109 protein-coding genes and 6 tRNA genes (2 of these 115 only partly in view) are annotated in these 110,813 nt (G+C 67.3%); 61 read left to right on the top strand and 54 right to left on the bottom strand.

The genetic code is table 11. The features are described 5' to 3' along the window. Positions 1–662, top strand: partial view of an SMC-Scp complex subunit ScpB gene (scpB, locus tag AC5P5X_RS03300; RefSeq protein ID WP_005410331.1) — the 3' portion only. 214 nt of this gene lie to the left of the window's left edge; 662 of the gene's 876 nt are visible here — the last part of the coding sequence; its start codon lies beyond the left edge, outside the window; the stop codon is at positions 660–662. Beyond that, on the top strand, positions 655–2,283 hold the full coding sequence (locus AC5P5X_RS03295) for a pseudouridine synthase (RefSeq protein ID WP_005413982.1): 1,629 nt from the start codon (positions 655–657) through the stop codon (positions 2,281–2,283). Before scpB ends, AC5P5X_RS03295 begins: the two co-directional genes overlap by 8 nt. A 116-nt stretch (positions 2,284–2,399) precedes the next feature. Here AC5P5X_RS03295 and AC5P5X_RS03290 read toward each other — a convergent pair whose 3' ends face one another. Then, positions 2,400–3,188 carry an AraC family transcriptional regulator gene (locus AC5P5X_RS03290; RefSeq protein WP_012480810.1) on the bottom strand — a complete coding sequence of 263 codons (789 nt, stop codon included), beginning with the start codon at positions 3,186–3,188 and terminating at the stop codon, positions 2,400–2,402. A 90-nt stretch (positions 3,189–3,278) separates the two neighbouring features. Between AC5P5X_RS03290 and AC5P5X_RS03285 the strand changes: the two genes are divergently transcribed. Beyond that, a complete protein-coding gene (locus tag AC5P5X_RS03285) occupies positions 3,279–4,406 on the top strand; it encodes an MFS transporter (protein ID WP_495215895.1) in 1,128 nt (375 codons plus the stop codon). A 95-nt stretch (positions 4,407–4,501) separates the two neighbouring features. After that, positions 4,502–4,795 carry a hypothetical protein gene (locus AC5P5X_RS03280; protein WP_005413984.1) on the top strand — a complete coding sequence of 98 codons (294 nt, stop codon included), beginning with the start codon at positions 4,502–4,504 and terminating at the stop codon, positions 4,793–4,795. Here AC5P5X_RS03280 and AC5P5X_RS03275 read toward each other — a convergent pair. From AC5P5X_RS03275 to AC5P5X_RS03265, 3 genes are all read right to left on the bottom strand, one after another. Continuing rightward, a complete protein-coding gene (locus AC5P5X_RS03275) occupies positions 4,782–5,216 on the bottom strand; it encodes a hypothetical protein (RefSeq protein ID WP_005410336.1) in 435 nt (144 codons plus the stop codon). The two genes, AC5P5X_RS03280 and AC5P5X_RS03275, sit on opposite strands and share 14 nt — an antisense overlap. Positions 5,217–5,319: 103 nt before the next feature. Continuing rightward, a complete protein-coding gene (locus AC5P5X_RS03270; protein WP_111188830.1) occupies positions 5,320–6,126 on the bottom strand; it encodes an amidohydrolase in 807 nt (268 codons plus the stop codon). 13 nt (positions 6,127–6,139) lie between these two features. Beyond that, positions 6,140–7,288, bottom strand: a complete 1,149-nt coding sequence (locus AC5P5X_RS03265) for a pyridoxal phosphate-dependent aminotransferase (RefSeq protein WP_005410338.1) — start codon at positions 7,286–7,288, stop codon at positions 6,140–6,142. Between AC5P5X_RS03265 and ccmA the strand changes: the two genes are divergently transcribed. The 11 genes from ccmA (at position 7,242) to AC5P5X_RS03210 (ending at position 15,843) form a co-directional block, all read left to right on the top strand. Next, positions 7,242–8,105 (top strand): heme ABC exporter ATP-binding protein CcmA, encoded by an 864-nt coding sequence (gene ccmA, locus AC5P5X_RS03260; protein WP_414486392.1) that lies wholly within the window; start codon positions 7,242–7,244, stop codon positions 8,103–8,105. The genes AC5P5X_RS03265 and ccmA overlap by 47 nt on opposite strands. Beyond that, complete coding sequence (ccmB, locus tag AC5P5X_RS03255) at positions 8,102–8,797, top strand: heme exporter protein CcmB (RefSeq protein WP_111188831.1); 696 nt, start codon at positions 8,102–8,104, stop codon at positions 8,795–8,797. Before ccmA ends, ccmB begins: the two co-directional genes overlap by 4 nt. A 43-nt stretch (positions 8,798–8,840) precedes the next feature. Next, positions 8,841–9,611: a heme ABC transporter permease CcmC gene (gene ccmC, locus AC5P5X_RS03250; RefSeq protein ID WP_005410341.1), complete on the top strand. Its 771-nt coding sequence runs from the start codon at positions 8,841–8,843 to the stop codon at positions 9,609–9,611. Beyond that, positions 9,608–9,796 carry a heme exporter protein CcmD gene (ccmD, locus tag AC5P5X_RS03245; RefSeq protein WP_005413988.1) on the top strand — a complete coding sequence of 63 codons (189 nt, stop codon included), beginning with the start codon at positions 9,608–9,610 and terminating at the stop codon, positions 9,794–9,796. The genes ccmC and ccmD overlap by 4 nt, the downstream gene beginning before the upstream one ends. Beyond that, positions 9,793–10,254: a cytochrome c maturation protein CcmE gene (gene ccmE, locus AC5P5X_RS03240; protein ID WP_005413989.1), complete on the top strand. Its 462-nt coding sequence runs from the start codon at positions 9,793–9,795 to the stop codon at positions 10,252–10,254. Before ccmD ends, ccmE begins: the two co-directional genes overlap by 4 nt. After that, positions 10,255–12,174, top strand: a complete 1,920-nt coding sequence (locus AC5P5X_RS03235) for a heme lyase CcmF/NrfE family subunit (protein WP_038645444.1) — start codon at positions 10,255–10,257, stop codon at positions 12,172–12,174. A gap of 8 nt (positions 12,175–12,182) precedes the next feature. Further along, the gene (locus AC5P5X_RS03230) at positions 12,183–12,800 is read left to right on the top strand and encodes a DsbE family thiol:disulfide interchange protein (protein WP_005410345.1); all 618 of its coding nucleotides are present in this window, start codon (positions 12,183–12,185) and stop codon (positions 12,798–12,800) included. Positions 12,801–12,804: 4 nt separating this feature from the next. Continuing rightward, positions 12,805–13,254 (top strand): cytochrome c-type biogenesis protein, encoded by a 450-nt coding sequence (locus tag AC5P5X_RS03225; RefSeq protein WP_005413991.1) that lies wholly within the window; start codon positions 12,805–12,807, stop codon positions 13,252–13,254. Next, the gene (locus tag AC5P5X_RS03220; RefSeq protein WP_049459788.1) at positions 13,248–14,237 is read left to right on the top strand and encodes a tetratricopeptide repeat protein; all 990 of its coding nucleotides are present in this window, start codon (positions 13,248–13,250) and stop codon (positions 14,235–14,237) included. The genes AC5P5X_RS03225 and AC5P5X_RS03220 overlap by 7 nt, the downstream gene beginning before the upstream one ends. Positions 14,238–14,385: 148 nt before the next feature. Then, a complete protein-coding gene (metX, locus tag AC5P5X_RS03215; RefSeq protein WP_043035339.1) occupies positions 14,386–15,498 on the top strand; it encodes a homoserine O-acetyltransferase MetX in 1,113 nt (370 codons plus the stop codon). Further along, on the top strand, positions 15,499–15,843 hold the full coding sequence (locus tag AC5P5X_RS03210; protein ID WP_043035340.1) for a DUF1294 domain-containing protein: 345 nt from the start codon (positions 15,499–15,501) through the stop codon (positions 15,841–15,843). Between the two features lie 92 nt (positions 15,844–15,935). Here the strand turns inward: AC5P5X_RS03210 and cydC are convergent, their stop codons facing one another. Together cydC and cydD are read right to left on the bottom strand one after the other, a co-directional pair. Next, positions 15,936–17,609, bottom strand: coding sequence for a thiol reductant ABC exporter subunit CydC (gene cydC / locus AC5P5X_RS03205; protein ID WP_005413995.1), 1,674 nt, complete (start codon positions 17,607–17,609; stop codon positions 15,936–15,938). After that, a complete protein-coding gene (gene cydD / locus AC5P5X_RS03200; protein ID WP_043035342.1) occupies positions 17,606–19,351 on the bottom strand; it encodes a thiol reductant ABC exporter subunit CydD in 1,746 nt (581 codons plus the stop codon). The genes cydC and cydD overlap by 4 nt, the downstream gene beginning before the upstream one ends. A gap of 228 nt (positions 19,352–19,579) precedes the next feature. Here cydD and AC5P5X_RS03195 point away from each other — a divergent pair, with 228 nt between their 5' ends. The 10 genes from AC5P5X_RS03195 to pgaD all read left to right on the top strand — a co-directional run bounded on the left by AC5P5X_RS03195 (position 19,580) and on the right by pgaD (position 30,272). After that, the gene (locus AC5P5X_RS03195; RefSeq protein ID WP_065183463.1) at positions 19,580–21,169 is read left to right on the top strand and encodes a cytochrome ubiquinol oxidase subunit I; all 1,590 of its coding nucleotides are present in this window, start codon (positions 19,580–19,582) and stop codon (positions 21,167–21,169) included. Between the two features lie 15 nt (positions 21,170–21,184). Then, positions 21,185–22,336, top strand: coding sequence for a cytochrome d ubiquinol oxidase subunit II (cydB, locus tag AC5P5X_RS03190; RefSeq protein ID WP_005410353.1), 1,152 nt, complete (start codon positions 21,185–21,187; stop codon positions 22,334–22,336). 58 nt (positions 22,337–22,394) lie between these two features. Further along, on the top strand, positions 22,395–22,511 hold the full coding sequence (gene cydX / locus AC5P5X_RS03185) for a cytochrome bd-I oxidase subunit CydX (protein WP_005410354.1): 117 nt from the start codon (positions 22,395–22,397) through the stop codon (positions 22,509–22,511). 55 nt (positions 22,512–22,566) lie between these two features. Further along, a tRNA-Pro gene (locus tag AC5P5X_RS03180) sits at positions 22,567–22,643 on the top strand. Positions 22,644–22,783: 140 nt separating this feature from the next. After that, positions 22,784–22,860, top strand: a tRNA-Pro gene (locus AC5P5X_RS03175). Positions 22,861–23,081: 221 nt separating this feature from the next. Further along, on the top strand, positions 23,082–24,287 hold the full coding sequence (locus AC5P5X_RS03170; protein ID WP_033832954.1) for a CynX/NimT family MFS transporter: 1,206 nt from the start codon (positions 23,082–23,084) through the stop codon (positions 24,285–24,287). Between the two features lie 344 nt (positions 24,288–24,631). After that, on the top strand, positions 24,632–26,659 hold the full coding sequence (gene pgaA / locus AC5P5X_RS03165) for a poly-beta-1,6 N-acetyl-D-glucosamine export porin PgaA (RefSeq protein ID WP_049460533.1): 2,028 nt from the start codon (positions 24,632–24,634) through the stop codon (positions 26,657–26,659). 1 nt (position 26,660) lies between these two features. Beyond that, positions 26,661–28,547 (top strand): poly-beta-1,6-N-acetyl-D-glucosamine N-deacetylase PgaB, encoded by a 1,887-nt coding sequence (pgaB, locus tag AC5P5X_RS03160; protein ID WP_005413999.1) that lies wholly within the window; start codon positions 26,661–26,663, stop codon positions 28,545–28,547. Between the two features lies 1 nt (position 28,548). After that, positions 28,549–29,805 (top strand): poly-beta-1,6-N-acetyl-D-glucosamine synthase, encoded by a 1,257-nt coding sequence (gene pgaC / locus AC5P5X_RS03155; protein WP_111188832.1) that lies wholly within the window; start codon positions 28,549–28,551, stop codon positions 29,803–29,805. After that, a complete protein-coding gene (pgaD, locus tag AC5P5X_RS03150; RefSeq protein WP_005410359.1) occupies positions 29,802–30,272 on the top strand; it encodes a poly-beta-1,6-N-acetyl-D-glucosamine biosynthesis protein PgaD in 471 nt (156 codons plus the stop codon). The genes pgaC and pgaD overlap by 4 nt, the downstream gene beginning before the upstream one ends. A 135-nt stretch (positions 30,273–30,407) precedes the next feature. Here pgaD and AC5P5X_RS03145 read toward each other — a convergent pair whose 3' ends face one another. From AC5P5X_RS03145 to AC5P5X_RS03095, 11 genes are all read right to left on the bottom strand, one after another. After that, complete coding sequence (locus AC5P5X_RS03145; protein WP_111188833.1) at positions 30,408–31,679, bottom strand: glutamate-5-semialdehyde dehydrogenase; 1,272 nt, start codon at positions 31,677–31,679, stop codon at positions 30,408–30,410. Beyond that, complete coding sequence (proB, locus tag AC5P5X_RS03140) at positions 31,676–32,833, bottom strand: glutamate 5-kinase (RefSeq protein WP_099480726.1); 1,158 nt, start codon at positions 32,831–32,833, stop codon at positions 31,676–31,678. Before proB ends, AC5P5X_RS03145 begins: the two co-directional genes overlap by 4 nt. A gap of 11 nt (positions 32,834–32,844) precedes the next feature. Then, a complete protein-coding gene (locus AC5P5X_RS03135) occupies positions 32,845–33,108 on the bottom strand; it encodes a YciI family protein (protein WP_005414003.1) in 264 nt (87 codons plus the stop codon). Next, positions 33,108–34,403 carry an argininosuccinate lyase gene (argH, locus tag AC5P5X_RS03130; RefSeq protein ID WP_088430019.1) on the bottom strand — a complete coding sequence of 432 codons (1,296 nt, stop codon included), beginning with the start codon at positions 34,401–34,403 and terminating at the stop codon, positions 33,108–33,110. Before argH ends, AC5P5X_RS03135 begins: the two co-directional genes overlap by 1 nt. 20 nt (positions 34,404–34,423) lie before the next feature. After that, the gene (gene argC / locus AC5P5X_RS03125) at positions 34,424–35,377 is read right to left on the bottom strand and encodes an N-acetyl-gamma-glutamyl-phosphate reductase (RefSeq protein ID WP_111188834.1); all 954 of its coding nucleotides are present in this window, start codon (positions 35,375–35,377) and stop codon (positions 34,424–34,426) included. Then, entirely contained in the window at positions 35,374–35,976 is a 603-nt protein-coding gene (locus tag AC5P5X_RS03120; RefSeq protein ID WP_111188835.1) for a GNAT family N-acetyltransferase, read from the bottom strand. Before AC5P5X_RS03120 ends, argC begins: the two co-directional genes overlap by 4 nt. A gap of 3 nt (positions 35,977–35,979) precedes the next feature. Next, the gene (locus tag AC5P5X_RS03115) at positions 35,980–37,308 is read right to left on the bottom strand and encodes an acetylglutamate kinase (protein ID WP_111188836.1); all 1,329 of its coding nucleotides are present in this window, start codon (positions 37,306–37,308) and stop codon (positions 35,980–35,982) included. A 25-nt stretch (positions 37,309–37,333) separates the two neighbouring features. Then, positions 37,334–38,422 carry an acetylornithine deacetylase gene (locus AC5P5X_RS03110; protein WP_005410367.1) on the bottom strand — a complete coding sequence of 363 codons (1,089 nt, stop codon included), beginning with the start codon at positions 38,420–38,422 and terminating at the stop codon, positions 37,334–37,336. A gap of 151 nt (positions 38,423–38,573) precedes the next feature. Next, positions 38,574–39,770: an argininosuccinate synthase gene (locus AC5P5X_RS03105; RefSeq protein WP_111188837.1), complete on the bottom strand. Its 1,197-nt coding sequence runs from the start codon at positions 39,768–39,770 to the stop codon at positions 38,574–38,576. A gap of 119 nt (positions 39,771–39,889) precedes the next feature. Further along, the gene (locus tag AC5P5X_RS03100; RefSeq protein WP_111188838.1) at positions 39,890–40,900 is read right to left on the bottom strand and encodes an N-acetylornithine carbamoyltransferase; all 1,011 of its coding nucleotides are present in this window, start codon (positions 40,898–40,900) and stop codon (positions 39,890–39,892) included. Positions 40,901–41,234: 334 nt separating this feature from the next. Continuing rightward, positions 41,235–41,798, bottom strand: a complete 564-nt coding sequence (locus AC5P5X_RS03095; RefSeq protein ID WP_024958440.1) for a glycine zipper 2TM domain-containing protein — start codon at positions 41,796–41,798, stop codon at positions 41,235–41,237. Positions 41,799–41,985: 187 nt separating this feature from the next. Here AC5P5X_RS03095 and cysS point away from each other — a divergent pair, with 187 nt between their 5' ends. Genes cysS through AC5P5X_RS03080 form a run of 3 tightly spaced genes read left to right on the top strand, consistent with a single transcriptional unit; the run spans position 41,986 to position 45,113 of the window. Next, positions 41,986–43,362 carry a cysteine--tRNA ligase gene (gene cysS / locus AC5P5X_RS03090; protein WP_005410371.1) on the top strand — a complete coding sequence of 459 codons (1,377 nt, stop codon included), beginning with the start codon at positions 41,986–41,988 and terminating at the stop codon, positions 43,360–43,362. A 54-nt stretch (positions 43,363–43,416) separates the two neighbouring features. Further along, entirely contained in the window at positions 43,417–43,869 is a 453-nt protein-coding gene (locus AC5P5X_RS03085; RefSeq protein ID WP_005410372.1) for a SufE family protein, read from the top strand. Further along, the gene (locus tag AC5P5X_RS03080; RefSeq protein ID WP_005414014.1) at positions 43,866–45,113 is read left to right on the top strand and encodes an MFS transporter; all 1,248 of its coding nucleotides are present in this window, start codon (positions 43,866–43,868) and stop codon (positions 45,111–45,113) included. Before AC5P5X_RS03085 ends, AC5P5X_RS03080 begins: the two co-directional genes overlap by 4 nt. Before the next feature lie 371 nt (positions 45,114–45,484). Here the strand turns inward: AC5P5X_RS03080 and dksA are convergent, their stop codons facing one another. Continuing rightward, positions 45,485–46,714 (bottom strand): RNA polymerase-binding protein DksA, encoded by a 1,230-nt coding sequence (gene dksA / locus AC5P5X_RS03075; RefSeq protein ID WP_111188839.1) that lies wholly within the window; start codon positions 46,712–46,714, stop codon positions 45,485–45,487. A 272-nt stretch (positions 46,715–46,986) separates the two neighbouring features. Between dksA and yidD the strand changes: the two genes are divergently transcribed. Genes yidD through AC5P5X_RS03060 form a run of 3 tightly spaced genes read left to right on the top strand, consistent with a single transcriptional unit; the run spans position 46,987 to position 49,437 of the window. Next, positions 46,987–47,241, top strand: a complete 255-nt coding sequence (yidD, locus tag AC5P5X_RS03070; protein WP_005414016.1) for a membrane protein insertion efficiency factor YidD — start codon at positions 46,987–46,989, stop codon at positions 47,239–47,241. Position 47,242: 1 nt separating this feature from the next. Continuing rightward, positions 47,243–48,589, top strand: coding sequence for a dihydroorotase (locus AC5P5X_RS03065; protein ID WP_012480835.1), 1,347 nt, complete (start codon positions 47,243–47,245; stop codon positions 48,587–48,589). Next, positions 48,589–49,437, top strand: coding sequence for a M23 family metallopeptidase (locus tag AC5P5X_RS03060; RefSeq protein WP_181453835.1), 849 nt, complete (start codon positions 48,589–48,591; stop codon positions 49,435–49,437). The genes AC5P5X_RS03065 and AC5P5X_RS03060 overlap by 1 nt, the downstream gene beginning before the upstream one ends. Before the next feature lie 105 nt (positions 49,438–49,542). Here AC5P5X_RS03060 and AC5P5X_RS03055 read toward each other — a convergent pair whose 3' ends face one another. From AC5P5X_RS03055 to efp, 5 genes are all read right to left on the bottom strand, one after another. Further along, a complete protein-coding gene (locus AC5P5X_RS03055) occupies positions 49,543–50,247 on the bottom strand; it encodes a squalene/phytoene synthase family protein (protein ID WP_111188841.1) in 705 nt (234 codons plus the stop codon). Positions 50,248–50,258: 11 nt separating this feature from the next. Then, positions 50,259–50,954, bottom strand: coding sequence for a phosphoglycolate phosphatase (locus tag AC5P5X_RS03050; protein ID WP_005410378.1), 696 nt, complete (start codon positions 50,952–50,954; stop codon positions 50,259–50,261). Continuing rightward, the gene (gene ubiG / locus AC5P5X_RS03045) at positions 50,951–51,667 is read right to left on the bottom strand and encodes a bifunctional 2-polyprenyl-6-hydroxyphenol methylase/3-demethylubiquinol 3-O-methyltransferase UbiG (RefSeq protein ID WP_005410379.1); all 717 of its coding nucleotides are present in this window, start codon (positions 51,665–51,667) and stop codon (positions 50,951–50,953) included. Before ubiG ends, AC5P5X_RS03050 begins: the two co-directional genes overlap by 4 nt. 25 nt (positions 51,668–51,692) lie before the next feature. After that, positions 51,693–53,036, bottom strand: coding sequence for a TRZ/ATZ family hydrolase (locus tag AC5P5X_RS03040; RefSeq protein ID WP_005410380.1), 1,344 nt, complete (start codon positions 53,034–53,036; stop codon positions 51,693–51,695). Positions 53,037–53,236: 200 nt separating this feature from the next. Further along, positions 53,237–53,803: an elongation factor P gene (efp, locus tag AC5P5X_RS03035; protein ID WP_005410381.1), complete on the bottom strand. Its 567-nt coding sequence runs from the start codon at positions 53,801–53,803 to the stop codon at positions 53,237–53,239. A gap of 96 nt (positions 53,804–53,899) precedes the next feature. Between efp and epmB the strand changes: the two genes are divergently transcribed. Further along, the gene (gene epmB / locus AC5P5X_RS03030; RefSeq protein ID WP_099470238.1) at positions 53,900–54,940 is read left to right on the top strand and encodes an EF-P beta-lysylation protein EpmB; all 1,041 of its coding nucleotides are present in this window, start codon (positions 53,900–53,902) and stop codon (positions 54,938–54,940) included. A gap of 66 nt (positions 54,941–55,006) precedes the next feature. Here the strand turns inward: epmB and AC5P5X_RS03025 are convergent, their stop codons facing one another. Genes AC5P5X_RS03025 through AC5P5X_RS03015 form a run of 3 tightly spaced genes read right to left on the bottom strand, consistent with a single transcriptional unit; the run spans position 55,007 to position 58,879 of the window. Further along, positions 55,007–57,133: a putative bifunctional diguanylate cyclase/phosphodiesterase gene (locus AC5P5X_RS03025; protein WP_111188842.1), complete on the bottom strand. Its 2,127-nt coding sequence runs from the start codon at positions 57,131–57,133 to the stop codon at positions 55,007–55,009. Then, positions 57,130–58,062, bottom strand: a complete 933-nt coding sequence (locus AC5P5X_RS03020; protein WP_043035356.1) for a phosphate/phosphite/phosphonate ABC transporter substrate-binding protein — start codon at positions 58,060–58,062, stop codon at positions 57,130–57,132. The genes AC5P5X_RS03025 and AC5P5X_RS03020 overlap by 4 nt, the downstream gene beginning before the upstream one ends. A 46-nt stretch (positions 58,063–58,108) precedes the next feature. After that, positions 58,109–58,879, bottom strand: coding sequence for an RNA methyltransferase (locus AC5P5X_RS03015; RefSeq protein WP_005414025.1), 771 nt, complete (start codon positions 58,877–58,879; stop codon positions 58,109–58,111). Between the two features lie 120 nt (positions 58,880–58,999). Here AC5P5X_RS03015 and AC5P5X_RS03010 point away from each other — a divergent pair, with 120 nt between their 5' ends. Continuing rightward, a complete protein-coding gene (locus AC5P5X_RS03010; protein ID WP_005410386.1) occupies positions 59,000–59,827 on the top strand; it encodes an inositol monophosphatase family protein in 828 nt (275 codons plus the stop codon). A 644-nt stretch (positions 59,828–60,471) separates the two neighbouring features. Here the strand turns inward: AC5P5X_RS03010 and htpX are convergent. Further along, entirely contained in the window at positions 60,472–61,338 is an 867-nt protein-coding gene (gene htpX / locus AC5P5X_RS03005; RefSeq protein ID WP_005410387.1) for a protease HtpX, read from the bottom strand. A gap of 93 nt (positions 61,339–61,431) precedes the next feature. Between htpX and gluQRS the strand changes: the two genes are divergently transcribed. From gluQRS to phaR, 3 genes are all read left to right on the top strand, one after another. Beyond that, the gene (gene gluQRS, locus AC5P5X_RS03000; protein WP_062606515.1) at positions 61,432–62,373 is read left to right on the top strand and encodes a tRNA glutamyl-Q(34) synthetase GluQRS; all 942 of its coding nucleotides are present in this window, start codon (positions 61,432–61,434) and stop codon (positions 62,371–62,373) included. After that, positions 62,370–63,110, top strand: a complete 741-nt coding sequence (gene phbB, locus AC5P5X_RS02995; protein ID WP_005410389.1) for an acetoacetyl-CoA reductase — start codon at positions 62,370–62,372, stop codon at positions 63,108–63,110. The genes gluQRS and phbB overlap by 4 nt, the downstream gene beginning before the upstream one ends. 182 nt (positions 63,111–63,292) lie before the next feature. Beyond that, positions 63,293–63,826, top strand: coding sequence for a polyhydroxyalkanoate synthesis repressor PhaR (phaR, locus tag AC5P5X_RS02990; protein ID WP_049451648.1), 534 nt, complete (start codon positions 63,293–63,295; stop codon positions 63,824–63,826). 72 nt (positions 63,827–63,898) lie between these two features. On the opposite strand, the gene AC5P5X_RS02985 is transcribed toward phaR, so the two are convergent. The 6 genes from AC5P5X_RS02985 to AC5P5X_RS02960 all read right to left on the bottom strand — a co-directional run bounded on the left by AC5P5X_RS02985 (position 63,899) and on the right by AC5P5X_RS02960 (position 71,476). Beyond that, positions 63,899–64,855 carry a TraB/GumN family protein gene (locus tag AC5P5X_RS02985; RefSeq protein ID WP_062606513.1) on the bottom strand — a complete coding sequence of 319 codons (957 nt, stop codon included), beginning with the start codon at positions 64,853–64,855 and terminating at the stop codon, positions 63,899–63,901. A gap of 1 nt (position 64,856) precedes the next feature. Further along, positions 64,857–65,786 carry a DUF1684 domain-containing protein gene (locus AC5P5X_RS02980; RefSeq protein ID WP_005410393.1) on the bottom strand — a complete coding sequence of 310 codons (930 nt, stop codon included), beginning with the start codon at positions 65,784–65,786 and terminating at the stop codon, positions 64,857–64,859. Between the two features lie 11 nt (positions 65,787–65,797). Next, positions 65,798–67,702 carry a DNA mismatch repair endonuclease MutL gene (gene mutL / locus AC5P5X_RS02975; protein WP_005410394.1) on the bottom strand — a complete coding sequence of 635 codons (1,905 nt, stop codon included), beginning with the start codon at positions 67,700–67,702 and terminating at the stop codon, positions 65,798–65,800. Positions 67,703–67,867: 165 nt separating this feature from the next. Then, positions 67,868–69,430, bottom strand: a complete 1,563-nt coding sequence (locus AC5P5X_RS02970) for an N-acetylmuramoyl-L-alanine amidase (protein ID WP_088430984.1) — start codon at positions 69,428–69,430, stop codon at positions 67,868–67,870. Positions 69,431–69,512: 82 nt separating this feature from the next. After that, the gene (tsaE, locus tag AC5P5X_RS02965) at positions 69,513–69,995 is read right to left on the bottom strand and encodes a tRNA (adenosine(37)-N6)-threonylcarbamoyltransferase complex ATPase subunit type 1 TsaE (RefSeq protein ID WP_033834691.1); all 483 of its coding nucleotides are present in this window, start codon (positions 69,993–69,995) and stop codon (positions 69,513–69,515) included. Beyond that, positions 69,992–71,476: an NAD(P)H-hydrate dehydratase gene (locus tag AC5P5X_RS02960; protein ID WP_111189839.1), complete on the bottom strand. Its 1,485-nt coding sequence runs from the start codon at positions 71,474–71,476 to the stop codon at positions 69,992–69,994. Before AC5P5X_RS02960 ends, tsaE begins: the two co-directional genes overlap by 4 nt. Positions 71,477–71,499: 23 nt before the next feature. Here AC5P5X_RS02960 and queG point away from each other — a divergent pair, with 23 nt between their 5' ends. Both queG and xseA read left to right on the top strand, forming a co-directional pair. Then, complete coding sequence (queG, locus tag AC5P5X_RS02955) at positions 71,500–72,570, top strand: tRNA epoxyqueuosine(34) reductase QueG (RefSeq protein WP_111189837.1); 1,071 nt, start codon at positions 71,500–71,502, stop codon at positions 72,568–72,570. Between the two features lie 44 nt (positions 72,571–72,614). Then, the gene (gene xseA / locus AC5P5X_RS02950; protein WP_099490309.1) at positions 72,615–73,946 is read left to right on the top strand and encodes an exodeoxyribonuclease VII large subunit; all 1,332 of its coding nucleotides are present in this window, start codon (positions 72,615–72,617) and stop codon (positions 73,944–73,946) included. A gap of 612 nt (positions 73,947–74,558) precedes the next feature. On the opposite strand, the gene AC5P5X_RS02945 is transcribed toward xseA, so the two are convergent. Continuing rightward, positions 74,559–75,455 carry a M48 family metallopeptidase gene (locus tag AC5P5X_RS02945; protein ID WP_049448381.1) on the bottom strand — a complete coding sequence of 299 codons (897 nt, stop codon included), beginning with the start codon at positions 75,453–75,455 and terminating at the stop codon, positions 74,559–74,561. 88 nt (positions 75,456–75,543) lie between these two features. Beyond that, positions 75,544–77,436: a formylglycine-generating enzyme family protein gene (locus AC5P5X_RS02940; RefSeq protein WP_495215891.1), complete on the bottom strand. Its 1,893-nt coding sequence runs from the start codon at positions 77,434–77,436 to the stop codon at positions 75,544–75,546. An 84-nt stretch (positions 77,437–77,520) separates the two neighbouring features. Between AC5P5X_RS02940 and rnd the strand changes: the two genes are divergently transcribed. Both rnd and AC5P5X_RS02930 read left to right on the top strand, forming a co-directional pair. Continuing rightward, complete coding sequence (gene rnd, locus AC5P5X_RS02935) at positions 77,521–78,600, top strand: ribonuclease D (protein WP_024958088.1); 1,080 nt, start codon at positions 77,521–77,523, stop codon at positions 78,598–78,600. A gap of 539 nt (positions 78,601–79,139) precedes the next feature. Continuing rightward, a complete protein-coding gene (locus AC5P5X_RS02930) occupies positions 79,140–81,212 on the top strand; it encodes a DUF4034 domain-containing protein (protein WP_111189835.1) in 2,073 nt (690 codons plus the stop codon). A gap of 88 nt (positions 81,213–81,300) precedes the next feature. On the opposite strand, the gene AC5P5X_RS02925 is transcribed toward AC5P5X_RS02930, so the two are convergent. Further along, positions 81,301–83,631, bottom strand: a complete 2,331-nt coding sequence (locus AC5P5X_RS02925) for a TonB-dependent receptor (protein ID WP_329762587.1) — start codon at positions 83,629–83,631, stop codon at positions 81,301–81,303. Between the two features lie 237 nt (positions 83,632–83,868). Between AC5P5X_RS02925 and AC5P5X_RS02920 the strand changes: the two genes are divergently transcribed. Next, positions 83,869–83,944: transfer RNA gene (locus AC5P5X_RS02920), tRNA-Ala, on the top strand. A gap of 61 nt (positions 83,945–84,005) precedes the next feature. Here AC5P5X_RS02920 and AC5P5X_RS02915 read toward each other — a convergent pair. Continuing rightward, a complete protein-coding gene (locus AC5P5X_RS02915; RefSeq protein WP_005410406.1) occupies positions 84,006–84,176 on the bottom strand; it encodes a hypothetical protein in 171 nt (56 codons plus the stop codon). A 161-nt stretch (positions 84,177–84,337) separates the two neighbouring features. Here AC5P5X_RS02915 and AC5P5X_RS02910 point away from each other — a divergent pair, with 161 nt between their 5' ends. After that, complete coding sequence (locus AC5P5X_RS02910; RefSeq protein WP_024958085.1) at positions 84,338–84,823, top strand: hypothetical protein; 486 nt, start codon at positions 84,338–84,340, stop codon at positions 84,821–84,823. 6 nt (positions 84,824–84,829) lie between these two features. Here AC5P5X_RS02910 and AC5P5X_RS02905 read toward each other — a convergent pair whose 3' ends face one another. Beyond that, positions 84,830–85,591 carry an SDR family oxidoreductase gene (locus tag AC5P5X_RS02905; protein WP_005410408.1) on the bottom strand — a complete coding sequence of 254 codons (762 nt, stop codon included), beginning with the start codon at positions 85,589–85,591 and terminating at the stop codon, positions 84,830–84,832. A gap of 132 nt (positions 85,592–85,723) precedes the next feature. Here AC5P5X_RS02905 and AC5P5X_RS02900 point away from each other — a divergent pair, with 132 nt between their 5' ends. Next, positions 85,724–86,566 (top strand): bifunctional transcriptional activator/DNA repair enzyme AdaA, encoded by an 843-nt coding sequence (locus AC5P5X_RS02900; RefSeq protein WP_005410409.1) that lies wholly within the window; start codon positions 85,724–85,726, stop codon positions 86,564–86,566. Positions 86,567–86,639: 73 nt separating this feature from the next. On the opposite strand, the gene curA is transcribed toward AC5P5X_RS02900, so the two are convergent. Then, entirely contained in the window at positions 86,640–87,665 is a 1,026-nt protein-coding gene (curA, locus tag AC5P5X_RS02895; protein WP_012480862.1) for an NADPH-dependent curcumin/dihydrocurcumin reductase, read from the bottom strand. A 337-nt stretch (positions 87,666–88,002) separates the two neighbouring features. Here curA and AC5P5X_RS02890 point away from each other — a divergent pair. The 7 genes from AC5P5X_RS02890 (at position 88,003) to dxs (ending at position 94,787) form a co-directional block, all read left to right on the top strand. Continuing rightward, a tRNA-Phe gene (locus AC5P5X_RS02890) sits at positions 88,003–88,078 on the top strand. Positions 88,079–88,151: 73 nt separating this feature from the next. After that, positions 88,152–88,227, top strand: a tRNA-Phe gene (locus tag AC5P5X_RS02885). A 193-nt stretch (positions 88,228–88,420) separates the two neighbouring features. After that, positions 88,421–88,972: a lipocalin family protein gene (locus tag AC5P5X_RS02880; protein WP_033833224.1), complete on the top strand. Its 552-nt coding sequence runs from the start codon at positions 88,421–88,423 to the stop codon at positions 88,970–88,972. Between the two features lie 169 nt (positions 88,973–89,141). Beyond that, entirely contained in the window at positions 89,142–89,618 is a 477-nt protein-coding gene (locus AC5P5X_RS02875) for an LEA/WHy family protein (RefSeq protein WP_049395301.1), read from the top strand. Between the two features lie 65 nt (positions 89,619–89,683). Then, a complete protein-coding gene (locus tag AC5P5X_RS02870) occupies positions 89,684–91,474 on the top strand; it encodes an acyl-CoA dehydrogenase C-terminal domain-containing protein (protein ID WP_065183448.1) in 1,791 nt (596 codons plus the stop codon). 634 nt (positions 91,475–92,108) lie between these two features. Further along, positions 92,109–92,774 (top strand): HNH endonuclease, encoded by a 666-nt coding sequence (locus tag AC5P5X_RS02865; RefSeq protein ID WP_005410414.1) that lies wholly within the window; start codon positions 92,109–92,111, stop codon positions 92,772–92,774. A 105-nt stretch (positions 92,775–92,879) separates the two neighbouring features. Further along, positions 92,880–94,787, top strand: coding sequence for a 1-deoxy-D-xylulose-5-phosphate synthase (gene dxs, locus AC5P5X_RS02860; RefSeq protein ID WP_032964317.1), 1,908 nt, complete (start codon positions 92,880–92,882; stop codon positions 94,785–94,787). 68 nt (positions 94,788–94,855) lie between these two features. Here dxs and AC5P5X_RS02855 read toward each other — a convergent pair whose 3' ends face one another. The 3 genes from AC5P5X_RS02855 to AC5P5X_RS02845 all read right to left on the bottom strand — a co-directional run bounded on the left by AC5P5X_RS02855 (position 94,856) and on the right by AC5P5X_RS02845 (position 96,127). Then, complete coding sequence (locus tag AC5P5X_RS02855; RefSeq protein WP_005410416.1) at positions 94,856–95,059, bottom strand: hypothetical protein; 204 nt, start codon at positions 95,057–95,059, stop codon at positions 94,856–94,858. Positions 95,060–95,227: 168 nt separating this feature from the next. Beyond that, positions 95,228–95,788 carry a DUF3011 domain-containing protein gene (locus tag AC5P5X_RS02850; protein ID WP_005410417.1) on the bottom strand — a complete coding sequence of 187 codons (561 nt, stop codon included), beginning with the start codon at positions 95,786–95,788 and terminating at the stop codon, positions 95,228–95,230. A gap of 132 nt (positions 95,789–95,920) precedes the next feature. Beyond that, a complete protein-coding gene (locus AC5P5X_RS02845) occupies positions 95,921–96,127 on the bottom strand; it encodes a hypothetical protein (protein WP_005410418.1) in 207 nt (68 codons plus the stop codon). A 404-nt stretch (positions 96,128–96,531) separates the two neighbouring features. Between AC5P5X_RS02845 and AC5P5X_RS02840 the strand changes: the two genes are divergently transcribed. From AC5P5X_RS02840 to AC5P5X_RS02825, 4 genes are all read left to right on the top strand, one after another. Beyond that, positions 96,532–96,816 carry a hypothetical protein gene (locus tag AC5P5X_RS02840; RefSeq protein ID WP_005410420.1) on the top strand — a complete coding sequence of 95 codons (285 nt, stop codon included), beginning with the start codon at positions 96,532–96,534 and terminating at the stop codon, positions 96,814–96,816. Positions 96,817–96,828: 12 nt separating this feature from the next. Beyond that, positions 96,829–97,062: a DUF1653 domain-containing protein gene (locus AC5P5X_RS02835; protein ID WP_005410421.1), complete on the top strand. Its 234-nt coding sequence runs from the start codon at positions 96,829–96,831 to the stop codon at positions 97,060–97,062. Between the two features lie 88 nt (positions 97,063–97,150). After that, positions 97,151–97,723, top strand: a complete 573-nt coding sequence (locus AC5P5X_RS02830; protein ID WP_012480869.1) for a TetR/AcrR family transcriptional regulator — start codon at positions 97,151–97,153, stop codon at positions 97,721–97,723. Positions 97,724–97,736: 13 nt separating this feature from the next. Next, on the top strand, positions 97,737–98,069 hold the full coding sequence (locus AC5P5X_RS02825; RefSeq protein ID WP_495215890.1) for an SMR family transporter: 333 nt from the start codon (positions 97,737–97,739) through the stop codon (positions 98,067–98,069). 22 nt (positions 98,070–98,091) lie between these two features. Here AC5P5X_RS02825 and AC5P5X_RS02820 read toward each other — a convergent pair whose 3' ends face one another. Beyond that, entirely contained in the window at positions 98,092–98,265 is a 174-nt protein-coding gene (locus AC5P5X_RS02820; RefSeq protein WP_005410424.1) for a DUF1328 domain-containing protein, read from the bottom strand. A gap of 94 nt (positions 98,266–98,359) precedes the next feature. Beyond that, a complete protein-coding gene (locus tag AC5P5X_RS02815; protein ID WP_111189294.1) occupies positions 98,360–99,001 on the bottom strand; it encodes a LysE family translocator in 642 nt (213 codons plus the stop codon). Positions 99,002–99,157: 156 nt separating this feature from the next. Here AC5P5X_RS02815 and AC5P5X_RS02810 point away from each other — a divergent pair, with 156 nt between their 5' ends. Further along, positions 99,158–99,850, top strand: coding sequence for an aspartate/glutamate racemase family protein (locus AC5P5X_RS02810; RefSeq protein ID WP_111189295.1), 693 nt, complete (start codon positions 99,158–99,160; stop codon positions 99,848–99,850). A gap of 24 nt (positions 99,851–99,874) precedes the next feature. Here AC5P5X_RS02810 and AC5P5X_RS02805 read toward each other — a convergent pair whose 3' ends face one another. Continuing rightward, on the bottom strand, positions 99,875–100,270 hold the full coding sequence (locus AC5P5X_RS02805) for a hypothetical protein (protein ID WP_044570630.1): 396 nt from the start codon (positions 100,268–100,270) through the stop codon (positions 99,875–99,877). A gap of 242 nt (positions 100,271–100,512) precedes the next feature. Here AC5P5X_RS02805 and AC5P5X_RS02800 point away from each other — a divergent pair, with 242 nt between their 5' ends. The 3 genes from AC5P5X_RS02800 to AC5P5X_RS02790 all read left to right on the top strand — a co-directional run bounded on the left by AC5P5X_RS02800 (position 100,513) and on the right by AC5P5X_RS02790 (position 101,899). After that, a complete protein-coding gene (locus AC5P5X_RS02800) occupies positions 100,513–101,022 on the top strand; it encodes a DUF3011 domain-containing protein (protein ID WP_111189296.1) in 510 nt (169 codons plus the stop codon). A gap of 86 nt (positions 101,023–101,108) precedes the next feature. Then, positions 101,109–101,462 (top strand): DUF6713 family protein, encoded by a 354-nt coding sequence (locus tag AC5P5X_RS02795; RefSeq protein ID WP_043035591.1) that lies wholly within the window; start codon positions 101,109–101,111, stop codon positions 101,460–101,462. Then, the gene (locus AC5P5X_RS02790; protein WP_005414059.1) at positions 101,459–101,899 is read left to right on the top strand and encodes a GNAT family N-acetyltransferase; all 441 of its coding nucleotides are present in this window, start codon (positions 101,459–101,461) and stop codon (positions 101,897–101,899) included. The genes AC5P5X_RS02795 and AC5P5X_RS02790 overlap by 4 nt, the downstream gene beginning before the upstream one ends. 66 nt (positions 101,900–101,965) lie before the next feature. On the opposite strand, the gene AC5P5X_RS02785 is transcribed toward AC5P5X_RS02790, so the two are convergent. The 9 genes from AC5P5X_RS02785 to thrS form a co-directional block, all read right to left on the bottom strand. Then, positions 101,966–102,042: transfer RNA gene (locus AC5P5X_RS02785), tRNA-Pro, on the bottom strand. A gap of 68 nt (positions 102,043–102,110) precedes the next feature. After that, entirely contained in the window at positions 102,111–102,467 is a 357-nt protein-coding gene (locus tag AC5P5X_RS02780) for a MerR family transcriptional regulator (protein ID WP_005410431.1), read from the bottom strand. After that, positions 102,448–102,747: an integration host factor subunit alpha gene (locus AC5P5X_RS02775; protein ID WP_005410432.1), complete on the bottom strand. Its 300-nt coding sequence runs from the start codon at positions 102,745–102,747 to the stop codon at positions 102,448–102,450. The genes AC5P5X_RS02780 and AC5P5X_RS02775 overlap by 20 nt, the downstream gene beginning before the upstream one ends. A gap of 27 nt (positions 102,748–102,774) precedes the next feature. Further along, positions 102,775–105,156, bottom strand: a complete 2,382-nt coding sequence (pheT, locus tag AC5P5X_RS02770) for a phenylalanine--tRNA ligase subunit beta (protein ID WP_049460493.1) — start codon at positions 105,154–105,156, stop codon at positions 102,775–102,777. A 120-nt stretch (positions 105,157–105,276) separates the two neighbouring features. Next, positions 105,277–106,272, bottom strand: coding sequence for a phenylalanine--tRNA ligase subunit alpha (locus AC5P5X_RS02765; RefSeq protein ID WP_005410434.1), 996 nt, complete (start codon positions 106,270–106,272; stop codon positions 105,277–105,279). A 192-nt stretch (positions 106,273–106,464) separates the two neighbouring features. Further along, a complete protein-coding gene (rplT, locus tag AC5P5X_RS02760) occupies positions 106,465–106,824 on the bottom strand; it encodes a 50S ribosomal protein L20 (protein ID WP_005410435.1) in 360 nt (119 codons plus the stop codon). 11 nt (positions 106,825–106,835) lie between these two features. Then, positions 106,836–107,033: a 50S ribosomal protein L35 gene (gene rpmI / locus AC5P5X_RS02755; protein ID WP_005410436.1), complete on the bottom strand. Its 198-nt coding sequence runs from the start codon at positions 107,031–107,033 to the stop codon at positions 106,836–106,838. A gap of 265 nt (positions 107,034–107,298) precedes the next feature. Beyond that, positions 107,299–107,841, bottom strand: a complete 543-nt coding sequence (infC, locus tag AC5P5X_RS02750) for a translation initiation factor IF-3 (protein WP_005410437.1) — start codon at positions 107,839–107,841, stop codon at positions 107,299–107,301. Between the two features lie 48 nt (positions 107,842–107,889). Continuing rightward, positions 107,890–109,791, bottom strand: a complete 1,902-nt coding sequence (gene thrS / locus AC5P5X_RS02745; RefSeq protein ID WP_005410438.1) for a threonine--tRNA ligase — start codon at positions 109,789–109,791, stop codon at positions 107,890–107,892. A 429-nt stretch (positions 109,792–110,220) separates the two neighbouring features. On the opposite strand from thrS, the gene AC5P5X_RS02740 reads away from it, so the two are divergent. The 3 genes in view from AC5P5X_RS02740 to AC5P5X_RS02730 are tightly spaced (at most 10 nt apart) and all read left to right on the top strand, a layout consistent with a single transcriptional unit that may run on beyond the window. After that, positions 110,221–110,517 carry a hypothetical protein gene (locus AC5P5X_RS02740; RefSeq protein ID WP_005410439.1) on the top strand — a complete coding sequence of 99 codons (297 nt, stop codon included), beginning with the start codon at positions 110,221–110,223 and terminating at the stop codon, positions 110,515–110,517. After that, positions 110,517–110,780, top strand: coding sequence for a hypothetical protein (locus tag AC5P5X_RS02735; protein WP_005410440.1), 264 nt, complete (start codon positions 110,517–110,519; stop codon positions 110,778–110,780). Before AC5P5X_RS02740 ends, AC5P5X_RS02735 begins: the two co-directional genes overlap by 1 nt. A 10-nt stretch (positions 110,781–110,790) precedes the next feature. Next, on the top strand, positions 110,791–110,813 hold the 5' end (the start) of the coding sequence (locus AC5P5X_RS02730) for a PepSY-associated TM helix domain-containing protein (protein WP_005414066.1). It continues 1,537 nt past the right edge of the window; 23 of the gene's 1,560 nt are visible here — the first part of the coding sequence; it begins with the start codon at positions 110,791–110,793; the stop codon falls past the right edge of the window.

Raw genomic sequence — 110,813 nt, 5'->3', positions numbered from 1 at the left:
GCGAAGTGCATGGCTGGATCAGCCGGCTGTGGACCGAACGCAAGACCCGCTATACCCGTGCCACCCTGGAAACCCTGGCGCTGATCGCCTACCGGCAGCCGATCACCCGTGGCGAGATCGAGCAGGTGCGCGGCGTGGCGGTCAGCAGCAACATCATCCAGGCGCTGGAGGAACGCGAGTGGATCCGCGTGGTCGGCCACCGCGACGTGCCCGGCAAGCCTGCCCTGTTCGGCACCACCAAGGGCTTCCTGGACTACTTCGGCCTGAAGCGCCTGGACGAGTTGCCGCCGCTGTCGGAACTGAAGGACCTGGGCGAGCTGGAACCCCAGCTGGCCCTGGACCGCGACGCACCGGCCGCCGCCAGTGCCGAGGGTCCGGACATTTCGGCTGGCGCCGATGGCGCTGCTGCCAACGATGACGCCGGCCTGGCCGGCAGCGACACCCCCGATTCCGCCGACGCAGCGTCTGCGTCGGCTTCCGATGAGCAAGCACCTTCGCCCCTTGATGATGGGCACCCCGATTCCGCGCCGGGCGAGCGCGCGGTGCCCCTGAACGAACGCGAAGACAACGCCGTCGCGATGACGACCGTGGCTGTTGACCAAGCCGATTCCGAACCAGAGGCCGACCCCGAAACCGTCGGCCGGAGCAAAACTGATGAGTGACACCCCCCGTAACAAGCTCTCGCTCAAGCGCGAAGCCACCTCCGAACAGTTCAAGCTGGAAGAGCGCCTGCACAAGGTGCTGGCCCAGGCCGGCCTGGGTTCGCGCCGCGCGCTGGAACAGCGCATCGCCGAAGGCCTGGTCAAGGTCAACGGTGAAGTCGCGCAGACCGGCATGTCGGTCAAGAGCGGCGACAAGATCGAGCTGGATGGCCGCGGCTTCGTCGCCACCGCCCTGGCCGAACCGTCGCGCGTGCTGGTCTACAACAAGCCGGAAGGCGAAGTGACCACCCGCGAAGACCCCGAAGGCCGCCCGACCGTGTTCGAATCGCTGCCGCCGCTGAAGGGCGCGCGCTGGATCGCCATCGGCCGCCTGGACATCAACACCACCGGCCTGCTGCTGGCCACCACCGACGGTGAACTGGCCAACGCCATGATGCACCCGTCGTTCGAGGTCGAGCGCGAGTACGTGGTGCGCGTGCGCGCCCCGGAAGGCGAGGAGAAGGTCTCCGACGCCATCGTCGACCGCCTCGCACGCGGCGTGGCACTGGAAGACGGCCCGGCCAAGTTCGACGAGATCGAACGCATCGGCGGCACCGACTCGCACGACTGGTTCCGCGTCGTGGTGAAGGAAGGCCGCAACCGCGAAGTGCGCCGCCTGTGGGAGTCGCAGGGCTGCCAGGTCAGCCGCCTGAAGCGCACCCGCTACGGCAAGGTGAGCCTGCCGCGCGAACTGGCCCGTGGCCATTCGGTGGAACTGGGCACCGCCCAGGTTGAAGCCCTGCGTGCGCAGCTGAAGCTGGAAGAAGGCGCGCCGTCGGCTCTGACCCTGCAGCCGGTGATCGGCCAGCGCCGCGCCGCCAAGACCACCGTGCGCGTGCGCGAAGGTGGCCGTGGCAATGCCTACGTCAACGGCCATAACACCGCAGACGAAGGCCGCGAGCTGCGTCGCTTCGACAACGTCCGCGAAGACCGCGGCCGTGGCCGCGGCGGCAAGGGCGGCGGTTTCAAGGGTGGCCTGACGGTCAGCGGTGAAGCAGCAGCCAAGCAGTCGCAGAAGCCGTTCAAGCAGCGCACCCAGAAGAATGACCGTTCGCTGCCGGAAGGCAACCCGGCCGCGTTCCGCACCTGGTACGTGCCGGATGGCGTGAGCACGGGCCCGAGCGGCCATCGCAATGCCGGTCCGGGCGCGCGCGGCCCGGGTGCCCGTGGTCCGGGCGCAGGCGGCCAGGGCCGTCCGTACGGCAAGCCGAAGGGTCCGGGCGCCGGTGGCGGACAGGGCCGTGGCGGTTTCGGCGGTGAAGGCCGTGGCGGCGCAGGCGGCCAGGGTCGTCCGGCCGGTGCCGGCAACCGCTCGCAGGGCCAGGGCAACAAGCACCCGTATGGTCATCCGGGCAATGCCCCGAGCTTCCCGTCCGACCACGCCACGCCGGGCTTCAACCCGTATGGCAGCCCGAAGCCGGCGCAGGGCGCCCGTCCGGGCGGTCGCGGGCCGGGTGGTGGCAACCGTGGTCCGGGCGGCAATCGCGGCCCCGGCGGTCCGGGTGGCAACCGTGGCCCGGGTGGCCCCGGCGGCAACCGCGGTCCGGGCGGCCCGCGCCGCAGCGGCCCGCGCGGCGGCTGATCACCGGCACGCCTGAAATGAAAAACCCCGGCGCAGGCCGGGGTTTTTCGTTGAAAAGGGGACGGAGGGGATTAAGTCGTTTTTGCCACGGCCTGTATCAAAGGGGCGAAAGCGACTTAATCCCCTCCGTCCCCTTTTGCGTGGCGCTGGAACGCGGCGGGTGTGGTGCCGGTCATGCCGCGGAAGAAGGCGATGAACGGGCTCTCGGCGGAGAAGCCGGTGTCCTGCGCCACGTGCGCCACGCGTTGGCCCAGCAGCAGCAACTCCATGGCCCGCATCAGTCGCCATTGCTGGCGCCAGGCCTGGTAGCTCATGCCGGTATCACGCTGCATCAACCGGCCGACGGTACGCGCGCTCAGGCCCGTGCGCGCGGCCAGCTCCCCCAGTTCGGGCGGCAGCTGCTCGGCCACCGGGAGGCACCGTGCGATCCGCGGATCACGAGGCAGAGGCAGGTCCATCGGTGCCACCGGTGCAGCAGCGATCTCCAGCACGCACAACGCCAGTTGATGGCGTGCGCGCGGCGACTGCCAGTCATGGTCGAACGGCGCCTGCGCGATCGGCTCCAGCAAGGCCTGCAGCAGCGGCCCCACGCCGATGATCGCCGGCTGCCGGGGCAGTTGGGCCGACAGCGTGGCGTCGAAGTACAACGAACGGTAGTCGACCGCCTGGCGCATCTGCGCGCGATGGCGCAGCCCACCCGGAATCCACGCGGCGCGCGCGGGCGGCAGCAGGCTGATGCGATCACCGTAGGTCAGGCGCGTGCAGCCCTGCCGGGTGTACAGCAGCTGCGCGCGTGCATGCTGGTGCCAACCCGAGTCGTGATCCGCCAGTGAGGCTGCAATCCCCAGCACCGGAGCGCTCCAGGCATCGGCGTCGAAGTGCGCGTGCGGCTGCAACCAGGCCATGTCTGATTTCATACATTCGATGACAAGATAGACAGAGTGCGCCATTGCGGACGCGACCACAATGCGGGGCCCTGTTCCTGGAGCGCCCGCATGTCGCGCCGCCTGTTGTTGCTCACCATGGCACTGCTGATGTTCCCGCAGTTGGCACAGACCCTGTACAGCCCGGCCCTGGCCGATCTGGCCGAACGCTTCGCCCTGCCGCCGAGTGCCGCCAGCCAGGCCATGAGCCTGTACCTGTTCGGCTTCGCTGCAGGCGTGCTGCTGTGGGGGCGCCTGGCCGATCGTATCGGTCGTCGCCCTGCCCTGCTATGCGGCCTGGCCGTGTTCGCACTGGCCGCCTGCGGCTGCCTGCTGGCCAGCACCTTCGGCCAGGTCCTGCTGGCACAGGCACTGGCCGCGCTGGGTGCGGCGGCGGCCTCGGTGGTAACCCAGACCGTACTACGCGACCACCTGCAGGGACCCGCGTTGGCGCAGGCATTCTCCTGGATCGGCATGGCCCTGGCCCTGAGCCCGGCCATCGGCCTTGCACTGGGCACGCTGCTGGTCGCCGCCCATGGCTATGTCGGCGTACAGTCCGGCCTGCTGCTGATCGCTGCCCTGCTGGCAGTCGCATGCCTGGCGGGCCTGCGCGAAAGCCGCCCTGCACAGATCCCGCACGCGCCCATGCTGCCGCTGCTGCGGGAACTGCTGCGCGATCGCTGGATCTGGTCACACGCGTTGCTGGTGATGGCCTTCAACGTGGCGATGTACAGCTGGTATGTGCTCGGCCCCTTCGTGTTTGCGCGCCTGCACTGGCCAGCCACCTGGTTCGGCGCCAGCGGCGCGGTGCTGGCACTGGGCTCGGCACTGGGCGCGTGGGGCAATGGCCGCCTGCTGCGTGCAGGCGTTGCCGCAACCACGCGCATCCGCATCGCCGCAGGACTGGTCCTGACGGGAGGCCTGCTGGCCGCGCTGCTGCATGATCACCCTGCCCTGATCGCGGCGATGGTGCCGGTGGTGACGGGCTTCGGCCTTGCCATTCCCAATGTGCTCGGCCAGGCCCTGCGCGGCTATCCACACTGTCTCGGCAGCGCAGGCGCGCTGTTCGGCCTGCTCTACTACCTGTTGATCGGTGCGGCAATGGCGCTGGTCGGTGCAGTGCAGATGCTGGCACCGACCGTTATCGCGTGTGGCCTGCTGGCCTTGTGGCTGCAACGGCGGCGTCCCGCTGCAGCCTAGGAATTGCTGCAAAAGCAGCGCACTGTGCTGGCCTTCCGGGAACGGCTTTGATTCCCCGGCTATCGTGCGCGCGCTCCCACACAAGGCAGATGCCCATGATCACCATCACCGCCGAACAGGCCCGCGCCAACGTCGATGCCGCCAAGCGCCCGATCGAACTGTTCTACCGCGATCTCGACAACGCCATCCAGATCGGCTCGGAAAATGGCCGCCGCTACATCGTGTTCGGCTTCAGCCAGGTGATGGCCAGCGAGCAGCTCGTCGAAGACGTGGTCGCACAGCTGCTGAAGAATGGTTTCGGTGTCGAACGGTTGTTGAGCGATTCCGAACAGCACTACATCCGCATCAGCTGGGGAACTGCCGCGCCGTCGCGCCTCAGCGCCGGCTGAGGGTGAACGCGGTGCCGTCCACGCCCAGATCCCAGCCCTTGCCGGTACCGGACAGGGCCAGCGAGATGTCGCCCTTGGTCATCACCTGCGCGTTGCTGGACTTCACCGCACCGGCATGCGCGCCCACCGAGGCGTAAGTACCCAGCAGCTCGTTGACGCTGACTGCGCCGGTGAAGCTGCCACGTCCGTTGGTGATCTTCGACTTGCCGACGGTCAGGCCGCCGCCCTTCATCTGGATGCGCACCGGCATGCTGGCACCATTGCTGCAGGTGACCGTGCCATTGCCGGATGCAGTCTTGTAGATCAGCGACCAGCCAGAGAGGTTGTAGCGCAGCTCGCAGTCGAGGTTGCCAGCGGCGTGCGCGGCCGGGGCCAGCGATGCGGCAGACAGGGCAAGCAGCAGGGCGAAGGGCTTGTTCATGGCAGGACTTCCAGTTCGGTCGGACTGCCGGCGAATCTAGCAGCGCGCGCGTGCACGTTGGATGCAGGCGCACGCGCTGGTGCAGCAGTGTTCAGGCCGGTGCTCAGCCCTGTTCGTCCAGGTGGAAGGCATCGGCATCGAGCATCGCCGGGAAACGCGCGCGGTGTGCGGCCAGCGCCTCGGCCGAGATGGTGGTGGTGACCACCTGTTCGCGTTCGCGGATCTCCACCTGCGGCTGGCCGAGGAAATCCAGCACCGCGCTGTCGCCTGCGTAGTGCAGCTGGTTGCCATCGACACCGACGCGGTTCACCGCTGCCACGAAGCACAGGTTTTCAATCGCACGTGCACGCAGCAGCGTCTTCCACGCATAGGCGCGTGCCGACGGCCAGTTGGCGACGAAGATCTGCAGGTCGAAATCCAGCTGCTGCGGACGCTCCACGTTGTAGCGGTTGCGGCAGAACACCGGGAAACGCAGGTCGTAGCAGACCTGCGGATTGATCCGCCAGCCCTTCCATTCCACGCTCAGGCGCTCACGGCCGGCGGCATAGCGCTCGTGCTCGCCGCCGTAACGGAACAGGTGGCGCTTGTCGTAGTACTGCAGGTCGCCATCGGGCGTGGCGAACAGCAGGCGGTTGTAGACGCCCTCGCCGTCGCGCAGCTGCACGCTGCCGATCACCGCCGCGTTCAAGGTCCTGGCTTGTTCGCGCACCCAGGCCACGGTCGGGCCGTCCATGCCTTCGGCCTGGGCAATGGCGTCGTTGGAGAAACCACTGGTGAAGGTCTCCGGCAGGATCACCAGGTCGGTGGTGCCGGCCAGCGGTGCGAGCAGCGCACCGTAGTAGGCGCGGTTGCCGGCCGGATCGTGCCAGCGGGTGTCGCCCTGGACGAGGGAAATGCGCAGGTCCTGCATGTTCAAGCCTCGCTCAGAGCAGGCGCAGGCGTTCGATCGCCGCGTCCATCGTTGCTTCATTCTTGGCAAAGCACAGGCGCACCAGGCGCTGGCCGGCCGGCGGGTTTTCGTAGAACGGCGACAGCGGGATCGCGGTCACGCCCTTCTCGATGGTCAGCCACTTCACGAACTCATGGTCCGGCAGGTCGCTGATGGCCGAGTAGTCGACCAGCTGGAAGTAGCCGCCGGGGACCGGCAGCGCCTTCAGGCGGGTGCCGGCCAGCTGCTCGCGGAAACGGTCGCGCTTGGCCTGGTAGAACGCGCCCAGCTCCAGGTGGTGTTCGGGTTCGTCGCGGATCATCGCGGCGAAGCCGTACTGCGCCGGGCCGAAGCTGGTGAAGGTGTTGTACTGGTGCACCTTGCGGAACTCGGCGGTCAGTGCCGGCGGTGCGATCGCATAGCCGATCTTCCAGCCGGTGCAGTGATAGGTCTTGCCGAAGCTGGAGATGACGAACGCGCGCTCGCGCAGTTCCGGGTAGCGCAGCGCCGATTCATGGCGGCGGCCGTCGTAGATGATGTGTTCGTACACCTCATCGGAGATCAGGTAGATCTGCGTGCCACGCAGCAGCTCGGCCAGTGCCTGCATGTCCTGCGCCGACAGCATCGCGCCGGACGGGTTGTGCGGGGTGTTGACGATCAGCATGCGGGTGCGCGGGGTGATCGCCGCACGCACGCGGTCCCAGTCGACCGCGAAGGTCTGCGGATCCAGCGACACATGCACGGCCTTGGCACCGGCCAGGTCGATCGCCGGTTCATAGCAGTCATACGCCGGGTCGAGCACGATCACTTCCTCGCCGGCACGCACCACGGCGTGGATGGCGTTGAAGATGGCCTCGGTACCGCCACTGGTGACGGTGATCTCGCTGTCCGCATCGACCTGCGCGCCGTAGCAGTCCAGTGCCTTCTGCGCGATGGCCTGGCGCAGCGGCGCCACGCCGGTCATCGGCGGGTACTGGTTCAGCCCGGCGGCCATCGCCCTGGCGGTCTCGTCGATCAGGCGCTGCGGCGCCGAAAAGTCCGGGAAACCCTGGCCCAGGTTGACTGCGCCGTGTTCGGCGGCGAGCTGGGACATCACGGTGAAGATCGTGGTACCGACCTTGGGCAGCTTGGTGTTCGGTTGCATCGGCCTGGGCTGTGGGGGAACAGGCCTGCGAGTTTACGCAATCCGCGCGTCGGTAGTGCCGGCCGCTGGCCGGCACTCCTGGGACGATCTGCGGCGCCGGGTCGCATCTGCCGGCCAGCGGCCGGCACTACCATCGGCATTCACCGCTACAATTGCCATCGCACTCCGGCATGAAGACCCCTGCCCCTTGAACACCCCTGCATTGCTGGCCGCCAGCGGCCTGAGCTTCTCCCGCAATGACGAGCCGGTGTTCGGCCCGCTGGACTTCCATGTGGACGCCGGCGAAGCCCTGCTGGTGCAGGGCGGCAATGGCGCCGGCAAGACCACCCTGCTGCGCGTGCTGGCCGGCCTGGCCCGGCCCGGCGCCGGCCAGGTGCGGATCGACGGCAAGCCGGCGAGCAATGCCGAACGTGCACGCTACGTGGCCTACCTCAGCCATCTGCCGGCCCTGAAGCCAGACCTGGACACGCTGGAGAACCTGCACTTCCTGTGCGGCCTGCATGGACGGCGTGCGCGGCAGATGCCCGGCAACGCGCTGGCCATCGTGGGCCTGGCCGGTTATGAGGACACCCTCGTTCGGCATCTGTCCGCCGGGCAGAAGCGGCGGCTGGCACTGGCACGCATCTGGCTGTCGCCGGCGCCGCTGTGGCTGCTGGACGAGCCCTATGCCAACCTCGACCTGGAGGGCATCACCCTGGTCAACCGGATGATCTCGGCGCACCTGCGTGCCGGCGGCGCTGCGCTGGTCACCACCCATGGCGCCTATGCCGCACCGCCGGTGCGTACCCGCCAGCTCGACCTCGGCGGTGCCGCATGATCGCGCCGGGTACCGAGCCAGGCCTGTGGAAGACCGCAGGCGCCCTGCTCAAGCGCGACCTGCGCCTGCTCTGGCGCCGCCGCGGCGATGCGCTGCAACCCCTGCTGTTCGCGGTGCTGGTAGTGGTGCTGTTCGCGCTGGCCCAAGGCCGCGAACCACAGCTGCTGGCCGCCACCGCGGGCGCGGTGCTGTGGCTGGCCGTGCTGCTGGCGGGACAGCTGTCGCTGGATTCACTGTTCCGTTCCGACGCCGAAGATGGCTCGCTGGAACAGTGGCTGCTGGCGCCGGTGCCGCTGGTCTGGCTGGTGCTGGTGCGCGTGCTGCTGCACTGGGCGACCACTGCGCTGCCGCTGATCGTGGTCAGCCCGCTGTTGGCCGAAATGCTGCATCTGCCGCATGACCAGCTGCCGATGTTGCTGGCATCGTTGCTGCTGGGAACGCCGTTGCTGAGCCTGATCGGTGGCGTGGTCGCCGCACTGACCGTTGGCATCCGACGCTCTGGTATTCTCGTGGCGCTGCTGTCGCTGCCGCTGTACGTGCCGGTGCTTGTGTTCGGCGCCGGCAGCCTGGCGGCAGCCGGACGCGGGCAGGATCCGGTCGGTGCGCTGCTGATGCTGGGCGCTGGCCTGCTGCTCGCGCTGGTGCTGGCTCCGCTGGCCACTGCCGCTGCAATACGTATTTCTCTGAGTTGACCGAGCTGAGAGCCAATCCACCCCTGCTGGATAGCCGCCACGCATGAATCCGATTGTCCGCTGGTTCCACCAACTCGGTTCGCCTCCCACGTTCGACCGTTTCGCTGCCCGCTGGTCGCGGGTGTTCTACCTCGCGGCGGTGCCGGTGCTGCTGGTCGGCATGTGGCAGGCGCTGCTGGTGGTGCCGCCGGAAGCCAAGCAGCTGGACAGCTTCCGCATCCTTTACATCCACGTGCCCAGTGCCTGGATGAGCCTGTTCGTGTTCGCGCTGATGGCGCTGTATGCCGCCATCGCGCTGATCTGGCGGATCAAGGTCTGCGAGATCCTGGCCATGGCCTGTGCACCGATGGGCGCCGGTTTCACCCTGATCACCCTGCTGACCGGCAGCATCTGGGGCAAGGGCACCTGGGGCACCTGGTGGGACTGGGACCCGCGCATGACCAGCGAGCTGGTGCTGCTGTTCCTGTACCTGGGCGTGATCGGCCTCTACCACGCCATCGAGGACCGCCGCAGCGCCGCACGTGCGGCGGGACTGCTGGCCATCGTCGGCGTCAGCCTGCTGCCGGTGATCCGCTATTCGGTGGACTGGTGGGGCGGCCTGCATCAGCGCCAGTCGATCAACGTGTTCGGTGAATCAGCGATCAGCAGCGCGATGATCGCGCCGCTGTGGTGGATGGTGATCGGCACCAAGTTCTGGTTCGCCGGTTCGGTGCTGGCCAAGGCGCGCGCCGACAATCTCGACCGCGAGGCCGGCAAGGCCTGGGTCGGTGGACGCGTCGGTGCCGAACGCCCGGTCCGGGAGGCCCAGCCATGACCCACCTTCCCTATGTGATCGGCGCCTACGCCGTGTTCGTGCTGGTGCTCGGCGCCGACGCCATCGGTTCGTGGCTGCGCCTGCGCGTGGCACGCCGGCTGGCACTGGCCCGCCAGCAGCGGCAGCAGACCCGCGCCGGCAGGCAGGACGCAGCTGTGCCGCTGTCGACGGAGCTGGAACGATGACCCCGGTACAGCGTCGCCGCTTGGCATGGGTGCTGCTGGCCCTGCTCGCCTCCGGGCTGGCCACTGCGCTGGTGGCGATGGCACTGGAGCGCAACATCGCCTACCTGTACACGCCTTCGGAAGTGCTGCGCGGTGATGTCGATGCGCAGTCGCGCTTCCGCTTGGGCGGCATGGTGGTGAAAGGCTCCTTCAATCGGCCGGTCGGCTCGCTGGAAGCACGTTTCGAAGTGACCGACGGCGACGCGCAGCTGGCAGTGACCACCTCGCGGATCCTGCCGGACATGTTCGCCGAAGGCACGGCGGTGGTCGCCAGCGGCCGCCTGCAGGGCGGCACCTTCGTCGCCGACGAAGTGCTGGCCAAGCACGATGAGAAGTACGTGCCGAAGGAAGTGGCCGACAAGATGGGCGATGCCCACCGCAAGCACGATGTGCCGGTGACAGCCCCCGAGGTGCGCTGAGTGCTGCCCGAACTGGGTCAGATCCTGCTGATGTGCGCATTGCTGGCCTCGCTGCTGCAGGCCGGCCTGCCGCTGGTCGGCGCACATCGCAACAACACGGCATGGATGGCGGTCGCACGGCCAGCCGCGTTCGCGCAGCTGCTGCTGCTCGCCGGCGCGTTCGCGGTGCTGACCGCCGCATTCGTGCAGCAGGATTTCTCAGTGCGCTACGTGGCCGAGAACTCCAATTCGCTGCTGCCGATGATCTACCGCTATTCGGCGGTCTGGGGCGCGCATGAAGGCTCACTGCTGATGTGGGCGCTGGTGCTGGCATTGTGGACCGGCGCGGTGGCGCTGTTCTCCCGGCACCTGCCGGCACCGGTGCAGGCGCGCGTACTGGCGGTGATGGGCATCGTCAGCGTCGGCTTCCTCGCCTTCCTGATCTTCACTTCCAACCCGTTCCTGCGCCTGAACCCGGCGCCGCTGGAAGGGCGCGATCTCAACCCACTGCTGCAGGACCCGGGGCTGATCATCCATCCACCGATGCTGTACATCGGTTACGTGGGTTTCGCCGTTCCGTTCGCATTCGCGGTGGCGGCGCTGCTGGAAGGTCGCGTGGATGCGCGCTGGCTGCGCTGGACGCGGCCGTGGACGAACGTCGCGTGGGGCTTCCTGACCCTGGGCATCGCGCTGGGCAGCTGGTGGGCCTACTACGAGCTGGGCTGGGGTGGCTGGTGGTTCTGGGACCCGGTGGAGAACGCCAGCTTCATGCCATGGCTGGTCGGTGCGGCACTGATCCATTCGCAGGCCGTCACTGAGAAGCGCGGCACGTTCGGCAGTTGGACCCTGCTGCTGGCGATCGCGGCCTTCGCGCTGTCGCTGCTGGGCACCTTCCTGGTGCGCTCCGGTGTGCTGACCAGCGTGCATTCGTTCGCCGCCGATCCCTCGCGTGGCCTGTTCATCCTGGTGTTCCTGTCGGTGCTGGTTGGTGGCAGCCTGCTGCTGTACGCGCTGCGCGCCAGCCAGCTGAGCGTGGACGCCGACGACCCGCGCCGTGGCTTCACTGCCACCTCGCGCGAGACCCTGCTGCTGGCCAACAACCTGCTGCTGGCCACGGCCTGCGCGATGGTGCTGCTCGGCACGCTGTATCCGTTGCTGGCCGATGCGCTGTCGCTGGGCAAGATCTCGGTCGGCCCGCCCTACTTCGGCAGCCTGTTCCTGCTGCTGATGGCGCCAATGATCCTGCTGCTGCCGTTCGGCCCACTGGTGAAATGGCAGCGTGACCAGCCCTCGCGCGCCTTCGCGCTGCTGGCACCGTGGCTGGGCCTGGCGCTGCTGCTGGGCGCGCTGGCCTGGTGGCAGGCGCCGCAGAACGGCTGGAAGGCCGGCATCGGCGTGGCCGCTGCGGCCTGGGTCGCACTCGGTACCGCACGCTTCGTCTGGCAGCGACTGCGCGGCAACGGCCGCTTCACCGCCGAAATGCTCGGCATGATCGTTGCCCACGCCGGCATCGCCGTGTTCCTGGCCGGCGCGCTGCTGGTGGAAGCCTTGAACGTGCAGCGCGAAGTGGCGCTGGCCCCGGGTCAGCAGCTGGTGGTCGGTCGCTACGAAGTGCGCTTCGAGGGCGTGGACCATCGCGAGGGCCCCAATTTCATCGCCGACCGCGGTCACCTGCGGGTGTTCCGCGACGGCCGCGAACTGGCCCTGCTGCACCCGGAGAAGCGCCAGTACGCCAGCGGCGGCCAGGTGATGACCGAGGCCGGCATCGATGCACGCTTCGACGGCGATGTCTACGTGGCATTGGGCGAGCCGCTGGGCAACAATGCATGGGCGGTACGGGTGCACATCAAGCCGTTCGTGCGCTGGATCTGGCTGGGCGCGCTGTTGATGGCCCTGGGCGGATTCATCGCCGCCGCCGACCGCCGTTTCCGTCGTCCGTAGGAGTTTCCATGTCCGAGTCCCCCGCCCCGCGCCCCTCCCGCCCGCTGCCGCCGGTAGCCATCGTGATCGGCGTGCTGTTCTTCTTCGGCCTGCTCGGGCTGATGATCTACGGGGTTATGAAATCGGGTGATCCGCAGCGCGACGTGCTGCCATCGGCGCTGATCGACAAGCCGGCGCCAGCGTTCGCGCTGCCGGTGCTGCACGACCCGGAAATGATCGTGCACAGCGACGAACTGCGTGGCGCGCCGTACCTGTTGAACGTGTGGGGCAGCTGGTGCGCGGCCTGCCGCGAGGAACACCCGGTGCTGACCCGTTTCGCCGAGAGCAAGCGCGTGCGCGTGATCGGCTACAACTGGAAGGATGAACCGACCGATGCCCTGCATTGGCTGGAACAGCTGGGCAACCCGTTCATGGTCGTGCTCAGCGACGTGGAAGGCCGCACCGCGATCGACTGGGGCGTGACCGCCGCACCGGAAACCTTCCTTGTCGACGGCAGCGGCATCGTGCGCTGGAAGTACAGCGGTGCGATGACCCAGCGCGTGGTCGACGAGAAGCTGATCCCGGCGCTGGAGAAGATCGAGAAGGCCCAGGGCAATGCCGGCAGCACGTTGCACACGGCGCCCTGAGCCCATGCGCTGGCTGCTGGCGCTGCTGCTCCTGATGCTGCCGCTGGCCGCGCTGGCACAGCAGCCGCTGCATGATCCGCAGCCGCTGCAGTTCCGCGATGGCGCCGAAGAACGCCGCTTCCACGACCTGGCCGCGCAGCTGCGCTGCGTGCAGTGCCAGAACCAGTCGCTGGCCGATTCCAACGCGCAGATCGCGCAGGACCTGCGCCGCGAGGTGCTGCAGCTGATGCAGCAGGGCCACGACGACGCGCAGATCAAGCAGTTCCTGGTCGCGCGCTACGGTGAGTTCGTGCTCTATCAGCCACCGTTGCAGCCGGGCACCTGGCTGCTGTGGGGCGGTCCCCTGCTGATGCTCGGTGCGGGTGCTCTGGTGGTGCTGGGCATCGTCCGCCGCCGTGGCCGTACGGTTGGCGCCGCAGCGGCCGGCAAGGCCGATGAAGGAGACGGATGGTGAGCCATTGGCTGCCGATGCTGGCCGGTCTGGTTGCTGCGTTGATGGCAGCGCTGGTGCTGTGGCCGCTGCGCCACTCTGGCCGCCGCGGTTTCGTGGTCGGCGTGTTCGCACTGGGCGTGGCCGGTGCCTGCCTGTATCTGCTGGTCGGTGATCCGCGTGCAGCACAGGTGCAACCGACGCCTTCGGTAGCCACCCTGCGCGATGGCGTGCAGGCCCTGCAGGATGCACTGAAGCGTGACCCACAGCGGGCCGATGGCTGGGCGCTGCTGGGCCGGTCGCAAGCCGAACTGGGCAATGCCGCAGCCGCGGCGGACGCGTTCGCGCGGGCCGCCACTCTCGCCCCGGAAGACCCCGGCGTGCTGGTGGAGGCGGCGCAGGCACGTGCGCAGGCCGATGCCGGCAAGCAGTTCGATGACACGGCGATGGCCTGGCTGCAGCAGGCGCGTGCGCTGGCGCCCGATGCCGAGCGTGCCAGCTGGCTGCTGGGTATCGCCCTGCGTCAGCGCGGAAAGAATGCCGAGGCCGCAGATGTGTGGAGCGGCCTGCTGCCACGGCTTGAGCCCGGCGCCGCGCAGGCGCTGCAGGCGCAGATCGCCATCGCCCGTGAAGCCGCCGGTCAGCCGTCCGATGCAGCCGTTGCGGCGCCACCGGCGCTGTTGCAGGTGCGCGTGCAGTTGCCTGCGTTGAAGGGCACCGAGTGGCCGGCCAGCACCCAGGTATTCGTGCTGGCCCGCGCCGTGGGTGGACCGCCGATGCCGGTGGCCGCACGCAAGCTGCCCTTGGCCGGATTCCCGGCCACGGTCGGGCTGGGTGACGCTGACAGCCCGATGCCAACCGCACCGCTGTCGGCCCATCGCGAAGTGGAAGTGCTGGCACGCATCTCGCGCACCGGCAGCGCCAACCGCAGCGAAGATGACCTGCAGAGCGTGCCGGTGAAGGTGAGCCTGCCCCACGACGGTGTTGTGGAGCTGCGCTTCCCGTAACGCGCCGCGGTAGTGCCGGCCGCTGGCCGGCAACCTCATGAATCGTGATGCGCCTGCCAGGGTGCCGGGCAGCGGGCGGCACTACCTGCCTCGCCGATGGAAACCAGCGTGTCGCCAGCTCCACATGCGGCCCCGCTAGAATGCCTGCATGACCGAATTCATCCCGCCCGGCACCCGCTTCCACGCCCTGCCCTCGCCCTTCCCGTTCAAGCGCGGCGGCGCCCTGCACGGCGCGCGCGTCGCCTATGAGACCTGGGGAACACTGGCGGCCGACGCCAGCAACGCGATCCTGATCGTGACCGGCCTCTCGCCGGATGCACATGCGGCAGCCAACGACGCCAACCCGGCAGCGGGCTGGTGGGAAGGCATGGTCGGACCCGGCAAGGCGATCGATACCGACCGCTGGTTCGTGGTCTGCGTGAACTCGCTGGGCAGCTGCAAGGGCTCGACCGGTCCGGCCTCGCTCAACCCGGCCACCGGCCAACCGTATCGTCTCGACTTCCCCGAGCTGTCGATCGAAGACGGCGCGCGCGCCGCGATCGAAGTCGTGCGCGCCCTGGGCATCGAACAGCTGGCCTGCGTGGTCGGCAATTCGATGGGCGGCATGACCGCGCTGGCCGTGCTGATGCTTCACCCGGGCATCGCGCGCAGCCACGTCAACATTTCCGGCAGTGCGCAGGCGCTGCCGTTCTCCATCGCGATCCGCTCGCTGCAGCGCGAAGCGATCCGCCTTGATCCACGCTGGAATGGTGGCCACTACGACGACGACGCGTATCCCGAGTCCGGCATGCGCATGGCGCGCAAGCTGGGCGTGATCACCTACCGCTCGGCACTGGAATGGGATGGCCGCTTCGGCCGCGTGCGGCTGGATTCGGACCAGACCGACGACGATCCGTTCGGTCTGGAATTCCAGGTGGAAAGCTACCTGGAAGGCCACGCACGGCGCTTCGTGCGTTTCTTCGACCCCAACTGCTATCTGTACCTGAGCCGCTCGATGGACTGGTTCGACCTGGCCGAGTATGCCGATGGCGATGTGCTGGCCGGGCTGGCGAAGATCCGGGTGGAGAAGGCGCTGGCCATCGGCGCCAACACCGACATCCTGTTCCCGGTGCAGCAGCAGCAACAGGTCGCCGATGGCCTGCGTGCCGGAGGCGCTGACGCCCATTTCATCGGATTGGAGTCACCGCAGGGTCACGACGCCTTCCTGGTCGATTTCGAGCGTTTCGGCCCCGCCGTGCGCGGCTTCCTCGACGCGCTGTAAGTGGCGTGGCGGCGTAACCTCGCGTTGGCCGCGTTCGGCGCGTTGATCGCGCTGATGGTCAGCGGTGTGCTGCCGCTGTGGCTGGGCGGCTGGTGCATGCTGACCAGCGCGGTGTCGTTCGCGCTGTACGGCCAGGACAAGCGCGCGGCGCAGCGAAAGCAATGGCGCATTCCCGAACGCACCCTGCAACTGCTGGCCTTTGCCGGTGGCTGGCCGGGCGCGCTGCTGGGCCAGGCGCTGTTCCGACACAAGCACCGCAAGGCCGCATTCCAGTGGGTGTTCTGGTTGTGCGTGCTGGCCAACGTGGCCTCGATCGCGGTGATGCTGCGCGAGTTCTCGCGGTAACCGTTCGAATGGGTAATGCCGGCCGCTGGCCGGCAATTCCGTGTCCGTATCAGGCGCCATGAGGTTGCCGGCCAGCGGCCGGCACTACCGGTTCACGCTTCGCGGACCAGAGCCCCGTCGCGCAACCGGTACTGCGCATCGACCACGCCTTCGGGCAGGTCGTCGTGGGTGATCATCAACAGGCTGCGCCCGTCCAGCAACCCGGAAAGGTCCTGCAACAGCGCGCGTGCGGTATCCACGTCCAGGCCTTCGGTCGGTTCGTCCAGCAGCAGGATCGGCGCATTGCGCAGCAGCGCACGCGCCAGTGCCAACCGCCGCGCCTGCCCGGCCGACATCGTCGCGCCGTTCTCGCCCACCCAGGCCTGCAGGCCGCCGTTGCGCTCGGCCCATTCGCCCAGGCGCACGCGGCGCAGCACCGCCCACAAGGCGGCGTCGCTGGCATCGGGATCACCCAACCGCAGGTTCTCGGCCACGCTGCCGGCAAACACCGGCGCGTTCTGCGGCAGCCACGCCAGTTGCCGGTGCCAGTCGGCCTGGGCGAAATCACGCAGATCGCGGCCACCGTAGGTCAGCCGCCCCTGCTGCGGATCCCACAACCGCAGCAGCAGGCTCGACAGCGTGGTCTTGCCGCTGCCGCTGTCTCCACGGATGGCGATGCGTTCGCCTGGCGCCAGGGTCAGCTGCAGGCCGGACAACACCGGCCGCGCGCCGCCCGGCCACTGGAAATGCACGTCATCCCAATGCACGCGCGCAGCCGGCGGCACCACCTGTGGCGCCTGCGGATCGTCCACTGTCGGCGGTTGCTCGACGATCGCCTGCAGGCGATCGGCGGCAATGCGCCCGGACTGCAGCGACTGCCAGGCCAGGCCCATGCCGGCCCACAGCTCGATCAACGCCACGGTGAGGAACACCAAACCTGCGGCCATTTCCGGTGCGATGCGCTGCTGCTCGGCCGCGTGCAGGGCCAACGCCAGCATCGCCACCAGGCCCAGCCCGGCCACCAGGCCATGCAGGGTCGAGGCCGCGATCAGGCGCCAGCGGCGGCGGCGGTCACGCGAGGCCAGCTGCTTGGCTGCCACGCGCACCTTCAGCTGCCACGCTGCATCGGCATGCAGCGCGGCCAGGTCACCCGCACCTTCCAGCCCTTCGAATGCAGCGGTACGCAATGCGGCACGATGCGCGGCACGGTCGGCCTCTTCGTCGTCATGGCCACGCACGCCCAGCCACGGCACGCCGAAGGCGATCAGCAGCGCCAGCACCGCCAGCAGCACCGCAGCCGACGGCAGGATCAGTGCTGCCGAAACGATCGCGACCAGCGACAATCCGCCCAACGCCAGCAGCGGCCCGATCGCACGCACCAGCAGGCCGTCCACTTCACCGATGTCGCCGAGCAGGCGCGCCAGAAGGTCGCCGGTGCGCGTAGCCCCCAACCGTGCGGGTGCCAGCGGCAACGCGCGGCGGAAGAACCACACGCGCAGGTCGCGGGCGATGCGCAGCGTGGCGTCGTGGCCGACCAGCTTCTCGAAATAGCGCGACACGATGCGCGCCATCGTCAGCCCGCGTATGCCCGCGGACGGTGAGAAGAAGTTGAAGCCTTGGCCGAGGCCGGCCGCACCAGCCAACGCGGCGGCGGTGAGGAAGCCACCGGACAGGCCAAGCAATGCGGTGCCGGCCAGCATGGTGGTCCACAGCAGCAGCACGGTCAGCAGCAGGCGCGGCCGATGGCGCAGGAACACCGCGCGCAGCGAATCAGGCGAACGGCTCATGCGCGCACCGCCTGTGCCGGTTCGACCAGGCGCCCTTCCGGCAGCAGCAGGCAGCGGTCGGCCCAGGCGATCACCGCCGGGCTGTGGGTGGCGACCACCACACTGCGACCCCGCGCATAGGCAGCCAGGCTGCGCAGCAGTGCGGCCTCGGTATCGGCGTCGAGAAACGCGGTGGGTTCGTCCAGCAACAGGACCTGCGGGTCGCGCAGCAACAACCGGGCCAGGCCGATACGACGGGCTTCGCCGCCGGACAGGCCGAAGCCACGTTCGCCGATCACCGTGTCCAGGCCCTGTGGCAGGCGCTGTGCGAATTGCAGCACCTGCGCGGCCTCGGCCACCGCACGAAGACGCGCATCGCTGGCACCCGGATCGGCCAGCCGCAGGTTGTCGGCGATGCTGCCGTGGAACAGGTAGGGGCGCTGGCTGGCATAGGCCACCTGCACACCGGGACGCAGCTGCAGCTTGCCGGCGCGCGGCGGCAGCCAGCCGGCCAGCGCTTCCAGCAGGGTGCTTTTACCAGAACCGCTGGGACCAACCAGGGCCAGGCGCTGGCCCGGCTCCAGCCGCAGGTCCAGATCCCGCAGCACATCCTGCGGCGCGCCCAGCGGGCGCAGCACCAGCCCTTGTGCCTGCAGCGGCGGCAACGCGGCCTCGGCCGGCTCCACCGCCAGCGGTGCAACCTCGTTCTCGACCAGGCCCTGCTCATCGGGCAGCGACTGCAGCAGGCGCTCCACTTCGGCGGCGGCGGCCAGTGCATTGGCGCGATCATGGTAGTGCGCGGCCAGCCGTCGCAGCGGCGCATAGAATTCCGGTGCCAGCAGCAGGCAGAACAGCCCCGCACCCAGCGTCGGCACCGCTGCATGCAGCGACATCATGCCCAGATAGCTCAGGCCCAGGTACAGCGCCACCATCGCCACGCTCACCGAGGCGAAGAATTCCAGCACCGTGGACGACAGGAAGGCAATCCGCAGCACCTTCAGCGTGCGCACGCGCACGCCTTCAGCGGCAGCCTCGATACCCTCCAGCTCGGCGTCACCGCGGCCATACAGGCGTAGCAGGCCCAGGCCCTTGATGCGGTCGGCGAAATGGCCGCTCATGCGTGCCAGCTCACCCAGCTGCGCACGGCCGGCCGCTTCGGCGCCCCAGCCCACCAGCATCATGAAAAATGGCACCAGCGGCGCAGTGAACAGCAGGATCAGCGCCACCACCCAGTCGACCCAGGCGACAGCGGCCAGGATCAGCAGCGGCACCACCACCACTTCAGTGCGCACCGGTAGGAAGCCGCTGTAATAGCTCTCGATCGCATCACCGTGATGCAGCATCAGTTCGCCCAGTTCGCCGGTGCGGCGCTGCCGCAGCCACAGTGGGCCGTGGCCCAGCAGGCGTGCGAACACGCGTTCGCGCAATGCCAGGCGTGCGGCGTCGGCCACGTCACCGGCGGCGGCCTGGGTGGCGCTGCCCAGCAGGGTGCGCAGCACCAGGATCACCGCCAATCCCGCCAGCACCGGCAGGCCAGAGGCCAGCGGCACGCGCTCCACCAGCACCTGCTGTACCAGCCAGGCGATGGCGGCAGCCTGGCCGATCAACAGTGCGCCGGACAGGCTGATGCACAGCGCGGCCAGGCGCTGGCGGCCCCGGGCGGAGCGTGCCAGGTCGGCCAGCCAGGCCGTGCGCACACGCCGCTGGCGGGCGGTTTCAGCTTCCGGGGACAGGCCGTCAGGGGTCGTTTCGGCAGCGCTCAAGAGGTCTTCACGGGCAACGGAGGAGACACGGCATTGTAGGCGCAGGCAATAGCCCGCCCCTGCGGCCGGCGGTCGCAGTCTTCATCAGGTTGGCATACGATCAACCGGGGCACCTGTTCATACATTGATCTGGATCAAGGCTGTTTGAAGTAGTCGGTCACATCATTCACGTCGTAGACCACCCTTCCCGCCACCTGCAACGGCACTATCCAACGAGGTAGCCAGGCCATGATTGATCAGACAGTCGTAGAACTGTCGCGGCTGCAATTCGCGCTGACCGCGATGTACCACTTCCTATTCGTACCGCTCACCCTCGGCCTGTCCTTCATGGTGGCCATCATGGAGAGCGTGTATGTGATGACCGGCAAGGAGATCTGGCGCAGGATGACCCTGTTCTGGGGCGTCCTGTTCGGCATCAACTTCGCCATGGGCGTTGCCACCGGCATCGTCATGGAATTCCAGTTCGGCATGAACTGGTCCTACTACAGCCACTACGTGGGTGACATCTTCGGTGCGCCACTGGCCATCGAAGGCCTGATGGCGTTCTTCCTGGAAGCGACCTTCGTCGGCCTGTTCTTCTTCGGCTGGAACCGCCTGAGCAAGGTCAAGCACCTGATGGTGACCTGGCTGATGGCGCTGGGGACCAACCTGTCGGCGATCTGGATCCTGGTGGCCAATGGCTGGATGCAGAACCCGACCGGTGCGGTGTTCAACCCGGAAACCATGCGCATGGAAGTGGTCGACTTCATGGCGGTGGTGTTCAACCCGGTGGCGCAGGCCAAGTTCGTGCACACCGTCAGCGCCGGCTACGTGACCGGTGCAGTGTTCGTGATGGCGATCAGCGCGCTGTTCCTGCTGCGCAACAAGCACAGGGACCTGGCCCGTCGTTCGTTTGCGGTGGCCGCGGCGTTCGGCCTGCTGTCATCGCTGTCGGTGGTCGTGCTGGGTGACGAGAGCGGTTACGCCGCCAGCGAACACCAGAAGATGAAGCTGGCCGCGATCGAAGCGATGTGGGAGACCGAGCGTGCGCCGGCCGACTTCACCGCCTTCGGCATCCCCAACCAGGCGACCCACCAGAACGACTACGCGGTGAAGATCCCCTACCTGATGGGCCTGATCGCCACCCGCTCGTTGAACCAGCCGATTCCCGGCATCCTGGAACTGGTCGAGCGCGCCGAACACCGCGTGCGTGGCGGCCAGCTGGCCTACGGTGCATTGGAACGCCTGCGCGCCAACAAGAACGACGTTGAAGCGCGCGAGATGTTCGACCGTCACTGGCAGGACCTGGGCCACGGCCTGCTGCTCAAGCGCTATCGTGATGACATCCTCAACGCCACCCCGCAGGAAATCTCGCAGGCGGCGATGGACACGGTGCCGCGCGTGATGCCGTTGTTCTGGACCTTCCGCGTGATGGCCGGCCTCGGCTTCTACCTCATCGCTTTCTTCGCCCTGGCCTTCTACTACTCCTGCCGCAACAATTTCCAGGACAAGCGCTGGTTCCTCAAGCTGGCCCTGTGGACGCTGCCGGCACCGTGGATCGCGATCGAGTGCGGCTGGTTCGTGGCCGAGTATGGTCGCCAGCCGTGGGCGGTCGATGGCGTGCTGCCGACCTTCTATGCAGCATCGGGGCTGGCCCTGCATGAAATCGTGCTGACCCTGGCCGGCTTCACCGCCATCTACACCGCGCTGATCGTGGTCGAGATCAAGCTGATGCTCAAGGCGATCCGCAAGGGTCCGGACGAGGTGCTGCCGTCACTGCAGTCGCCCCAGCCGCATGCTTCCCACAATGCCTCGGCGCCGGCCGCCGGCCAGGCCTGAGGCAGGAGAACCAAGATGGATTTCATTCTTCTGGACTACACCACGCTGCGCGTGATCTGGTGGCTGCTGCTCGGCATCCTGCTGATCGGTTTCGCCGTGATGGATGGTTTCGACCTGGGCGTGGGCACCCTGCTGCCCTTCGTCGCCCGCAACGACGCTGAGCGCCGGCTGGTGATCAATACCATCGGTCCGGTATGGGAAGGCAACCAGGTGTGGCTGATCCTGGGCGGCGGCGCGATCTTCGCCGCATGGCCGCCGCTCTACGCGGTCAGCTTCTCCGGGTTCTACCTGGCGATGTTCGTGATCCTGTTCGCGCTGATCCTGCGACCGGTCGGCTTCAAGTTCCGCAGCAAGATGCCCAGCGAGCGCTGGCGCAACACCTGGGACTGGGCGCTGTTCATCGGTGGCTTCATCCCGGCGCTGATCATGGGCGTGGCGGTGGGCAACGTGGTGCTGGGCGTGCCGTTCCACTTCGATGACAGCATGCGCATCTTCTACACCGGCTCGTTCTTCGGCCTGCTGATGCCCTTCGCGCTGCTGGCCGGCCTGCTCAGCGTGTCGATGCTGGTCGCCCACGGTGCCGCCATGCTGGTGCTGAAGACCGACGGCCCGGTGGCCGAACGTGCGGCCCGTTTCGGCAGCATCGCCGCGATCATCGCCTTCGTGCTGTTCGCGGTGGGCGGTGCCTGGGTGGCCTTCGGCCTGCCGGGTTACCAGATCACCTCGCAGGTGGTCACCGACGGCGCCACCAATCCGCTGCTGAAGACCGCCGAACTCGGCGCCGCCGGTGGCTGGATGCGCAACTACAGCGCCATGCCGGCCACGATCCTGGCGCCGCTGCTGGGCCTGGCCGGCCTGCTGGCCAGTGCGGTACTGCTGCGGGCCCGTCGCGGCGGCCTGGCCTTCATCGCCTCCGGGGCAGCCATCGCCGGCATCATCCTGACCGTCGGCTTTGCGATCTTCCCGTTCCTGCTGCCGTCCTCGAGCCAGCCCACCTCCAGCCTGACCGTGTGGGACGCCTCGTCCAGCCACCTGACCCTGTGGATCATGCTGCTGGCCACGGCGGTATTCCTGCCGATCATCCTCGCCTACACCACCTGGGTGTACCGCGTGCTGAAGGGCAAGACCACCACCGAAGAGATGGGTAACAACCCGAACGCGTATTGATTGCTTGCACGTGTGCCGACCAACGGTCGGCACCTACCCGGAATGAAGGAGACTGATCATGTGGTATTTCGCCTGGATTCTCGGTGCCGGCCTCGCCTCGACGGTGGCCATCCTCAACGGCATGTGGTTCGAAGCCCGCGAGCAGAACCGCATCGAGAAGGAAAATCGTCGCTGAGCTGTAAAAAAGCCTTGCCGCCTTGGCCTTCACACGGTATCTTAGGCGGCTCCTTCGGGGTGTAGCTCAGTCTGGTAGAGCGCTACGTTCGGGACGTAGAGGTCGCAGGTTCGAATCCTGTCTCCCCGACCACTTCGGTGGTCGCATTGAAGCCTGGTGAAGTCGTCCAGGCTTTTTTGTTCCCTGAAGTGGCACTGCTTCGGCAGTGTGAAGAAAACAGCATTCACCCCTTGCCGCCATCGGGGTGAATCGCTAGAATAGGCGGCTCCCTTCGGGGTGTAGCTCAGTCTGGTAGAGCGCTACGTTCGGGACGTAGAGGTCGCAGGTTCGAATCCTGTCTCCCCGACCACTTCGGTGGTCACCAAGAAGCCTGGAAGACATCACTGTCCTCCGGGTTTTTTTGTATCAGGCACCTGGCCGCCCGCATGACGGGACCTTGCCGGAGCCCGCACGTACAATGGCCGCGCTGCCGGCCCGCCAGCAGCCCCTCCCCCACCTGCCGCTTCGGCGTAGACCGATGCCGGCGCTGCATGCCATTGCCCCGGCGTGCGACACCTGCAAGGACCACCGATGAGTTCCTCCACTTCCGATTCGCCGTCGCTGCTGCACGGCCGCGTCCTCGCATTCGCCGCGATCCTGCTGGCAGCGATCAACCTGCGCACCGCGGTCACCTCGATCACCCCGCTGCTGGACGTGCTCGGCCAGCAGTTCGGTTTCGGTACCACCATGACCGGCGTGCTGGGCATGCTGCCGACCGCGTCGTTCGCACTGTTCGGCGTGGCCACGCCGGCGCTGGCGCGGCGCCTGGGCCTGGAGCGCACCACGCTGCTGGCGATGGTGATGGCGATGGCCGGCCTGCTGCTGCGTTCCAGCGCCGGCAACGTCGGCACGCTGCTGTTGGGTTCGGTGGTGGCACTGGCCGGCATGGGCATCGGCAACGTGGTGGTGCCGCCGCTGGTGAAGCGCTATTTCGCCAACAAGGTCGGCACCATGAGCACGCTCTACATCAGCGTGCTGCAGCTGGGCACCATGCTGCCGGCGCTGCTGGCGGTGCCGGTGGCCAACGCCGCAGGCTGGCGCGTGTCGCTGGGCATGTGGGCACTGCTGGCACTGGCCGCAGCATTGCCGTGGCTGGTTCTGGCCAGGCGCGCACCGAAGCCGCAGGCAGATGCCACCGACCCGGCCGCACAGCCGCATGGGAAAGTCTGGCGCACCTCACTGGGCTGGAGCATGACGCTGATGTTCGGCATGACTTCGCTGATGACCTATTCGATGTTCACCTGGCTGCCACGCATCGTGGTCGAGGCCGGCGGCACACCGGCCTTTGGTGGCGTGATGGTGGCGGTGTTCTCGGCGCTCGGGCTGCTGCCGTCGCTGGTCATTCCATCCATGGCAGTTCGCATGCAGAACCCGTTCCCGCTGGTGCTGATCGGCTTCTTCTCGTTCGTGATCGCCTTCACCGGCCTGCTGCTGGCACCGATGAAGGCCCCCCTGCTGTGGGCGTGCCTGCTCGGCGTCGGTCCATCCACCTTCCCGCTGGCGCTGACCCTGATCAACCTGCGCACGCGCACCCCCACCGGCTCGGCGGCACTGTCCGGCTTCATGCAGGGCGTGGGTTACAGCTTCAGCTGCCTGGGGCCGTTCCTGGTCGGCTGGCTGCATACGGTCAGCAACGGCTGGACGCTCCCGTTCAGCTTCCTGTTCGGCTGCGCCACCCTGATGCTGTGCGCCTCCTGGGTGGCCTGCAAGCCGCGCAAGCTGGAAGACCTCTGGTAAGCCGCGCAGGGCCTCGCAACCGGCCCTACCTACCGCTCGTCAGCCCGTCTGCGCATTTTGACACCGGGCTGACAATTCCGGGCGGATAGTGCCCACGAATGCCCATCCTTGCCGCGTGCCGGCATCGGGCATGGGGGCGGCAGCGCCGCCCAGGCCGCCATTCGGTGTGCGGGGGACTCTCGTTTCAGACAAGACATTGCAGGTCGCTGTCCGGGTTTGTATCCGTCCTTGCTGGACGGGAATGCACGAAGGGAGTGACGCGGGCCACGGCCACGCCAAAAGCTGGCATGTGATGTGCGTCACATTTCTCAGGTTGTCTGGTTCGGAAGCCAAGCGGGTCCCCAATGGTTGTCCACCGCCGGCTGGCGCTCTGCGTCGGCCTTGCCTGTACCGCCCTGGCCTGGGCCAGCAGCGCTGCCTCGCCTGACCGCGAGGCGGCCCTGGCCGAGATCGGCCGCTACCGCGACCAGGCCCGCTGGCTGGATGCCCTCGGCGCGATCGAGCGCGCCAGCCAAGAGCAACCCAACGACGACCTGCTGTTCAAGCTGCGCGTACTGACCCTGGGCGACATCGGCAACGCCTGGCGCGCCTGGGAGCTGTACCAGCAGCGCCCGCAGTTGTTCGACGCTGCACAGAAGCAACGCATCGAAGGCGACTACCTGGCCAAGCTGGTGGTCTGGAGCCTGGCCTACAGCAGCAGCGAAGACAGCCGCCTGGAAGAAGCCGAATCGACCCTGGCGCGCATGCAGCGCTACCTGGGCAGCGAAGGCACCCCGCCCGCGCAGGCGCCGCTTCGCGTCCGCATGGACCGGCTGATCCTGCTCAACCGGCTGGGCCGCCATGCGCAGGTGCGCGAGGAAGCCCGCGCACTGCAGGCCGAAGGCCATGCCCTGCCCGACTATGTGCTGCCTGCGGTCGGCGATTCGCTGATGGGCACCCTGCATCCGGAAGAAGCCATACCGGTGCTGCAGGCGGCAGTGGCCGGCGACCCGACACGCGATGCCTCGCATTCGGAACTGGCCTATGCCTACCTGGAGAGCGAGCAGCAGGAAAAGGCGATCGACCTGCTGCAGGCCTGGCGTGACAAGGAGCCGGCGTGGCGCTGGAGCAACGGCAAGTCACCGTACGCGAACTGGTCACGTTACGAGGCCGACCTGAATCTGGCGATGGTACGCGCCTATAGCGGCGACCTGCGCACCGCACAGCACGACCTGGAATCGATGGTCGACATCGCACCGGGCAACGGCGGCCTGCAGAGCGCGCTGGGCAGCGTGTACATGATGCGCGGATGGCCACGCATGGCACTGCAGCGCCAGCAGATGGCACATGCGCTGGACCCTCGCGACATCGAGCCGCGGCTGGGCATGGAGGAGGCCTACGTCGCCCTGCAGCGCGATGACCTGGCAAGGCCACTGCACGACGATCTTGTCGCACGCTACCCGACCCAACCCGCCGTCGAACGCATGGACCAGGCCTGGCGCGCGCATCGCGGTTGGCAGCTGAAGGCATGGACCGACATTGGTCGCAGCTCCGGCGGTGGCGGCACCTCGCCGCTGGGCAACAACGACCGTCACTACGGCATGGAAGTGCAGACACCGGTGCTCGACGACCGCTGGCGGTTGTTCGCCTTCGCCGACAGGCGCTCGGTCGACTTCCAGGACCAGCGCATCGACCCGCTGTGGCTGGGCGCGGGCGTACGCTACCGCTTTGGCCAGCTGGATGCGGAAGCGGCGGTACTGCGCGCCAACGACCACATTGGCGATACCGGCCTGCGCATCGGCGTGGGTTGGCAGTTCAACGATTACTGGCATGCCGGGCTGGTGGCCGCACGCAATGACCCGGAAGCCTCGATGCAGGCGCGCGTGGCGGGCATCAGCGCTGACAGCGTAAGCGCGCAGGTCGACTACCGGCGCAGCGAGCTGACCCACTGGATGTTCGGCGCCAGCCGCTTCCGCTACGACGACGGCAACCACCGCGAGCTGTTCAGCACCAGCATCGAACAGCGCCTGCTGACCCGCCCGCGCTGGTTGATCGACGGCCTGGCCAGTGCCTACACCAGCCGGGGCAGCCGCGACGACGCGCCCTACTTCAACCCGAAGCGCGACCGCATGGTCGAGATCGGGCTGCGCATCGACCAGCAGCTGTGGCGGCACTACGAGCGCCACTTCCGGCACCGCCTGACGGTCTCGCTCGGTGACTACTGGCAGGACGGCTTCGGCAGCGCTCTGGTCCCTTCGGTGTCCTACATGCACGAATGGCAGCTGGGCCAGGGCCGCGTGTTCGAGTACGGCGTGCGCTGGTCGCGGCCGGTCTACGACGGCCACCGCGAGCGTCATATCGGCTTCGAAGCCGCACTGCGCTGGGGAGAGTGACATGGCCCGCATCCTGCGACTGATCGTGCTCCTGCTGCTGGCCGCCACGCCGCCGGCGTTCGCGCAGCAGGCCCTGCATCTCGATGCCACTGACAACGGCCTGCTGATCCTCAGCTACCACGACATCCGCGACCGGGTCGCGGCCAAGGGCGACGCCGATACCTACGCGGTGAGCACGCAGAACTTCGCCGCGCACCTGGATTGGCTGGGGGCACACGGCTACCACCCGGTGTCGCTGTCGCAGGTGATCGACGCCTCCCAGGGACGCGCCACGCTGCCACCGAAACCGGTACTGCTGACCTTCGATGATGGCCTGCGCAGCGTCTACGACAAGGCGTTCCCGCTGCTGCAGGCGTACCGCTACCCGGCGCTGGTGGCAGTGATCACCGATTACGTGGACATGGCGCCCGGGCGCACGATCGACTATGGCTACCGGCCGTTCGGCCACGATGACTTCGTTACCTGGGCGCAGCTGAAGCAGATGCACGACAGCGGCCTGATCGAAGTGGCCAGCCATACAGACGACCTGCACCACGGAGTGCTTGCCAATCCGCAGGGCAATTCGACGCCAGCGGTGGTCACCCGCATCTACCGGCCGGCCACGCGCAGCTACGAGAGCGAGGCGCAGTACGAGCAGCGCCTGCGCGCCGATCTCGGCCGCAGCGTGCAGCGCATCCAGCAGCATCTGGGCGTGCGCCCGCGCGCCATCGTCTGGCCGTACGCGGCCTACAACCAGTTGAGCAACGACATCGCCGAACAGCTGGGCATGCCGGTGTCCTTCGATCTGGAAGGCCGCAGCACACCAGTGGCCAGCGACCTGCATGGGCTGGCGCGCTTCCTGGTCAGCGACAACCCGACCGTGGAGGGCCTGGCCTACGAGCTGCGGCGCGACGTTGCGCTCGACGGCATCCGCGCGTTGCAGGTCGACCTGGATGATGTGTACGACCCGGACCCGGCGCAGCAAGGGCGCAACCTCGATGCGCTGATCGAGCGGGTCAAACGCATCTCGCCCACCCACGTCTACCTGCAGGCGTTCGCCGATCCCGACGGCAACAACACCGCCGATGCACTGTACTTCCCCAACCGGCACATGCCGATGCGCGCGGACCTGTTCAGCCGGGTCGCCTGGCAGCTGAAGTCGCGCGCGGGGGTGAAGGTCTACGCATGGCTGCCGGTGCTCGGCTTCGAGCTGCCCGACCCCGTGCAGCGCAAGGCACTGGCGATCCACAACGGCGATGCCGACGGCATGTACCGGCTGGACTTCACCAATCCGAAGGCACGCCAGATCATGCTCGACATCTACGAGGATCTGGCCGTCAATTCGTATTTCGAAGGCCTGCTCTTCCATGATGATGGCTACCTGCGCGACACAGAACTGCCCACGCTGGCGGCCGGCGACGATGGCAGCGCTCGCACCCGGGCGCTGATCGACTTCACCCTGGCCCTGCGCGACAGTGCGCAGCGTTGGCGGCCGAAGCTGGCCACGGTGCGCAACCTGTACGCGGAGCCGGTGCTGCGTCCGCAGAGCGAAGCCTGGTTCGCGCAGCGCCTGGACCTGTTCAACAAGGCCTACGACCAGACCGCACTGATGGCGATGCCGTGGATGGAAGGCAGCAGGCATCCGGAACGCTGGCTCGACCAGCTGCTGGCCGCGGTGCGTGCGCACGATCCCCAGTTGCAGCACACCCTGTTCGAACTGCAGACCGTCGATTGGCGCAGCGGGCAGCCGATTCCCGCCGAGCGCCTGCGCGCGCAGATCCGCCAGCTGCAGGCGCAGGGCGTGCACCACTTCGCCTGGTACCCGGACGACTTCATCGCCGGCCAGCCTTCCACCCATGATGCCCGCGCGGCGATGTCCGCCGGCAACTTCCCGTACCCGGAGAAGTGACATGGACATGCACCCGCTGCTGCAGGTCCTGTTCCAGTTCGCCTTCTACTACCCGATGGTGATGGCGTTCTTCTGGATGTCGGGCGGCCTGTATTACTACTTCCGGCGCGAACGCCATTCGCGCCCACGCAACGACCCGCCGCTGATGGTCGATCCACCGTTCGCGAGCCTGTTGATTCCCTGCCACAACGAGTCCGCGAACCTCGACGACACACTCAGCGCGGCGCTGGCACAGCGCTATCCGGCCGACTACGAGGTGATCGCCATCGACGATGGCAGCAGTGATGACACCGGCGCCCGGCTCGACGTGCTGGCGGCGAAGCATCCGCGGCTGCGCGTGCTGCACCTGGACCGCAACCTCGGCAAGGCCAACGCGCTGCGCATGGGTGCGCTGGCGGCCCGCTCGGAGTACCTGGTGTGCATCGATGGCGATGCCATGCTGGAGGAACACGCCCTGCACTGGATGGTCTGGCACCTGGTCAGCGGCAACCGCGTCGGTGCGGTCACCGGCAACCCGCGCATCCGCAACCGTTCCACCCTGCTTGGACGCCTGCAGGTGGCCGAATTCTCCTCGATCATCGGCATGATCAAGCGCGCGCAGCGCGTGTACGGGCGCATCTTCACCATCTCCGGAGTGATCGCCGGCTTTCGCCGCACCGCCCTGCACCAGGTCGGCTGGTGGTCGGACGACATGGTGACCGAGGACATCGACATCAGCTGGCGCCTGCAGCGTGCGCATTGGGACATCCGCTACGAACCCAACGCGCTGTGCTTCATCCTGATGCCGGAAACGCTGAAGGGCCTGTGGCGGCAACGGCTGCGCTGGGCGCAGGGTGGCGTGGAGGTGATGCTGCGGCATGCGCGTTCACTGCTGCACTGGAAGGAACGGCGCATGTGGGGCGTACTGCTGGAGTACGTGCTGAGCGTGATCTGGGCCTACACCATGTTGTTCATCGTGGTGCTGTGGGTGCTGGGCAAGCTCATCGACATGCCGCCGCAGCTGTACATCGGCAGCCTGCTGCCGCAATGGCATGGCGTGATCCTGGCCCTGGTCTGCCTGATGCAGTTCGCCAGCAGCCTGATCATCGACCGTCGTTACGAAACACAGATTGGACGCAACTACTTCTGGGTCATCTGGTACCCGATGGCGTACTGGCTGATCAGTCTTTCCACCACCCTGGTGGCGTTGCCGAAGACCCTGCTGCGCCGTCGCAGCAAGCGCGCCACCTGGACCAGTCCCGATCGGGGGATCCGATGAACGCACAACGCCCGTCCAACCGCTTCGACTCGCGGATGATCCGCAAGCCGCATCGCCAACCACGCTTCCAGCGCACCGCCTGGGGCTTCGTCACCCTCGCGTTCTGGGGGTTCTACTTCTACCTGTGGGCACCGTTGGTGACCCTGTTCTCGTGGCTGATCGGCGGCCAGCTGGCCTGGCAGCAGCTGTACGAACGGCAAAGCCAGTTCGACCCCTATGTGCTGGTGGCACTGCCGCTGATGCTGCTGTGTGCCAGCGTGCTGCTGATCGGCTGGGCCGAGTACAACCGCGCGCGCTTCCGTGGCCACGAGCGACGCCTGCCGCGACCGCTGGCCAGCCTCAATGAAGTCGCGGCCGATCTGGGTGCCAGCACCGGCCTTGCCGAGCGCCTGCTGGGCTGCAAGGCCGCCACGCTGCACATGGACGATCACGCGCGGCCGATCGGTATCCGCCGCGAGGTGGTGTGACGCCCCGGTAGTCGCCGACCCGGGTCGGCGCTTGCTTGGGTAGCTGCCGACCCTGGTCGGCGCTTGGGCCTGGTGGGCGCCGACCTTGGTCGGCACCGGGGTCTACCGCGAAGGGCATCCGCGCATCGCGTGGATCTACTTGCGCGTCTGCCCTTCACCGCGCACGACGAATCGTTCGACGGTGAGTGCTTCCAGGCCCATTGGGCCGTACGCATGCAGGCGCGTGGTGGAAATGCCGATCTCGCTGCCCAGGCCCAGCTGTCCACCGTCGGAGAAGCGCGACGAGGCATTGACCATCACCACCGCCGAGCGCAGTGCGTTGACGAAGCGCTCGGCATGGCCGGCGTCTTCGGTGACGATCACTTCGGTATGGTCGGAGGTATAGGCACGGATATGCGCGATGGCCGCATCGAGGTCGTCAACCACCCGCACGGCCAGCACCAGGTCGAGGAACTCGGCAGCGTAGTCGTCTTCGCTGGCGGCGGTGCTGCCCGGCAGCAGCGGCTGCGCGTTCGTGTCGGCGCGCAGCTCCACGCCACGCTCACCGAGCGCCTGCGCCACGCGCGGCAGGAAGGCTTCGGCCACATCACGATGCACCAGCAGGGTTTCCAGCGAGTTGCAGGCCGACGGACGGCTGCACTTGCCGTCCACCAGAAGGTCGATGGCTTTGCCGAGGTCGGCGCTGGCATCCACGAACAGGTGGCAGACACCCTTGTAGTGCTTGATCACCGGCACCCGCGCATGCTCGGCAACGAAGCGGATCAGGCCTTCGCCGCCGCGCGGAATCGCCAGATCGATCAGTTCATGCAGCTGCAGCAGCTCCAGCATTGCTTCGCGGCGCAGGTCGGTCAGCACGGTCACTGCCGCCGCCGGTACGCCATTGGCCTGCAGGGCGCCGGCCAGAGCCTGCGCGATGGCGGTGTTGGAGTGGATCGCTTCGGAACCACCGCGCAGGATCACGCCATTGCCGGCCTTCAGGCACAGCGCAGCCGCTTCGGCGGTCACGTTCGGGCGCGCCTCGTAGATCATCGCGATCACGCCCAGCGGCACGCGCACCTTCTGCACGCGGATGCCGTTTGGACGCACATCGTCGCGGGTGATCTGGCCGACGGGATCGGGCAGCGCGGCGACCTCACGCACGGCTTCGGCCATCGCGAACAGGCGTGCCGGGTCCAGCGCCAGGCGGTCGAGCATGGCACTGCCAATGCCTTTCTCGCGCGCAGCGGCAAGGTCGCGCGCATTACCGGCCAGGATCAGCCCGGCATTCACTTCCAGTGCCTGGGCCATTGCCAGCAGCAGCGTGCGGCGCGCCGCACTGTCGAGGCCGGCAACGATCTGGGCCGCGTCACGGCAGGCACGCGCCTGCGCTTCGATTTCGCTCATCGGGGAGTCCTTCAAACCGGTCATGGCAGCACCAGATCGTCGCGATGGACGACACTGCCACCGTAGTTGTAGCCCAGCACGGCCTCGATGTCGCGCGAATGGCGGCCGGCGATCCGGCGCACATCATCGGCCGCGTACTGGCTGACGCCGCGCGCCACGCAGACGCGGCCCTGTGGCGCGTTCCAGCACACCTGCACCATGTCGCCACGGCGGAACATGCCCTCCGCGCCGGTGATGCCGCCGGGCAGCAGCGAGGCGCCCTTCTCGCGCATCGCCTGCGCCGCGCCGGCATCGATCACGATCGCACCCTCGACCAGCGGCGCGTGCCGCAGCCAGTGCTTGCGGGCCGCCTCACGGCTGCGCGCGGCGTGGATACGGGTACCGAACAGGCGGTCCTGGGCCAGCGCGCGTACCACGTCACCGCTACGGCCATTGAACAGATAGGTTTCGATGCCGAGACGACCCGCCTTCGCTGCCGCTTCCAGCTTGGTCCGCATGCCGCCGGTACCGGCGCGCGAGCCGGCGCCGCCGGCCATCGCCAGCACCTCGTCACTCAGTTCCGGCACGTCGTGCAGCGGCCGCGCGTCGGCCACGGTGCGCGGGTCGGCGCTGTACAGGCCATCGATATCGGTGGCGATGAACAGCGCATCGGCATCGACCAGCGCCGCCACGGTGGCGGCCAGGTTGTCGTTGTCGCCGAGCTTGAGTTCGTCCACCGACACGGTGTCGTTCTCGTTGACCACCGGCAACGCGCCCAGCCGCAGCAGTTCGTTGAGCGTTGCGCGGGCGTTGAGGTAGCGGCGGCGGTTGCGCAGGTCGTCATGGGTCAGCAGCACCTGCGCCACCGGGCGCTCGAAGAAGCGCTGCCAGAGCCCGATCAGCTGGGCCTGGCCGAGCGCAGCCAGCGCCTGCCGCGCCGCCATCGCCGCGCCAGGTTCATCGGCCCGCGGCAGGATCGCGCGCCCGGCAGCGACCGCGCCGGAAGACACGATCACCACCTCGCGCCCGGCCAGGACATTGGCCGAGACGAACTGGGCCAGGCCCAGCGCGTGGCGTGGTGACAGGCCGCCGCCATCGGCTGCCAGCAGGCTGCTGCCGACTTTCAGCACCGCACGCCGCCACGGCGGCAGCGCCTGTTGCGGAAACGGCGAAGCGGCGTTGGCGGCGTGCAGGGTCATCAGTCAGTCTCTCAGCGGGTGTTCCATTCGTGCACGGTCAGCTCGGAGGCCTGCATCGTCACCAGCGGATCGGTGGCGACGATGGCCTGCGCCTGCGCCAGGCTGTCCACGTTGCACAGCACATAGGCGCCACCACTGCCGTCGGCGAAACCACCAGTCAGCTGCAGCTTGCCCTGCGCCTGCAACGCATCGAGGAAATCGCGGTGCGGCTGCACCGCTGCATCGTTGAAGTCCGGCCGGCGCATCGCCATCACCAGGTAGACAGTGCCCGCCATCAGGACAGCGCCTGCCAGCGCGCGCGCAGTTCGTCCAGGCGCAGGTCGGCGGCCGAACCCGGCGACACGCGCGCGGCGAGGCTGCCTTCCGGGGTACGCCCCTGCCCTGCACTGTCGGCACCGGCCGCAGCGGCCTTGTAAGCCTCACGGAACGGCACGCCGGCCACGGCCGCTTCCACCGCCACGTCGGTGGCATACATGCCCGAATCGATGGCCGAACGCAGCTTGTCGTCACGCCATTCCAGGTTGGCCAGCAGCGCCGGCAGCAGCTCCAGCGCGGCCAGGCCACGGCCGAAGCCGTGGAAGATGGCACCCTTGGACGACTGCAGGTCGCGGTGGTAGCCCGACGGCAGCGACAGCAGCTGCTCGATCTCGGTGCGCGCTGCGGCGACGCTGGCGTGGGTCGCACGCATCAGCTCGATCACGTCCGGGTTGCGCTTGTTGGGCATGATCGAACTGCCGGTGGTGTACTGCGCCGGCAGCGCGACGAAGCCGAACTCGGCGCTGGTGAACAGCGACAGGTCCCAGGCGATGCGGCGCAGGTCCAGCGTGGCACCACCGAGCGCTTCCAGCGCGGCCAGCTCGAATTTGCCGCGCGACAGCTGTGCGTAGATCGGCGAGATCTGCATGCGCGCAAAACCGAGCGCAGCCGTGGTGTGCTCGCGGTCCAGCGGCAGGTTCACGCCATAGCCGGCAGCCGTGCCCAGTGGATTGGCATCGACCAGCGCATGGGTGTCACGCGCGCGGATGGCATTGTCGATGAAGGCCTCGGCCCAGCCCGCCCACCACATGCCGGCCGAGGACACTACGGCGCGCTGGATGTGGGTGTAGCCGGGAATCGGCAGGTCCTTCTCGGCCTGTGCGCGGTCCAGCGCGACCTTGGCCACTTCGGCGCTGAGCTGTGCCACGCGCTGCAGCTTCTCCTTCAGCCACAGGCGGGTGGCGACCAGGATCTGGTCGTTGCGGCTGCGGCCGGTGTGGATCTTGCGGCCGGCATCGCCGAGGCGTCCGGTCAGGCGCGCTTCGATCGCCGAGTGGCCATCCTCATACTGGGTATCGAGCACGAAGCGGCCTTCGCGGAAGTCCTGCGCCAGCACCTCCAGTTCGCGCAGCAGGCCGTCCAGCTCGTCGGCACTGAGGATGCCGATGTGCTGCAGGCCTTGTGCATGTGCGGCGCTGGCGGCGATGTCATGCAGGAAGAACTCGCGGTCGAGGATCACGTCGTCGCCGGCGAGGAAGGTCTGGATCTGGGCGTCGACAGCGACGCCGGGCTTCTGCCAAAGAAGGTCTGCCATGGGGGCTCCGGAAGGCGTGTTCAGTGCGGGATGGACATCAGTTCGTCGATGCCCAGCGCGAGGTTGAGGTTCTGCATGGCCTGGGTGGCCGCGCCCTTGAGCAGGTTGTCCAGGGTCGCCACCACGACGACCCGCTTGCCGCCCGGCGCGAGCGTGAAGCCACCGACCTGGGCACCGTGTCGGCCGGCGATGCGACTGACCCACGGCGCTTCATCCACCACGTCGATCAGGGGTTCGCCGGAATAGGCCTGCTGGAAGCGCTCGACGATCTGTTCGCGGGTCTGCACGCGGTTCAGCCACAGGTTGGCGGTAAGCGTGATGCCCCGGAAATGCGGCGCGACATGTGGCATGAATTCAACAGCCACACCCAGCTGCACCGACACCTCGCGCTCGTGCACGTGGTTGGTCAGCGCGTAGGGCATCAGGTTGTCGGCCAACAGTTCGACGTTGTTCTTGTCCGACGGCGTGGTACCGGCGCCGGAGTAGCCGGAGACACCGAAGCACTGCGGCGGACCGGCCAGCAGGTCCAGCAGCGGATGCACCGCCAGCTGCATCGCCGTGGCATAGCAGCCCGGGTTGCTGATGTGCTTCTGGCCGTTGTAGCGGCCGCGGGTCAGTTCCGGCAGGCCGTAGTACCAGCTGTTGTCGAAGCGATAGTCGGCCGAGAGATCGACGATGACGGTGTCCGGCTTCGCCGCTTCCAGCGCAACCACGAACGGTGCGGCCAGGCCATTGGGCAGGGCCAGGATCACCGCGTCCACACCCTTGGCCGCCACCGCGTCGGCGTCCAGGTTCTCGTACTGCAGATCGCCCTGGAATTCCGGGTGATGGTCGGACAGGCGCTGCCCGGCGCGCTCGCGCGAGGAGACGAAAGCCAGTTCCAGCCGCGGATGGGCGGCCACCAGCTTGATCAGCTCGGCGCCGGTATGGCCGCGGGCACCGACGATGCCAAGGGTAAAGGTCGAATCGTTCATGCGTGGCTGTCCAGGCGGTACTGCAGGTGGCGCTTAACGCCCTGCCATTCCGCGTCGATGATGGAGAAGATGACGGTGTCGCGCGGCGTGCCGTCGGCATGCCGCTTGTGATTGCGCAGCACGCCGTCCTGCTTGGCGCCGAGGCGGGCGATGGCAGTGCGCGAGGTGGCGTTGAACCAGCTGGTTTCCAGCACCACGCTGATGCAGCCCAGCGTTTCGAAGGCGTGCTGCAGCAGCAACAGCTTGGCTTCGGTGTTGGCGCCGGTACGCTGCACGCGCGGCGCATACCAGGTGTAGCCGAGGCTGAGTTTCGGCACACCGGCATCCATGTCATAGAAACGGGTACTGCCGACGATTCCGCCAGCCGCATCACGGATCACGAACGGCAGCACCTTGCCTTCGCTCTGCGCCTGCAGCGCGGCCCGTACATAGGTCTCGGCCTGTTCCGGCGACGGCACCTGGGTGTACCAGAGCTGGTCCAGGCCGCTGCCTTCAAGCGCATCGCGCAGGCCGGGCACGTGTTCCATCTGCATCGGCTGCAGGGTTACGTGCTGGCCGCGCAGGGTAGGAACCGTGTTCCAGGCATCGAGGTTGCTCATTGCTCAGCCCTGCAGGCTCGGGGTGCGCTGCGCGCAATGATCGACATAGGTCTTGATCCGGTCGATGCCATCGGCACCGAACCAGAATACCTTCCAGTGGTCCTGCTTGTAGCAGCCGTCGGATTCGGCGTAGTAGAAGTGATTGATCGGGTTGCCATGGCGCGAGCGCCAGAACAGCTGCGGCGTCTCTTCCAGCATCACGTTCCAGACCGCACGGCCCAGGCCCTCGCCCTGCGCGTCGTCGAGCACGGCGAACTTGTCCAGGTACACGCCCTCTGCCTCGTCGGTGAGGATGACCGCGGTGCGGTAGTTCTCGCTGACGTAGGCACGCAACAGCTTGGTCTTCTCGAAATAGTCCGGCACCAGCGCGCGGCCGAAGCTGGATTCGATCAGGCCCTTCAGGCGCGGCAGGTCCAGTTCGTTCCAGGCGGTGGCGCGCAGCACCTTTTCACCCTTGCGCACCAGCGTGCCCGAACCCTTGTGGGTGAACAGTTCCTTGGCCAGGTCGGCCGGGCGCGTGATCGACACCGACGATTCGAGCGGCAGGCGGTCGAGCAGATCCTTGATCTGTTCGATCTTCACCTTCATGCCGCCGTGGATCCACGGCTGCGCGATCAGGTGGTCGTACTCGGTGGACAGGTTTATCGAATCGATCACGTTGCCCGCCTCGTCCAGCAGGCCGCCCGTGCCGGTCAGGAAGATGATCTTGTACGGCTGCAGTTCCTGTACCAGCTCGTTGGCGGCGAAGTCGGCGTTGACGTTGAGGATCTGGCCGCCGGCGGTCTCGCCCAGGCTGGTGATGACCGGGATCGAGCCGGCGCGCAGGCTGGCCTCGATCGGTGCCAGGTTGACCTTCTTCACTTCGCCGACCAGGCCGTAGGTATCCACATCCAGGTACTCGGCTTCGAACACGCCGCCGGTGATCGAGGTGGCGCGCGCGCCGTTCTGCTGCAGCGCCTCGACCAGCCGCAGGTTGGACTGCTGGAACACCCGGCGCACGATCGCCAGCGCTTCCGGCGAGGTCACGCGCAGGCCGTTCACGGTCTGCTTCTCGATGCCGGCGGCCGACAGTTCGGCATCCAGCTGCGGGCCGGCGCCGTGCAGCACGATCGGGGTCAGCCCGACTTCCTGCAGGAACGACAGCGAAGAGGTCAGCGCGTCGAGGTCGTCGCGCAGCACCGCGCCGCCGACCTTGACCACGGCGAAGCGCTTGGCATCCAGCTGCGAGAAGCGCTTGAGGTACTGGCTGATCTCCTTCGCGCTGGCCATGCTGGAAAGCAGGCGCACGATGGTCTGGCGGGTCTGGCGATGGGGCTGGAGGGCAGGAGGCATTTCGGTTTCGTCGGAAAGGGAAGAATCAGGCGCCGGCGGCGATGATGCGGTGCACGGCGTCGGTGTAGCGCTGCAACTGCTCCAGCGTCACGAACTCATCGGCGGTGTGGGCCTGGGCGATGTCACCCGGGCCGAACACCAGCGTGGTGTAACCACCGGCCGAGAACAGCGAGGCTTCGGTCCAGAAGTCCACCGCGTTGCCGATCGGCAGTTCCAGCGCATCGGCCACGTCACGTGCCAGCAGGCGGCGGTTCTCGGCTTCGGCGATGTCGCCGGCCGGCAGGCTGGGGCCACGGAAGGTTTCGGTGAATACCGCCGCTTCCGGCTCGGCGAAACCGGCGAAGGTGGCCAGCAACGCGTCGATGTTCATCGACGGCAGCGGACGGAAGCCGAAGCGCACTTCGGCAGCGGGTGCGATCATGTTGGCCTTGATCCCGCCTTCGACGCGGCCGATGTTGAAGCGCAGGCCCGTCAGCCCACCGAAGCGCGCCGAAGCCAGCGATTCCACATGGTCCAGCGCGCGGTTGCCCCAGCGCATCGCCTGGTGCAGCGCGCTGGCAGCCGCATCCTGCTTGCCCGAGGCGTGCCCTGCACGACCGGCGAACTGCATCAGCACCGAGCTGATGCCGCGATGCGCCAGCACCGCTTCGCTCATGGTCGGCTCGGCCACCAGCACCGCTTCGTACGGAATGCCGCGGGCCAGGAACGCGGCGATGCAGCGCGGATCGTTGGCTTCTTCATCGCTGGAGAACAGGAACGCGGCATCACCATCGCTGGCATTGGCCGCAGCCACCAGTGCAGCGGCCGCGCCCTTGATATCACACACGCCCAGGCCGACCACGCGGTCGTCCAGGCGCCGCATCACATGCGGGTCGGCACTCCAGTGCGGCGAGTCCGGCACCGTATCCAGGTGCACGTTGAACAGGTACTTCGGCGTACCACGCACGGCGTACAGGCTGACCGCGCCCGCGCCATGGTCGATCACCTCGACGTTGAAGCCGGGCAGGTTCGCGCGCAGGTAATCGAAGATGCCACCGGTGGTGATCGCACGCGGCGGGTTGCGGGTGTCGAAAGACACCAGGGCCTGCAGGTGATCGAGCGTCTGTTCAAGCATGTGTCTGAATATCCGTAGGGTTCGAAATCGGTAGTGCCGGCCGCTGGCCGGCTCCGCAATGATCCAGCCGTGCCACGAGCCGGCCAGCGGCCGGCACTACCCTCCATCGATGTTGCGAGGCGCCGGCCAGCGGCCGGCACCCCGTCACAGGTCAACCACGATTGACCTGCGCATAGACAGTGGAGCTCATCCCGAACAGCTTGATGAAGCCTTCGGCCTCCTCCACGCCCCAGTCGGCCGACTGCGCGTAGGTGGCACCCTTGGTGTTGAGCAGGTGCGGCGACTTCACCGCCACTGCATCGACGCGGCCACCGCGGGTTTCCAGCACCACTTCACCGTTCACCTTGGCCTGCGAGGACTTCAGGAAGGCTTCGATGTCGGTCTTCAGCGGGTCGTGGTAGAAGCCTTCGTACACCAGCTCCACCCACTTGCGCGCCACGTCCGGCTTGAAGCGGTTCTGCTGCTTGGTCAGCACCGCATCTTCCAGCGCGCGGTGTGCGGCCAGCAGCGAAACCAGGCCCGGGGCCTCGAACACGATGCGGCCCTTCAGGCCGATCACGGTGTCGCCGGTGTACACGCCGCGACCGACACCATACGGGGCGAACAGCTTGTTGAGCTGGGCCAGGATCTGGTCGCCCGGCAGCGCCTTGCCGTTCAGTTCAACGGCTTCGCCTTCAACGAACTTCAGGGTGACGGTCAGCGCCTGTTCCGGCCACTCGCTGCGCGGTGCGCACCAGCCACGGGCGCCCTCGCCCGGGGCTTCCCAACGGTCGATCTCGCCGCCGGACATGGTCAGGCCCAGCAGGTTCTCGTTGATGGTGTAGGCCTGCTGCTTGGCGCGCACGCCGAAGCCGCGCTCTTCCAGGTACTTCTGCTCGTAGGCGCGGGTCTGGGTGTGTTCCTTCTGGATCTCGCGGATCGGCGCCATGATCTGGTAGTCACCCAGCGCCTTCACGGCCAGGTCGAAGCGGACCTGGTCGTTGCCCATGCCGGTGCAGCCGTGGGCGATGATGTTGGTGCCCAGTTCGGCGGCACGCTTCAGCGCGGCATCGACGATCAGGTAGCGGTCCGAGACCAGCAGCGGGTACTGGCCCTGGTAGCCTTCGCCGGCCCACACGAACGGCTTGACGAAGCCTTCCCAGATCGCCGGGCCACCGTTGACGGTGACGTGGCTGGTCACGCCCAGTTCGGCGGCGCGCTTTTCGATGAAATCGCGCTCTTCATCATCCACGCCGCCGGTGTCGGCGAACACGGTGTGCACGTTGTAGCCGCGCTCCTGCAGGTACGGCACGCAGAAGCTGGTATCCAGGCCGCCGGAGAAGGCGAGAACGACGTCTTTGTTGCTCATGGGAGTCAGGTCCACTTGGGGGATGGGAATTCGGTAGAGCCGACCGTTGGTCGGCTGGAATGATGGATGCGCCGCTGCGAGAGCAGCCGACCAACGGTCGGCTCTACCCCTTGTTCGATCTAGCGCCCGGCAACCGCCGCCATGATCGCCTTCTGCACGTGCAGGCGGTTCTCGGCTTCGTTGATGGCGATGCACTGCGGCGAATCCATCACCGCGTCGGTGGCCTTCACGTTCCGGCGCAGCGGCAGGCAGTGGCTGAACACACCGTTGTTGGTCAGTGCCATCTTCCGCTCGTCCACGATGAAGTGCTTGAACTGGTCGCGGATCGGCTTCTCCGGCTCCCAGTTGCCGAAGAACGGCAGCGCGCCCCAGCTCTTGGCGTAGACCACGTCGGCGCCGGCGTAGGCGCTGTCGATGTCATGGCTGATCTTCAGCGAACCGCCGCTATCGGCCACGTTCTGCTCGGCCCAGCCCATGTAGCGATCGTCGAGGATGTAGTCGGCGGTCGGGCACAGCAGGGTCACGTCCATGCCCATGCGGGTGGCGATGGTCAGTGCCGAGTTGGCCACGGCGGTGTTCAGCGGCTTGGGGTGGTAGGTCCAGGTCAGCACGTACTTCTTGCCACGCAGGTCCTGGGTGCCGAAGTGCTCCTGCAGGGCCATGACGTGGGCCAGTTCCTGGCACGGGTGGGTGATGGTCTCCATGTTGATGACCGGCACCGGCGAATACTTGGCGAAGCTGTTGAGGACGATGTCCTGGCGGTCGTAGGCCCAGTCGATGAACTTGGGGAACGCACGCACGGCGATGATGTCGCAGTAACGGCCCAGCACCTTGGCCACTTCCGCAATGTGTTCTTCGGTATCGCCGTCCATCACCGTGCCGAGGTTGAACTCGATCGGCCACGCATCCTTGCCCGGCTGCAGCACCACCGCGTGGGCGCCGAGCTGGAACGCGCCCAGTTCGAAGCTGGTGCGGGTGCGCATGGAGGGGTTGAAGAACACCAGCGCGATCGACTTGCCCTTGAGCTGGTCGCCGAGCTTGTTGCGCTTGAACAGCGCGGCCTGGGTCAGCAGCGCGTCAAGATCGCTGCGGCTCCAGTCCTGGGTGTTCAGGAAGTGCTTGGGGGACATCATCTTTCCTTGCGTGGCGGCGCCGGGTTCGACGCGGTGGAAGGGAAAAGCAGGAAGCAAAGGTGGATCGAAAAGGTTGCAGTTGCAGCTTTCAGCACATGCATTTTTGAAGCGCGGAAACGAAAAAACCCAGCCGGCGGGCTGGGTTTTTTTCGGACGAACAGCAGAAAGCTCCGGTTACCCAGCGAGGATGTGGGGTTCCGGTCGACGCGCACGCGAGGTCATGCCCGACGCCTGTCGGGCTGCGCTGCTGTCGTGCTGGAAGTCGGTGAGCTTCATGGCCGCCAATCTTTGCATGCGGCCGGGGCCGACGCAAGGGGCCGGGGTCGCAGAATCAGGGATTACCGGCGGCGCCCTGCTCGGGGCCGACCCAGGGGGTGATCGAAACCCGGATCTTCAGCCGGTTGCCGGGGTCTTCCGGCAGGCGCGACCGGTACTTGGTGCCCTTGTAGACGTAATCCACGTCATAGGCGATCGGCCGGCGGAATTCACGCCCGACCGGCACGATGCGGCAGTCGCGGGTCAGCATCGGGCCGTTGTTGGCCGGTGCCGGGGCAGGCGTCTCGGCGGCGGTCTCCTCGGAGACCTCTTCATCGCTGCGCTTGAACATCGAGCGCACCGAGTCCCAGAAGCGGCTGATCCGGCCCTTGTCCTCGACCGGCTCTTCACCGGTGACGTTGACCGGGGCCAAGGTGCGGGTCGAGATCGGCTCGCAATGCTCCTCGGTGCGGGTCGCGCGCAGGGTCTGGAACACCGGCTCGACGTTCAGCACCTGCGCATAGTCGAACTTCACATTCTCGACGATCACCACCCGGTTGCGCGGCTCGGCCTCCTGCGCCTGGGCCACGGCGGCCGTCGCCGACAGGCAGGCCAGGGTCAGCAACGCGGTGGATTTCAGTGGCGACGGGAGCAAGGACACGGCAATAGTGTAGGCAGTGACGAGCGCAAGGGGCTGAACATTACCCGTCCACGCCGCTCCTGCCCACCCCACCTTGGGTGGAGCCGGCGTCCACCGGTGGCAATCGGCGCCCCAAAGCGGGCCGACACGTTCTAAAATCACGGGCTTGTCCCCCAGCCACAGCCCCATGACCCTGCGCCTGCACAACAACCTGACTCGCCAGCTCGAACCGTTCACCCCGCTCGATCCGGCCTGTCCGACCCTGTATGTGTGCGGCCCCACGGTCTACAACTACGTGCACATCGGCAACGCCCGTGGCCCGGTGGTGTTCGGGGTGCTGGCCGATCTGCTGCGGCGGCGTTTCGGTGGCCTGCGCTACGCGCGCAACATCACCGACGTGGACGACAAGATCAACACCGCTGCACGCGAGCAGGGGGTGCCGATCAGCACCATCACCGACAGGTTCGCCGCCGCCTACCGTGAAGACATGGCCGCGCTGGGCGTGGTGCCGCCGGACATCGAGCCGGAAGTGACTGCGCACATGCCGCAGATCATCACCATGATCGAGCAGCTGATCGCCAATGGTCATGCCTATGCCGCCGAAGGCCATGTGCTGTTCGCGGTGGCCAGCTTCGACGGCTACGGCAAGCTCTCGCGACGCGATCCGGAAGAGATGCTGGCCGGCGCCCGCGTCGATGTCGCCCCCTACAAGCGTGATCCGGGCGATTTCGTGCTGTGGAAGCCGTCCAGCGACGACCTGCCCGGCTGGGAATCGCCCTGGGGCCGCGGCCGCCCGGGCTGGCACATCGAATGCTCGGCGATGGCGGCCGCCCATCTGGGCGAGACCATCGACATCCATGCCGGCGGTGTCGACCTGCAGTTCCCGCACCACGAGAACGAGATCGCGCAGAGCGAATGCGCGCATGGCGGCAGGATCTTTGCCCGCTACTGGCTGCACAACGGCATGCTCAACTTCGGCGGCGCCAAGATGAGCAAGTCGCTGGGCAACATCGAGCGCGTACACGACCTGGTGCGCCAGCATCCGCCGGAAGCGCTGCGCCTGGCCCTGCTGTCGGCCCATTACCGGCAGCCGCTGGACTGGTCCGATGGCCTGATCGAGCAGTCGGTGCGCACCCTGGACCGCCTGTACGGCACGCTGCGCGAGCTGGCGTCGATCGAAGCCAGCGCGGTGATCCCGGCCAGCGTCGAGGCGACCCTGGATGACGACCTGAACACCCCGCAGGCACTGGCCGAAGTGGCCCGCATCGCCGCCGATGCACGCCGCGCCACCGACCCGGCCGAACAGGCACGGCTGAAGGGCGAGCTGCTCGGCGCCGGCCTGGCGCTGGGCCTGCTGCAGGCCGATCCGGCGCAGTGGTTCGGTACCGCTGCGGGCGATGACGGCGACGATGCCCGCATCCAGGGCCTGATCGACGAGCGTGCTGCGGCCAAGAAAGCGCGTGATTTCGCCCGTTCCGATGCCATCCGCGACCAGCTGGCCGCCGAAGGCATCGTGCTGGAAGACACCCCGCAGGGCGTGCGCTGGTCGCGCAAGCGCGGCTGACCTGCCCTGCCCCGTGGCCGGCCCGCCGGCCACGCCCCCACTGTAGAGACTGTTGTGACCGACTCCCCGTTCCCGCTTGAACCTACCGCCGCCGAGGCCCAGACCGCCATCGCCGAGGAATTCGGCTTCTTCGGCGACTGGTCCGAGCGCTACCAGTACCTGATCGACCTCGGCCGCAAGCTGCCCGCCTTCCCGGACGAATGGAAGACCGAAGAGCACCGCCTGCTCGGCTGCCAGTCGATGGTCTGGATCGTGCCGGAAGGCAACGCGCAGTCGCTGCGCTTCCATGCCATCAGTGATTCGGCCATCGTTTCCGGCCTGATCTTCCTGGCCCTGCGCGTGTACTCCGGGCGCTCGGCACAGGAAATCCTGGACACCGAGCCCAGCTACATCCAGGACATCGGCCTGGCCCGTCACCTCTCCCCCACCCGCAGCAACGGCGTGGCGGCGATGCTGGCCTTCATCCGCGAGACCGCGCAGGCCCAGCTGCAGCGCGACCCGTCGTGAGCGAGCCTGCCACAGCCGAAGACACCGCGCTGGGCCTGCTGTCCCGGCCCGGTTTCGCCAAGCTGCTGGCCTACCGCATCTTCGCGATGCTGTCCTACCAGGTGGTGGCGGTCACCGTCGGCTGGCACATCTACGAAGTCACCCGCAATCCGTTCTCGCTGGGCCTGGTCGGCCTGGCCGAGGTGCTGCCGTTCTTCTGCGTGGCGCCGTTCGCCGGCTATCTGGTCGACCACCTGCCGCGCCGTCGGCTGGGCATGGTCGCCTGTTCCGGGCTGATCGCCACGGCGCTGGTGCTGACCGGCGTTGCGACGGGTTGGCTGCCGTTCGAGGGCGTGTGGCCCATCTATGCGGCCATCGCCCTGACCGGCATGGTCCGTGCGTTTCTTTCGCCCATCTACAACGCACTGTTCGCCCGCGTGCTGGCCCGCGATCAGTTCGCGCGCGGCGCCGGCCTCGGCGCGGTGGTGTTCCAGGCCGGCATGGTGGCCGGCCCGGCGCTGGGCGGCGTGCTGGTTGGCTTCGGCGGCAAGGGCCTGTCCTACGCGGTGGCTACGGCCTTTGCCCTGGTGGCGATGGCCTGCCTGGCCACGCTGAAAGTGGAGGAGCCGGTGCACACCGGTCCGGCCGCGCCGATCTTCAAGAGCATCGCCGAAGGCGCGCGATTCGTGGTCGGCAACCGGATCATGGTCGGCGCGATGGCGCTGGACATGTTCTCGGTGCTGCTGGGCGGCGTGGTGGCGATGCTGCCGGCCTTCCTGCACGAAATCCTGCACCACGGTCCGGAAGGCCTGGGCATCCTGCGCGCGATGCCGGCGCTCGGTTCGGTGTGCGTGGGCCTGTGGCTGGCCCGCCACCCGCTGCACCGCAATGCCGGCCGCGTGTTGCTGTTCGCGGTGGCGGGGTTCGGCCTGTGCGTGATCGGCTTCGGCCTGTCGCAGCACTTCTGGCTGTCGGCGCTGATCCTGCTGTTCTATGGGGCCTTCGATGGCGTCTCGGTGGTGATCCGCTCGACCATCCTGCAGTTGGCCACGCCGGAAGAAATGCGCGGACGGGTGTCGTCGATCAACGGCATCTTCATCAGTTCGTCCAACGAGCTGGGCGCGTTCTATGCCGGCACGATGGCCCGTCTGCTGGGGCTGGTGCCTGCAGTGGTGCTGGGTGGGTTTGCGGTGCTGAGCGTGGCCGGGATCACCGCGTGGAAGAACCCGACGCTGCGGAAACTGAATTTGCGTGATCTGCAGTGACCCTGCGGAGAGCGCGTTCGGCGGCGCCGGGCGTTTGACTGGCCACGTTACTTTCCCTCGATGAATGGGTTTGTCACTTTCTTTGCGCGCGCAAAGAAAGTAACCAAAGAAACGCGCCGCCATCCGCGAGCCGGTGCTGCGCACCGGTGCCCTGCGCTCCTCGGTGAATCAGGGGACGGCGCCGAACTCGCTGCGCTCAAACAGCGGCGCCTCTTCGCCCCCGATTCCCCTGCGGTGCTCGGCTCGCTACAAGGCGGACCCAAGTCAACGGCCACAACTGCCCGTGCCAGCCACGGTCGCTTACCAACGATCCCCCAACAAAAAACCCAGCCGAAGCCGGGTTTTCTGCATGACCATACAACGAGCGGGAATCAGTCGCCCTGCTGCTTCTGCAGGTGCTCCCAACGCTCCTGGGCGTCGATGGTGCGTTCGGCGGTGAGGCGCGCTTCCAGGCGCTCCAGGCCGATTTCCTCGCCGGTGTCGACGCAGTAACCGTAGTCGCCCGCTTCCAGGCGCTTCAGGGTGCTGTCGATCTTGCCGATCAGCTTGCGATAGCGGTCGCGGGTACGCAGTTCCAGCGAGTTCTCGGTCTCGCGGGTCGCACGCTCGGCTTCGTCGCCGATATCACGCACTTCCTCGCGCAGGTTCTCGATGGTCTGCTTGGACTCTTCCACCAGGTCCGCGCGCCAGTTCTGCAGGCGCTGGCGGAAGTACTCCTGCTGCAGCGGGCTCATGTATTCCTCTTCCGAGGACGGCTTGTAGCCAGCCGGCAGGATCGGGCGGCCGGTGGCCTCGTCGGTCTTGTACTCGACCACCTTGTACTTGCTGCGCGGGGCCGGTGCCGCCGAGCGGGCGGCGACGGCCACGGCAACCTTGCCGACAGGGCGCGACACGGTCTTCGGGGCGGAATCGGATTTCACGGCGGTTTTGGCAGGCGATTTCGAAACGGGCACGGGATTCTTGGATTGCGGGGCCTTCGAGGCGGCAGGAGCGGCGGCCGGGGCCGGCTTGGAGGCCGGTTGGGCTGCTGCCACTTCCACGGTCTTGGCCGGGACAGGCTTGGCCGGAGCCGGCTTGGCAGCAGGCTTCGGTGCGGACTTCACTACTGGGGCCGGGGTCGGCTTTACGGCCGGCGCGGCAACATTCTTGGCAACCTTCTTTACAGCGGCAGGCGTGGCGACCGGCTTGGCCGCAGCGACCTTCTTTGCTGCGGGCTTGGCGACCGGCTTGGCTGCAGCCTTCTTCACCACCGCCTTCGGCGCCGGCTTGGTTGCTGCCTTCTTCGCCACTGGCTTGGCGGCAGCCTTCTTCACCGGCGCGGCCTTGCTGGCGGCCTTCTTCACCACCGGCGCCTTCTTGCTGGCAGCGGCAGGCTTGGCCTTGGCGGGCGCAGCAGCCTTCTTCGCCACCGGCTTGGTTGCCTTGACCGGCGTTTTCTTTGCGGTGGCCTTCCTGGCCGCCGGTTGCGAGGACGCTGCCTTGGTCGCCGGCTTGCTGGCCGGTTTCCTGGCAACGGGCTTTGCCGCCAACTTCTTCACAACAGGCTTGGCGGTTTTCTTGGCGGCCGTTGCGGCCTTCTTTGCAGTTTTTTTAGCAGCCACGAAACGCTCTTCCTTGGATTCCCCGGGGCCCGGGAAAGCGGGCCTTTATAGCCTACCCGACCCGCAGCAGCAACCTCGGCACCCTGCTCCATTCAGTCCTGGAGTCAAGGCGCCCTTGGAGGCAGTCCGACGAACACGGACCGCCTTGCGCGGTACGGAACCTGGCCAGCACCCGCAGGTGCTGGTACCGGTCGCAGGCCATCGGCGACATGCGACCAACGGCCCATCCTGCACAAATGCGGCCTTCATGCCAACTGGCATAAGATGACTGGGTGATCTCGCGCCTGCTCATTGCCCTGCTGCGCTTCTACAAGCGCTTCATCAGCCCCTTGCTGGGGCCACGCTGCCGTTTCGTGCCGAGCTGTTCTGAATACGCGATGGAAGCCATCTCGCGGCACGGCCCGCTGCGCGGCAGCTGGCTGGCTGCACGCCGGCTCGGTCGCTGCCACCCGTTCCATCCCGGCGGCTTCGACCCCGTGCCCGAGTCTCCCAACGCCCCCTCTTGCCGTTGCACAGGAAAACACTGACATGTCCTCCACCCTCATCACCAACGCCCGGATGGTCAACGAAGGCCGCACCTTCGACGGCGACCTGCGCATCGAGAACGGCCGCATCGCGCAGATCGGCAGCGGGCTGGCGCCGCGCGACGGCGAGCAGGTGGTGGATGCGGCCGGACGCTGGCTGCTGCCCGGCATGATCGATGACCAGGTGCACTTCCGCGAACCGGGCCTGACCCACAAGGGCGACATCGCCAGCGAATCGGCCGCGGCCGTGGCCGGTGGCCTGACCAGCTTCATGGACATGCCCAACACCAACCCGCCGACGCTGGATTCGACCATCCTGGAAGCCAAGTACGAGCTCGCGCGCGGCCGCGCCTGGGCCAACTATGGCTTCTACCACGGCGCCAGCAATGACAACCTCGACGCGATCCGTGCCCTGGATCCGAAGAAGGCCCCGGGCGTGAAGGTGTTCATGGGTGCTTCGACCGGCAACATGCTGGTGGACAACCCGGAAACGCTGGATGCGATCTTCCGCGAATGCCCGACCCCGATCATCACGCACTGCGAAGACACGCCGATGATCGATGCCAACCTGAAGGCCTTCCAGGAAAAGTACGGCGATGCGCTGACCCCTGACATGCATCCGGACATCCGTTCGCGCGAGGCCTGCATCAAGTCGACCCGCCTGGCGATGTCGCTGGCGCGCAAGCACGGCACCCGCCTGCATGTGCTGCACATCTCCACCGCCGACGAGCTGGCGCTGTTCGAGAAGGGCCCGCTGATCCGCGCCGACGGCAGCCGCAAGCAGATCACCGCCGAGACCTGCGTGCACTTCCTGCACTTCGCGCGCCCGGACTATGCGACCAAGGGCAACCTGATCAAGTGCAACCCGGCCATCAAGGAAGTGTCCGACCGCGAGGCGATCACCGCTGCGCTGGCCGACGACGTGCTGGACGTGCTGGCCACCGACCACGCGCCGCACACCTGGGAAGAGAAGCAGAAGCCGTACGCGCAGGCACCGTCGGGCCTGCCGCTGGTGCAGTACGCGCTGGTGGCCGCGCTGGAGCGCGTGCACGAAGGCAAGCTGACCCGCGAGCAGGTGGTGCAGAAATTCGCCCACGCGCCGGCACAGTTGTTCGACGTGGAAGAACGCGGCTTCCTGCGCGAAGGCTACTTCGCCGACCTGGTGCTTGTGGAAGACGTGCCGTTCACCGTCAAGCGCGAGGACGTGCTGTCCAAGTGCGGCTGGTCGCCGTTCGAAGGCACGACCTTCCGTTCGCGCGTGGCCTCCACCTGGGTGAACGGCCAGCTGGTGTGGGACGGCAGCAAACTGGTGGGCGAGCCCGCCGGCCAGCGCATGACCTACGACCGCTGATGCGCGCGGCTCTATTTACCGGGGCGCTGCTGCTGGCGGCCCCCCTGCTCAGCGTACCGTCGGCTCACGCGCAGGATGGCATCGGCAACCTGATCGACAGCCGCGTGGTGTTCCCGGCCAGTGCGTCGCAGGGCGCACTGGTGATCGGCAAGGTGCCCGCCGGCAGCCGCGTGCAGTACGCCGGTCGCCAGCTGCGGGTGAGCGGCTACGGCAGCGTGGTGTTCGGCATCGGCCGCGACGAGAAGGGACCATTGCGCGTGCAGGTGCAGCGCCCTGATGGCGGCAGCGAGACCGCGACCATTGCGGTGACGCCGCGCGACTGGCCCACCGAGCGGGTCAACGGCGTGCCGCCGAAGACGGTCAATCCGCCGCCGGCGATTGCCGAGCGGATCAAGCGCGAACAGGCGCAGGTGACCGCCGCGCGTGCCCGCGATGACGACCGCACCGACTTCACCCAGACCTTCATCTGGCCGGTGCAGGGCCGCATCAGCGGTCGCTTCGGCAATGCGCGCGTGTACAACGGGCAGCCCGGTGCCGGTCATTCCGGCATGGACATCGCGGTACCGACCGGCACCCCGGTGAAGGCACCGGCCGCCGGCATCGTCACCTTCGCCGGGCCGGACCTGTACCTGACCGGCGGTACGCTGCTGCTCGACCACGGTTTCGGGGTCAGCTCCAACTTCCTGCACCTGTCGCGCATCGACGTGAAGGTCGGTGACCGCGTCGAGCAGGGCCAGGTGATCGCCGCGGTCGGTGCCACCGGCCGCGCCACCGGCCCGCACCTGCACTGGGGCATGAACTGGTTCGATACCCGTATCGATCCACTACTGGTACTGGAACGCAAGTAACGCGCGCAATGCGCTTTGGTGGGTGCCAACCTTGGTCGGCACAACCTCACAGAGCGTGCGGACCAAGGTCCGCACCCACCAGAAGCAGTCAACAGCGCCGATCGATCAACCGCGCGCAGCCCACCACACGCGCAACAAGGTGCGCACCGGGGTCGCTTCAATCGGCTTGCCTGCGGCCTGCGCGGCAACGCGGGCGCGCGCCAGGCTGGACCACACACGGCGCGGGCGCGGGCCGGGCACGCGCGTGCCCCAGCCCTTCAACAGATGCTGCGCCCAGCGCTGTGCAGCCGTGCTGGCATCACCATCCAGCAGGCTGCGCGGTACACCGGCCACGCCGGCATCCTGCAGGCGCTGGGCCAGGGTCTGCAACTGCACCGCGCGACCGGCACCGGTGCGCGGCTTGTCCGCGAACAAGGCCGCCTCGACCGCAGCCACGGCTTCAGCGTAGTTGGCCAGCGCACGCTCCGCACTGACAGCGTCCAGCGCGACGGTGCGTGCTTCAACCAGATCCGGCAGCGCTTCGGCCAACTGCGCCCACGGCGCACGCACCGGCTCCAGCAGACGGCCCAGTGGATGGCGCGAACGATGCCCGGCCCAGCTGCGCAGTTCCTCGCCCCACCATGCCAGCTTGGCATCGGCCGGCAGCGGATCGCCGCCGGTATTGAGCATGTCGTCGAACTCCTGCAGCAGCGCGAACCACGCCACGGCAAGCTCGCGTTGCGATTCGGCCACGAACGGGGCGGCCACCGACCATTCCGGCCAACGGCTGCGCCACTTGTCGAGGAAACTGTCCAGCGCGGTACTGCTCACTACGTGATTCCTTACGGCTGGGCCGGGGCTGCCGGCCGGGTCGGCCAGAGACTGGCCAGTTGCAGAAGTTCGGCGTTCTCGACCAGCACGTCGGCCTGCCAGGCCAGCGGGTCGTCGCTGTGCAGGCGGTAGCCCCACAGCGCCGCCACCGACGGCATGGCGGCAGCGCGTGCGGCGATGATGTCGCGCTCGTCGTCACCCACGTACACGCAGTCTTCGGCGGCAATGCCAATGGCCTGCGCAGCGTGCAGCAGCGGCAGCGGGTGCGGCTTGCGTTCGGCCAGGCTGTCACCGCCGACCAGCACCGCGCAGCGCTGCTGCCAGCCATGCTGCGGCAGGATCAGGCGCGCCAGGTACTCGGGTTTGTTGGTGACGATGCCCCACACCGTACCGGCCTCATCCAGCGCGGCGAGCATGCCGGCCACGCCGTCGAACAGCACTGCGTGCTGGCCGATCAACGCTTCATAGCGCTGCAGGAATTCCGGGATCAGTGCATCGCGCGCAGCGGCATCCAGGTCCGGGAACGCGGCCGAGACCATTGCCCGCGAGCCCTTCGACACCACCGGGCGCAGTGCGGCCGGATCGATGGGTGCACGACCACGTTCGGCCAGCATCGCGTTGCAGGTGGCGACGAAGTCCGGCGCGCTGTCCAGCAACGTGCCATCCAGGTCGAACAGCACCGCACGCGGGAAGCGGGCGGAGGTCATGCCGGCTTGACCGCGTAGGCCAGGTAGTTGATGTCGGTGCGGCTGCTCAGGCGGGCGTGGTTGCGCCACGGCTCGTAGGCCATGCCGCTGACGTCCACCAGCTGCATGTCGGCCTCGCGCAGCCAGCGCGCCAGCTCGGCCGGCTTGATGAATTCCTGGTAGTGGTGCGTGCCCTTGGGCAGCAGCCGCGCCACGTACTCGGCACCGACAATCGCCACTGCGAAGGCGGCAGCGGTGCGGTTGATGGTCGACAGGAACAGGTGGCCGCCCGGCTTCAGCAGGCGCTTGCAGGCCTCGATGATCGCGCCCGGGTCTGGCACGTGCTCCAGCATTTCCATGCAGGTCACCACATCGAAGCTGCCCGGCTGCTCGGCGGCCAGGTCCTCGGCGGCCTGCACCCGGTAATCGACCTTGGCGCCGCTTTCCAGCGCATGCAGGCGCGCGACCTTGACCAGCTCCGGGGCCAGGTCGATGGCGGTGACGTCGGCGCCGGCCTGGGCCAGCGCTTCGCTCAACAGGCCGCCACCGCAACCGATGTCGAGTACGCGTGCGCCGCGCAGCGGAACGCGGTCGGCCACGTATTTCAGGCGCACCGGGTTCAGCGCATGCAGCGGCTTCTGCGGGCCGTCAGCGTCCCACCAGCGGTTGGCCAGCGCGGCGAACTTGTCCAGCTCGGCCTGATCGAAATTGGAGGAAGCGTGGGGGGCAGTCATGAGGGAGTCCTTGCGGCGCCGGGGTTCAGGCGCGGATATGACGGATGCGCTCGCGCCACTGGCGCGCGTTGGCGATGATGCCCGGCAGGTCCATGCCGACCAGCTCGCGCTGCACCAGCTTCGGCTTGCCGGCGATCCAGACGTCGCTGACCTGCTGGCGGCCGGTGGCGTACACCAGTTGCGACAGCACGTTGTGCAGCGGCTGGGTTTCCAGTGCGGACAGGTCGACGCAGACCAGGTCGGCCTGCTTGCCGACTTCGATCGAACCGATGCGCTCGCCGAAGCCCAGCGCGCGGGCACCGCCCAGGGTGGACGCGCGCAGCGTGGTCGCAGCGTCCAGCGCGGTGGCGTCATCGGCCACGGCCTTGGCCAGGATCGCCGCGGTGCGGTTCTCGCTGAACATGTCCAGGTCGTTGTTGCTGGCGCAGCCGTCGGTGCCGATCGCCAGGTTCACGCCGGCGCGCTGCAGGGCGCAGGCCGGACAGAAACCGGAGGCGAGCTTCAGGTTCGATTCCGGGCAATGCACCACGCTGACGCCACGCTCGGCGCACAGGTGGATTTCCGCATCGGTCAGCTGGGTCATGTGCACCGCGATCAGGCGGTCGTTGACCAGGCCGAGGCGATCCAGCCGCGCCAGCGGGCGCTGGCCGTGCAGCTTGATCGAATCGTTGATCTCCTGCGCGGTCTCGTGGGTGTGCAGGTGCACCTGCATGTCGAGCTGGTCGGACAGCATCCGCACCCGCTCGAAGTTGGCATCGTTGACCGTATACGGCGCATGCGGCGCGAACGCGGTGCCGATCAGCGGATCGGTGCGCCACTGGTCATGCAGTTCACCGGCCTTGGCGAAGTACTCGTCGTCGGTCTTGGCCCAGGCGGTGGGGAAATCGATGATGACCGCGCCGACCAGCGCGCGGAAACCATGCTTCTTGTAGACGGCGGCCTGCACATCGCCGAAGAAGTAGTTCTCGTTGGCGCAGGTGGTGCCGCCGCGCAGCATCTCGGCGATGGCCAGGGTGGTGCCGTCGGCGACGAATTCGGGGCCGATCACCGCCGCTTCCACCGGCCAGATGTGCTGCTGCAGCCAGGTCATCAGCGGCAGGTCGTCGGCGACGCCGCGCAGCAGGGTCATCGGGTTGTGCGTGTGCGCATTGACCAGGCCCGGCATCAGCGCCGCCTCGGGGCGGCTGACCACCTGGGTGGCGCGGAACCGTGCGCGCGCCTCGGCACGCGGCAGGATGGCCACGATCTCGCTGCCACGCACGGCAACGGCATGGTCTTCCAGCACCACCGCATGCGGCTCGATCGGAACGACGTAACCGGCTTCGATGAGCAGGTCGCAGGCTTCGGGGAGGTGCGGGCTATCGCTCATGCGGGCTCACTGGCTGGGGGGCGGCGAGATACTTCTGGGGACACGCCCCTGAGTCAGGGGCTGCCGCGAAGCGGCGGGGTCTGGAGACCCGTGAAGCGGGGGCCCATGATCTGCCGAAGCAGATCATGGGAGCGCCAGCGCGAATGCGATGGCGCGTATCCGGCCAGCGGCCGGCACTACCGTAATCCGGCTGCGCCGGATTACTTGACGCGTGCGGAGTATTCGCCCGAACGGGTGTCGACGCGGATCACTTCGTCCTGGTTCACGAACAGCGGCACGCGGACCACGGCGCCGGTTTCCAGGGTGGCCGGCTTGCCGCCGCCGCCCGAGGTGTCGCCACGGACGCCCGGATCGGTTTCGGTGATCTTCAGCTCGACGAAGTTCGGCGGCTGCACGAAGATCGGCTCACCGTTCCACAGGGTGACCACGCAGGACTCCTCGCCCTTCAGCCACTTCTCGGCGCCGCCCATGCCGGCCTTGGTGGCCTGGACCTGCTCGAAGGATTCCGGGTCCATGAAGTGCCAGTACTCGCCGTCGCTGTACATGAAGTTCATGTCGGTATCGACGACGTCGGCTGCATCCAGCGAGTCGGTCGACTTCATGGTCACTTCCTGGGTACGGCCGTCCTTGATCAGGCGGTACTTCACGCGGGTGAAGGCCTGGCCCTTGCCCGGCTTGACGTATTCGGTGTCGATGATGACGGCCGGTTGGTTGTTGACCAGGATCTTCATCCCGTTCTTGACGTCGTTCATGCCGTAGCTGGCCATGCGTAAACTCCTGAGTGGCAAAAACGCCGCGGGTGCGGCGAGCCGTTAGAATGGAAAGCCCACCGGGTGCCGGTGGGCGACTGTTTTTCTGCCCCCATGATAACCGCAGGCCCCCTCTCCATGCAGCTTTCCGCCTTCCCCCGGCCCCAGTCGCCAGGCGCGCCCGCGCGCTGGCAGCAGCTCTGGCGCCAGGCACTGCGCGACCCGCAGGCGCTGCTGGCCCGGCTGCAGCTGGACCCGGCGGCACTGGGCGTCTCCGAAGCGGCCATGGCCCAGTTCGCGCTGCGCGTGCCGGAGGGGTTCGTGGCCCGCATGCGCAAGGGCGATCCGGCCGATCCGCTGCTGCGGCAGGTGCTGCCGATCGACGAGGAAATGCGCCCGGCGCCCGGGTTCAGCTTCGATGCGGTGGGCGATGGCGCGGCCAAGAAGGCCACCGGCGTCATCCAGAAGTACCGAGGCCGCGCCCTGCTGGTGGCGACGGGCAGCTGTGCGATCAACTGCCGCTACTGCTTCCGCCGCCACTTCGACTATGGCGCGGAAAACGCTGCCAAGGGCGGCTGGCAGGAGGCCGTAGCCGCCATCGCCGCCGACCCGGACATCGACGAGGTGATCCTGTCCGGCGGTGACCCGCTGTCGCTGGCCACGCACAAGCTGGTCGAGCTGACCGACGCCCTGCGCGCGATCCCGCATATCCGCCGCCTGCGCATCCATACCCGGCTGCCGATCGTGCTGCCCGAGCGCGTGGACGAGGAACTGCTGGCCTGGCTGGGTGGCCTGCCGTGGCCGCTGGCCATCGTGGTCCACGCCAACCACGCCAACGAATTCGACGCCAGCGTGGACGCCGCGATGGCGCGCCTGCGCGGCATCGGCGCCCAGCTGCTGAACCAGGCGGTGCTGCTGCGCGGGGTCAACGACAGCGTGCAGGCCCTGCAGGACCTGAGCGAGCGCAGCTTCGCCGCCGGCGTGCTGCCCTACTACCTGCACCAGCTGGACCGGGTCGAGGGCGTGGCCCACTTCGAAGTGGACGACACCCGGGCCAAGGCATTGATTGCCGGGTTGACCGCGCGCCTGTCCGGCTATCTGGTCCCGAAGCTGGTGCGCGAACTGCCCGGCGACCCGAGCAAGCGCCCGGTGTAATTCCGTAGCGGGGTCAGATCCCTTTTCCTGCGGAAAAGGGATGACCCCCGGCACAACGTCAATCGGTCAAACGCCCGATTCGATCATCCGCACCACTTCGGTGGCGGTGACCGGGTGGCTCAGCCAGTAGCCCTGCCCCAGATCGCAGCCGCGCTGCGCCAGCAGTTCGAACTGCGCCTGCTGCTCGATGCCCTCGGCCACCACCGTGATGCCCAGCGCGTGGGCCATGGCGATGATCGCCGTGGTCAATGCGAGGTCGTCGGGATCACGCTGCATGTCGGCCACGAAGCTCTTGTCGATCTTCACGCCGTCCACCGGCACCTGGCGCAGATGGCTCAAGCCGGAGAATCCGGTGCCGAAGTCGTCCAGCCATACCTTCACGCCGGTGCGGTGCAGCTTGTCCAGCAGCTGCGCGGCGACCATCTCGTCACCGATCACCGCGGTCTCGGTCAGCTCCAGATGCAGGCGCGACGCTGGCAGCCCGGACTCATGCAGGCATTGCGCGACCAGCGCCGGCAGTTCGCCGCCGCGTAGCTGCCGCGGTGACACGTTCACCGACACGAACAGGTCGTCGCCGGCCGCCCCGCGCGGCCACTGCGAGGCCTCCATGCAGGCCGCACGCAGTACTTTCGGGCCGATGATCTCGATCAGACCACTCTGCTCGGCCACCTCGATGAACACCGATGGCGGAATCGTGCCCAGGGTCGGATGCTGCCAGCGCAGCAGCACTTCGACGCCGACCATGCGGCGGTCGCGCATGCGGAAGATCGGCTGGTAGGCCAGGCGCAGTTCGCCTCGCTCCCAGGCGCCGCGCAGCTCCTGTTCCATATGCACGCGACGTTCGACCGCGTGGTCCATCGCCCGGCTGTAGTAGCGATAGCAGTTCTTGCCGGCCATCTTCGCCTGGTACATGGCGATGTCGCCGTTTTTCAACAGGGTGGTCGCATCGGCCGCATCATCGGGGAACAGGGTCACGCCGATCGAGGTGCCCAGGAACAGCTCCCTGCCCTGCACCACCAGCGGCCTGCCCAGCTCGCGCACCAGCACTTCGGCCAGCAGCCGCGCGTTGGCGGCCACATCACCGTCGCCCACCAGGATCACGAACTCGTCACCGCCGAAGCGGGCCAGCAGGGCCTCGTCGCCGCCTGCCTCCGCAACGGCGCGGCCGATGCGCTGTGCGAACTGCAGCAACGCCTCGTCACCGGCCTCATGGCCAAGCGTGTCGTTGACCCGCTTGAAATCGTCGATGTCGGCGAACAGCAGGCCCAACCGGTGATTGGCGGCACGCGCGGCCATCAGCCGATGGTCCAGCGCTTCGCGGAATGCCAGCCGGTTGGTCAGCCCGGTCAGCGCGTCGGTATAGGCCGTGCGCCGCACTTCACGGTCATGGCGGGCGATCGCATCGCGCATGCGGGCGAAGCCGCGCACCAGCTCACCCACTTCGTCGTCACGGGTGTTCTCGGCCAGGGGCGTCTGGTAGTCACCGGCCTCGATGCGGCGCGCGGCCGCGGCCAGATCGCGGATCGGCGCGACCAGCGTGCGCTGCACGTACAGGATCACCACCACGCCGATCACCACCAGCAACCCCAGCATCAGCAGCAACCAACCCAGGTGGCGGCTGCCGACCAGTTGCAGGCGCTCGCCAAGGGTGGCGTTGGCCGCCTGTTCGCGTTGCTGCACTTCGTCCAGCGCCATGCCGACGCGGACGCCGCCGATGCGCTGGTTGCCGACCATGATCGGCATCGTGTTGTCCAGCACCTTCGGCGATTCCTGCACCAGCAAGGCCTGCGCCGCCGCGGCCTTGGGCGCCAGGGGATCGGCCATCGGCTGGCCGAATCCCGGGACCTCGACCGAGCCGTCGTGCACCAGCCGGCCGCGCTCGTCGAACACCAGTACATAGCGCACCACCGGCTGTCGCGCCGTGCTGCGCACCAGCACGCCGACCTGGTCCAGGTCGCGGTAATACAGCGGGTTGGCCAGCGCATCGGACAACTCGCGCGCCATCGCCTCGCCGCGGCTGCGCACGCTGCGGTCGAACAATTCATGGATGACGCCACCGCTGAGGGTGCGCACCTCGCTCTGCATCGCCGTCTGGCGCCCCAGCAGCACCGCCAGGATGGCGACCACCACGACCATCGCTCCGCCCATCGCCAGCAGGAACCGGGCCTGCATCCCCGAGCCGAGCCACTTCATTCCACTTCCATCCGCACGCGCGTCAATCCTTGTTTCAATTCATCCAACCGCTGCTGCGCATGCGCATCGACACGGTGGAAACCGGAAGTGCCAAAAAACCGATGCAACGCGCCCTGTGCCTGCGGGTCGCTGGCGGCCTGCAGCAGGACTTCCTGCAGGCGGTCGCGCACCCGGGCATCGAGGTCGGCGCGGACCATCTCCACCGCACGCGGATAGGGTTCGGTACGCAGCAGTTCGCGGAAATCGCGTCGGAATGCAGACGGCACCCGCCGCTCGTCGTTCCAGTCCACGCTGCTCACCGCCCCCACATCCGCCATCCCCTTGTGCACGTATGTCGCGATGTTCAACTCGCTGCGCGCGAACACATACCCCACGCTGTCACGCCCTGGCACGTCCCAGACCCCGGCCAGGATCTGCGGCGACAGGCCATGGTCCAGCAGGGTCATCACCGGTACCAGGTAGGCGCTGGTGGATGCCGTGTTCTGCAGGGCCAGGCGATGGCCGCGCAGATCCTGCACCCGCTGGATGGGACTGTCGCTGCGCACGAAGAACACCGTCTGGTATTCGCGCACCCCGTTGCGCTCGGTCAACAGCAGCGGCCGCGCACCACTGCGCTGGCCCAGTGCCACCGCCGTACCGGAGGTTTCCGTGACCCAGTCGACCCGTCCCCGCCGCAGATAGCTGGCCATCTGCTGCGGGTCGCGGGCCATCAGTACCCGCCCCTCCTGGATGCCGACGTCATGCATGCGCGCCACCACGTAGTCCAGCAGGGGTTGCAGCTGCTCGTAGTGAGCCTGGGGGTCATCGCTGATCCGGCCCAGCACCAGCACCGGATCCGGTGCCGCATGCACGGCTCCGGCCAGCAGGACCATGGCCAGGCTCAGCAGTCCCCCCTGCATTGCCTTTCGCAGACCCGACACAGACGTCATCCCCCCTGGGTATCCAGACAGACTACCCGAAAAAATGAGAACGTCGTCAGCTGTCCTTGCTGCCGGCCTGGGCCAGACGCGCCATGCGCTGGGTATCGGCGAGGATGCCGCGCAACAGGCGCACTTCCTGCTCGCTCGGCTCGCTGCGCAGGAACAGGCGGCGCAGCTTGCGCATCGCCGATTCCGGCGCGCGGCCCTTGTGGAAATCGATCTCGTCCAGGGTGTCGCCGAGCTGGGCGAAGAAGCTCTCCATCTGCTCATGGCTGGCGGCCTGTTCGCGGAAGCCCGGCTCGGCGTCGGCGGCCGGCTGCGCGCCCAGCAGCTGCATGCGCGTTTCGTACGCCAGCACCTGCACGGCGGCGGCCAGGTTGAGCGAGCTGAACTCCGGGTCTGACGGGATGTGCACTGCGGCGTGGCAGAGCTGCAGCTCCTCGTTGGTCAGGCCGGTACGCTCGCGGCCGAATACCAGTGCGACCTCGGCACCTTCGCCCGCCTTGGCCACCGCACGGGCGGCAGCGTCGGCCGGCAGGTATTCCTCCAGCTGGACGCGGCGGGCACGGGCCGTGCAACCCAGTACCAGGCGGCAATCCGCCACGGCCTCGGCCAGGGTGGCCACCACCGGAGCGTCCCCCAGCACGTCTTCGGCACCGGCCGAGCGGCGGAAGGCCTCCTCGTCCAGCGGCTTTTCGGGGGCGACCAGCACCAGGCGGGCCAGGCCCATGGTCTTCAGGGCGCGGGCGGCAGCCCCCATGTTGCCGGGGTGCTGGGTACCGACCAGGACGAATCGGAGGCGGGTGGCGGCGGGAAACTGGGACATGAACAGGGAAAAGGTCGAGCTGGACGATGACCAATGGTAAACTGTGCGGCCGGCCACTGCGCCGGACCCGCTCTTTTCCCCCGCCAGTCCATCTCTTCTGCCTTTCCGGGAGCCCACGCCATGCAGAAACCCGCCGTCACCGTCATGGTCAAGGCCGCCCGCCTCGCCGGCAACGTCCTGTTGCGCAACATCAACAAGCTCGAGGCACTGAACGTGGTGCAGAAGGGCCGGATGGACTACGCCAGCGAAGTGGATGCGGACGCGGAAAAGGTCATCGTCAAGGAACTCAAGCGCGCCTACCCTGATTACGGCATCTTCGGTGAAGAAGGTGGCGTGCAGGGCGAGCGCCGCCAGATGTGGGTCATCGACCCGCTGGATGGCACCAGCAACTACCTGCGCGGCGTGCCGCACTACTGCGTGTCGATCGCCCTGGTCGAGAACGGCGAGCCGACCGATGCCGTCATCTTCGATCCGCTGCGCAATGAACTGTTCACCGCCAGCCGTGGCGCCGGCGCCGTGCTGAACGACCGCCGCATCCGCGTGGCCGACCGCAAGGATCTGGAAGGCACGATGATCCACACCGGCTTCGCCCCGCGCGAACGCAGCCGCGCCAGCGCGCAGCTGAAGTCGGTCGACACCCTGCTGGTCCAGGCTGAGGACATCCGCCGCACCGGTTCGGCCGCGCTGGACCTGGCCTACGTGGCCTGCGGCCGCGCCGACGCCTATTTCGAAGCCGGCGTGAAGGCGTGGGACATCGCTGCCGGCCTGCTGCTGGTCCGCGAGGCGGGTGGCAAGGTCTGCGACTTCAAGGGCGCGACCCTGGGCCGGATGGACAACCGTGGCCCGGAGACCCACCAGATCGTTGCCGGCAACCTGAAGGTGGCCGAGTCGCTGCAGAAGGTGCTGGTGAACACTGGCTACGCGGCGGAATTCGACGCGAAGTTCTGAGGTTTCGCGTAAAGCGGTTCATGGAGACGGCACCTGCGAAGGTGCCGTTTTCGTATCCGCAGTGATCGTGCTTGTCACTTTCTTTGCTCGTGCAAAGAAAGTAACCAAAGAAACACGCCGCCAGGGCGCGAGCCGATGCTGCGCATCGGTACCCTGCGCTCCTCGGCCCGCCGAGGGACGGTGCGGGAACTCGCTGCGCTCAGACACCCGCACCTCTTCGCCCTCGCCGGACCTGCGGTGCTCGGCTCGCTCAAGGCGGGTCCCAAGGTCAAATGCCACAGCTGCACCCAGTAGATCCACGTCACGCGTGGATGCTTTTGCCGTTGAACTTGACTTCCAGTCCGCCTTGAGCGAGCCGAGCATCGCAGGGGAATCAGGGGCGGAGAGGCGCCGGTGTTTGAGCGCAGCGAGTTCGGCGCCGCCCCCTGATTCACCGAGAAGCGCAGGGTACCGGCGCGTAGCGACGGCTCGCGACCGGCGGAGCGTTTCTTTGGTTACTTTCTTTGCGCGCAAAGAAAGTGACACCCCTCCGCGGTCGCGGAAATGATCCTAGGCATCGCCTGGCGCCACCAATGCGTGCGCGCGCAAAACAAAAACGCCCGGCGCGAGGCCAGGCGTTCCTGCACTGCTTTACAAGTGAAAGCTCACGCCACCGTCGACGCCCGCAGCGCGGCGATGCGCTCTTCCAGCGGCGGATGGCTCATGAACAGCTTCTTCGCCGTCGAACCAGCAATACCGAAAGCGGCAATCTGGGTCGGCAGCGTGCTCTGGCCGTGGTTCAGCTGCAGCCGCTCCAACGCGGCGATCATCTTCTGGCGGCCGGCCAGCGAGGCACCGCCGGCGTCGGCGCGGAACTCGCGGTGGCGCGAGAACCACATCGAGATCATGGTGGCGAACAGGCCGAACACCATCTCCAGCACGAACACGATGATGTAATAGGCGAAGCCACGGCCGCCGCCTTCGCGGTTGCCCGACAGCGCGCTGTCGATGATGCCGCCGACCACGCGGGCCAGCACGATCACGAAGGTGTTCAGCACGCCCTGCAGCAGCGCCATGGTGATCATGTCACCGTTGGCGACGTGGGCGATCTCGTGGCCCAGCACCGCTTCGGCCTCGTCTTCGCTCATGTTGTGCAGCAGGCCGGTGGACACCGCCACCAGCGCGTTGTTGCGGTTGGCACCAGTGGCGAAGGCGTTGATCTCCGGGCCTTCGTACACCGCTACTTCGGGCATGCCGATACCGGCCGCCTTGGCCTGGCGCTCGACGGTGGCCAGCAGCCAGCGCTCGGTCTGGTTGCGCGGCTCGGTGATCACCACCGCACCGGTGGAGCGCTTGGCCATCCACTTGGAGAGCAGCAGCGAGATGAAGGAGCCACCGAAGCCGAAGATCGCGGCCATGACCAGCAGGCCGCTCATCTGGCTTGGATTGACCCCGAGCAACGACATCACGATGCTGGCGAGAATCAGGACCGCGAAGTTGGTCGCCAGGAACAGGGCAATGCGGGTAAACATGGGAAAATCCGGCTCGGAAGGGGTCGATACCGGTCAATTTGCGGTGTGGTCAGCTTGAATTCAAGCGCCAACCTGACCGACGATTCAGCCAGCATGACCTCCCCCATTCCCTGCGGTCGTTTCGCGCCCTCGCCGACCGGCCTGCTCCATCCCGGATCCCTGCTCGCCGCCTTCGGCAGCTGGCTGCTCGCGCGACATAACGGCGGCTTGTGGCGGCTGCGCATCGAAGACGTCGATCCACCACGCACCGTGCCCGGCGCCGCCGAGTCACAGCTGCGGGCGCTGGCCGCGTTCGGCCTGGTCCACGATGGCCCGATCCTCTGGCAGAGCACCCGCGGCGAGGCCTACCAGGCCGCGCTGGACGTGCTGCTGGCCAGCGACCAGGCCTTTGTCTGCCACTGCAGCCGCAGCGACCTGGCCGCCAACGGCGGCATCCACCCTCGTTGCGTCGCCCGGCAACCTCGACCGGACCCTGCCGTCCGCTTCCGCGTGCCACCGGGCAGCATCGTGCACTTCGACGATGGCCTGCGCGGCCCGCAGCAGCAGGACGTGCACGCCGAAGTCGGCGACTTCGTGCTGCGCCGCGCCGATGGCTGCTGGGCCTACCAGTTGGCCGTGGTGGTCGATGACGCCGCACAAGGAGTGACCGAAGTGGTGCGCGGCGCCGACCTGCTCGACTCCACCGCGCGGCAGATCCTGCTGCAGCAGGCATTGGGGCTGGCGGTGCCGCGCTACTGGCACCTGCCGCTGCTGCTGGATGCGCCGGGCCACAAACTGTCCAAGTCGCTGGCGGCGCTGCCGGTGGACAGTTCGCACCCGCTGCCCGTGCTGCGCCAGCTCTGGAAGCTGCTCGGCCAGGCACCCGGGGCGCTGGAACCTGCGCACGACCTGGATACGCTGCTGGCCACCGCTCGGCAGGCCTTCGACCCGGCACGACTGCCGCGGACCGACATCCTGTTGCCAGCCGGCGCACTTTCCGCGCCGATGTTGCAGAATCCCCCTTCCCCCACCCGACACCCGGACAACACTCCATGACATCTCGCGTCGCACTGGTCACCGGCGGAACCGGCGGCATCGGCACCGCCATCTGCCAACGCCTGGCCGACCAGGGCCACCGGGTCGCCACCAACTACCGCGACGAGGCCAAGGCCCGCGCCTGGCAGCAGGCAATGACCGAACGCGGCTACAGCGTGTCGATCTTCCCGGGCGATGTCTCCGATCCAGGCAGCGCCGAAGCGCTGGTGCGCGCCGTCGAGGCCGAGCTGGGCCCGGTCGAGATCCTGGTCAACAACGCGGGCATCACCCGCGACACCACGTTCCATCGCATGCGCGCGGACCAGTGGCACGATGTGATCAACACCAACCTCAATTCGGTGTTCAACGTCACCCGCCCGGTCATCGAGGGCATGCGCCGCCGCGGCTGGGGCCGGGTCATCCAGATCAGTTCGATCAACGGCCTGAAGGGCCAGTACGGCCAGGCCAACTACGCGGCGGCCAAGGCCGGCATGCACGGCTTCACCATCTCGCTGGCACGCGAGAACGCCGGCTTCGGCATTACCGTCAACACCATTTCGCCCGGCTACGTCGCGACCGACATGGTGATGGCGGTGCCGGAAGAAGTGCGCGCCAAGATCGTCGCCGACATTCCCACCGGGCGCCTCGGCAAGCCGGAGGAAATCGCTTACGGGGTGTCCTTCCTGGTGGCGGAGGAAGCCTCGTGGATCACCGGAAGCAACCTGGACATCAATGGCGGCCACCATATGGGTTGGTAAGCCGCGCCGGCCTCGGCGGCGCACACCCGCCGCCCCTGCCGATGGTCATGCTGCGCAGCACGCAAACCCTTGTTGCGCAACATGATCCCCTGTGAAAGCCAAGCCTGGCGGGGGCTGAGGCGGTTGCAACGGCTGCTGCACTGCGCCATGCTTCGCATCTACTGTGACGAGTGACCGCTTCAATGGCTGCGACCCGCATCATCAAGAAGTATCCGAACCGCCGTCTCTACGACACCGAGATCTCCAGCTACATCACCATCGAGGACGTGCGCCAGCTGATCCTGGACGGTGAAGACTTCGAAGTCCGTGACGCCAAGAGCGGCGACGACCTCACCCGTTCGGTCCTGCTGCAGATCATCGCCGACCAGGAACAGGACGGCGAACCGATGCTGTCCACCCAGCTGCTGAGCCAGCTGATCCGCTTCTACGGCGATTCCCTGCAGGGCTTCATGGGCAACTACCTGGAGCGCAGCATGCAGGTCTTCCTCGACCAGCAGCAGCAGTTCCGCCAGCAGATGGGCAACCTGCTGGGCCAGACCCCGTGGGCGATGATGAACCAGTTGACCGAGCGCAACCTGGAGCTGTGGCAGGAATTCCAGCGAAGCATGGGCACCGGTTTCGGTGGTCCGCGACCGGGTGGCACGGGTACCGGCACCGGTACCGGCAACAAGCCCAACGAACCCGGTACCGGCACCGGCGGCAAGACCCGCCGCTGAGCCGATGTATCGGCAGATACGAAAACGGCGCGCCCAATGGCGCGCCGCTTTGTTTTGTGCCCCGGGGGAGCATCAACGTTTCGATTTGCACCCCGTGCATACGCGTTCGACCTTGTAGCCCTTCGCCTTCAGCTTCTCGACCACGCCGTCACCGCCCAGAAGGTGCAGCGTACCGACCACCACCAGCGTGCCACCCTGCCCGGCCTGCAGGTACGGCAGCAGCTTCGGTACCCACGCATCGTTGCGCCCGGTGTTGATGCGCTGGTAAAGCTGCGGGTACTGCTGGCGCATTTCCGCGGCCATCTTCGTCCACAACACGCGCTCATCGCCTCGCCGCCAGGCATCATGCAGCTGGCGCGCCTGCTCATCGCCCTTGCCCGCCTGATCCAGCGCCTCGGACAGCATCTGTCGCTGCTCCTGCACGGTCATGCCGTCGAGCATGCCGATCTGGGTATCGATGTCTTCCAACCCAGCGGTCCTGCGGCCGGTCTTCTGCGCGCGCTCCATGAAATGACGGTCCAGGCCCAGCGCCGGGTCCAGGCCCATCTTCTGCATCTGCCCAACCGAAATGCTCAGGCCGACGAACCAGGGCTTCATGCCCTGCATCTGTGCCAACGGAAGCTTGTTCTCGGATGCGAACGCCTGCAGCTTCTGCCAGGTGGCCGCGTCGAGATCGCGCTTGAGCTCGCTGCCATCGGTGCGCACTGCAGCCTGCACCATGCGGCTGGCCAGCTGCGGCGACTGCATGTCCTCCGGCGACAGTTCGAACACGACCCGCTGCGAGGCCTCGAAGGCCTGCTCGACATCGGGCGACAGCGGGTAGTCCTGCGGTTTCAACAGGTGGAATGATCCAAGCAGGTATACGCGTGAATCACCCGGGCCGGTCACCTTCCACAGCAGCGGCACCGGCGGCTTGGCCGCCGCCGTGGCCGCGGCGTCGGTGGCCGGTGCATTGCGCGCCGGTGCCAGCGGTGCGATTGCAAACGCTGCCATCAGCAGCGTTGCACGGAACAGTCCCTTCAACGGCATCTCAGCCCTCTCCTTCAGACAGGTGGTAGGCCTTCTCGCCCGCTTCCATGCGCAGGTCCAGCCGGTTTTCCGGCGGCGCCAGCGGGCACGTGGCATAGGCGGTGAATGCACACGGCGGGTTGTAGGCATGATTGAAATCGATGCGTAGCGTGCCGTCGGCTGCCGGCGCATCGGTATCCAGGTAGCGCCCGGCCGGATAACTGCCGCGGCCACTGGTGCGGTCGGCAAAGATCAGGAACAGCGGCTGCCCGGTGGCTCCGATCGCCTCCAGCCGCCATGTACGGCCGTCGCGTTCGAATTCGACCGCGCCCGCATTGGGCATCTCGGTGGTCAGGCCGGTGATGTCGACAATGGGCAGGGTCTTGCCCGCCGGATGCGGGATGAAACGTGCCTGCACCTGCCAGTCCGGGCCACCCGGCCAGTACTCCAACCCGGCGAAATCACGGCGCGCCGGCGCATCGGCATGCTTGACCCGCAGCGCATCGCGCGGCCCGCGCCGGATGATGCTGAGCTGGCCCTTGCCACCGTCGAAGGCCAACAGGGTTGGCTGCGGATCCTTGTCGGTGTCGATGCGGATACGGCCGCGCACCGGCTGGCCATCATGGCTGACATCCACACCGGCTTCGGGCGTGAACCACCACTGGCTGCCCTCGCGACGCAGCAGGCCCAGCTTGTCCGGGCCAACCGTCAGGCGGATGCCGTTGGTGGCACCACTGCCGACGAAGTGTGATTTGTTCTGCAGCCAGTGCAGGCCGACCAAGGCCGTCCAGCCATCGGGTCGGGTCAGGTCCTGGTAGCGGGCCACCCGCCATTGCTGCTGCGCGGCCGCATAGGCCGGATCTTCGGTAACCTTCGGCGCCGGCGGTGTTGCCGGACTGCACGCGGCCAACAGCAAGGCGGCCAGCAGACCGCCCATTCCCCGATAACGCATCGATGCTCCCCTCAACGTCCGCGCAGGAACCAGCGGTCGATCTCCGCCAGCGAAAAACGGGCCCAGGTCGGCCGGCCGTGGTTGCACTGGCCAGACCGTTCGGTGATTTCCATGTCGCGCAGCAGCGCGTTCATTTCCGGCACGGTCAGGCGCCGGTTGGCACGCACCGCACCGTGACAGGCCATGGTCGACAGCAGTTCGTCACGTGCGCTGGCCACGCGGCGGCTCTGGCCGTGCTCGCGCAGGTCGGTCAGCACATCGCGCAGCAGCCCCTCCGGTTCGGCATGCGCCAACAGCGCTGGAATACTGCGCACGTGCAGCGATCCGGGACCGGCACGGGTCACCTCGAAGCCGAGCGCCGCCAACGTTTCGGCTTCACTTTCGGCGGTGTCGGCTTCGCGCTCGCCCACGGCGAGTGTGATCGGCACCAGCAGCGGCTGCGACTGCAGGCCGATACCGTCGTGCGCGTTCTTCAGGCGCTCGTAGCCGATGCGCTCGTGCGCGGCATGCATGTCGACCACGATCAGGCCTTCTGCGTTCTCGGCCAGGATGTAGATGCCGTGCAGCTGCGCGATCGCGTAGCCCAGCGGCGGTACGCCGGCGTCGGCACTGGTCACCGGCAGTCCGTTCTCGGTCGGCATCGGCGGCAGCGCAGCACCGCGTTCGGCACCGGCCGGCGCGGCATACAGCGCGGCATAGGCCGCCGGTGCATCGGCCACCTGCAGTCCAAGGGGCTGCTGCGGGCGCCAGCCGGAAAAACCACCACCACCGCCACCCGAGCCGGCACCGGGCGCAGGTCCACGCGCCAGCCCGAAACCCGATGCGCCCGCGCTCGACGTCATCGGTGCAGCAGCGGCGTCCACCGGATGCACCGGACCCGCACCGATCTCCTGCGCCGACATGCCGGCGCGGGTATCAGCCAGCGCGTCCTTCAGCGTGCGGTAGACGAAATCGTGCACCAGCCGCGAATCACGGAAGCGAACCTCGTGCTTGGCCGGGTGCACGTTGACGTCAACGCGGGTCGGGTCGAGCTCGAGGAACAGCACATAGGCTGGCTGGCGGCCGTGGTACAGCACATCGCCGTAAGCCATCTTCACCGCATGGGCGACGCTGCGGTCGCGCACCGAACGGCCGTTGACGTACAGGTACTGCTGGTCGGCGCTGGCGCGCGAATAATGCGGCTGCGCGATCCAGCCGTGCAGGCGCAGGCCGGCACCACTGTGGTCGACGCGCACGGCCTGGTTGGCGAAATCCTCGCCCAGCGTTTCGGCCAGGCGCGCATCGGAATACAGATCGCCCGGCTTGTAGCGGCGCGAGGCCTTGCCGTTGTGCGACACGCGCAGCTCGACATCCGGTCGCGCAAGCGCCAGCGAACGCAACCACTCTTCGATATGCCCCAGTTCGGTACGCTCGGCGCGCAGGAACTTGCGCCGCGCCGGTACGTTGTAGAACAGCTCGCGCACTTCCACGGTGGTGCCGGGTGCATGCGCACGGGGCGTCACTTCGCCGATCTTGCCGCCTTCGATCTGCAGTGCCGAACCGTGTTCGTCATGCGCGCGACGCGAGGACAGGGTAAAGCGGCTGACCGAGGCGATCGACGGCAGCGCTTCGCCACGGAACCCGAGCGTGGCCACCGATTCGAGGTCGTCCAGATCGGCGATCTTGCTGGTGGCGTGGCGCGAGACCGCCAGCGGCAGCTGTTCCGGCGCGATGCCACTGCCATTGTCGCGGATGCGGATCAGGCGGACACCACCCTCTTCAAGATCGATATCAACGCGGCTGGCACCGGCATCGATCGCGTTCTCGACCAGCTCCTTGACCACTGACGCAGGACGTTCGACCACTTCGCCGGCGGCGATCTGGTTGATCAGGATTTCCGGCAACGGCCGGATCGGGCGCGGTCCGGGCGCGCTCATGGGAGAGGATGGGCAGCAGACTTCATGGGTTGATGATAGCGGAGCCGCCCCGTGTAGAGTCGACTGTCAGTCGACTGCCCTCCGCCGGGCGGCGAAAACCCCGCGCTGCGCGCGTAGTCGACTGACAGTCGACTCTACAGAAAGCAGTAACCTGCCTTCGGCGGGTTACTTGCTGCCGCCGGCCATGGTCCCGGCAGCGTCGATCTCGGCCTGGGCACGGGCTGCGTACAGCGTGCCCGGCGGTGGCTGGCGGCTGAAGAAGGTGTGCACGCCATCGAGCACGGCGCCGGCGATCTTGCGCTGGTAGGCCGGGTCGATCAGGCGGCGCTCTTCGTCCGGGTTGGAGATGAACGCGGTTTCCACCAGCATCGCCGGCATGTCCGAGGTGCGCAGCACCGCGAAGTTCGCACGTTCGATGTTCGGCTTGTGGTTGTTGCCGATCCGCTTCAGGCCGCCCAGCACGTGGCCGGCGGCATCTTCAGATGCCTTCATGTAACCGCTCTGGGCAAGGTCCAACAGCACGTTGGCAAGCGTGCCTTCGGTCTGCTGCAGGCGCACGCCCCCCACCAGGTCGGCCGCGTTTTCCTTGTCCGCCAGCCAGCGGGCGCGCTGCGAAGAGGCGCCCTTGGTCGACAGCACGTATACCGACGAACCAGTGGCCGAACGGTTTTCGGCCGCGTCGGCATGGATCGAAATGAAGATGTCGGCCTTGTTTGCACGTGCCTTCTGCGCACGCATCGGCAGCGGGATGAACACGTCGCTGTCGCGGGTCAGATAGGCCTTCAGGCCCGGCGTCGCATTGACCTGGCGGGCCAGCTCACGCGCCACCGCCAGGGTGACATCCTTTTCGCGCTTGCCGGTCGGGCCGATCGCGCCGGGATCCTGGCCACCGTGGCCGGGATCGATGGCGACCACCAGATGACGCATGCCGGCCTGCATGCGGATGCGCGAGGCATCGCTGGGCATGGCCGGGCGCGGCGGTTCCACCGGCGTCGGCGCCGGTGCAGGCACGGTAGCCGGCGGCGTGGTCACCACGGCGGCGGTGCGCTGGCCGGCCAGGATCGCGGCCGGCGAGGAAGAAGGTGAGCTGCTGGCCACGGTACCGGCCGCCGCAACCTGGGCCGGCGCGGTGGACGGCGCCGGGGTCGGCGTGGCCGGTGCGGCGGCAGTGGCACTGGCCTGCTGCCGCACCTGCGCGGTCAGCAGTGCGGTCGCACGTGCGGCATCGGAACGCGACTGTGCGCTTTCAGCCGGGGTCGGCCCGGGCGTCGCCACCGGTGCCTGCGGCTGCACCGCCGGTGTCGCTGCCGGACGGCTGGCGGCCATGGCCGGGCCATCGCCCGGCCATTCGATCACCAGCTTGGATTCATTGCCCTCGCGCTGCATCTGCGGGCGGAACGGCGCCACCGATTCAGCGAGGTCGAAAACGACACGGAAGGTGCCCGGCACCGGCTGTCCGGTACGCACCGCCGTGACCACGCCCTGCGCAGCCGGCATCTTCAGGTTGCGTATGGCGCTGGAGTCAGGGAAGTCGACCACCAGACGGTTCGGACCGGCCAGAGAAAGCGTCTTGTAGCCGCCACTGCCGACCAGCGAGATCTCGGCACGGGTGCCGGTGGCGCCGGTATTCAGCAGGACCTGGCGGACTTCACCGGCCCACGCACTGACGCTCGCCAGACCCAGTCCGACGGCGGCACAGATAGCGATGAGACGGTTCCCCGGGCGCATGGCTCAGGATTCAATCACCGCGCTGAACGGAATGCAACACCTTTTTCCTTAATAATCCGTAACCTGCCGGTCTTTGTTCTCGTCAGCCGACAGAAATGGCCTGCAAGTCGCCCCCTTGGGGAAGCCGCTTCAGCCACTCATGTCCGACGTCGCTGGCTCCGGTGAGACGGACGCGGCGCCCCTGCCCCTCGATCTCCAACGCCACCACCAGGTCGGTCGGCGGCAGCGCGCCAGCGCCGCGTTCCGGCCATTCCACCAGCCACAACACCGCGCTGCCCTCGTCCAGGCCCAGGAAATCGAGTTCGCCGGCCTGGCCGATCCGGTACAGGTCCAGGTGCCAGGCCTCGCCACCGCTGGCAAGCGGATAGCGCTCGACCAGGGTGTAGGTCGGGCTGCGGATCGCGCCCTGCACGCCCAGCGCGCGCAGCAGTGCGCGTGCGGTGGTGGATTTGCCGGCGCCCAGGTCGCCGCGCAGTTCGATCAGCGCCTGCGGCGGTCGGGTTGCCGCCAGCCACTGCCCGAGCAGTTCGGTGGCATCGCTGTCGGCAAGGAAGAATTCAGTCATGAAGAGCGTTCCGGGTTGGCCAGTTGCCGCAGCGGCACCAGCAGATCAGTGGGAAGCATGCCGCGCGCGCCGTCGGCGGCCGCAGCGTCGCCGGCGAGCGCGTGCAGCAGTGCGCCAGTGGCGGCAGCGTCGAAGGCGGCCAGGCCCTGCGCGCGCAGGCTGGCAATGATGCCGGTGAGCAGGTCGCCCATGCCCCCCACGGCCATGCCGGGGTTGCCTGCAGCAATCAGCCGTGGCACCTGCCCGGGCGCCGTCACGATGCTGCCCGCGCCCTTCAGCACCACCACGGCGTGGAAGCGCTCGGCCAACGCCTGCGCACAGCGGTAGCGATCGGCCTGGATGTCAGCGGTACTGCAGTCGAGCAGGCGCGCGGCCTCGCCCGGATGTGGCGTAAGGATCGCCTCCGGCAGCGCGCGCGGATCCTGCGCCAGCAGATTCAGCGCATCGGCATCAACCACCAGCGGTTTGTCGCTGTCCAGCACCTGCGCAAACATTGCGCGTGCCCATTCGTCCTGGCCCAGGCCGGGGCCGATCGCCACCACCCTGGCCTTGTCCAGCAGCGCCGGCAGCACATCGCCATCTTCAAGCGCATGGGTCATCGCCTCGGGAAGCCGGGCCAGCAACGGGCCGACGTGATCGCGCCGGGTGGCCAGGCTCAACAGTCCCGCGCCGGCACGCAGTGCCGCTTCGGCCGCCATCGCGATGGCCCCACCGCTGCCATGGTTGCCGCCGACGCATAGCACGTGCCCGGATTCGCCCTTGTGGGTATTGACGCGGCGCGGCGGCAGCAGTGCCGGCAAGCGAGCCTGGGTCCAGTGCTCTGCGGCGGGTGACACGCCCTGCCATGCGGCCGTGGGTAGCTGCAGCGGCGCCAACGCCTTCCGCCCGCAATGATCCAGCGCATCGCCGGTATACAGCCCGCGATGCGGCACGATGAACTGCAGGGTCAAAGCAGCCTTCACCGCCTCGCCCGGTACGGCGCCCCGGTCGGCATCGACGCCACTGGGGACGTCCAGCGCCAGAACCGGTGCCGTCTGCGCGTTGAGGGCGGTGATCAGCGCCTGCGCCACACCTTCCGGCGCACGGTCGAAGCCCAGACCGAACAGGGCATCGACCCAGATATCGACCTCGGGCAGCACGCCGTCGAAATCGGTGATGGTGCCGCCGTCGGACGTGAATTCCGATGCTGCACGCTGTGCCAGCGACGTCGCCGGTGGCTTGCCCGGCAAGGCGATCACCGTCACCGCGCGCCCGGCCTTCCGTGCATGGCGGGCCAGCACCAGGCCGTCGCCACCGTTGTTGCCTGCTCCGACCACCACGCCGATCCGCTGCGCCTGCGGCCAATGCTGCAGCAGGCACTGCCAGGCGGCCTGGCCGGCCTGCGCCATCAGGCCCCAACCACTCTCGGCGGCCAGCGCCGAGGCCTGCGCATCAAGCGCACGCGCGGCAGCGGAATCGAAAAGATCGGCAAGGTTGGCCATGCGGGGATTTTATACTGGTGCACATGTCCCCCGCCCCCATCCCTGTCGATCCGGCCCAGGCCGTGCAGCGCATCCGCGAACTGGCGCGTGCGCATGGCTTCCAGCGCTGCGGTATTGCCGGCATCGAGCTGGGCGAAGATGAGGCGCACCTGGCCGACTGGCTGGGCCAGGGCCTGTACGGCACGATGGACTGGATGGCGCGCCACGGCACCCTGCGTGCGCGCCCGGCCGAACTGCTGCCCGGCACCGTACGGGTGATCTCGGTGGGCATGGACTACAGCCACAAGGACGACACCGAAGCCTGGGCAACCCTGGCCGACCCGGGCCGCGCCTACGTGGCCCGTTACGCATTGGGCCGCGACTACCACAAGCTGATGCGCAACCGCCTGCAGAAGCTGGCCACGCAGATCAACGATGAAGTGGCACCGCTGGGCTACCGCGTGTTCGTCGATTCGGCGCCCGTGCTGGAACGCGCACTGGCGCGCAATGCCGGCCTGGGCTGGATCGGCAAGCACACCTGCCTGATCGACCGCCATGGCGGCTCCTGGTTCTTCATCGGCGAGATCTACATCGATATCCCGCTGCCGATCGATGCACCGGCCACGGCACACTGCGGCACCTGCACGCGCTGCATCGATGTCTGCCCGACCCAGGCCATCACCGGCCCGCAGCGGCTGGACGCGCGGCGCTGTATTTCCTACCTGACCATCGAGCACGACGGTGCCATCCCCGAAGACATGCGGCCGTTGATCGGCAACCGCATCTACGGCTGTGACGACTGCCAGCTGGTCTGCCCCTGGAACAAGTTCGCCAAGCGTACCGACGAAGCCGATTTCCGCGCGCGCAACAACCTCGACACTGCCCGTCTGGACCAGCTGTTTGCCTGGGACGAAGCTGAATTCCTGCGCCGTACCGAAGGCAGCCCGATCCGGCGCAGCGGCCATGAACGCTGGCTGCGCAACATTGCCGTGGCACTGGGCAATGCGCCGCCCTCGGCCGAAGCGCTGGCCGCGTTGCATACCCGCGTCGATGATCCCTCGCCGCTGGTGCGTGAACACGTGCAGTGGGCGCTGGGCCAGCACACGGTACGCTGACGTGCGATCCTGAGCCCCCGTTCCGCCCGCAGCACGCCGTTCCCATGCAGCCACGCAACAACGACATCCTCACCCCCAGCCAGCTCAACACCCTGGCCCGCGACCTGCTGGAAGGCAGCTTCCCGGCGATCTGGGTCGAGGCCGAACTGGGCAGCGTGGCGCGTCCCGCCTCCGGGCATCTGTATTTCACCCTGAAGGATGCGCGTGCGCAGCTGCGCGCGGCAATGTTCCGGATGAAGGCGCAGTACCTGAAGTTCGTGCCGCGCGAAGGCATGCGCGTGCTGGTGCGCGGCAAGGTGACCCTGTACGACGCCCGTGGCGAGTACCAGATGGTGCTGGACCACATGGAGGAAGCCGGCGAAGGCGCGCTGCGCCGCGCGTTCGAAGAGCTGAAGGCACGCCTGGAGGCCGAAGGCCTGTTCGACTCGGCACGCAAACGGCCGCTGCCGGCGCACGTGCAGCGCCTGGCGGTGATCACCTCGCCCACCGGCGCCGCCGTGCGCGACGTGCTGAGCGTGCTCGGCCGCCGCTTCCCGCTGCTGGAGGTCGACCTGCTGCCGACCCTGGTGCAGGGCAGCAGCGCCGCTGCACAGATCACCCGGCTGTTGCAGGCTGCCGACGCCAGTGGCCGCTATGACGTGATCCTGTTGACCCGCGGCGGCGGCTCGCTGGAAGACCTGTGGGCGTTCAACGACGAAGCCCTGGCCCGTGCGATCGCCGCCAGCCGCACGCCGGTGGTATCGGCGGTGGGCCATGAAACCGACTTCAGCCTCAGCGACTTCGCCGCCGACCTGCGCGCACCGACGCCATCGGTGGCGGCCGAACTGCTGGTCCCGGACCAGCGCGAACTGGCGCTGCGCCTGCGCCGTACGGCCGCGCGCATGGTGCAGCTGCAACGGCATGCGATGCAGCAGGCGATGCAGCGTGCCGACCGCGCCCTGCTGCGCCTGAACGCACAGAGCCCGCAGGCGCGGCTGGACCTGTTGCGCCGCCGTCAGCTCGATCTGGGCCGGCGCCTGCATGCGGTCTTCAACCAGCAGCAGGAGCGCCGTGCTGCGCGCCTGCGCCATGCGGCGGCGATCCTGCGCGGGCACCATCCGCAACGCCAGCTCGACACGATGCAGCGCCGTCTGGCCGCCCTGCATGGGCGGCCGCAGGCCGCGATGCAGCGTCTGCTGGAGCGCGACGCACTGCGCCTGCGCGGGCTGGCGCGTTCACTGGAAGCGGTCAGCCCGCTGGCCACCGTAGCCCGCGGCTACAGCATCCTGACCCGCACTGACGATGGCACGCTGGTACGGAAGGTCGACCAGGTGCAGCCCGGTGACGCGCTGCAGGCCCGCGTTGGCGACGGCGTGATCGACGTGCAGGTCAAGTAAAGGGGTGGTCGGCAGGGCTGCGCCCTGCACCTGCAGAGGCTTCAAGCAACGGCCGAAGCAACAGCCAAAGCGGCTCTGGATTGCTGATGGTTTGGCGGGGCGGTGTGGCTGTGCAGGACACGCCGTAAACCCCGCTCCGCGGTCCGGCCCAGCCGCTGGCGGCTGTGCGTTCGGGCGCTTGCGAAGCAGTGCTTCGCAAACGAAGCGCCCTCACCCCTGGGGGCTCGATGGCGCCATCCATGGCGCCAACGGTCCTGCACAGCCACACCGCCCCACCCTCGACAGTTTCCCGATGACGGTCGGTAGATCCACGCCATGCGTGGATGAATCTCTGTCAGATATCGAATCAATTCGGGGTCAGATCCGTTTTCCTACGGAAAACGGATCTGACCCCACGCCATTCCGACAGATCGCGAGAATCTGTCGAAGGCGGGGTGGGTCCGGTTGCGGGGGCGTGAGCCGCATGGATGCGGCGACCGAGCTTACATGGACGTACTTGCAGCGGCCCCCGCAACCGGACCCACCCCGCCATCCCACGGAATGCACGCTGTTGCTGTTGCTGATGCTGTTGCTTCGGCAGGTGCAGGGCTGCAAGCCCTGCCGACCAACCCCCTACTTTGCCTGCTCGCAGAACTTCTGCCGGTACTCGAGCGCCTTCGGCATCAGCGCCTGCAGGTTCTGGATGCGGGTGCCCGGATTGGGATGGGTGGAGGCGAACTCCGGCGGCGACTGGCCGCCACTGGCCTGGCCCATGCGCTGCCACAGCGGCACCGCCTCGCGGGGATCGAAGCACGCCGCTGCGGCCAGCATCAGCCCCACTTCATCCGCCTGTGTCTCGTGGCTGCGCGCATACGGCAGCAGGTAGCCATAGCCCATCGCCGACATCATCATCTGTTGCTGCTGCGCATCCATGCCGCTGGCGGCGCCGGCCACCTGGCCGATCTGGGTCAGCTTCTGCTGGGCCATGCGCTGTGCACCATGGCGCAGCAGCGCATGGGCGATCTCATGCCCCATCACCACCGCCATCGCATCGCGGGTGCGTGCTACCGGCACCAGCCCGGTATAGACCGCCATCTTGCCGCCCGGCAGGCAGAACGCATTGGCCTGGTCGGACGGAATCACATTCACTTCCCACTGGAAATCCCGCGCGAAATGCGCCGGCTGCACGCCGTGCTCCTGGGCCAGCGCGGTCTCCACCACGTCCACCTTGGCAATCAGGCGCTGGGCGATATCGCGCACATCGCGCGCGATCGGTGCATTGGGGTCCATCGGCCGTTCCTGCGACAGGATCTGCTGGTAGGCCTGCAGCCCCAGCGCGGTTTCCTGGCGCGCGTCCAGGCTGCTGTCGATCATCACCTTCTCGCCGGTGTACGGATCGACCGTGCGGTTGGAGAACCAGTAGAACAGCGCATAGCCGGCGGCCAGCAGCAGCACCCACCAGCGGATGTTGCCGAACAGGCCACGCCGCTGTGGGCCTTGCGACGAGCGGGAGAAGGGATCGTTGCGCATCGGGGGACTTCCTGCTGGCCCCGCCGGCTGGCGGGCACGGCGCAATCTTAGTGCGCCGCTGCCCGCAGCGGGTGAAGCCGGGTGCCGCTCAGATGCCGCGCACCAGGCGGAAGCCGATGCGGGCATTGGTGGTATCCGAATCCTGGGACTGCCGCCAGGCCGCGCGGGTCTGCTCGGGGGCATTGGCCCAGTTGCCACCGCGGATCACCCGCGACCGGCAGCCCGGGTTGAACCAGGCGACGCCATCGGACGGTGCGCGGCGGTAGCTGGCATGCCAGCAGTCGGCCACCCATTCGCTGAGGTTGCCGCCCATATCGTGCAGACCAAAGGCATTGGCCTGGAAGCTGGCCACCGGCGCCGGCCCCCACCAGCCATCGCCGTACCCGATAAACGCGTTGTGCCAGTGCCGTCCCGAAGGCGAAACGTCCTTGCTGCCGGTGAAGTTGCCGCTGCCTGGCGGCGGCACGCCGGCATCGCCCCTCGGATAGCGGCCACTGCTGCCAGCGCGCAGCGCGTACTCGAACTCGGCTTCGCTGGGCAGCCGGTAGCTGCGGCCAGTCTGCTCGGACAGCCACGCCGCATAATTCTCGGCATCACGCACACTGACGTGCATCACCGGCGAGTTGCCCAGCGCGCGACCGCCGTCGTAGTCGGAACGCCAGTCCACGCCGCTGCGGCGGATGAAATTGCCGCTGCGTTCGTCGTAGACCACCGAATGGCCACGCCGGGTCGCGCGTGGACGCGCATTGGAGGCCTTCACGTAGCGCTCGAAATCGCTGACGGTGATCTCGGTAATCGCCATGGCAAAGCCGCGATCGAAGCGCACGTAGTGCGACGGACGCTCGGCATCACTCGAGCCCGGCTCGGCATCGCCTGCACCCATCTGGAAGCCACCGTGGGGCACCACCACCATCTGCGGTCCGCGCCCCCCATCGCGCATCGCATCACTGAACACCTGTCCCGGCCGGAAGCTCCCGTAATGGGTGGCCAGGTCGATGCGCTCGCGAAGCTGTCCCACCACTGCATCACCCGGCAGAGCGATGCGAAGCGCCTCGGCCAGCTTCTCGCGCGCCGGCTTCAGGCCTTGTGGCGTGGCAAGGTCACGCAGTCCGTCATCACGCAGCTGCAGCAGCGTGGCGGCGCGGATCTGCTCGATGCGTTCGAAGGCATCGGCGATCGTCGGTGACGAATCGCGCACTTTGCTGGCTTCGGCCAGCCAGGTACCCGCACTGGCAAAATCGCGCGCCCGAGCAGCCTGTTCGGCACGGCGGATCAACCCGCTCTCGGCTGCGGCCAGGCCCTGCCGTGCGCGGCTGTTGTCTTCATCCAGCGCCAGCGCTTCACGGAAGTTGCCGATGGCACCGTCGCCATCCTCACCGATACGGTCCGAGCGCAGGTCCTCCTCGCCAGCACGGTTGTAGGCCACCACCCGTTGCGCCAGCTCCACCCGCGCCTGCAGCGCACGCACCTGCTCGTCCTTCGGCGACAGGGTCAGCAACACCAGTGCCTGGCGGCTGGCCTCGGCCAGCGCCTCGCGCTGCTTCAGCGGCCGCACCAGCAGGGCATCGGCCAGCTGCTGCAGTCGCTGGCGGGCACGCTGCAGGCCCAGCCGGGCCTGGCGGTCATCCGGGTCTTCTTCCTGCACCGCCAGCCACAGCGGAATGGCGGCATCCGCATCTTCATAGAGCCGGCCTTCAGCGAACGCCTGCTCGGCGGCGCGCCGCAACTGGGCCAGGCTGCGGCCCTGGCGGTCCACCCGTGGCGGCGTCCACTGCTGTACGTCCTCGGCGGCATCTTCACCGGCGATGGTCACGCTGCCCTGCCCGGCCTGCGAACTGGCATTGGCGCCGGTGTCGGCGCCCTCGGCCGCGCGCGCCTCTTCGCTGGCGGCCCGTTCCGCCGGCGCGGACGGCGACGGCGTGCAGCCGGCCAGGGCCACGGCCAGGGCGGTGCACAGCACGGGCGACAACGGAAAACGCAAGCAGAGCCTCCTTCGGCACAGACGCGGACCGACGTTAGGCTATTCTCCCCTGCCTGAGCAAACCCGAGTAGTAGGCCCTGACCCGTGGCAACCTGGATCACCACCCCCGCCGAGCTGGAAGCGTACTTCCAGCAGCGCCCGACCCGCATCGGCCTGGACACCGAATTCATCCGTGAACGCACCTACTGGCCGCAGCTGGCCCTGGTGCAGATGGCGGTCGGGCAGGACATCCTGCTCATCGACCCGCTGATTCCCGGCATGACCGAGGCGCTTGCGCATTGGCTGGCCGATGAATCCATCACCAAGGTAATGCACAGCGCCAGCGAAGACCTGGTTGCCTTCAAGTGGGCCTGCGGCGTGCTGCCGCGACCGCTGTTCGACACCCAGATCGGGGCATCGCTGGCCGGCATCGGCGGCGGCATGGGCTACCAGAAGCTGGTGGCGGAGATCACCGGAGTGGCGCTGGCCAAGGGCGAGACCCGCTCGGACTGGATGCGCCGCCCGCTGTCCGAGTCGCAGCTGCAGTACGCCGCCGACGATGTCGAGCACCTGTTCGCGCTGCACGACGCCATTGATGCCAGGCTGCAGGCGCTCGGCCGCCAGCAGTGGTTGCACGACGATGGCGAGCGCCTGCTGGCCAGCGTCGCCAACGATGAAGATCGCTGGCCGCACCTGGCGATGCGCTCGGCACAGTTCCTTGATGACGCCGCGCAGCACCGCCTGTTGCGCCTGCTGCGCTGGCGTGATGTGCAGGCACGCAGCAGCGACCGCCCGCGAAGCTGGATCCTGGACAACGAACTGGCCGCCACTCTGGCGCGCACGCCCCCGGCCGACGAGGCAGCGCTGGGCAAGCTGTTCGAGCAGTTCCCAAAGGCACCGCGCAAACTGGCCGGCGCCGTGTGGCAGGCGCTGTCCACGCCGCTGGCCGACGAAGCCGACGCGCCGCTGGCGCTGCCGGCCAACGACAGCAACAAGCAGGCGCTGAAGAAGCTGCAGGATGCCGTGGCCGAACGCAGCCGCGAGCTGGGACTGCCAGATGGCATCCTTGCCTCGCGCAAGCACCTGGAAAGCTATCTGGAACGTCGCCAATGGCCCGCCGCACTGGCCGGCTGGCGCCAGCAGGAACTGGAGTCGCGCCTGCAGGCGCTGCTGCCGGCGAACTAGCAACCCGCATCGGCCGCCTCACGGGGCGGCCCTGCCAATGCTGGACAAGGACATTGCTGCATGCCTGCATGGCCCTCTTCCGGCATATTGCGATGGACGATCGTCACGCTGCTGGCCGGCGACACTCCTGCATGGATCGCAGCGGCCAGCTCAACGCCTACGCGGCGCTGACGGGCAGGCTGGACCTGGCCCGTTCGGTTCACTACCTCGCGCTTTCGGCACGCCTGATCGAACAGGCCCCCGCTGCCAGCGAGCAGGACAAGCTCGAACCCTGGCTGCATCCGCACGCCCTGGTGCACGGCTATTTCCCGGAATCGAGGCGTAGAGACAGGGCCAGGGCACACTCGCCTACCGGCCCGAGCTGCTGCTTGCCTTTCCGCTGCACAGGGACGATCCCAACGCGAACGCCTGTTCCGGGTGACGGGATTCACCTTCAAGCCTCCTGCTGAATGCCACCGACACGGCAGCCGCATGTCCTGCTTGCCGCCGCTGACGACCGCGCTTCTAATGTCCAGCCTCGTACTCGCTGGATTGCAGCAATGACAAACGGATTTGCAAAAGACGGGCTTTCCCCCGAAGACCTTGCCTGGCGCGTGCAGGCGCGCACTGCGCTGCAGGAACGGCGCTATGCCGAACTCGATGCGTTGCTTGCTCCACATGAGCTGGCCTGGCTGCAGGGAGAGAATGCGCTGCCCGGCATCCGCTGGCGGCTGCGCAACCTGCACGACGCCACGCTGACGCTGGAAGCCCGCCTGCAACAGGCCCAGCAGTGGGCCTCGGCCGCCCCCGGCAGCTACTACGCCTGGCTTTGCCTGGGCGCCTGCTGGCAGGACGCTGCCGGCGAACTGCGCAGCGCCGACGTTGCCGCACTGGTCGAAGACAGCCAGTGGCTGGCGGCACAGCTGGCCCGCGATCATGCCGTGCACGCCTACCTGCAGGCGATACCGCTGTCGCCACGACCTGCGTTGGCGCTGGATGGCATCAAGCGCATCACCAGCTACCTGCGCGAACCGAACTGGCTGCGTGCGCTGCAGGCCGGGCAGCCCGCCGCATCCGATGACGCCGCGCTGGCCGAGCACTACCCTCAAGCCTGGCCAAAGGCATTGCAGCTGCTGTCGCGCTTCGGTACGCCGTTGCAGACGCTGCCGGATACGCTGCCCCCATTGCTGCGCGAGCGCAGCCAGGACGATTTCGACGCACCACTGGCGTACTGGATGCGCCTGGTGCTGGAGCAGCGCCCGGACGATCTGGCCACGCTGGAAGACACCCTGTACTTCCTGTACCCGCGCTGGGGCGGCAGCCATGAGGCGATGGAGAACTTCATCGAGGGTAGCTGGTGCCGTGGCCTGGAACTGGCGCAGAGCAACGCGCTGCGGTGGCACAAGGAGCAGGACTGGATGGGCGATCTGCCCCACCGTGAGGATGCCGAGGCCGTGGCCGCGCACGAGCGCGCCTACACGCAGATCCTCGACTGGCACCTGGACCGCCACCTGCGCGCGCAGGTGCTGGCCCAGCGCGCCGGGCTGGGCTACCGTCTTGGCCGCGTTGAAAACAGCGAAGGCGTCGTGCAGTGGGATCCGGACCACATGCAGGCGGTGCTTGAAGATCTGCAGCAGGCATGGACATTGGACCGCGATGTGGTCCTGCATGAGGGGCTCAGCAACCTGGAGGCCTGCACCTGGTTCGCCCATGTCGACGGTGCCGAAGCACTGTTCGCACAGGTGGTGGACTATGCCGCGCGCGAAGGCGATTCGGCGATCGGCCTGCTCTGGGCCGCCACCGCCATCGAGCATGGCCTGCTCGGCCAGGCCAGCGACCCGACACGCGCCAGTGTCCTGCTGCAGCGCGCGTCGAAGCTTGCGCAGCAGGACGACACCTCGGCGGTGACGTTCGCCGCCAATCTGTTCTGCGATGTCTCACAGGCCGCCGGCCTGTCGCTGCTGCAGCGCATGGCGGACGATGGCGACGCCGGCGCGATGTCGGCGCTGTGCGACCTGTACAAGGGCCGCCTCGGTGGCCGCGACCAACCACAGTTCGCCGATGCGGATAAGGCCGCTTACTGGCAGGAGCGTGCGGTGGAAGGCGGCGACCTGATCGCCACCTACAACCTGGCCGTGCGCCTCGTCGCCGCAGGCGGCGCGGAGAATGAAGCGCGTGCGCGCGAGCTGTACCTGCGTTGCCTGCGCGAGGCCGACGCCGGTGAGCGCGTATGGGGCCCGACCTGCCGCAACCTGGCCTGCCTGGCCTTCGATGGACAGAACGACGCGCACAAGCGCGAGGCGGTCGAACGTGCCTTGATTCCGCTGTGGTGGCGTGGTGACGACGATGACAAGCTGTGGGCCGCCGGCTACCTGGCCGACATCTACCACTTCGGCAATGGCGTGCCGGCCAACGCCTTCCTGGCCCTGGCCTGGCTGCAGCGCGCCATCGAGATCGACCCGGAGTACGTGGACGTGGTGCGCATGGCGCCGCTGATCAATGGCGAAGGCCGCTGGTTCGGAGCCAGCCGTGCGCGCAAGCAGCAGGCGCAGGACCGCCAGCAGGTGGACAGCGCCACCTGGGCCCTGACCTTCGGCCAGCGCAGCCAGGACAGCGACCTTACCGCAGTCTGAAACAACGAAAAGGGCGGCCCGGAACTCCGGGCCGCCCTTTGCATTCCAGCGGTGCGATGACGGGGGAACCCGCCACCGCGCCAGAGCCTTACCAGTTCATGTTCAGCGAGACACCGACGGTACGCGGTTCGTTGTAGACCGCGGCCATGTAGTTCTCGATCACACCCTTGAGGTTCTTCTCGTTGGTGATGTTGCGCGCGAACAGCGCCACTTCGTAGGCACCGTAGTTGCCCGAGTAGCCGATCTTCAGGCCACCCTCGAAGTCGCCCTTGGAGTTGAACTCTTTGCTGTCGTACAGCACGAAGCTGGTGTAACCCTGCTTGTTCCAGTCGGTGGACACGAACATGGTGCCGGCATCGCTGACCGGGAAGTCGTAGCGGGCGGCCAGGTTGACGTTGTACTTCGGCGCGTTCGGCAGCGGGTTGCCGTCGATCTGGGCGAAGGTGTTGGCACCGACCTTGATGGTCGGGTCATTCACCGTGCACACCACCTGGCCGTTGAGGCCGCAGACCTGCGCATACACGCGCTTGTCCTTGATCTCGCTGTGCAGCAGGCTCAGGCCGGCGCTCAGGGTCAGGTTCGGGATCGGGCGCAGCTCCATGTCCGCTTCGAAACCGTAGGCCTTGGCCTTGTCGGCGTTGAACAGCACGCCATTGCCGTCCGAATCGTTGCCGTTGAGCTGGATGTCGTTGACGGTGTAGGTGAACGCGGTGGCGTTCAGGCGCAGGCGGTTGTCCCACAGGCTGCTCTTCACGCCCGCTTCCCAGGACAGGATCGTCTCGGAATCGGCGGTGGTGAAATCGGCATTGAACACCGCCGAACGGCCCTGGATGGTCGGGCCACGGAAGCCACGCGCGACCTTGGCGTAGACGCTCACCTCCGGCGTGATCTGATACATCGCGCTCAGATCCCAGCTCGGGGTGGTGTCGGACATCTTGACGTCGGTGCGGCCCTTGTAGGTCACCACGCCGGCGGCGGTATCGGCGGTCTTCAGCAGGCGGGTGTGCTTCTCGTCCTTGGTCTGGCGCAGGCCGGCGGTGACGGTGAACTTGTCGGTGAAGGCGTAGCTCAGCTGGCCGAAACCGGCCCACGAGGTGTTCTTGTTGCGCAGGCGCACCCAGTTGTTCGGGTTGCGGGCCGCGCCCTGCAGGAACCAGGCGCGCTGGTAGAAGTCGGTGGTGTCGCTGCCGTTGAAGTAGAACGCACCGGCCTGCCACTGCAGGGCGCTGTCATCATGGCTGGCCAGGCGGAATTCCTGGGTCCACTGGTCCAGGTCGCGGATGCGGCCCATCGACTGGCCGTAGCCGTTCGGCACGCCGTTGACCGGGAAGTTCACCGCGGCGCCGCCGTCGGTGTCGCCGCGACTGTAGCCGGAGGTGGTTTCGTAGGCGGTGATCGAGGTGAAGTCGATCGCGCCGAAGTCGTAACGCGCCTTCACCGAACCACCGTAGGTCTTGTAGGCCTGCGGGTTGTTTTCGGCTTCGTCGTAGGCGACCTTGTCGCGCGGCACGTCGGTCTTGTTCGAGCCCTTGGTCAGCGCACCGCGCAGGAACAGGGTCGAGGTGCCCTCGTAATCACGGGCGTGGGCCGAGGCCAGGATCGAGAACTGGTCGCTCGGGGTCAGCAGCAGCTGCGCGCGTACGTTGCGGTCATCGAAGCCGCCCATGGCGTTCTTCTTCGGGCTGACCGTGCCGTCCGCGCTCGGGCCGCGGTAGGTGTTGTCGACGTAGTCGTCGCGGTGCTGGTACAGGGCCGACACGCGGAACGAGGCGATGTCGTTGATCGGGCCGCCGAAGCCGCCGTCGATCGACACGCTGTTATAGGTCGCATAGCTGGCACTGACGCGGCCGGTGTAATCCTGGGTCGGCTTCAGGGTGTCGAACTTGACGATGCCGGCGGTGGTGTTGCGGCCGAACAGCGAACCCTGCGGGCCGCGCAGCACTTCCACCTGGTCCACGTCATAGACCGGGTTGGACTTCAGCACCACGTGCTCCAGCACTACGTCGTCCTGGATGATCGACACCGGCTGCGAGGCACCCAGGTAGAAGTCGATGTTGCCCAGGCCGCGGATGTAGAAGCGCGGGAAGATGCGGCCGGTGGTGGTTTCCGCATACAGGCTCGGCACGCGGCCGGACAGCGCCAGCAGGGTGTCGTCGCCGCCGGCGGTGAAGTCGCGCATGCGCTCGCCCTGCACCACACCGACCGAGACCGGCACTTCCTGCAGGTTCTGCTCGCGGTGTTCGGCGGTCACGGTGATGGTGTCCAGCCCGGTCGGGGTCGGCGCGCTGTCCTGCGCGGCGGCACCGAAGCTGCCGACCAGGGCCAGGCCGGCACAGGCCAGAGCCAGCGGGTGGCGGCGGAAGGAAACAAGGGAAGACGACAGACCCGACAGGCGGAGGGAATCGGAATGGGAGGGCATGCAATGCTCTGAGGAGGCGTCCGTGCGGCCTGCGCGGGCCGGGCGGCAAAAAGGAGGAGAACTGCGCAAGCCGCCATTATCCCCCAAATTGTTACGATTTCGTTGCGCGGCGCCCAAACCCGGCGAAACAAGCGGTTTCGGCACAGTCACCCGCTGATGTGCCTCGCGCCTCGACATGAAATTCCTTTGATCGGCTTGGCAAGCGGCAGGCGCTTGGCTAGACTGAAGCCCTGCCGTGGGGCCATAGCTCAGCTGGGAGAGCGCGTCGTTCGCAATGACGAGGTCAGGAGTTCGATCCTCCTTGGCTCCACCACTATTCAGAAGAACCCGTAGATCTCCGTGATCTGCGGGTTTTTCTTTTCAGCGCCGGCAACTCAGGCCGGCTCCTGGTCGCCGTCCTTGCGCTGCGGGCCGCGTGAGTGCGCATCGCGCACCTGTTGGTCGCGCTGCCCGGGCCGCTGCTTGGCCACATCGTCCTGCTTCCTGTCCTGGCGGCTTTCCTGGACGCCCTGCTTCGGGTCCTGATCCTTGTCTCGCTCGTTCATCGAAAACTCCCTCGTCGGCGGCAGGCCAACGCTGTGCACCACGCTAGAGGCTGGCGGGTAATCCACAGGTCAGTCCTGCGCCAACGTCATGTGCAGGCACTGGCTTGCCGCCACTGCCCCCGCGCAGCCAGAATCCGAGGAACAACGCCCACCGGTACGCCATGCCCTCTTCTGCCCAGCGCGCAGCACACGCCGTGCCGATGATCATTGATGCGACCGACGGCAGCATCCAGCTCGGCAATCTGCCGACTCTGATCGGCCCCACCCTGGCACGGGATGAGGCGCGTGTCGCCTTCGTCACGCTGATGCATGGCGAGCGCGATGTCGGCACCGGCTACGTCTGGCTCAGCCTGCACCGGCTCAGCCTGGGCGGCGCGCCCGCTGGCATCAGCCTGTGCTTCCACGGGCAACAGCTCGACATGGTGACGATGGGCGTCGATCTACCCGGTGCAACGTTGGAAGACGGCTGGCCGACCCAGGCCGCGATCGATGCCGAAGTCACCTTCATGCGCCGCACGCTGGGTGCGGCGCTGGGGCGCAAGCTGGCCGGCGGCCACGCCCGCTTCGACTGGGGCGAGGCATGGGCCCGCTTCGATCCGAAGGGCTTCATGGCCAGCAGCGGTATCCGCTACCGGCCACGTCGGTGACCGTGCTCAGGTGCGGGTGATCGATACCCCGCCCTCCACACGCATCGCGGTTCCGGTAACGAAACTGCTTTCATCGCTGGCCAGGAACAGCGCCGCGTTGGCGATCTCCTCCGGCTCGGCCATGCGCTTCAGTGCGTGCAGCGAGCGCACGAAGTCGCGGGCATCGCCGGTGGGTGCGGCCTGGCGGCCCATCTCGGTATCGGTACCACCGGGCAACAGCACGTTGCTGCGCACGCCGCGCGCACCGTATTCGGCGGCGATCACCTGGCTCAGGCCGATCACCCCGGCCTTGCTCGACGCATAGGCCGCCATGCCGGGGAAGCCCACGGTGTGGCCGACAAAAGTGCCAACGAACACCAGCGAGCCGCCGCCGCGCGCCAACAGTGCCGGCAACTGCGCGCGTGCCGCATGGAAGGCCGCATCCAGATTGGTCGCCATCACCTCGCGCCAGGCGTCCACCGGGAACTCCGCCGCCGGCACGCCCGGCCCGAGCATGCCGGCATTGTTGAGCGCGATGTCCAGGCCACCGAAGGACTGCCGGGCCAGTTCCACCAGCGCCGGGGCCGTGGCCGGATCCGCCACGTCGGCGGCATGCACCACCACCTCGCCGCCGGCGGCACGGATCTGCTCGGCCAGCGCCTGCAGCGGCTCCGGCCGCCGTGCGTTGAGCACCAGCTTCGCCCCTTCGGCGGCGAAGCGCAGCGCGCTGGCGCGGCCGATGCCGGCGCTGGCTCCGGTGATGAGGGCGATCTTGTTGTTCAGGCGCATGGTGGCAGTACCGGTTGTGAAGTGGCCGCCACGATGCCGCGCATCTCCCCTGCCGACACTCCGTTTCCGGGCCTGGCCCGTCGGTGCAGGAAACGGAGTTTCCGCAGCACCGGCACGTGCCAGAATCCGGCCATGGACAGTACCGCCACCACCGCCTTCGATGCCCGCGTCGAACGGGTCTGCCGCCACCTTCAGGCGAGCCTCGACGAGCCTTCGCTGCAGGAGCTGGCCGACATCGCCGGCTGCAGCCCGACGCGCCTGCATCGTCTGTTCAAGCAGGCCACCGGGCTGACCCCCAAGCAGTACGCCGCCGCGCTGCGCGCCGACCGCCTGCGCACCGGACTGGAACAACAGGAGCGCATCACCGATGCCTTCCACGATGCCGGCTTCGGTTCCAGTGGGCGCTTCTACGAGAACGCACCGAAGTTGCTGGGCATGACGCCCAAGCAATGGCGCGCAGGTGGCCGCGGCGAAGTCATCCACTTCGCGCTTGCCGAAAGCTCACTGGGCAGCGTGCTCGTGGCCAGCAGTGCCACCGGCGTGGTTGCGATCCTGCTCGGCGACGATCCGGAGACACTGCTGCAGTCATTGCAGCAACGCTTCCGCCAGGCCGAACTGGTCGGTGCCGACCAGGGCTATGAGCAACTGGTGGCACAGGTGGTAGGCCTGGTCGAGGATCCTTCGCGCGGCGCCACGCTGCCGCTGGATATCCGCGGCACCGCGTTCCAGCAACGGGTGTGGCAGGCACTGCAGCAGATTCCGCGCGGGCAGACCGCCTCATATGCGGATGTCGCCGCGCGCATCGGCGCCCCGCGCTCGAGCCGTGCGGTGGCCCGCGCATGCGCGAGCAACCCGCTGGCGGTGGCGGTGCCCTGCCACCGCGTGGTGCGCCGCGACGGCGACCTGTCCGGCTATGCGTGGGGCGTAGCGCGCAAGCGCGAACTGCTGCGCCGGGAAAAGGCCTCGACTGCCTGAAGCAGGTGCCGACCTTGATCGGCACGCTCAGCTTCCGGTAGGTGCCGACCTTGGTCGGCACGCCGCCAAGCCCTCAATCCAGCTTCACCACCAGCTTGCCGAAGTTGCGCCCCTGCAACAGCCCAAAGAACGCCTCCGGCGCATTCTCCAGCCCTTCCACCACATCCTCGCGGTACTGGATGCGACCTTCGCGCAGCCACTGCCGCATCTCGCGTTCGAAGTCCGGCCACAGGTGGTTGAAGTCGTGCACGATGAAACCACGCACGGTCAGGCGCTGGCGCAGGATCTGGCTGAACAGTGCGGGCAACCGGTCCGGGCCGGGCTGCTCGATGCCCCGCTCGTTGTAGGTGGCGATGGTGCCGCACACTGGAATGCGGGCGAAGTCGTTGAGCAGCGGCAGCACCGCATCCAGCACGTGCCCGCCCACGTTCTCGAAATACACGTCGATGCCCGCGGGCACCGCCGCGCGCAGCTGTTCGGCAAAGTCGGCCGCACGATGATCCAGCGCCACGTCCACGCCCAGCGTCTGCAGGTAGGCACGCTTGGCTTCGCCACCGGCGATGGCGACCACGCGCGCGCCCTGCAGCTTGGCCAGCTGGGCGACGGTCGCGCCCACCGGCCCGGTCGCGGCAGCCACCACCAGCGTCTCACCCGGCTTCAAACGGGCGATTTCGTGCAGGCTGGAATAGGCGGTGAAGCCGGGCATGCCATATACCCCCAGCGCGGTACTCAACGGCAGGCCGGCCGGATCCAGCCGACGCCCCAGCGCCTTGGCCGGCAGCACCGCATGGGTCTGCCAGCCACCCGGCGCCAGCACCAACTCACCTGTGGTTACGCCCTCGGCGTTCGACTGCAGCACCTCGGCCACGGTCTGCCCTTCCATCACCGCGCCCACCGCCACCGGCGCGGCGTACGACGGGCCCTCGTCCATGCGTCCACGCATGTACGGGTCCAGCGACAGGTAGCGGTTGCGCAGCAGCACTTCGCCATCCCCCAATGCCGGCAGCGCAGCCTGTTCCAGGCGGAAGTTGGCCGCGCTTGGTGCGCCCTGCGGACGCGAGGCCAGCACGATACGGGAGGTAGCGAGGGAATCGGACATGGTGACCGGCTCTGCTGTTGCCAGCATCAGGAAAGGAATGCCGACACTACGCCGCAACGATCGCCGGCAACGGCCATGAAAACAGCGTTCCATGGACCGGCGCGGAGCGGGTCCGGGCGCAGTCCTTGGCCTTGCAGCTTTGGCGATCGCGGCGATCTGCTGATTTCCACCGCAGACGATGATCGACTGACCACGCCCCCGTCCCACAACGGAGGATCAAGCACTTGCGAGCCCGCAGACGGCAATGTGAAGAAATCTTGGCAAAACGCTTGCCGAAGGCAGCCGACCTCCGTAATATACGCGTCCTTGGCAGCGACCTCGCTGCAACGAAACATGTGGCCGAGTAGCTCAGTTGGTAGAGCAGGGGATTGAAAATCCCCGTGTCGGCGGTTCGATTCCGTCTTCGGCCACCACTTTCGAAGGCCTGCAGAAATGCGGGTCTTTTTTTTCCGGAAACCGGGTTTGATCACGGTTGCCACACAATTTGGCCGAGTAGCTCAGTTGGTAGAGCAGGGGATTGAAAATCCCCGTGTCGGCGGTTCGATTCCGTCTTCGGCCACCATCTTCAGAGACCTGCAGAAATGCAGGTCTTTTTTTTGCGTGCGGCCTGCCATCCACGCATGGCGTGGGTCTACCTGGCGCTGGCCCCTTCCATGGCCTCGATCCATGCCGGGCCACCGCCGTCTGGTTGACGAAACATTTACACCGGTACCCGCCGCGGCACCTACGCTGCAGATTCCTGCCGGAGCCTGCCGATGCAATTGCGCCCCACCCTGCTCGCCTGCCTGCTGCTGGCCGCCGCCCCGGTGATCGCCGCCGAACCGGTGCGTGCAGTCGACACGCTGGACATCGACCGCTATGCAGGCCAATGGCACGAGATCGCTCACCTGCCGGTGTCATTCCAGAAGCAGTGCGTCGGCGAGATCACCGCCAACTACGGGCTGCGCCGCGATGGCCGCATCAGTGTCACCAATGCCTGCCGCAACGCCGACGGAGAACGCGTAATCGCCGAAGGCGTTGCACGCCCGGTGGCTGGCCATCCCGGCCAACTGCAGGTGCGCTTCGTTCCGGACTGGCTGAGCTGGGTGCCACTGGTCTGGGCCGACTACTGGGTGTTGGCGCTGGACCCGGACTACCAGTGGGCCCTGGTCGGTGAACCGGACCGTAAGTACCTGTGGATCCTCTCGCGCCTGCCGGAAATGGATCGCGCCCGGTTCGAGCAGTTGAAGGAAAAAGCCGAAGCCATGGGCTACGACCTGCGCCCGCTGCGCCTGATGGCCCCGCTTCGCGATACGCCCGCCGATTGAGCCGCAGTTCAATCCGTACGCGCACCGTGCGCCCGAAGATCCAGCGCTGCGCACGCCCCGCCGCCATTTTCACGCGCTACCCTCTGCGACGGCTCGCCACAGGCGATCCAAACGACCATACGCCGTAGTATGCTTATTCCAACGCACCGCCTCCAGAGGACCTGCGCCCATGCTCCACCGTTTCCGTATCGCCTTGATCGTCCTGAGCACCCTCGCCCTTGCCGCCTGTGGCAACGGCATCGTCAAGCGTGTTTCGGAACCGGCGGCCAGCCTGCAGCAGCTGACCGTGCGCGCCGACGGCAACTGGACCGTGGCGCTGCGCCTGCAGAACTACAGCTCCATGCCGATGACCTTCGATGACGTCTCGCTGGCACTGACCGTCGGCGACAGCGACGCCGGCACCCTGCAGGCCAAGCCCGGTATCTCCATCGGCGGCACCTCTGCGGATGTCATCAATGTCGACCTGGTGCCCAGTTCGGCCGCACGCCTGGTGGTGGCCGATGCACTGGCCGGCAACCGCACCCTGGCCTATGGCCTGAAGGGAACGGTCGCGGCCACGCCGCAGGAAAAGAAGCAGCGCAGCTTCGATATCAGCAGCCGCAGCACCCTCAACCAGGCCCCGGGCCTGCCGGGCGTGCTGCGCTGATTTCCACCTTCCGTCGCGGCGCCTGGCGCCGCTCTCCCCTGCCCTGATCAAATCGAGACGTACCGATGAGCAGCTACACCGCCCCGCTTTCCGACCTCCGTTTCGCCCTGCACGACGTGCTCAAGGTCGAACCCCTGTTCGCCCGCCTGGGCTTCACCGACGCCACCGCCGACGTGGTCGATGCCGTGCTGGAAGAAGCTGGCCGCTTCAGCGCCACCGTGCTGGCCCCGCTCAACAGCGTTGGCGATGAGATCGGCTGCGTGCTCGACCAGGCCACCGGTGAAGTGACCACCCCGCCCGGCTTCAAGCAGGCCTACGACCAGTTCGTCGATGGCGGCTGGACCGGCCTGACCGCCTCGCCGGAACTGGGTGGCCAGGGCCTGCCGCACACCCTTGGCGTGCCGCTCAACGAAATGATCAACGCCGCCAACCTGGCGTGGGGCAACTTCCCGCTGCTCTCGCACGGCGCCATCGAAGCGCTGAAGCAGCACGGCGAGGCCTGGCAGCACGAGGCCTTCCTCAAGCCGCTGATCGAGGGCCGCTGGACCGGCACCATGTGCCTGACCGAGCCGCACTGCGGTACCGACCTGGGCCTGCTGAAGACCAAGGCCGAGCCGAACGCCGATGGCAGCTACTCGATCACCGGCACCAAGATCTTCATCACCGCCGGCGAGCACGACCTGACCGAAAACATCGTGCACCTGGTGCTGGCCAAGCTGCCCGACGCCCCTCCGGGCGCCAAGGGCATCTCGCTGTTCGTCACGCCCAAGTTCAAGGTCGACCGCGATGGCAATGTCGGCGAGCGCAACGCACTGCGCTGCGGCTCGATCGAGCACAAGATGGGTATCAAGGGTTCGGTCACCTGCGTGATGAACTTCGACGGTGCGCAGGGTTACCTGGTCGGCCAGCCGCACAAGGGCCTGCAGGCCATGTTCACCATGATGAACACCGCGCGCCTGGGCGTCGGCCTTCAGGGCATCGGCCTGTCCGAGCGCGCTTACCAGAACGCACTGAAGTACAGCCGTGAACGCCTGCAGTCGCGCGCCCTGAGCGGTGCGAAATTCCCGGACAAGCCGGCCGACCCGATCCTGGTGCACCCGGATGTGCGCCGCATGCTGCTGACGGTGAAGTCGCTGGTCGAAGGCAGCCGCCTGCTGGCCCTGCACGCCGCCACCCTGATCGACGTCGCCCACCATGCCGAGGATGCCGCCGAGCGCGAGCGCGCCGACACCCTGGTGAGCTTCCTGACCCCGATCTCCAAGGCCTGCCAGACCGAATGGGGCATCGAGAACACCTACAACGCCCTGCAGTGCTTCGGTGGCCACGGCTACATCCGCGAACACGGCATGGAACAGCTGGCCCGCGATGCCCGCATCACCACGCTGTATGAAGGCACCACCGGCATCCAGGCGCTGGACCTGATCGGCCGCAAGACCGCCTCCAGCCAGGGCGCCGGCCTGAAGCTGATGCTGGCCGAGATCGAAGCCTTCGCCAAGGAGCATGAAGGCAACGAAGCGCTGGCCGAGTTCATCGGCCCGCTGCGCGCCAAGGCCGCCGAATGGGGCAAGCTGACCCTGGACGTGCTGCAGCGCGCGGCCGGCAATCCAGACGAACTGGGTGCGGCCAGCTACGACTACCTGTTCTATTCGGGCTACGTGGTACTGGCCTACTGGTGGGCCCGCAGCGTGGCCGCCGCCGACGCCAGCGCGCACGGCGCCGCCTTCGCCCAGGGCAAGCGCGAAACCGCCCGCTTCTACTTCGCCCGTGTGCTGCCGCGCACCCTCAGCCACGCCGCCGCGATCCAGGCCGGCGCCGCCCCGCTGATGGCGATGGACGACGAGCGCTTCGGCGCCTGAGCCGGCTGCCGCCCGGCACCCGCGGTAGTGCCGGCCGCTGCCCGGCAACCGCAATAGCAACAGCTGGATCCCGGTGGATGGCGGGGCGGTGTGGGCTGGCAGGACACGCCGTAAACCCCCGCTCCGCGGTCCGGCCCAGCCGCTGGCGACTGTGCGTTCGGGCGCTTGCGAAGCAGTGCTTCGCAAGCAAAGCGCCCTCACCCCTGGGGGCTCGATGGCGCCATCCATGGCGCCAACGGTCCTGCCAACCCACACCGCCCCGCCTCTGACAGTTCCCCGCGATCTGCGTAGATCCACGCCACGCGTGGATGAGAACTCCCTAAATCCCTCTGGAGAAGAGCCCCCTTTTGTTAAAGGGGGCGCGCCGACAGGCGCGGGGATTAGGAAAAATGCGCGGGCAGCCCAGCGCGCCAACGGCGGGCTGGGTTGCTAAAGGGGGCGCGCCGACAGGCGCGGGGATTAGGAAGAATGCGCGGGCAACCCAGCGCGCCAACGGCGGGCTGGGTTGCTAAAGGGGGCGCACCGACAGGTGCGGGGGATTAGGAGGAATGCGCGGACCTGAATCGTTGCGATTTGCGTATCGCCGACAGGCGATACACAAATCGTCAACATTCAGGTATAAGCTGTTCTCCCGATGGAGACAGACACTACACGCTTGGGTCTGATCGAAGCCGGAGCTCCGTTTTCTGCTCCGGGCGCCGAAGCATCGCCCAACGCCACGACGCTGCATCGCCCCGGTTCGGTCCGGCTGCTCTCGCTTGATGCCCACGGACGCGTACTGGACTGGATCACCTGGCAGGATGCGGCGTGCCTCTACGCCCGCGAAGCGGTGGCCTGGACGCTGGGCGATCCCTGCCTGCACATCCACGGCGGCACCAATCGCTTCAGCGGCCTGCAGAGCGGCATGGACCTGCACCCGATCATCGCCGCGCGCGGCCATGCCCGCTCCCGCGCGATCGACCCCACGCCGAACCTGACCAACCCGGCCCTGTTCGCCCGCGACGCCCACCTGTGCATGTACTGCGGCCAGCAGTTCAACCGCCCCACGCTCACCCGCGACCACGTCGTGCCACTGTCCAAGGGCGGCCTGGACTGCTGGGAAAACGTGGTCACCGCCTGTTTCCACTGCAACTCGCGCAAGAGCGACCGCACCCCGCAGCAGGCCGGAATGCCGCTGCTGGCCGTGCCCTACCGGCCCAGCTGGATCGAGCACCTGATCCTGTCCAACCGCAACATCCTGGCCGACCAGATGGCCTTCCTGAAGGCGCAATTGCCCAAGCGGTCGAAACTGAGCACCTGAACGCCTGAAAATGCAACCCTCACCGTCCTGTCACGGACGGCGGCGTTTGCTTGCCCCACCCCCGTTTGAGGGCGAAAATGGGCATTCAGAAAAAGTGCGAACATGATGATCGACTCTGCCCGCTATCCCCGCCTCGCGCGCATCCAGACGCCGGATGACCTGCGCACGTTCGACGAATCCGAACTGAGGGCGGTTGCCGACGAACTGCGCGCCTACCTCATCGAATCGGTGGGCAAGAGCGGTGGCCACTTCGCCGCCGGCCTGGGCGTGATCGAACTCACCGTGGCCCTGCACTACCTGTACCAGACTCCGGTCGACCAGCTGGTCTGGGACGTCGGTCACCAGACCTACCCGCACAAGATCCTGACCGGGCGCCGCGACCAGATCCACACCGTCAAGCAGAAGGACGGCGTCGCGCCATTCCCGAAGCGCGAGGAGAGCGAATACGACACCTTTGGCGTCGGCCACTCCTCCACCTCGATCTCGGCGGCACTCGGCATGGCCATTGCCCGCCAGTCCGAAGGCGACGACCGCAAGATCGTGGCGGTGATCGGTGACGGTGCGATGACCGCCGGCATGGCCTTCGAAGCGCTGATGCACGCCGGCGGCATGGACCCGGAACCGAACCTGCTGGTGATCCTCAACGACAACAACATGTCGATCTCCGAGGCGGTCGGCGGCCTGACCAAGATGCTCGGCCGTGCCACCGGCAGCCGGACGCTCAATGCGCTGCGCGAAGGCGGCAAGAAGATCCTCGGTGACAAGAAGAACAACCCGGCGCGTTTCGTGAAGCGCTGGGAAGAACACTGGAAGGGCATGTTCGTGCCGTCCACGATGTTCGAGGAGATGGGCTTCCACTACACCGGCCCGATCGACGGCCACGACATGCCCGCCCTGCTGTCCACGCTGAAGACGCTGCGCGCCTCCAAGGGCCCGAAGCTGCTGCACGTGATGACCACCAAGGGCAAGGGCTACGAGCCGGCCGAAGGCGACCAGATCGGTTACCACGCCGTGGGCCCGTTCGATCCGGACAAGGGCCTGGTGGCCAAGGCCGGTGCCAAGAAGCCGACCTATACCGATGTGTTCAGCGACTGGCTGTGCGATGCCGCCGCCGCCGAGCCCCGCCTGTACGGCATCACCCCGGCGATGCGCGAAGGCTCCGGCCTGGTGCGTTTCAGCAAGGAATACCCGCAGCGCTATTTCGACGTGGCGATTGCCGAACAGCATGCGGTCACCCTCGCCGCCGGCATGGCCACCCAGGGTGGCAAGCCGGTGGTGGCGATCTACTCGACCTTCCTGCAGCGCGCGTACGACCAGCTGGTACATGACGTGGCGATCCAGGACCTGGACGTGCTGTTCGCGATCGATCGCGCCGGCGTGGTCGGCCCGGACGGTGCGACCCATGCCGGCAACCTCGACCTGAGCTTCCTGCGCTGCGTGCCCAACCTGGTGGTGATGGCACCGTCCAACGAAGCCGAGTGCCGGCAGATGCTCAGCACCGGCCTGCAGCACCCGGGCCCGGCCGCCGTGCGCTACCCGCGCGGCACCGGCACCGGCGTTGCAGCCGGCACCGACCTGTCCACCCTGCCGATCGGCAAGGGCGAACTGCGCCTGCAGGGCAGCCGCATTGCCCTGCTCGCCTTCGGCAGCACCGTGGCCGCCGCCGAGCAGGTCGGCCGCGAACTGGGCCTGAGCGTGGTCAACATGCGTTTCATCAAGCCGCTGGACCGCGAGCTGGTGCTGGCTGTCGCCGCCCAGCACGAGGGCCTGGTGACGATCGAAGACAACGTGGTGGCCGGTGGCGCCGGTTCAGGCGTCGGCGAGCTGCTCAATGCCGAAGGCGTGCTGCGCCCGATCCTGCACCTGGGCCTGCCCGACAGCTACCAGCACCATGCCAGCCGCGAGGACCTGCTGGCCGAAGCAGGCATCGACGCCGCGGGCATCCGTGCGGCCGTGCTCAAGCGTTGGCCGCAGCTGGCCACAGGTACCCCGCCGCTGAGCGCGGCGGGCTGAGGCCGATTGCCAGCGCATGGCGTGGATAGCGGGGCCCGGAAACAGGACCTGGCCGGCCCCCCCCGCCCTCAGCCGTAGCTGACCGCTTCCACGAAGGCGCCGCTGGCTTCCACGCGCACGGCAGCGCGCTGCCCGGTATCGACAAAGTGCAGGCGCGCCAGGGTTTCAGCGAAGTCGAAGGCGCGGGCACCGTCGCGGAAATCGATCGGCTCCGGCCGGTCCGGATGCAGCACGCGCCATTGGCGCTGTTCGCATTGCAGGCGGATCAACATGCGGCTCACTCCTTGAGGCAGCGTATCGACGGTAGCGGGACATTCCTGCCGATCACGGCAGGCATCGTCGCAACAGATCAGGGACACACAGAGATGCCCTGATCGCAGAAGATACGGCAATTCAAAATGTGAGCTGTATCAGATTTTTCTGATTTTAGAGGGGCACGCTCAGTTCACCTGGAACTGTGCCCGGCAGCCGTCGCTGACCCAGATGCCACGACGATCCCAGCCCCAGGTCTGGCCCTCGATGCAGGCACTGCGCGAATCCTGGCGAACCAGGCGCACGCCGCGGCGGATGCGGGCGTCGCAGTACTCCTGGCGATGCCCATTGGAATGACAGGTGATCACCTCACCGCCGCCCCAACCGTTGCCGTTGCCGTTGCCCCAGCCCCCCCCATTGCCCCAGCCACCGCCACGACGGTACTCGCCGACGAACTCGGCGCGGCAGCCCTGGGTCACCCAGACGCCATAGCGCGACTGGCCCCAGGTCTCACCTTCCACGCACGGCGAGCCGGACAACTGGCGGATCATCCGCGCGCGGCCCTCCAGACGGCACTCGTTGCTACGGTTCTTGATCGACTCGCAGCGCACGATGCCGCTGCCTTCGCGGCCACCGTAGCGGTCGTCGTCATAGCCGTAGCCATAGCTCTGCGCCTGGGCGCCACCCGCCGCCGCCAGCATCGGCAGCAGGGTGCAGGCCAGGGTACGCCAGGTGAGTGCCTTGCCCATCGAGATCTCCAGATGAATACGATGGCGCAAGCATCCGGGATTCGCGGCACGGCGCACAGGGGGGGCGCGTGACGCCGGTTTTTCCCCATTCAAGCAACGCAACCGTAGCTGACTGCACCGCAACGACCGGCGTCAGTCTCCTACATGCAGGGCATCCACCGCGCTGCCGAGCGCCTCGACCCGCACCGTGCTGCGCTGGCCGGTGCGACGGTGGTGCTCGAGGGCCCGCGCCGCGGCGACATCGAAAGCCTCGGCGCCCCGCGCATATCGGGTTGCGTCATGCACCTGCGGATCCAGCACGGACCAGTGCCGGGCGTTGCGTTGAACGGTAATGACCATGAGGGGCTCCTGCGGATGGAAGGATGCGACGGCAGGCGGACGGTCCACGTGCCGGTACACCTTCAGGCTAGCGATCACCTCAGGGGTGGCCCATCAGATTTGTACGAAAATGCCGCGCCCTCCGGTCAGCCCTTTGCCTGCCCTCACATCCCTGAGTCCATTTAGCCTGTTCATTCCGTGATTCTTGTCACGGAGTCAGCCGGGCTTCACACTACCGTCATCAACAGGGGCCCCTTCCACATGCGCACCTTCTTCTCGCAGCAGCGTTGGACGCTGCTGAAGTTCTATTTCGTGGCCAGCTACCTCGTGCTGATCGAGGAACTGATCCGCGCCGCCATGCACTGAGCGCTTGCTGCAGGGCTATTTGCGACAGACACTGTCGCTTTAGGCACGGAGCCCGCCCGATGAAAGCGCTTCTTCTGATTCCAGCCCTGCTGGTGCTCTCCGCCTGTGCCAACCAGCATCAGGCCGCTGCGCGTGCCGATACGGCGGCCACTTCGCCCGCCACGCCGAAGGTCGGTGGCGACCGCGATGCCCACGGTTGCATCGGTTCGGCCGGCTACCAGTGGTGCGAGCACAGCCAGCGTTGCGAACGTCCGTGGGAACTGGCGCAGGCACAGGGCCTGGCCAACACCGCCGAAGCCATCGATGCCTACTGCGCGAAGCCGGCCAGCCCGGCGCGCAAGTGAGTCGCGCCGCCCATGGCTGAGCTGAGTCCGCTCCCCACCCTGGCCCCAGGCCGCTACCGCCACTTCAAGGGCGGCGAGTACGAAGTGCTCGACATCGTCCGCAGCAGCGAGACCCTGCAGCCGATGGTGCTGTACCGCGCGCTGTATGGCGAAGGTGGCCTGTGGGTACGCCCGTACGCCATGTTCGTCGAGCAGGTGCCCGGCGAGCACGGACCGCAACCGCGTTTCGCCCGCGTCGACGCATGAGGGTTCCGCTGCCGGCCATGGCCGGCAGCGCGCGGTAACGCGGCGGGCCTGCGTTACAATCGTACCGTCCAGTCGGTTTCTTCCCGCCATGTCCGCATCCCCCTCCCGTTCGCGCCGCAAGGCGCCCGACAGCGTGCGCCAGTCACTGCTGCAGGCGACCATTGAAGTGATCGGCCGTAACGGCCTGGCCGCGCTGACCGTGCAGGACGTCGCGCAGGCCGCCGGTGTCAGCAAGGGTGCGTTGTTCCATCATTTCAGCAGCAAGCAGGTGCTGGTGGATGAAGCCATCGGAGCGCTGATTGGAGAATTCGAAGCGCGCGTGCGCGCCCTGCTGCAGGAAAACCCCGAAGGCCATGGCCGTTTCAGCCGCGCCTATGTGCAGGCCAACTTCGAGCATCTGCTGCAGCAGGAGCAGGACAACGACATCGGCCTGACCTTGGGCAACCTGATGGAACCGGGCCTGCTTGCGCACTGGCGCAACTGGAAGCGCGCGATGCTGGCCGAGTTCCCTGGCGAAGCCGGCGACCCACGGCTGTACGCGGCGCGCTGCGCTGCCGATGGCTACTGGGCCACGGCCTATGGGCGTCCGCTGGACGAGGAAGAACGTGCCAATGCATTGGCCATGGCCGAGCAGGCCCTGAAACTGTGCGACCCGCAGTGAGCTGGAGCGCTCGATGAATCCCTACCTCTACCTTGCCGCTGCCATCGTGCTGGAAGTGATTGCCACATCACTGCTGAAGGCATCCGACGGCATGAGCCGGCTGGCGCCGACACTGGGCGCACTGGTCGGCTACGGGCTGTGCTTCTACCTGCTGTCGATGACCATGAAGTCGATCCCGACCGGCATCGCCTACGCAATCTGGTCCGGCGTCGGCATCGTGCTGATCTCACTGATCGGGCTGGTGGTGTTCAAGCAGCGCCTGGATGCACCGGCGTTGACCGACATCGGCCTGATCTGCGCCGGCGTACTGGTGATCAACCTGTTCTCGCGCAGCAGCGCGCACTGAGCACGCTGCTGCGCGATCAACGCTAGCTGACCTTCTTCGCTACGGTCATGCCGAGCAGGAACAGCACCACGGCGATGATGATGCCGGCCCAGAACAGGAACTTGGCGATACCGACCGCGGCACCGGCAATGCCACCGAAGCCGAGCACGCCTGCGATCACACCGATGACGGCGAAGATGATGGCCCACTTGATCATGTCAAACCTTTCCCTGCGGGGACTGCGTACTGGATGATCAGGCTAGGCCGTGGCCGATGCGGCAATCGTGAACAGGCCGCGTGCGCGGCGTGAATCAGCGCGGACGGAAGCGCAGCAGCGCGACGGCAAACGCCAGGAACACGCTGCCCACCAGGCGCTCGAACCAACGTCGCGCAAACGGCTTGGCCAACCAGCGGCGAAGGCCATGGCCACCGGCCGCATACATCACGTACCAGAACAGTTCGCACGCGGCAAAGGTGGCCACCAGCACGCTGTACTGCAGCGCCTGGCCGCGTGACGGGTCGACGAACTGCGGCAGGAACGCCGCCGCGAACAGCAGCAGCTTGCGATTGCTCAGGCCCACCAGAAGGCCACCACGGAACACCTTCCACGCGCCCAGCGAGGCCGCAACCGGCGGCGTAGCATCGACCGTCACCGGCGGTGCCGGCCGGCAACTGTCACGCCATGCCTTCAGGCCCAGCCAGGCCAGATAGGCCACGCCCAGATAACGCAGCACCTCGAACAGCATCGGCGACGAATGCAGCAGCGCACTCAGGCCTGCTGCGGAGGCCGCCAGCACCAGCAGCATCGCCAGCAGGCAGCCGGCCATCGCCGGCACACTGCCACGGAACCCCAGCCCGACGCTGCGACCGAGGATATGCAGCATGTTCGGCCCCGGCGTACCACACAGAACGAACACCGTGGCGAGGAACCACCACCAGGTATGCAGGGCCATAGCGCACATCCACTTCAGAAGATCCAACCAGCATAGAGTGCGCCGGGCCTGGCGCGGCACACACAGCGCAGCATGGATGTGGTGGTTACAGATCGCCGCCATCGGCAACCGGGCACCATCTGTGCTGCAATGAGGGCTCCTGGCACGGAGCGGCGCATGAAGACCCTTGGCCTGATTGGTGGCATGAGCTGGGAAAGCTCGGCCCAGTACTACCGGCTCATCAACGAGGAGGTACGGCGGCGGCTCGGCGGTGCGCACTCGGCACAGCTGCTGCTGTGGTCGGTGGATTTCGCCGGCATCAAGCAGCTGCAGCACGAAGGCGACTGGGACACCCTGGGTGACCACATGGTCGATGGCGCGCGGCGCCTGCAGGCGGGCGGCGCCGACCTGCTGCTGATCTGCACCAATACCATGCACAAGCTGACCGATCGCATCGGGGCGGCCTGCACGGTGCCACTGCTGCATATCGCCGACCCCACCGCCCAGGCCATCGTGCAGGCAGGCGCACGCAAGGTGGGCCTGCTCGGCACCGCCTTCACCATGGAGCAGGACTTCTACCGCGGCCGGCTGCAGGATCGTTTCGGATTGGAGGTGCTGGTCCCCGAAGCCGATGATCGTCGCAGCGTGCACGACATCATCTACCAGGAATTGATCGCTGGTGTGGTCAGCGAGCACTCACGGCAGGTCTATGCCGGCGTGATCGCGCGACTGGTGGCGCGCGGTGCCGAAGCAATCATTCTTGGCTGCACCGAGATCATGCTGCTGGTACGCCCGGAGGACAGTGCAGTGCCGCTGTTCGATACCACCGCCCTGCATGCGCGGGCCGCCGTGGACACGGCCCTGGCTTGAATCAATGCGCGCCGGAGCGCGGAATCAGTCCGCGCCCTGCACTTCCAGCGCGGTGATCAGCCACTCGACCACCGCCGGTGAATCGCACAGGAAGAAGATGGCGTCACCGGAGCGTGCTTCGGTAAGCAGCCGATAGACCGTGATCGCCACCGCCGACTGGTTGGCGATGAACACTTCCGGGCTGCGCGGCCCTTCACTATGCCCGGCAACGGCATGCAATGCCTTGCGCGCAGCCACAGTGGCAGCCGGGTCCGCGCTGCGGGTCAGTTCCGGCCCGCGCAGCCCCCAGGCAACGAACACATGCTTGCCCTTGAACGTAGTGTCCAGGACCCGCACCTCGGCGCCACCTGCGTCGGCCGAGCGATGAATGACGGTACTGCTGATCAACGCAACCCCCTGTGGTCGTCGTGGTCCGCGCATCCTCCCCCACAGGCCGCCCGCACACCAGTGACGGCAGCCACAGGCTGCGCCGACAGGCGTGGAAGACATGTAAGAAGGTGTAAACCGATGCGATCGGATGTGCAGCGATGATACGGGATGTAAGCCTCTGCATGGGCTGGTGCGCACTACTAAATCCCTCCTGAGCCGCTTCCGGAACAATGCGTTCCGACGGCCCCGTGCTGGGTCATTCTTGCCGCCCGAATCCCCGCCCGAGGCTCCCCATGACCCTTCGCCCGCTGCTGCCGATCACCAGCGCCGCCCTTGCCCTGCTGCTGGCCGCCACCGCCGTGGCCGCCCAGGACTACGACACTGATCACATTCCAGCGCTGCGCTGCGAATCCCAGTTCAACAAGACCGAGCAATGCCCCATCGAGGGACCGATGCGCCTGGCCAGGCAGCTGTCGGTGACCCGTTGCGTGGAAGACCAGAACTGGGGCCAGAGCCGGCGCATGCTGTGGGTGACCGACGGCTGCCGCGCCGAGTTCGTTGCCGACGAACACGGCCGCTGGCCGGGACGTGGCCGCAGCCGTGATCGCGACAACGAGGGCGAACGCCTGGTCTGCGAGTCCTACGAGAACAAGGACAAGGAGTGCCGGATTCGCGTGCGCCATGAGGTACGGCTGGTCAGGCAGAAATCGGTGACAGCCTGCATCGAGGACCGCAACTGGGGCTGGGACCGCCGTGGGGTGTGGGTCAGCGACGGCTGCCGTGCCGAGTTTCGTGTGTATTGACTGCCGGCCGCGCGCTGGCTGCATCGAGCAGGCGTGCGTGCCAGGTGGAGTCGATAGACTATGGCCTGCACGGCAGGGAGCACGACATGGAACGATGGTATCTGGCGACGCTGCTGGCGTTGATCCTGCATCAGATCGACGCTGCGTTCTGGCAGGAATGGGCCATGTTCCATGTCCCCGGTGGCATCCAGGGCTTCCTGCTGTTCAACCTGTTCGCAGTCGGCGCCGTGCTTTGGGGTTATCGCCAGATCGTGCTGGGCACATCCACGGCGCGCAGCTATGCACTGGCTTGCGGGGGGCTCGGCATTGGCACGGCACTGATCCATCTGGCCTTTGCCCTGTTCGGTCGCAGTGAATTCCACCTGCCGCTGTCGATTGCGGTCCTGCTCGCCTGCTTTGTGTCGGGTGGCGGCCTGTTGCTGAAGCTGCGCCCGCGATGAACCGGACGTCCTCTTCTCCGCACCTGCGCGACGGCATTCCGCAGGACGCAGATGCCTTGATCGCGCTCGACAGCGTGGCAGCCACTGATCCACGGCGGATCATGCAGATTGCCGATTGGCTGGCGCACGGCGTCGTGCAGGTCGCCGAGCAGGACGGCAAGATCGTCGGCTACCTGGTCATCCATCACCACTTCTTTGGCGAAGCCTTCATTGAAATGTTGATGGTGGCGCGCGAACAGCGCAGCCAGGGCATCGGCGCCATCCTGCTGCGGCACGCGATCACGTGGCGCGGTGGCGGCAAGCTGTTCACCTCGACCAATGCCTCCAACACGGGCATGCAACGCCTGCTCGCTGCCGCCGGCTTCGTGGGCAGCGGCATCGTGCATGGCCTGGATGAAGGCGATCCGGAACTCATCTACCGCTTCGCGGAAGACTGATCAGCATCTGCAGAACGCACAAAAAAGCCCACGCATTGCTGCGCAGGCTCCTTGATTCATCACAAGTGGTCGGGACGGCCGGATTCGAACCGACGACCCTCTGCCCCCCAGGCAGATGCGCTACCAGGCTGCGCTACGCCCCGACTGATGCTGCGATGTGCCCGCCAGTGCGGCGGGCCGTGAAGTATAGCGGATTACGATGGAAATGGGATCAGCGGCGCAACAACTGCAGCACTTCTTCCAGCTCCATGCGCACCTGCTTGATGATCTGGTTGCTCAGCGCCGATTCCTCGCGGGCATCGGGGCCATCCAGGCGCAGGCGGGCACCACCGATGGTGTAGCCCTGTTCGTACAGCAGGCTGCGGATCTGCCGCACCATCAGCACGTCATGGCGCTGGTAGTAGCGGCGGTTGCCTCGGCGCTTGGCCGGCTCAAGGCTGGGAAACTCGGTTTCCCAGTAGCGCAGGACGTGCGGCTTGACGTCGCACAGCTCGCTGACCTCACCAATGGTGAAGTAGCGCTTGGCCGGGATCGGCGGTAGTTCGCGGTTACTGCCCGGATCCAGCATAAGCCTCCACCCTCTCCTTGAGCTTCTGGCCCGGACGGAAGGTGACCACCGTACGGGCGGAAATCGGAATTTCCTCGCCGGTCTTGGGGTTGCGACCCGGGCGCTGGTTCTTGCGCCGCAGATCGAAATTACCGAAGCCCGACAGCTTCACCTGACGTCCCTGTTCCAATGCTTCACGCAGCACATCGAAAAACGCGTCGACGAATTCCTTGGCTTCACGCTTGTTCAGACCGACTTCGTCGAACAGCTTTTCCGCCATCTCCGCCTTGGTCAATGCCATTGCCTGCTACCCCCGAGTGCTGCCCGCTCAGCCGCGGATCCGGGCGTGGTGTTCACGCTCGATGGCAGTGACCGCCTCGGCCACCACCGCATCCACGTCGCGGTCCGTCAGAGTGCGCGACTTGTCCTGCAAAATCAAGCCCATAGCGAGACTCTTGAAGCCCGGCTCGACGCCCTGGCCAACATAGCGGTCGAACAGGTTCAGGTCGCGCAGCAGCGGGCCTGCGGCCTGTCGGACGGTGGCCGCCAGGTCGGCCCAGGCCACCTGCTCAGGCACCAGGAACGCCAGGTCGCGGCGCACCGCCGGGAAGCGCGACAGCTCGCCGGCACGCGGCAGGCGACGGGCGGTCAGCGGCTCCAGGTCCAGCTCGAAGGCGTACACGTCGGCCTCGATCTCCATCGCCCGCGCCAGGCGCGGATGGATCTGGCCGATCCAGCCGATGGCCACGCCATCGCGGAACACCTCGGCCGAACGCGCCGGGTGGCCGTAGGCGCGGGCCGACGGACGGAACTCCAGCTGCGCGCCACTGGCAGCCGCCAGCGATTCCAGGTCGCCCTTCAGGTCATGGAAATCGACCTTGCGGGTCGGCAGGCCCCACTGCACCGCCTGCGCCTCACCGCAGACCGCAGCGGCCACGCGCGGGGTTTCCAGCGGCGCCGGTTGGCCGTCTCCGCTCTGCTGGGCAAACACACGGCCGATCTCGAACAGGCGCACGCGGCCCAGCTGGCGCGCGGCATTGCGGCCAAGCGTGGCGACCAAGCCCGGCAGCAGCGAAGGACGCATCACCGCCAGTTCCGCCGACAGCGGGTTGGCCAGCGGCACCAGACCGTCGCGCAGCTGCCACTGGGTCAGCAGCGCGTCGTCGACGAAGGCGAAGTTGACGGTTTCCTGCTGGTCACGGGCGATCAGCTGGCGGCGCACGCTCAGCGCGTCCAGCTGGGTCTCGCTCGGCATCGCCACGCGTGAGGCACCGCCCGGCAGCGTGGTCGGGATCTGCTCGTAACCGTGGATGCGGGCCAGCTCTTCGATCAGGTCTTCTTCGATGGCGATGTCGAAGCGGCGGCTCGGCGCCGTGACCTGCCAGCCCTCGGCGGTGGCAACCACGTCCATGCCAAGCGCGCGCAGGATGCGCTCGACTTCGGCATCGTCGATGCTGATGCCGAGCACGCGGGTGATGCGGGCGCGGCGCAGCACGATGGTCGCCGGCTGCGGCAGATCGGCTTCACGCACGGCCTCGGTGACCGGTGCCGGGGTACCGCCGGCCAGGTCCAGCACCAGGCGGGTGGCGTACTCGATCGCGGTGCGCGGCAGCGCCGGATCGACGCCGCGCTCGAAGCGATGGCCGGCATCGGTGTGCAGGCCCAGCTTGCGGCCACGGCCCATGATCGCGGCCGGCGCGAAGTGCGCGGCTTCCAGGAACACGGCGGTGGTCGCGTCGGTGACGCGGGTGTCGAAGCCGCCCATCAGGCCGGCCAGGCCGACCGCACGGTCAGCATCGGTGACCACCAGGAAGCTGTCGTCCAGCGCAGCATCGCGGCCGTCCAGCAGCTTCAGCGTCTCGCCCGCGCGCGAACGGCGCACGGCGATGCTGCCCTGCAGGGTGCCCAGGTCGTAGGCGTGCATCGGCTGGCCCAGCTCCAGCATCACGTACTGGGTGATGTCGACCAGCAGCGAGACCGGACGCACGCCGCTGCGGCGCAGGCGCTCGGCCATCCACAGCGGGGTCCTGGCGGCAGCATTGACGCCTTCGATGACACGGCCCAGGTAACGCGGCGCTTCGGCGCCGGCGTCGAGCTGGATCGACAGTTCGCGGTTGCCAACCGGCACGATGGCATCGGCGGCGAAATCCAGCACTTCACTGCGGGTGGCGGCGGCGACGTCGTAGGCGATGCCGCGCAGGCTGAAGCAGTCGGCGCGGTTCGGGGTCAGCTTGATCTCGATGCTGGCGTCCGGCAGGCCCAGGTACTCGACCAGGGTCTGGCCGATCGGGGCATCGTCCGGCAGTTCCAGCAGGCCGGACGCATCGCTGTCCAGGCCCAGCTCCTTGGCCGAGCACAGCATGCCGTTGGACTCGACGCCACGCAGCTTGGCCGGCTTGATCTTCAGCTCGCCGATCTGCGCGCCAACCATCGCCAGCGGCGCGACCAGGCCCGGGCGTGCGTTCGGTGCGCCGCACACGATCTGCAGCAGTTCGCCCTGCCCGGCATCGACCCTGCACACCTGCAGGCGGTCGGCTTCCGGATGGCGCACGGCTTCAACGATGCGTGCCACGACCACGTGATCGAGGCCTTCGCCAAGCGCGGTTACTTCTTCCACTTCCAGGCCGATGGCGGTCAGCACCGCGCTCAGCTCATCGCGCGAGGCGGAGGTCGGGACGTGGCTGCGCAGCCAGTTTTCGGAGAATTTCATGGTGTCACCCTGGTGGGAGGCGGGCCTCCCGTTGCGGTTTTTGGGGTCGCCCAGCGCATGCGCAAGCAGGCGTCCATCCAGAAAGCAGCCGAGCGTGGCTCGGCTCTACACGGTTGCGGCTTACGCGAACTGCTTCAGGAACCGCACATCGTTCTCGAAGAACGCGCGCAGGTCGTTGACGCCGTAGCGCAGCATCGCAAAGCGCTCCACGCCCATGCCGAAGGCGAAGCCGGTGTAGCGCTCCGGATCGATGCCGACGTTGCGCAGCACGTTCGGATGGACCATGCCGCAACCGAGCACTTCCAGCCAGCGGGTGCTGCCATCGGGCTGCTGCCAGGCGATGTCCACTTCCGCGCCCGGTTCAACGAACGGGAAGTAGCTGGGACGGAAACGCATCTCGAAATCGCGCTCGAAGAACGCGCGCACGAACTCGGCCAACGTGCCCTTCAGGTCGGCGAAGGTCGAATGCTCGTCGACCAGCAGGCCTTCCACCTGATGGAACATCGGCGAGTGGGTCTGGTCGCTGTCGCTGCGGTACACCTTGCCGGCGGCGATCATGCGCAGCGGCGGCGCGTGGTCGCCCATGTAGCGCACCTGCACACCGGAGGTATGCGTGCGCAGGAGGCGGCCGTCGCCGAAGTAGAAGGTGTCATGCATGGCGCGCGCCGGGTGGTGCGGCGGGAAGTTCAGCGCCTCGAAGTTGTGCCAGTCGTCCTCGATCTCCGGCCCTTCCGACAGCTCGTAGCCCAGCCGGCCGAAGATGCCGGTGATGCGCTCCAGGGTGCGGGTGATCGGGTGCAGGCCGGCACGGTCGCCATTGCGGCCCGGCAGGGTGATGTCGATGGCTTCGGCGGCCAGGCGCGCATCCAGTGCCGCGTCTTCCAGCAGCGCCTTGCGCTCGCCCAGCGCGCGGGTCAGCACGTCGCGGGCCTGGTTGATCGCTTCACCGGCGGCCTTGCGCTCGTCGGCCGGCAGGGCACCGAGCTGCTTGAGCTGCGAGGTGATGCTGCCGCTCTTGCCAAGCAGGGCCACGCGCAGCTGCTCCAGCACGTCGGGGCTCTGTGCGGCGGCCACATCGGCCAGCGCCTGAGTGGTGAGGGATTGGATGTCGCTCATGGGGGGCTGGAACTCCAGTCGATCTGCCATCGCGATGCGCGAAGGGCCGACCCCTGTCGCCACCGCCGTCCCCGCGCTGCCGTCGTGGCCTCGCCGGGACCCAAAAAAGAATGGGGAAGGACTTGCGCCCTTCCCCATGCATTGCCTTGACCTGACACCGTCCGAGTGAACGGTTACGGCATCGGGAAGGACTTATGCCGCCAGCGCGCCCTTGGCCTTTTCGGCCAGCGCAGCAAAACCGGCTGCGTCGTGCACGGCGATGTCAGCCAGGACCTTGCGATCCAGGGTGATGCCGGCCTTCAGCAGACCGTTCATGAAGCGGCTGTAGCTCAGGCCGTTGATGCGGGCAGCCGCATTGATACGGGTGATCCACAGCGAACGGAAGTTGCGCTTCTTCTGCTTACGGCCGATGTAGGCGTACTGCTGTGCCTTGATGACCGCCTGCTTGGCGACGCGGAAGACCTTACGGCGGGCGTTGTAATAGCCCTTGGCGAGATCCAGGATTTTCTTGTGGCGGCGACGCGCCTGTACGCCACGCTTAACTCGTGCCATTTTTCAGTTCCTCAGAGGTAAGGGAGCATGCGGTCCAGACGGCCTGCGTCTTCTGCACGGACATGGCCCGTCTGACGCAGATTACGCTTACGCTTGGTCGCTTTCTTCGTGAGGATGTGGCTACGGTTGGCGTGGCCGCACTTGTACTTGCCCGAGGCGGTCTTGCGGAAACGCTTGGCCGCTGCCCGGTTGGTCTTGATCTTGGGCATTGCAATGTCCTTGATGGGATATGACCCTGGTTTCTGACTGATCTGGCGGCGGCCTGGGCCGCTCTTTCCGTCCTGCCATGATCGGCGTACGACCCGTCCTGGGTGGGTCGAGCCGGGCATGATACAGGCAAAACCGCCCTGCCACCAGCCCCTGCAACCCTTTACCGGCGATTCACCGGCGTCCTGCAAAAGCAAAGGGACGCCAGCGGCGCCCCCTTACCCTGAACCCTTCAGCCAGGCGCCCCGGAAGGCGGCCCGTCAGGCCTCAGGTCTTCTTCTTCGGCGCGATCATCATGACCATCTGACGCCCTTCCAGGCGCGGACGGGATTCAATGACGATGTCCTCGCCCAGATCGGTCTCGATCCGGTTGGCCATTTCGCGGCCCAGTTCCTGGTGGCTCATTTCACGGCCACGGAAACGGATGTTGACCTTGATCTTGTCGCCATCTTCGAGGAACCCGCGCATCTTGCGCAGCTTGATCTGGTAGTCGCCCTCGTCCGTGACCGGACGGAACTTCACTTCCTTGATCTCGACCTGCTTGGTCTTCTTCTTGGCCTCGCTGGCCTTCTTCTGCGCTTCGAACTTGAACTTGCCGAAGTCCATGATCTTGCAGACCGGCGGATCGGCCTGCGGCTGGATCTCGACCAGGTCCAGGCCTTCATCTTCGGCCATGGACAGCGCTTCGTCGCGCGACAACACGCCGATCATTTCTCCGTCACTGCCGATCACGCGGACGCGCGGCACACGGATTTCCTGATTCTTGCGGTTCTGTTTGTTGTCAGGGGTGCTGATATTACGTTCTCCCAAGGGTATCGAACCGGTCCGGGTGCCTGTGCGCCCGGACCGGACCTTTGCTTACGCGCCCTCGGCGTGGAGCCGCTCGATGAAGGCCTGCAGGCTCATGCTGCCAAGGTCTTCGCCAGAACGCGTACGCACCGCCACAGCCCCATTTTCCTTCTCGCGGTCACCGATGACCAGCAGGTAGGGCACGCGCTGCAACGTATGCTCGCGGATTTTATAGCCGATCTTCTCGTTACGCAAATCCGAGCTGACGCGGAAGCCTTGCTCCGCAAGGGTTTTGGTCACGCCCGAGACGTAGTCGGCCTGGGCGTCGGTGATGTTGGCCACCACCACCTGGGTCGGCGCCAGCCAGGCCGGGAACTGGCCGGCATGGTGCTCGATCAGGATGCCCAGGAAGCGCTCCATCGAGCCGACGATGGCGCGGTGCAGCATGACCGGGTGCTTCTTCTGGCTGTTCTCGTCCACGTACTCGGCGCCCAGGCGGCCCGGCATCATGAAGTCGACCTGCATGGTGCCCAGCTGCCAGGTACGGCCGATGGCATCCTTCAGGTGGTACTCGATCTTCGGGCCGTAGAAGGCGCCCTCGCCCGGCAGCTCCTGCCATTCCACGCCACAGGCGGTCAGCGCCGAGCGCAGCGCGCCTTCGGCCTTGTCCCAGGTGGCGTCGTCGCCCAGGCGCGATTCCGGGCGCAGCGCGATCTTGATCTGGATCTCGTCGAAACCGAAGTGCTGGTAGACCGCCAGCGCCTGCTGGTGGAAGGCCGTCACTTCCGACTCGATCTGGTTTTCCGTGCAGAACACGTGGCCGTCGTCCTGGGTGAAGCCACGCACGCGCAGGATGCCGTGCAGCGCGCCGGACGGCTCGTTGCGATGGCACGAACCGAACTCACCATAGCGGATCGGCAGGTCGCGGTAGCTGTGCAGGCCCTGGTTGAACACCTGGATGTGGCCCGGGCAGTTCATCGGCTTGACCGCGTACGTGCGCTTCTCCGATTCGGTGAAGAACATGTTGTCCTGGTAGTTGTCCCAGTGACCGGACTTCTTCCACAGGCTCACGTCCAGGATCTGCGGGCAGCGCACTTCGCCATAGCCGCTGTTGCGGTAGACCTTGCGCATGTACTGCTCGACCACCTGCCACAGCGCCCAGCCCTTCGGGTGCCAGAACACCAGGCCCGGTGCTTCTTCCTGCAGGTGGAACAGGTCCTGCTGCTTGCCGATGCGGCGGTGGTCGCGCATTTCAGCTTCTTCGATGCGCTTGATGTACGCCTCGAGCTGCTTCTTGTCGGCCCAGGCGGTGCCGTAGATGCGCTGCAGCTGCTCGTTCTGCGCGTCGCCGCGCCAGTAGGCGCCGGAGATGCGGGTCAGCTTGAAGGCCTTCAGGAAGCGCGTGTTCGGCACGTGCGGGCCACGGCACATGTCCACGTATTCCTGGTGGTAGTACATGCCCATCGCCTGGATGTCGTCGGACATGTCCTCGATCAGGCGCAGCTTGTAGTCCTCGCCACGGGCCTTGAAGATCTCGATCACTTCGGCGCGCGGGGTCATCTTCTTGATGACGTCGTAGTCCTGGGCGATCAGCTCGCCCATGCGCTTCTCGATCGCGGCCATGTCGTCCGGGGTGAACGGGCGCTCGGAGTAGATGTCGTAATAGAAGCCTTCGGCGATCACCGGGCCGATCACCATCTTCACGTCCGGGTAGAGCTGCTTGACGGCGTGGCCGACCAGGTGGGCGCAGGAGTGGCGGATGATCTCCACGCCCTCCTCGTCCTTGGCGGTGATGATGCGCAGGCTGGCATCGTGGTCGATGACGTCGCTGGCATCGACCAGCACGCCATCCACGGCACCGGCGATGGTGGCCTTGGCCAGGCCGGCGCCGATCGACTGGGCGACCTCCATGACGCTGACGGGGTTTTCAAATTCGCGGCGGCTGCCGTCGGGAAGAGTAATGTTGATCATCGCAGTGGCTTCGTGCGGGGCCCGCTGGGCGGGCTGGAAAGCGTTCCCGGGGCGGCGCCCGGGCAATAAAAAAGCGCCGCGAGGGCGCCTGGAACACAGGGCCTTCGGGGGCAGGTCAACAGTGGGCGGTGGTAGTGCTCATGTCGCACGCTCGGCCGGCGCTGGGCGCGGGCCACCTTGTTCCAGTCAGGGTTCTACGATGATCTTAAACCAGCGCACGGGAAAGCCCAAGGGCTACCGTACGGTCGGCTGAATGTGCCTCGCTGGCGGCGTGAAATCGCAATGATTACCATGTCGGCGCAGGCCGCTCCGTGCCAGCCTGCCCGCTTTCCCCCAGGACCCCGTGATGCGCCACCCGCTCCGACCGGCTTCCGCCGGCCCCGTCCGTGCCCCGCGTTCGCCGGCCCGCTGCCGCGCCGGCCGCCCGCAATGATCACCGTCGGCCTTTCCACGCTCGGCTTCTGCAGCCTGGGCATGCTGGCAGCGATGTTCTCGGCGCTGGCCTTCTATGCCGCTTCGCCGCATTGCCGCTGGCCGCGCCTGCGCCGCGCCGGCCGCCTGGGCCGCCAGATCGGCCTGGTCGCCGCTGCCGCCGCGCTGTGGCTGTGGATGGCCGAGCTCGGCTTTGCCGCCGGCCTGGTGGCGATGTTGTGCACCTGGATGCTGGCCGCGATGCTGTTGCCGGCGCTGGCCGCCTGGCACCGTCCCGGCACGGAGTCGCCCTGATGTGGCCGCGCGCCTTCGCTGGCACCGTGGCCGGCTTCCTCCTGGCCGCGGCCGCGACCGGCCTGCTGGCATGGGTACCGCCCGGCCCCTGGCAGCGGGCGCTGGTGCCGACCCTGATCGCTTTCATCCCGCTGTGGATGCTGGCCGCCCTGTGGGCGTTCAGTTTCCGCAGCGCGCTGCGCGCCTGGCTGGTGCTGGGTGGCAGCGCCGCCGCCGGCTTCGCCATGCTCGGGCTGCTGCGCCTGACCGGCGCAGTGCAATGAGACCTCTCCCATGAAGTTCAGTTCGCAGACCCT

This window comes from Stenotrophomonas sp. YJH_SMC_91 (genome assembly GCF_059368495.1).
Note: the sequence above shows the minus strand (reverse complement) of the source record. Positions and strands in the feature narration are given on the sequence as shown.

Excerpts from the sequence above, each read along its gene's own strand:
- AC5P5X_RS03295 (WP_005413982.1), top strand. The coding sequence starts at position 655 with ATGAGTGACACCCCCCGTAACAAGCTCTCGCTCAAGCGCGAAGCCACC.
- AC5P5X_RS03290 (WP_012480810.1), bottom strand. The coding sequence starts at position 3,188 with ATGGCCTGGTTGCAGCCGCACGCGCACTTCGACGCCGATGCCTGGAGC.
- AC5P5X_RS03285 (WP_495215895.1), top strand. The coding sequence starts at position 3,279 with ATGTCGCGCCGCCTGTTGTTGCTCACCATGGCACTGCTGATGTTCCCG.
- AC5P5X_RS03280 (WP_005413984.1), top strand. The coding sequence starts at position 4,502 with ATGATCACCATCACCGCCGAACAGGCCCGCGCCAACGTCGATGCCGCC.
- AC5P5X_RS03275 (WP_005410336.1), bottom strand. The coding sequence starts at position 5,216 with ATGAACAAGCCCTTCGCCCTGCTGCTTGCCCTGTCTGCCGCATCGCTG.
- AC5P5X_RS03270 (WP_111188830.1), bottom strand. The coding sequence starts at position 6,126 with ATGCAGGACCTGCGCATTTCCCTCGTCCAGGGCGACACCCGCTGGCAC.
- AC5P5X_RS03265 (WP_005410338.1), bottom strand. The coding sequence starts at position 7,288 with ATGCAACCGAACACCAAGCTGCCCAAGGTCGGTACCACGATCTTCACC.
- ccmB (WP_111188831.1), top strand. The coding sequence starts at position 8,102 with ATGATCGCGCCGGGTACCGAGCCAGGCCTGTGGAAGACCGCAGGCGCC.
- ccmC (WP_005410341.1), top strand. The coding sequence starts at position 8,841 with ATGAATCCGATTGTCCGCTGGTTCCACCAACTCGGTTCGCCTCCCACG.
- ccmD (WP_005413988.1), top strand. The coding sequence starts at position 9,608 with ATGACCCACCTTCCCTATGTGATCGGCGCCTACGCCGTGTTCGTGCTG.
- ccmE (WP_005413989.1), top strand. The coding sequence starts at position 9,793 with ATGACCCCGGTACAGCGTCGCCGCTTGGCATGGGTGCTGCTGGCCCTG.
- AC5P5X_RS03230 (WP_005410345.1), top strand. The coding sequence starts at position 12,183 with ATGTCCGAGTCCCCCGCCCCGCGCCCCTCCCGCCCGCTGCCGCCGGTA.
- AC5P5X_RS03225 (WP_005413991.1), top strand. The coding sequence starts at position 12,805 with ATGCGCTGGCTGCTGGCGCTGCTGCTCCTGATGCTGCCGCTGGCCGCG.
- AC5P5X_RS03220 (WP_049459788.1), top strand. The coding sequence starts at position 13,248 with ATGGTGAGCCATTGGCTGCCGATGCTGGCCGGTCTGGTTGCTGCGTTG.
- metX (WP_043035339.1), top strand. The coding sequence starts at position 14,386 with ATGACCGAATTCATCCCGCCCGGCACCCGCTTCCACGCCCTGCCCTCG.
- cydC (WP_005413995.1), bottom strand. The coding sequence starts at position 17,609 with ATGAGCCGTTCGCCTGATTCGCTGCGCGCGGTGTTCCTGCGCCATCGG.
- AC5P5X_RS03195 (WP_065183463.1), top strand. The coding sequence starts at position 19,580 with ATGATTGATCAGACAGTCGTAGAACTGTCGCGGCTGCAATTCGCGCTG.
- cydB (WP_005410353.1), top strand. The coding sequence starts at position 21,185 with ATGGATTTCATTCTTCTGGACTACACCACGCTGCGCGTGATCTGGTGG.
- cydX (WP_005410354.1), top strand. The coding sequence starts at position 22,395 with ATGTGGTATTTCGCCTGGATTCTCGGTGCCGGCCTCGCCTCGACGGTG.
- AC5P5X_RS03170 (WP_033832954.1), top strand. The coding sequence starts at position 23,082 with ATGAGTTCCTCCACTTCCGATTCGCCGTCGCTGCTGCACGGCCGCGTC.
- pgaA (WP_049460533.1), top strand. The coding sequence starts at position 24,632 with ATGGTTGTCCACCGCCGGCTGGCGCTCTGCGTCGGCCTTGCCTGTACC.
- pgaB (WP_005413999.1), top strand. The coding sequence starts at position 26,661 with ATGGCCCGCATCCTGCGACTGATCGTGCTCCTGCTGCTGGCCGCCACG.
- pgaC (WP_111188832.1), top strand. The coding sequence starts at position 28,549 with ATGGACATGCACCCGCTGCTGCAGGTCCTGTTCCAGTTCGCCTTCTAC.
- pgaD (WP_005410359.1), top strand. The coding sequence starts at position 29,802 with ATGAACGCACAACGCCCGTCCAACCGCTTCGACTCGCGGATGATCCGC.
- AC5P5X_RS03145 (WP_111188833.1), bottom strand. The coding sequence starts at position 31,679 with ATGACCGGTTTGAAGGACTCCCCGATGAGCGAAATCGAAGCGCAGGCG.
- proB (WP_099480726.1), bottom strand. The coding sequence starts at position 32,833 with ATGACCCTGCACGCCGCCAACGCCGCTTCGCCGTTTCCGCAACAGGCG.
- AC5P5X_RS03135 (WP_005414003.1), bottom strand. The coding sequence starts at position 33,108 with ATGGCGGGCACTGTCTACCTGGTGATGGCGATGCGCCGGCCGGACTTC.
- argH (WP_088430019.1), bottom strand. The coding sequence starts at position 34,403 with ATGGCAGACCTTCTTTGGCAGAAGCCCGGCGTCGCTGTCGACGCCCAG.
- argC (WP_111188834.1), bottom strand. The coding sequence starts at position 35,377 with ATGAACGATTCGACCTTTACCCTTGGCATCGTCGGTGCCCGCGGCCAT.
- AC5P5X_RS03120 (WP_111188835.1), bottom strand. The coding sequence starts at position 35,976 with ATGAGCAACCTCGATGCCTGGAACACGGTTCCTACCCTGCGCGGCCAG.
- AC5P5X_RS03115 (WP_111188836.1), bottom strand. The coding sequence starts at position 37,308 with ATGCCTCCTGCCCTCCAGCCCCATCGCCAGACCCGCCAGACCATCGTG.
- AC5P5X_RS03110 (WP_005410367.1), bottom strand. The coding sequence starts at position 38,422 with ATGCTTGAACAGACGCTCGATCACCTGCAGGCCCTGGTGTCTTTCGAC.
- AC5P5X_RS03105 (WP_111188837.1), bottom strand. The coding sequence starts at position 39,770 with ATGAGCAACAAAGACGTCGTTCTCGCCTTCTCCGGCGGCCTGGATACC.
- AC5P5X_RS03100 (WP_111188838.1), bottom strand. The coding sequence starts at position 40,900 with ATGTCCCCCAAGCACTTCCTGAACACCCAGGACTGGAGCCGCAGCGAT.
- cysS (WP_005410371.1), top strand. The coding sequence starts at position 41,986 with ATGACCCTGCGCCTGCACAACAACCTGACTCGCCAGCTCGAACCGTTC.
- AC5P5X_RS03065 (WP_012480835.1), top strand. The coding sequence starts at position 47,243 with ATGTCCTCCACCCTCATCACCAACGCCCGGATGGTCAACGAAGGCCGC.
- AC5P5X_RS03060 (WP_181453835.1), top strand. The coding sequence starts at position 48,589 with ATGCGCGCGGCTCTATTTACCGGGGCGCTGCTGCTGGCGGCCCCCCTG.
- AC5P5X_RS03050 (WP_005410378.1), bottom strand. The coding sequence starts at position 50,954 with ATGACCTCCGCCCGCTTCCCGCGTGCGGTGCTGTTCGACCTGGATGGC.
- ubiG (WP_005410379.1), bottom strand. The coding sequence starts at position 51,667 with ATGACTGCCCCCCACGCTTCCTCCAATTTCGATCAGGCCGAGCTGGAC.
- AC5P5X_RS03040 (WP_005410380.1), bottom strand. The coding sequence starts at position 53,036 with ATGAGCGATAGCCCGCACCTCCCCGAAGCCTGCGACCTGCTCATCGAA.
- efp (WP_005410381.1), bottom strand. The coding sequence starts at position 53,803 with ATGGCCAGCTACGGCATGAACGACGTCAAGAACGGGATGAAGATCCTG.
- epmB (WP_099470238.1), top strand. The coding sequence starts at position 53,900 with ATGATAACCGCAGGCCCCCTCTCCATGCAGCTTTCCGCCTTCCCCCGG.
- AC5P5X_RS03025 (WP_111188842.1), bottom strand. The coding sequence starts at position 57,133 with ATGAAGTGGCTCGGCTCGGGGATGCAGGCCCGGTTCCTGCTGGCGATG.
- AC5P5X_RS03020 (WP_043035356.1), bottom strand. The coding sequence starts at position 58,062 with ATGACGTCTGTGTCGGGTCTGCGAAAGGCAATGCAGGGGGGACTGCTG.
- AC5P5X_RS03015 (WP_005414025.1), bottom strand. The coding sequence starts at position 58,879 with ATGTCCCAGTTTCCCGCCGCCACCCGCCTCCGATTCGTCCTGGTCGGT.
- AC5P5X_RS03010 (WP_005410386.1), top strand. The coding sequence starts at position 59,000 with ATGCAGAAACCCGCCGTCACCGTCATGGTCAAGGCCGCCCGCCTCGCC.
- htpX (WP_005410387.1), bottom strand. The coding sequence starts at position 61,338 with ATGTTTACCCGCATTGCCCTGTTCCTGGCGACCAACTTCGCGGTCCTG.
- gluQRS (WP_062606515.1), top strand. The coding sequence starts at position 61,432 with ATGACCTCCCCCATTCCCTGCGGTCGTTTCGCGCCCTCGCCGACCGGC.
- phbB (WP_005410389.1), top strand. The coding sequence starts at position 62,370 with ATGACATCTCGCGTCGCACTGGTCACCGGCGGAACCGGCGGCATCGGC.
- phaR (WP_049451648.1), top strand. The coding sequence starts at position 63,293 with ATGGCTGCGACCCGCATCATCAAGAAGTATCCGAACCGCCGTCTCTAC.
- AC5P5X_RS02985 (WP_062606513.1), bottom strand. The coding sequence starts at position 64,855 with ATGCCGTTGAAGGGACTGTTCCGTGCAACGCTGCTGATGGCAGCGTTT.
- AC5P5X_RS02980 (WP_005410393.1), bottom strand. The coding sequence starts at position 65,786 with ATGCGTTATCGGGGAATGGGCGGTCTGCTGGCCGCCTTGCTGTTGGCC.
- mutL (WP_005410394.1), bottom strand. The coding sequence starts at position 67,702 with ATGAGCGCGCCCGGACCGCGCCCGATCCGGCCGTTGCCGGAAATCCTG.
- AC5P5X_RS02970 (WP_088430984.1), bottom strand. The coding sequence starts at position 69,430 with ATGCGCCCGGGGAACCGTCTCATCGCTATCTGTGCCGCCGTCGGACTG.
- tsaE (WP_033834691.1), bottom strand. The coding sequence starts at position 69,995 with ATGACTGAATTCTTCCTTGCCGACAGCGATGCCACCGAACTGCTCGGG.
- AC5P5X_RS02960 (WP_111189839.1), bottom strand. The coding sequence starts at position 71,476 with ATGGCCAACCTTGCCGATCTTTTCGATTCCGCTGCCGCGCGTGCGCTT.
- queG (WP_111189837.1), top strand. The coding sequence starts at position 71,500 with ATGTCCCCCGCCCCCATCCCTGTCGATCCGGCCCAGGCCGTGCAGCGC.
- xseA (WP_099490309.1), top strand. The coding sequence starts at position 72,615 with ATGCAGCCACGCAACAACGACATCCTCACCCCCAGCCAGCTCAACACC.
- AC5P5X_RS02945 (WP_049448381.1), bottom strand. The coding sequence starts at position 75,455 with ATGCGCAACGATCCCTTCTCCCGCTCGTCGCAAGGCCCACAGCGGCGT.
- AC5P5X_RS02930 (WP_111189835.1), top strand. The coding sequence starts at position 79,140 with ATGACAAACGGATTTGCAAAAGACGGGCTTTCCCCCGAAGACCTTGCC.
- AC5P5X_RS02925 (WP_329762587.1), bottom strand. The coding sequence starts at position 83,631 with ATGCCCTCCCATTCCGATTCCCTCCGCCTGTCGGGTCTGTCGTCTTCC.
- AC5P5X_RS02915 (WP_005410406.1), bottom strand. The coding sequence starts at position 84,176 with ATGAACGAGCGAGACAAGGATCAGGACCCGAAGCAGGGCGTCCAGGAA.
- AC5P5X_RS02910 (WP_024958085.1), top strand. The coding sequence starts at position 84,338 with ATGCCCTCTTCTGCCCAGCGCGCAGCACACGCCGTGCCGATGATCATT.
- AC5P5X_RS02905 (WP_005410408.1), bottom strand. The coding sequence starts at position 85,591 with ATGCGCCTGAACAACAAGATCGCCCTCATCACCGGAGCCAGCGCCGGC.
- AC5P5X_RS02900 (WP_005410409.1), top strand. The coding sequence starts at position 85,724 with ATGGACAGTACCGCCACCACCGCCTTCGATGCCCGCGTCGAACGGGTC.
- curA (WP_012480862.1), bottom strand. The coding sequence starts at position 87,665 with ATGTCCGATTCCCTCGCTACCTCCCGTATCGTGCTGGCCTCGCGTCCG.
- AC5P5X_RS02880 (WP_033833224.1), top strand. The coding sequence starts at position 88,421 with ATGCAATTGCGCCCCACCCTGCTCGCCTGCCTGCTGCTGGCCGCCGCC.
- AC5P5X_RS02875 (WP_049395301.1), top strand. The coding sequence starts at position 89,142 with ATGCTCCACCGTTTCCGTATCGCCTTGATCGTCCTGAGCACCCTCGCC.
- AC5P5X_RS02870 (WP_065183448.1), top strand. The coding sequence starts at position 89,684 with ATGAGCAGCTACACCGCCCCGCTTTCCGACCTCCGTTTCGCCCTGCAC.
- AC5P5X_RS02865 (WP_005410414.1), top strand. The coding sequence starts at position 92,109 with ATGGAGACAGACACTACACGCTTGGGTCTGATCGAAGCCGGAGCTCCG.
- dxs (WP_032964317.1), top strand. The coding sequence starts at position 92,880 with ATGATCGACTCTGCCCGCTATCCCCGCCTCGCGCGCATCCAGACGCCG.
- AC5P5X_RS02855 (WP_005410416.1), bottom strand. The coding sequence starts at position 95,059 with ATGTTGATCCGCCTGCAATGCGAACAGCGCCAATGGCGCGTGCTGCAT.
- AC5P5X_RS02850 (WP_005410417.1), bottom strand. The coding sequence starts at position 95,788 with ATGGGCAAGGCACTCACCTGGCGTACCCTGGCCTGCACCCTGCTGCCG.
- AC5P5X_RS02845 (WP_005410418.1), bottom strand. The coding sequence starts at position 96,127 with ATGGTCATTACCGTTCAACGCAACGCCCGGCACTGGTCCGTGCTGGAT.
- AC5P5X_RS02840 (WP_005410420.1), top strand. The coding sequence starts at position 96,532 with ATGAAAGCGCTTCTTCTGATTCCAGCCCTGCTGGTGCTCTCCGCCTGT.
- AC5P5X_RS02835 (WP_005410421.1), top strand. The coding sequence starts at position 96,829 with ATGGCTGAGCTGAGTCCGCTCCCCACCCTGGCCCCAGGCCGCTACCGC.
- AC5P5X_RS02830 (WP_012480869.1), top strand. The coding sequence starts at position 97,151 with ATGTCCGCATCCCCCTCCCGTTCGCGCCGCAAGGCGCCCGACAGCGTG.
- AC5P5X_RS02825 (WP_495215890.1), top strand. The coding sequence starts at position 97,737 with ATGAATCCCTACCTCTACCTTGCCGCTGCCATCGTGCTGGAAGTGATT.
- AC5P5X_RS02820 (WP_005410424.1), bottom strand. The coding sequence starts at position 98,265 with ATGATCAAGTGGGCCATCATCTTCGCCGTCATCGGTGTGATCGCAGGC.
- AC5P5X_RS02815 (WP_111189294.1), bottom strand. The coding sequence starts at position 99,001 with ATGGCCCTGCATACCTGGTGGTGGTTCCTCGCCACGGTGTTCGTTCTG.
- AC5P5X_RS02810 (WP_111189295.1), top strand. The coding sequence starts at position 99,158 with ATGAAGACCCTTGGCCTGATTGGTGGCATGAGCTGGGAAAGCTCGGCC.
- AC5P5X_RS02805 (WP_044570630.1), bottom strand. The coding sequence starts at position 100,270 with ATGCGCGGACCACGACGACCACAGGGGGTTGCGTTGATCAGCAGTACC.
- AC5P5X_RS02800 (WP_111189296.1), top strand. The coding sequence starts at position 100,513 with ATGACCCTTCGCCCGCTGCTGCCGATCACCAGCGCCGCCCTTGCCCTG.
- AC5P5X_RS02795 (WP_043035591.1), top strand. The coding sequence starts at position 101,109 with ATGGAACGATGGTATCTGGCGACGCTGCTGGCGTTGATCCTGCATCAG.
- AC5P5X_RS02790 (WP_005414059.1), top strand. The coding sequence starts at position 101,459 with ATGAACCGGACGTCCTCTTCTCCGCACCTGCGCGACGGCATTCCGCAG.
- AC5P5X_RS02780 (WP_005410431.1), bottom strand. The coding sequence starts at position 102,467 with ATGCTGGATCCGGGCAGTAACCGCGAACTACCGCCGATCCCGGCCAAG.
- AC5P5X_RS02775 (WP_005410432.1), bottom strand. The coding sequence starts at position 102,747 with ATGGCATTGACCAAGGCGGAGATGGCGGAAAAGCTGTTCGACGAAGTC.
- pheT (WP_049460493.1), bottom strand. The coding sequence starts at position 105,156 with ATGAAATTCTCCGAAAACTGGCTGCGCAGCCACGTCCCGACCTCCGCC.
- AC5P5X_RS02765 (WP_005410434.1), bottom strand. The coding sequence starts at position 106,272 with ATGAGCGACATCCAATCCCTCACCACTCAGGCGCTGGCCGATGTGGCC.
- rplT (WP_005410435.1), bottom strand. The coding sequence starts at position 106,824 with ATGGCACGAGTTAAGCGTGGCGTACAGGCGCGTCGCCGCCACAAGAAA.
- rpmI (WP_005410436.1), bottom strand. The coding sequence starts at position 107,033 with ATGCCCAAGATCAAGACCAACCGGGCAGCGGCCAAGCGTTTCCGCAAG.
- thrS (WP_005410438.1), bottom strand. The coding sequence starts at position 109,791 with ATGATCAACATTACTCTTCCCGACGGCAGCCGCCGCGAATTTGAAAAC.
- AC5P5X_RS02740 (WP_005410439.1), top strand. The coding sequence starts at position 110,221 with ATGATCACCGTCGGCCTTTCCACGCTCGGCTTCTGCAGCCTGGGCATG.
- AC5P5X_RS02735 (WP_005410440.1), top strand. The coding sequence starts at position 110,517 with ATGTGGCCGCGCGCCTTCGCTGGCACCGTGGCCGGCTTCCTCCTGGCC.